At 58.3% G+C, this 88,406-nt stretch carries 98 protein-coding genes, 2 tRNA genes and 4 pseudogenes; 40 read left to right on the top strand and 64 right to left on the bottom strand.

Going from position 1 to position 88,406, the window contains the following annotated elements; all coding sequences use genetic code 11:
• Nucleotides 1-424: 424 nt before the first annotated feature.
• Nucleotides 425-1,288: a glycosyltransferase family 2 protein gene (locus tag LRK71_RS19065; RefSeq protein WP_232405545.1), complete on the top strand. Its 864-nt coding sequence runs from the start codon at nt 425-427 to the stop codon at nt 1,286-1,288.
• Between the two features lie 167 nt (nt 1,289-1,455).
• Here LRK71_RS19065 and LRK71_RS19060 read toward each other — a convergent pair whose 3' ends face one another.
• Nucleotides 1,456-4,665, bottom strand: a complete 3,210-nt coding sequence (locus tag LRK71_RS19060) for a 2Fe-2S iron-sulfur cluster-binding protein (RefSeq protein ID WP_232405544.1) — start codon at nt 4,663-4,665, stop codon at nt 1,456-1,458.
• Between the two features lie 75 nt (nt 4,666-4,740).
• Here LRK71_RS19060 and LRK71_RS19055 point away from each other — a divergent pair, with 75 nt between their 5' ends.
• On the top strand, nt 4,741-5,580 hold the full coding sequence (locus LRK71_RS19055) for a helix-turn-helix transcriptional regulator (RefSeq protein WP_232405543.1): 840 nt from the start codon (nt 4,741-4,743) through the stop codon (nt 5,578-5,580).
• Here LRK71_RS19055 and LRK71_RS19050 read toward each other — a convergent pair.
• From LRK71_RS19050 to LRK71_RS19030, 5 genes are all read right to left on the bottom strand, one after another.
• Nucleotides 5,577-6,350 (bottom strand): LamB/YcsF family protein, encoded by a 774-nt coding sequence (locus tag LRK71_RS19050; RefSeq protein WP_232405542.1) that lies wholly within the window; start codon nt 6,348-6,350, stop codon nt 5,577-5,579. The genes LRK71_RS19055 and LRK71_RS19050 overlap by 4 nt on opposite strands.
• A gap of 13 nt (nt 6,351-6,363) precedes the next feature.
• Entirely contained in the window at nt 6,364-7,380 is a 1,017-nt protein-coding gene (locus LRK71_RS19045) for a 5-oxoprolinase subunit C family protein (RefSeq protein ID WP_232405541.1), read from the bottom strand.
• Nucleotides 7,377-8,111 carry a 5-oxoprolinase subunit B family protein gene (locus LRK71_RS19040; protein ID WP_232405540.1) on the bottom strand — a complete coding sequence of 245 codons (735 nt, stop codon included), beginning with the start codon at nt 8,109-8,111 and terminating at the stop codon, nt 7,377-7,379. Before LRK71_RS19040 ends, LRK71_RS19045 begins: the two co-directional genes overlap by 4 nt.
• Nucleotides 8,112-8,342: 231 nt before the next feature.
• A complete protein-coding gene (locus LRK71_RS19035) occupies nt 8,343-9,791 on the bottom strand; it encodes a methyl-accepting chemotaxis protein (protein WP_232405539.1) in 1,449 nt (482 codons plus the stop codon).
• A gap of 196 nt (nt 9,792-9,987) precedes the next feature.
• Entirely contained in the window at nt 9,988-10,773 is a 786-nt protein-coding gene (locus tag LRK71_RS19030) for a DeoR/GlpR family DNA-binding transcription regulator (RefSeq protein ID WP_232405538.1), read from the bottom strand.
• Between the two features lie 169 nt (nt 10,774-10,942).
• On the opposite strand from LRK71_RS19030, the gene LRK71_RS19025 reads away from it, so the two are divergent.
• From LRK71_RS19025 to LRK71_RS19000, 6 genes are read left to right on the top strand one after another with little or no spacing between them, the layout of a single operon-like run.
• Complete coding sequence (locus LRK71_RS19025; protein ID WP_232405537.1) at nt 10,943-11,911, top strand: ABC transporter substrate-binding protein; 969 nt, start codon at nt 10,943-10,945, stop codon at nt 11,909-11,911.
• A complete protein-coding gene (locus LRK71_RS19020) occupies nt 11,911-13,614 on the top strand; it encodes an ABC transporter permease (protein WP_232405536.1) in 1,704 nt (567 codons plus the stop codon). Before LRK71_RS19025 ends, LRK71_RS19020 begins: the two co-directional genes overlap by 1 nt.
• Nucleotides 13,602-14,645 carry an ABC transporter ATP-binding protein gene (locus LRK71_RS19015; protein WP_232405535.1) on the top strand — a complete coding sequence of 348 codons (1,044 nt, stop codon included), beginning with the start codon at nt 13,602-13,604 and terminating at the stop codon, nt 14,643-14,645. The genes LRK71_RS19020 and LRK71_RS19015 overlap by 13 nt, the downstream gene beginning before the upstream one ends.
• Nucleotides 14,646-15,716 (top strand): MBL fold metallo-hydrolase, encoded by a 1,071-nt coding sequence (locus LRK71_RS19010; protein ID WP_232405534.1) that lies wholly within the window; start codon nt 14,646-14,648, stop codon nt 15,714-15,716.
• Entirely contained in the window at nt 15,713-16,276 is a 564-nt protein-coding gene (locus LRK71_RS19005) for a histidine phosphatase family protein (protein ID WP_232405533.1), read from the top strand. The genes LRK71_RS19010 and LRK71_RS19005 overlap by 4 nt, the downstream gene beginning before the upstream one ends.
• Nucleotides 16,266-16,730: a phosphatase domain-containing protein gene (locus LRK71_RS19000; RefSeq protein ID WP_232405532.1), complete on the top strand. Its 465-nt coding sequence runs from the start codon at nt 16,266-16,268 to the stop codon at nt 16,728-16,730. The genes LRK71_RS19005 and LRK71_RS19000 overlap by 11 nt, the downstream gene beginning before the upstream one ends.
• Nucleotides 16,731-16,742: 12 nt before the next feature.
• Here the strand turns inward: LRK71_RS19000 and LRK71_RS18995 are convergent, their stop codons facing one another.
• Nucleotides 16,743-17,504, bottom strand: a complete 762-nt coding sequence (locus tag LRK71_RS18995) for an IclR family transcriptional regulator (RefSeq protein WP_232405531.1) — start codon at nt 17,502-17,504, stop codon at nt 16,743-16,745.
• A 144-nt stretch (nt 17,505-17,648) separates the two neighbouring features.
• Here LRK71_RS18995 and LRK71_RS18990 point away from each other — a divergent pair, with 144 nt between their 5' ends.
• The 8 genes from LRK71_RS18990 to LRK71_RS18955 all read left to right on the top strand — a co-directional run bounded on the left by LRK71_RS18990 (nt 17,649) and on the right by LRK71_RS18955 (nt 26,664).
• Nucleotides 17,649-19,169 carry an ABC transporter substrate-binding protein gene (locus tag LRK71_RS18990; protein WP_232405530.1) on the top strand — a complete coding sequence of 507 codons (1,521 nt, stop codon included), beginning with the start codon at nt 17,649-17,651 and terminating at the stop codon, nt 19,167-19,169.
• A 95-nt stretch (nt 19,170-19,264) separates the two neighbouring features.
• Entirely contained in the window at nt 19,265-20,182 is a 918-nt protein-coding gene (locus tag LRK71_RS18985; RefSeq protein WP_232405529.1) for an ABC transporter permease, read from the top strand.
• A 1-nt stretch (nt 20,183) separates the two neighbouring features.
• Nucleotides 20,184-21,080 (top strand): ABC transporter permease, encoded by an 897-nt coding sequence (locus LRK71_RS18980; RefSeq protein WP_232405528.1) that lies wholly within the window; start codon nt 20,184-20,186, stop codon nt 21,078-21,080.
• Nucleotides 21,080-22,075 carry an ABC transporter ATP-binding protein gene (locus tag LRK71_RS18975; protein ID WP_232405527.1) on the top strand — a complete coding sequence of 332 codons (996 nt, stop codon included), beginning with the start codon at nt 21,080-21,082 and terminating at the stop codon, nt 22,073-22,075. Before LRK71_RS18980 ends, LRK71_RS18975 begins: the two co-directional genes overlap by 1 nt.
• Complete coding sequence (locus tag LRK71_RS18970; RefSeq protein WP_232405526.1) at nt 22,072-23,055, top strand: ABC transporter ATP-binding protein; 984 nt, start codon at nt 22,072-22,074, stop codon at nt 23,053-23,055. The genes LRK71_RS18975 and LRK71_RS18970 overlap by 4 nt, the downstream gene beginning before the upstream one ends.
• Nucleotides 23,052-24,617 carry a gamma-glutamyltransferase family protein gene (locus tag LRK71_RS18965; protein ID WP_232405525.1) on the top strand — a complete coding sequence of 522 codons (1,566 nt, stop codon included), beginning with the start codon at nt 23,052-23,054 and terminating at the stop codon, nt 24,615-24,617. Before LRK71_RS18970 ends, LRK71_RS18965 begins: the two co-directional genes overlap by 4 nt.
• On the top strand, nt 24,614-26,011 hold the full coding sequence (locus LRK71_RS18960; RefSeq protein ID WP_232405524.1) for a M20 family metallopeptidase: 1,398 nt from the start codon (nt 24,614-24,616) through the stop codon (nt 26,009-26,011). Before LRK71_RS18965 ends, LRK71_RS18960 begins: the two co-directional genes overlap by 4 nt.
• A gap of 269 nt (nt 26,012-26,280) precedes the next feature.
• Nucleotides 26,281-26,664 (top strand): hypothetical protein, encoded by a 384-nt coding sequence (locus tag LRK71_RS18955; RefSeq protein WP_232405523.1) that lies wholly within the window; start codon nt 26,281-26,283, stop codon nt 26,662-26,664.
• Nucleotides 26,665-26,756: 92 nt separating this feature from the next.
• Here the strand turns inward: LRK71_RS18955 and LRK71_RS18950 are convergent.
• Nucleotides 26,757-26,894: pseudogene (locus LRK71_RS18950) on the bottom strand (IS5/IS1182 family transposase); the annotation flags it as partial.
• Nucleotides 26,895-27,232: 338 nt separating this feature from the next.
• Here LRK71_RS18950 and LRK71_RS18945 point away from each other — a divergent pair.
• Nucleotides 27,233-27,364: pseudogene (locus LRK71_RS18945) on the top strand (IS3 family transposase); the annotation flags it as partial.
• A gap of 423 nt (nt 27,365-27,787) precedes the next feature.
• Here the strand turns inward: LRK71_RS18945 and LRK71_RS18940 are convergent.
• Entirely contained in the window at nt 27,788-28,168 is a 381-nt protein-coding gene (locus LRK71_RS18940; protein WP_232405522.1) for a hypothetical protein, read from the bottom strand.
• 87 nt (nt 28,169-28,255) lie between these two features.
• Between LRK71_RS18940 and LRK71_RS18935 the strand changes: the two genes are divergently transcribed.
• From LRK71_RS18935 to LRK71_RS18925, 3 genes are read left to right on the top strand one after another with little or no spacing between them, the layout of a single operon-like run.
• Nucleotides 28,256-29,812, top strand: coding sequence for a recombinase family protein (locus LRK71_RS18935; RefSeq protein ID WP_269751813.1), 1,557 nt, complete (start codon nt 28,256-28,258; stop codon nt 29,810-29,812).
• Complete coding sequence (locus LRK71_RS18930; protein ID WP_232405521.1) at nt 29,812-30,711, top strand: ParB/RepB/Spo0J family partition protein; 900 nt, start codon at nt 29,812-29,814, stop codon at nt 30,709-30,711. Before LRK71_RS18935 ends, LRK71_RS18930 begins: the two co-directional genes overlap by 1 nt.
• The gene (locus tag LRK71_RS18925; protein WP_232405520.1) at nt 30,708-31,607 is read left to right on the top strand and encodes a plasmid partitioning protein RepB C-terminal domain-containing protein; all 900 of its coding nucleotides are present in this window, start codon (nt 30,708-30,710) and stop codon (nt 31,605-31,607) included. The genes LRK71_RS18930 and LRK71_RS18925 overlap by 4 nt, the downstream gene beginning before the upstream one ends.
• 432 nt (nt 31,608-32,039) lie before the next feature.
• Here the strand turns inward: LRK71_RS18925 and LRK71_RS18920 are convergent, their stop codons facing one another.
• Together LRK71_RS18920 and LRK71_RS18915 are read right to left on the bottom strand one after the other, a co-directional pair.
• Entirely contained in the window at nt 32,040-32,453 is a 414-nt protein-coding gene (locus LRK71_RS18920; protein WP_232405519.1) for a tyrosine-type recombinase/integrase, read from the bottom strand.
• Nucleotides 32,428-32,643: a hypothetical protein gene (locus LRK71_RS18915; RefSeq protein ID WP_232405518.1), complete on the bottom strand. Its 216-nt coding sequence runs from the start codon at nt 32,641-32,643 to the stop codon at nt 32,428-32,430. Before LRK71_RS18915 ends, LRK71_RS18920 begins: the two co-directional genes overlap by 26 nt.
• Before the next feature lie 427 nt (nt 32,644-33,070).
• Between LRK71_RS18915 and LRK71_RS18910 the strand changes: the two genes are divergently transcribed.
• The 5 genes from LRK71_RS18910 to LRK71_RS18890 all read left to right on the top strand — a co-directional run bounded on the left by LRK71_RS18910 (nt 33,071) and on the right by LRK71_RS18890 (nt 36,924).
• Entirely contained in the window at nt 33,071-33,406 is a 336-nt protein-coding gene (locus LRK71_RS18910; protein ID WP_232405517.1) for a DUF6880 family protein, read from the top strand.
• The gene (locus LRK71_RS18905) at nt 33,345-34,547 is read left to right on the top strand and encodes a DUF6880 family protein (protein WP_232405516.1); all 1,203 of its coding nucleotides are present in this window, start codon (nt 33,345-33,347) and stop codon (nt 34,545-34,547) included. Before LRK71_RS18910 ends, LRK71_RS18905 begins: the two co-directional genes overlap by 62 nt.
• A 165-nt stretch (nt 34,548-34,712) precedes the next feature.
• The gene (locus tag LRK71_RS18900; RefSeq protein WP_232405515.1) at nt 34,713-35,114 is read left to right on the top strand and encodes a hypothetical protein; all 402 of its coding nucleotides are present in this window, start codon (nt 34,713-34,715) and stop codon (nt 35,112-35,114) included.
• A gap of 370 nt (nt 35,115-35,484) precedes the next feature.
• Nucleotides 35,485-36,204: an SGNH/GDSL hydrolase family protein gene (locus tag LRK71_RS18895; protein WP_232405514.1), complete on the top strand. Its 720-nt coding sequence runs from the start codon at nt 35,485-35,487 to the stop codon at nt 36,202-36,204.
• Between the two features lie 150 nt (nt 36,205-36,354).
• Nucleotides 36,355-36,924, top strand: coding sequence for a hypothetical protein (locus LRK71_RS18890; protein ID WP_232405513.1), 570 nt, complete (start codon nt 36,355-36,357; stop codon nt 36,922-36,924).
• A 311-nt stretch (nt 36,925-37,235) separates the two neighbouring features.
• On the opposite strand, the gene LRK71_RS18885 is transcribed toward LRK71_RS18890, so the two are convergent.
• On the bottom strand, nt 37,236-37,592 hold the full coding sequence (locus LRK71_RS18885) for a transposase domain-containing protein (protein WP_332460286.1): 357 nt from the start codon (nt 37,590-37,592) through the stop codon (nt 37,236-37,238).
• Between the two features lie 9 nt (nt 37,593-37,601).
• Nucleotides 37,602-39,545, bottom strand: coding sequence for a coiled-coil domain-containing protein (locus tag LRK71_RS18880; RefSeq protein WP_232405512.1), 1,944 nt, complete (start codon nt 39,543-39,545; stop codon nt 37,602-37,604).
• Nucleotides 39,546-40,094: 549 nt separating this feature from the next.
• Here LRK71_RS18880 and LRK71_RS18875 point away from each other — a divergent pair.
• Complete coding sequence (locus LRK71_RS18875; protein WP_232405511.1) at nt 40,095-40,781, top strand: hypothetical protein; 687 nt, start codon at nt 40,095-40,097, stop codon at nt 40,779-40,781.
• A gap of 242 nt (nt 40,782-41,023) precedes the next feature.
• Here the strand turns inward: LRK71_RS18875 and LRK71_RS18870 are convergent.
• The 8 genes and pseudogenes from LRK71_RS18870 to LRK71_RS18840 form a co-directional block, all read right to left on the bottom strand.
• Nucleotides 41,024-41,119, bottom strand: a pseudogene (locus tag LRK71_RS18870) (transposase); the annotation flags it as partial.
• A 309-nt stretch (nt 41,120-41,428) separates the two neighbouring features.
• Nucleotides 41,429-41,581: pseudogene (locus LRK71_RS20495) on the bottom strand (IS110 family RNA-guided transposase); the annotation flags it as partial.
• Nucleotides 41,556-41,891, bottom strand: coding sequence for a TniQ family protein (locus LRK71_RS18865; protein ID WP_232405548.1), 336 nt, complete (start codon nt 41,889-41,891; stop codon nt 41,556-41,558). The gene LRK71_RS18865 and the pseudogene LRK71_RS20495, both read right to left, overlap by 26 nt.
• Nucleotides 41,892-42,103: 212 nt before the next feature.
• Nucleotides 42,104-42,180, bottom strand: a tRNA-Arg gene (locus tag LRK71_RS18860).
• A gap of 100 nt (nt 42,181-42,280) precedes the next feature.
• Nucleotides 42,281-42,357 (bottom strand) — tRNA-Arg (locus LRK71_RS18855).
• 126 nt (nt 42,358-42,483) lie between these two features.
• Nucleotides 42,484-43,869, bottom strand: a complete 1,386-nt coding sequence (locus tag LRK71_RS18850; protein ID WP_232405510.1) for a sensor histidine kinase — start codon at nt 43,867-43,869, stop codon at nt 42,484-42,486.
• A 15-nt stretch (nt 43,870-43,884) separates the two neighbouring features.
• A complete protein-coding gene (locus LRK71_RS18845) occupies nt 43,885-45,342 on the bottom strand; it encodes a dihydrolipoyl dehydrogenase family protein (RefSeq protein ID WP_232405509.1) in 1,458 nt (485 codons plus the stop codon).
• Nucleotides 45,343-45,345: 3 nt separating this feature from the next.
• Complete coding sequence (locus tag LRK71_RS18840; protein ID WP_232405508.1) at nt 45,346-46,107, bottom strand: TVP38/TMEM64 family protein; 762 nt, start codon at nt 46,105-46,107, stop codon at nt 45,346-45,348.
• 335 nt (nt 46,108-46,442) lie between these two features.
• Here LRK71_RS18840 and rpmH point away from each other — a divergent pair, with 335 nt between their 5' ends.
• From rpmH to LRK71_RS18790, 10 genes are all read left to right on the top strand, one after another.
• On the top strand, nt 46,443-46,577 hold the full coding sequence (gene rpmH / locus LRK71_RS18835) for a 50S ribosomal protein L34 (protein WP_027241708.1): 135 nt from the start codon (nt 46,443-46,445) through the stop codon (nt 46,575-46,577).
• Between the two features lie 26 nt (nt 46,578-46,603).
• Nucleotides 46,604-47,050 carry a ribonuclease P protein component gene (gene rnpA, locus LRK71_RS18830; RefSeq protein ID WP_232405507.1) on the top strand — a complete coding sequence of 149 codons (447 nt, stop codon included), beginning with the start codon at nt 46,604-46,606 and terminating at the stop codon, nt 47,048-47,050.
• A gap of 37 nt (nt 47,051-47,087) precedes the next feature.
• Nucleotides 47,088-47,336 carry a membrane protein insertion efficiency factor YidD gene (gene yidD / locus LRK71_RS18825; RefSeq protein WP_232405506.1) on the top strand — a complete coding sequence of 83 codons (249 nt, stop codon included), beginning with the start codon at nt 47,088-47,090 and terminating at the stop codon, nt 47,334-47,336.
• A gap of 122 nt (nt 47,337-47,458) precedes the next feature.
• Nucleotides 47,459-48,346, top strand: coding sequence for a tRNA 2-thiocytidine(32) synthetase TtcA (ttcA, locus tag LRK71_RS18820; RefSeq protein ID WP_232405505.1), 888 nt, complete (start codon nt 47,459-47,461; stop codon nt 48,344-48,346).
• A 64-nt stretch (nt 48,347-48,410) separates the two neighbouring features.
• Complete coding sequence (locus tag LRK71_RS18815) at nt 48,411-49,955, top strand: putative bifunctional diguanylate cyclase/phosphodiesterase (protein WP_232405504.1); 1,545 nt, start codon at nt 48,411-48,413, stop codon at nt 49,953-49,955.
• A gap of 122 nt (nt 49,956-50,077) precedes the next feature.
• Nucleotides 50,078-51,889, top strand: coding sequence for a membrane protein insertase YidC (gene yidC, locus LRK71_RS18810; protein WP_232405503.1), 1,812 nt, complete (start codon nt 50,078-50,080; stop codon nt 51,887-51,889).
• The gene (locus LRK71_RS18805) at nt 51,886-52,623 is read left to right on the top strand and encodes an MOSC domain-containing protein (RefSeq protein WP_269751811.1); all 738 of its coding nucleotides are present in this window, start codon (nt 51,886-51,888) and stop codon (nt 52,621-52,623) included. The genes yidC and LRK71_RS18805 overlap by 4 nt, the downstream gene beginning before the upstream one ends.
• Nucleotides 52,623-53,273, top strand: coding sequence for a ribosome biogenesis GTP-binding protein YihA/YsxC (yihA, locus tag LRK71_RS18800; RefSeq protein WP_232405501.1), 651 nt, complete (start codon nt 52,623-52,625; stop codon nt 53,271-53,273). The genes LRK71_RS18805 and yihA overlap by 1 nt, the downstream gene beginning before the upstream one ends.
• A 15-nt stretch (nt 53,274-53,288) precedes the next feature.
• Entirely contained in the window at nt 53,289-53,645 is a 357-nt protein-coding gene (locus tag LRK71_RS18795) for a DUF2946 family protein (RefSeq protein ID WP_232405500.1), read from the top strand.
• Between the two features lie 80 nt (nt 53,646-53,725).
• On the top strand, nt 53,726-55,123 hold the full coding sequence (locus LRK71_RS18790) for a PepSY-associated TM helix domain-containing protein (RefSeq protein ID WP_232405499.1): 1,398 nt from the start codon (nt 53,726-53,728) through the stop codon (nt 55,121-55,123).
• A 151-nt stretch (nt 55,124-55,274) separates the two neighbouring features.
• On the opposite strand, the gene LRK71_RS18785 is transcribed toward LRK71_RS18790, so the two are convergent.
• On the bottom strand, nt 55,275-56,003 hold the full coding sequence (locus tag LRK71_RS18785; RefSeq protein WP_232405498.1) for an SDR family NAD(P)-dependent oxidoreductase: 729 nt from the start codon (nt 56,001-56,003) through the stop codon (nt 55,275-55,277).
• Nucleotides 56,004-56,131: 128 nt separating this feature from the next.
• On the opposite strand from LRK71_RS18785, the gene argB reads away from it, so the two are divergent.
• The 4 genes from argB (at nt 56,132) to LRK71_RS18765 (ending at nt 58,911) form a co-directional block, all read left to right on the top strand.
• Nucleotides 56,132-56,992 (top strand): acetylglutamate kinase, encoded by an 861-nt coding sequence (gene argB, locus LRK71_RS18780; protein ID WP_232405497.1) that lies wholly within the window; start codon nt 56,132-56,134, stop codon nt 56,990-56,992.
• A gap of 86 nt (nt 56,993-57,078) precedes the next feature.
• The gene (locus LRK71_RS18775) at nt 57,079-57,816 is read left to right on the top strand and encodes a ferredoxin (protein WP_232405496.1); all 738 of its coding nucleotides are present in this window, start codon (nt 57,079-57,081) and stop codon (nt 57,814-57,816) included.
• Entirely contained in the window at nt 57,813-58,322 is a 510-nt protein-coding gene (locus tag LRK71_RS18770; RefSeq protein ID WP_232405495.1) for a SixA phosphatase family protein, read from the top strand. The genes LRK71_RS18775 and LRK71_RS18770 overlap by 4 nt, the downstream gene beginning before the upstream one ends.
• 130 nt (nt 58,323-58,452) lie before the next feature.
• The gene (locus tag LRK71_RS18765; protein WP_232405547.1) at nt 58,453-58,911 is read left to right on the top strand and encodes a DUF411 domain-containing protein; all 459 of its coding nucleotides are present in this window, start codon (nt 58,453-58,455) and stop codon (nt 58,909-58,911) included.
• A 123-nt stretch (nt 58,912-59,034) separates the two neighbouring features.
• On the opposite strand, the gene LRK71_RS18760 is transcribed toward LRK71_RS18765, so the two are convergent.
• The 42 genes from LRK71_RS18760 to LRK71_RS18555 all read right to left on the bottom strand — a co-directional run.
• On the bottom strand, nt 59,035-59,784 hold the full coding sequence (locus LRK71_RS18760) for an amino acid ABC transporter ATP-binding protein (RefSeq protein WP_408636022.1): 750 nt from the start codon (nt 59,782-59,784) through the stop codon (nt 59,035-59,037).
• Nucleotides 59,785-59,814: 30 nt separating this feature from the next.
• Nucleotides 59,815-61,116 (bottom strand): amino acid ABC transporter permease, encoded by a 1,302-nt coding sequence (locus LRK71_RS18755; RefSeq protein WP_232405493.1) that lies wholly within the window; start codon nt 61,114-61,116, stop codon nt 59,815-59,817.
• A gap of 3 nt (nt 61,117-61,119) precedes the next feature.
• Complete coding sequence (locus LRK71_RS18750; RefSeq protein ID WP_232405492.1) at nt 61,120-62,340, bottom strand: amino acid ABC transporter permease; 1,221 nt, start codon at nt 62,338-62,340, stop codon at nt 61,120-61,122.
• A 143-nt stretch (nt 62,341-62,483) separates the two neighbouring features.
• Nucleotides 62,484-63,500, bottom strand: a complete 1,017-nt coding sequence (locus LRK71_RS18745) for an amino acid ABC transporter substrate-binding protein (RefSeq protein ID WP_232405491.1) — start codon at nt 63,498-63,500, stop codon at nt 62,484-62,486.
• 228 nt (nt 63,501-63,728) lie between these two features.
• On the bottom strand, nt 63,729-64,433 hold the full coding sequence (locus LRK71_RS18740; protein WP_232405490.1) for an ATP12 family chaperone protein: 705 nt from the start codon (nt 64,431-64,433) through the stop codon (nt 63,729-63,731).
• Nucleotides 64,434-64,437: 4 nt separating this feature from the next.
• On the bottom strand, nt 64,438-65,106 hold the full coding sequence (locus LRK71_RS18735; protein ID WP_232405489.1) for an HAD-IA family hydrolase: 669 nt from the start codon (nt 65,104-65,106) through the stop codon (nt 64,438-64,440).
• Nucleotides 65,103-66,149, bottom strand: a complete 1,047-nt coding sequence (locus LRK71_RS18730) for an RluA family pseudouridine synthase (protein ID WP_232405488.1) — start codon at nt 66,147-66,149, stop codon at nt 65,103-65,105. Before LRK71_RS18730 ends, LRK71_RS18735 begins: the two co-directional genes overlap by 4 nt.
• Entirely contained in the window at nt 66,146-66,526 is a 381-nt protein-coding gene (crcB, locus tag LRK71_RS18725) for a fluoride efflux transporter CrcB (RefSeq protein ID WP_232405487.1), read from the bottom strand. The genes LRK71_RS18730 and crcB overlap by 4 nt, the downstream gene beginning before the upstream one ends.
• A gap of 121 nt (nt 66,527-66,647) precedes the next feature.
• Nucleotides 66,648-67,967, bottom strand: coding sequence for a replication-associated recombination protein A (locus tag LRK71_RS18720; RefSeq protein WP_232405486.1), 1,320 nt, complete (start codon nt 67,965-67,967; stop codon nt 66,648-66,650).
• Between the two features lie 3 nt (nt 67,968-67,970).
• The gene (locus LRK71_RS18715) at nt 67,971-69,389 is read right to left on the bottom strand and encodes a trypsin-like peptidase domain-containing protein (RefSeq protein WP_232405485.1); all 1,419 of its coding nucleotides are present in this window, start codon (nt 69,387-69,389) and stop codon (nt 67,971-67,973) included.
• Nucleotides 69,390-69,561: 172 nt separating this feature from the next.
• A complete protein-coding gene (gene rplQ / locus LRK71_RS18710) occupies nt 69,562-69,987 on the bottom strand; it encodes a 50S ribosomal protein L17 (RefSeq protein ID WP_232405484.1) in 426 nt (141 codons plus the stop codon).
• Between the two features lie 153 nt (nt 69,988-70,140).
• Entirely contained in the window at nt 70,141-71,157 is a 1,017-nt protein-coding gene (locus tag LRK71_RS18705) for a DNA-directed RNA polymerase subunit alpha (RefSeq protein ID WP_009810844.1), read from the bottom strand.
• Nucleotides 71,158-71,270: 113 nt separating this feature from the next.
• A complete protein-coding gene (gene rpsK, locus LRK71_RS18700; RefSeq protein WP_232405483.1) occupies nt 71,271-71,660 on the bottom strand; it encodes a 30S ribosomal protein S11 in 390 nt (129 codons plus the stop codon).
• Nucleotides 71,661-71,676: 16 nt separating this feature from the next.
• Nucleotides 71,677-72,045, bottom strand: a complete 369-nt coding sequence (gene rpsM, locus LRK71_RS18695; protein WP_232405482.1) for a 30S ribosomal protein S13 — start codon at nt 72,043-72,045, stop codon at nt 71,677-71,679.
• A 243-nt stretch (nt 72,046-72,288) separates the two neighbouring features.
• The gene (locus LRK71_RS18690; RefSeq protein ID WP_232405481.1) at nt 72,289-72,669 is read right to left on the bottom strand and encodes a hypothetical protein; all 381 of its coding nucleotides are present in this window, start codon (nt 72,667-72,669) and stop codon (nt 72,289-72,291) included.
• Nucleotides 72,670-72,861: 192 nt separating this feature from the next.
• The gene (locus LRK71_RS18685; protein ID WP_232405480.1) at nt 72,862-73,509 is read right to left on the bottom strand and encodes an adenylate kinase; all 648 of its coding nucleotides are present in this window, start codon (nt 73,507-73,509) and stop codon (nt 72,862-72,864) included.
• Nucleotides 73,506-74,870, bottom strand: a complete 1,365-nt coding sequence (secY, locus tag LRK71_RS18680; protein ID WP_232405479.1) for a preprotein translocase subunit SecY — start codon at nt 74,868-74,870, stop codon at nt 73,506-73,508. The genes LRK71_RS18685 and secY overlap by 4 nt, the downstream gene beginning before the upstream one ends.
• 110 nt (nt 74,871-74,980) lie before the next feature.
• Nucleotides 74,981-75,451: a 50S ribosomal protein L15 gene (gene rplO / locus LRK71_RS18675; RefSeq protein ID WP_232405478.1), complete on the bottom strand. Its 471-nt coding sequence runs from the start codon at nt 75,449-75,451 to the stop codon at nt 74,981-74,983.
• Nucleotides 75,452-75,757: 306 nt separating this feature from the next.
• Nucleotides 75,758-75,973, bottom strand: coding sequence for a DUF1127 domain-containing protein (locus tag LRK71_RS18670; RefSeq protein WP_232405477.1), 216 nt, complete (start codon nt 75,971-75,973; stop codon nt 75,758-75,760).
• 371 nt (nt 75,974-76,344) lie between these two features.
• Nucleotides 76,345-76,533: a 50S ribosomal protein L30 gene (rpmD, locus tag LRK71_RS18665; RefSeq protein ID WP_009810836.1), complete on the bottom strand. Its 189-nt coding sequence runs from the start codon at nt 76,531-76,533 to the stop codon at nt 76,345-76,347.
• A 12-nt stretch (nt 76,534-76,545) separates the two neighbouring features.
• Nucleotides 76,546-77,115 carry a 30S ribosomal protein S5 gene (rpsE, locus tag LRK71_RS18660; protein ID WP_027241741.1) on the bottom strand — a complete coding sequence of 190 codons (570 nt, stop codon included), beginning with the start codon at nt 77,113-77,115 and terminating at the stop codon, nt 76,546-76,548.
• A 112-nt stretch (nt 77,116-77,227) separates the two neighbouring features.
• Nucleotides 77,228-77,587: a 50S ribosomal protein L18 gene (gene rplR, locus LRK71_RS18655; protein ID WP_232405476.1), complete on the bottom strand. Its 360-nt coding sequence runs from the start codon at nt 77,585-77,587 to the stop codon at nt 77,228-77,230.
• Nucleotides 77,588-77,598: 11 nt separating this feature from the next.
• Entirely contained in the window at nt 77,599-78,132 is a 534-nt protein-coding gene (rplF, locus tag LRK71_RS18650) for a 50S ribosomal protein L6 (protein ID WP_232405475.1), read from the bottom strand.
• Between the two features lie 13 nt (nt 78,133-78,145).
• A complete protein-coding gene (rpsH, locus tag LRK71_RS18645; protein WP_232405474.1) occupies nt 78,146-78,538 on the bottom strand; it encodes a 30S ribosomal protein S8 in 393 nt (130 codons plus the stop codon).
• Nucleotides 78,539-78,551: 13 nt separating this feature from the next.
• The gene (rpsN, locus tag LRK71_RS18640) at nt 78,552-78,857 is read right to left on the bottom strand and encodes a 30S ribosomal protein S14 (protein WP_054463230.1); all 306 of its coding nucleotides are present in this window, start codon (nt 78,855-78,857) and stop codon (nt 78,552-78,554) included.
• Between the two features lie 22 nt (nt 78,858-78,879).
• Nucleotides 78,880-79,443 carry a 50S ribosomal protein L5 gene (gene rplE, locus LRK71_RS18635; RefSeq protein WP_232405473.1) on the bottom strand — a complete coding sequence of 188 codons (564 nt, stop codon included), beginning with the start codon at nt 79,441-79,443 and terminating at the stop codon, nt 78,880-78,882.
• Complete coding sequence (gene rplX, locus LRK71_RS18630) at nt 79,443-79,748, bottom strand: 50S ribosomal protein L24 (protein WP_232405472.1); 306 nt, start codon at nt 79,746-79,748, stop codon at nt 79,443-79,445. Before rplX ends, rplE begins: the two co-directional genes overlap by 1 nt.
• A 2-nt stretch (nt 79,749-79,750) precedes the next feature.
• Nucleotides 79,751-80,119, bottom strand: a complete 369-nt coding sequence (rplN, locus tag LRK71_RS18625; protein ID WP_009810828.1) for a 50S ribosomal protein L14 — start codon at nt 80,117-80,119, stop codon at nt 79,751-79,753.
• 97 nt (nt 80,120-80,216) lie between these two features.
• On the bottom strand, nt 80,217-80,447 hold the full coding sequence (gene rpsQ, locus LRK71_RS18620) for a 30S ribosomal protein S17 (protein WP_054463234.1): 231 nt from the start codon (nt 80,445-80,447) through the stop codon (nt 80,217-80,219).
• Between the two features lie 12 nt (nt 80,448-80,459).
• Nucleotides 80,460-80,663 (bottom strand): 50S ribosomal protein L29, encoded by a 204-nt coding sequence (gene rpmC, locus LRK71_RS18615; RefSeq protein ID WP_009810825.1) that lies wholly within the window; start codon nt 80,661-80,663, stop codon nt 80,460-80,462.
• A gap of 453 nt (nt 80,664-81,116) precedes the next feature.
• Nucleotides 81,117-81,737, bottom strand: a complete 621-nt coding sequence (locus LRK71_RS18610) for a 2OG-Fe(II) oxygenase family protein (protein WP_232405471.1) — start codon at nt 81,735-81,737, stop codon at nt 81,117-81,119.
• 152 nt (nt 81,738-81,889) lie between these two features.
• Nucleotides 81,890-82,303 carry a 50S ribosomal protein L16 gene (rplP, locus tag LRK71_RS18605; RefSeq protein WP_232405470.1) on the bottom strand — a complete coding sequence of 138 codons (414 nt, stop codon included), beginning with the start codon at nt 82,301-82,303 and terminating at the stop codon, nt 81,890-81,892.
• 11 nt (nt 82,304-82,314) lie between these two features.
• A complete protein-coding gene (rpsC, locus tag LRK71_RS18600; RefSeq protein ID WP_232405469.1) occupies nt 82,315-83,025 on the bottom strand; it encodes a 30S ribosomal protein S3 in 711 nt (236 codons plus the stop codon).
• On the bottom strand, nt 83,025-83,405 hold the full coding sequence (gene rplV, locus LRK71_RS18595) for a 50S ribosomal protein L22 (protein WP_232405468.1): 381 nt from the start codon (nt 83,403-83,405) through the stop codon (nt 83,025-83,027). The genes rpsC and rplV overlap by 1 nt, the downstream gene beginning before the upstream one ends.
• Before the next feature lie 3 nt (nt 83,406-83,408).
• Complete coding sequence (gene rpsS, locus LRK71_RS18590) at nt 83,409-83,687, bottom strand: 30S ribosomal protein S19 (protein WP_008207545.1); 279 nt, start codon at nt 83,685-83,687, stop codon at nt 83,409-83,411.
• Nucleotides 83,688-83,690: 3 nt separating this feature from the next.
• Entirely contained in the window at nt 83,691-84,533 is an 843-nt protein-coding gene (gene rplB / locus LRK71_RS18585) for a 50S ribosomal protein L2 (RefSeq protein ID WP_232405467.1), read from the bottom strand.
• Nucleotides 84,534-84,804: 271 nt separating this feature from the next.
• Nucleotides 84,805-85,611 carry a hypothetical protein gene (locus LRK71_RS18580; RefSeq protein ID WP_232405466.1) on the bottom strand — a complete coding sequence of 269 codons (807 nt, stop codon included), beginning with the start codon at nt 85,609-85,611 and terminating at the stop codon, nt 84,805-84,807.
• A 276-nt stretch (nt 85,612-85,887) separates the two neighbouring features.
• Entirely contained in the window at nt 85,888-86,184 is a 297-nt protein-coding gene (locus LRK71_RS18575) for a 50S ribosomal protein L23 (RefSeq protein WP_232405465.1), read from the bottom strand.
• Nucleotides 86,181-86,798: a 50S ribosomal protein L4 gene (gene rplD, locus LRK71_RS18570; protein ID WP_232405464.1), complete on the bottom strand. Its 618-nt coding sequence runs from the start codon at nt 86,796-86,798 to the stop codon at nt 86,181-86,183. The genes LRK71_RS18575 and rplD overlap by 4 nt, the downstream gene beginning before the upstream one ends.
• On the bottom strand, nt 86,795-87,505 hold the full coding sequence (gene rplC / locus LRK71_RS18565) for a 50S ribosomal protein L3 (RefSeq protein WP_232405463.1): 711 nt from the start codon (nt 87,503-87,505) through the stop codon (nt 86,795-86,797). Before rplC ends, rplD begins: the two co-directional genes overlap by 4 nt.
• Nucleotides 87,506-87,523: 18 nt before the next feature.
• Nucleotides 87,524-87,838, bottom strand: coding sequence for a 30S ribosomal protein S10 (gene rpsJ / locus LRK71_RS18560; protein WP_232405462.1), 315 nt, complete (start codon nt 87,836-87,838; stop codon nt 87,524-87,526).
• Nucleotides 87,839-88,284: 446 nt separating this feature from the next.
• A partial coding sequence (locus LRK71_RS18555; protein WP_232405546.1) for an EF-Tu C-terminal domain-related protein occupies nt 88,285-88,406 on the bottom strand: 122 nt, incomplete at its 5' end.

The raw sequence follows: 88,406 nt of genomic DNA, 5'->3' as shown, positions 1-88,406 counted from the left end.
TCTCTCCGGCCCGTCCGGCCGCCGAAGCAACCCACCAGACCGCGTCGCCGCTGCCGGTAGAGGGGGTTCTAGTGTTAACTCAAACATCCCGCAACCCATAATTTCACAAAATCACATCTTTTTCAAATATTTCTGTTTTATACAGCAATATTAGCTGGTTACCTTGAGCTACTGCTGCCCCAACTGGCACTTGGTCTGCGGTTTCGCGGGCTTAGGTTTGTGCAGCCAAGACCCCCAGGTCGCCGCGACATCAACATATAGATGAACCAACCCCGCCGACCACAAGAGCGACTGCGACTCACGCCATGAACCGCGCCAGACTTTTCTTACTTTGCACGATGAAACCAGATTGTCCGGAGGGTTGAGCCGCCCGACCCGTCAAAGCCTCTTGGCGAGACGGAACCAGGCCGACATAGTGAGCGGCATGAATATCTGTGCACTTACCATGGCGCATAAGGACCACTGGGCGCTGTCCCAATGGTATCGCCACTACAGCCGCCAGCTCGGGGCTGAGAACCTCTATGTCGTTTCCCATGGTGCGGACCCGCAGGTGCAAGAGATCTGCCCCGGGGTCTCTGTTCTGACGATCCCGCGCAATCGCTTGCAGGGGTTCGATCATTGGCGCGGCCGCATGTTGAACAGCTTTCAACAGGGTCTGCTGGAACTGTACGACTGGGTTATTCGCACCGATGCGGATGAGGTGATCTGCGTCGACCCTAGGCGCTGGGGGTCGCTGGGGCAGATGATGCAGGCACAGGAGGCCCCTGCCCTTTTTGCGCTTGGCTTCAATATGTTTGATTTCACCCCAGCAGATCCGGCGGCCAGGGGGCAGTCGGTTTTTGCCCAGCGCCGGGATGCTGTCTTTACTGGGCACTACAGCAAGGCCTGGGCGGTACGGCGCCCCATTGGGCTACGGCGGCACGGCCTTCAGCTGCGCCCTGGCCGATTAGCCGAGTTTCCGTATGTGATGCCAAGAGGTGTCTATCTGGCACATCTGAAATTTGCGGATGCCATGGCCCTGACTGAAATGACCACGGTGCGCCACGAAGTCGGAAATAGCAAAGGGCCAGGCACACCCGGCAAGGCCTGGCAGCAGGCCAGCGCCGAAGCCAGAGAGAAGGTCGCCGAAGCCAAGGCCCTGCCATTTCTGAACTGGGAGACAGCCGAAGAGCAGGCCTGGACAGAACTACAATCTCCGGTTCGCGACAGTGCAACCTCTGTATTGCGCAGCAAAAGCCTGCGCTTTGACAATCGCACGCAGCTGCCGGATTGGTTTGCTTCGCTGTAAGCACGCCCAGTGTCCAGTTGCACGCCGTCCTGTTTGGCGCTCTGCCAAGAGAGCCAAACGCGCCGCAGCTTGGCTGCGGCGCCCGGCCCAAGGGGCGCGAGGCATCTTTGATGTCTCTGGCGCTGCGCGGGAGCCCCCCCCCTTGCTCCGCGCTCCCCCTCCTTCCGCTAGAGATCGACTTCAATCACCCCGTCCGGCTGGGCCGCGCGGGATTGACACAGGATCACAGCCGCCTCGCGTTGCGCCTTGGACAGGACAAAGTCGCGATGCTCCACCTCCCCTGACACAAGCCCGCATTTGCAGATCCCGCAGATACCATCGGCGCATTTAACGTCGATATGCACACCATTTTCGATCAGCACATCTGTGGCGACCCGGTCAGCGGGCACCTCAAGTGTTTTGCCGGACCGCGCCAGCACCAGCTTGAACGCGTGATTTTCATACTCTGGTAGGTCAGGGACCGTGAAATATTCCAGATGGCGCGCCTCCTCGGGGAAGCCCTGGCGCTCCGCCGCCTGCATTACCCCCTCCATGTAGCGGGTCGGACCACAGGTATAGACATGCTGCCCCGACGCGTAGCCCGCCAGCAGCTGATCCAGATCGGCGCGCGTCCCCTCGGCCGAAACATGTATTTGCACCCGATCAGCCCAGGCCATGGCGGCCAAGTCTGCCAGATAGCCCGCACCGGCGCGATCCGAGATCGAATAATGCAGCTCAAACTCCCGGCCCAGCGCGTGCAAGCGATGCGCCATGGCAATCATTGGCGTAATCCCGATGCCGCCGCCCATGAGATAGCTTTTCACCGCGCCCTCTTCCAACGGGAAATGGTTGATCGGTTGAGAGACAAAGACCCGCCGTCCCTCGGCAAATATCCGGTGCAAAAGTTGCGATCCGCCGCGCCCGGCGTCTTCGCACAGTACCCCGATCTGGTAGCGGCTGCGATCGGCAGGATCACCGGACATGGAATATTGCCGCAGGTATTCCGGCGCCACCACGATGTCGAGATGCGCTCCGGCAGTCCATTGCGGCAGCTCTGCACCATCCAGGCTCTCGAACTCATACTTGGTGACACCCAGGCTCATCTTCTCAGCCCGCGCCACCCGCACCGCCAGCACCGGGCTGTCAACATCACTGCTATAGCGATGCTGCCAGGGGCCGGTCTCGCCCTTGGCACGGCGGGATTTGTAGTCCTTGGCGGTGATCATCTGCTGGTAGGCCTCAATCCCGGCTTCACGGTCCATCGGAAAGGGATAGGGCCAGGGATGTGGGGCCAGCGGGGCCGGATAAACGGCCAGGGTCTGGTCCTCGTATTTCAGGTTCAGATCCTTTTGCAACGCGCGGGCGTTCACCGGATGGCGAGTCGGGTGGTAACCACCGTCTTCCTCCATCTCCAGATCCCACCACCATTTCTTGGCCGGGTTCATCTCGCCATTGCCCAGCGCATCATCCAGTTTCGCCAAGACAGGCGCCGCCTTTGGTATCTTCATCGCGGCCCAGCGAAAGGGGCGCTCGGCAAAGATGCCCTCCAGGTTCCAGGGGCAGGTCTTCATACAGCGGCCACACATGGCGCCCCCCGGCGTGGTGATCCGGTAAGTGGTGCATTTCTGGCTGTCGCTTTTCCAGATCTCATAGCCGTTGAACATCAGCTTCGGCCCAGCGGTGATCGCCCCCGATGGGCATTCACGGGCACATTTGTTGCAGGCCTCACAAAAGGCCTGCAGGCCAAAGTCGATTGGCTTGTCATGCGCCAGTGGCATATCGGTGGTTACAACCCCGGATTTCAGGCGCGGGCCAAGGAAGGGATTTAGGATCACCTCGCCAATGCGGCTGACCTCTCCCAGGCCGGACAACAACAACAGCGGCGGCTGCAGCACCTCGCCATCCATTACCGTATGGGCCTTGGCCTTGAAGCCAAGATTGCGGATCTGCCGGGCAATGACGCCGCCCAGCAGCGAAAAGCGCAGATAGGCCCGCATGGATTGGGCCACCGCAATCCAGTCATCCCCCGAAGTGCCCTCGGTGGTGTCAAAGCCCTGATCGACAATCATGCTGATGGCCTGATCATGCTCGGGATGGATTTCAGCCCCTGTGGCATCATGGCTGTACCAGGTCCAGTCCGGGCAGCGGCTGATACCCACCGCATCGATGCCCAGCCAATAGCTGGCCGCTTTGACATTTGCGGCATTGCGCGCGGCATCCGCAGGGCGCGGTCCCTGTGATGGCGCGCCATCCTGCAACAGCACAAACGCGCCCAGCATGCGCCGCTGCGCCATCGACGGTGCCGCCTTGCGCACATAGAACCCACCAGTGGCTGCCGCCTGATTGGCCTTGCCCATGTCGCCAAACTGGCTGCGGGCAAACATATCGGCGCGCTTGGGCACGCGCGCGACATTTGGCTCGTCAATGTAGGTGGTGGGGTCATCCACCCGATTCAGGGTCTCAAACGGGTGCGGCCCATCTTTGAACTCACGGGACTTAAAGGGATCCGTGTGAAAGGCTGAGCGCTGCGAGCCAAGCCCCAGCCACCATTTTGGCCCCTTGACCCGCATCATCGGTTGCTGATCCAGCGGCAACAGTGGCTGGTCCTGCGCCAGTTCAAAATCGGTAGTGACCACCGCAATGCCAAAGCGCTCTCCCAGATAGGGGTTGAGCAACCGCCCATCCTGCACCGCCACCAGCCCCGCTGCCACCGCCAGCTTGTTCAGGTCCACATCCGAAGAGGTGCCGGTATGGGCCTTGGCATCCCATCCCAACAGGCGGATGTAATTGGCCAGCACCACAGCAGTTTCACTGGCCCGCAGACAGGCGCGATGCTGCTCGGCACCCTGGATCCAATCCGCCCCCTCTTCATCGGAGCGGGGATCGCGTGGCATGTCATAGAGAAAGACGATGGCGTGTTTATGATCGCCAATAGTGGTGGGCGGTGCCTGCATCGCCTCTTTCAGATCGGCCATGATATGGTCGATCCCCGCCGCCAGCGTCTTGGTCTGGCGGGTCTTCAAATCCTGCGACAGGCGGTCAATATCCGGGTTGCGAAACGGCCGGGTCAGCCGCGCACTGTCCGGCACCGGGCCAATTCCCACCATGGCGGCATCGGCAAAATAGCCAAAAGCCTTGATATGGTTGGCGCGTTCCTGAAGATCACCGGGACAGGTGGCCTGCGCCCTGTTCACCAGCCCGTCACGGATCGCATCCATCATCGCCTGGTATTCCCCCATGGCATTGACAATAGAGGCCGGCGCAGTGGGGCGGCGGAAATCCAACGGCTGGGTCGGCGGCACCGCCGCCAAATCCGGCATTGGCCCGCGCATCAGCCGTTCCATCGGGTAAGGACCCAAGTGGATCGCGCGCTTGCGATTAGAAAATATCTGGGTCATCTGCCGGGCCTCGCCGCTGGGATCGCTGGAACCTGCTTGACTATTTCACAACAGACGCCCCAGTCTGTCACCCGAATGAGTGACATATTCCCTCCACGACCGCTCCCTCGGGGTGACGTCGCCGCGCTGGCTGCGGCCGTGGTGCAGCCCGATTTTGCCCGCCAGGTGCTGGCCTATATTCGCAGCGCCGCCGAGATCGCAAATTTTGGCACCTTCTATGTGGCCGACATGTCCCGCCCCGCCCCCGTCCTGTCGATTTGGGCGGGCGAGATGAGCAGCTATTGGTTCAACCGCAATGCCAGCGTGATCCTGAAAAATGACCAGCTGATGCAAAGCATTCTGCAGCGGATCCGCGCCGCCCAGGGCGGTGGGCAGGTAATCGAACGCTGGCGTCCCGGCCCCCAGGATCCGATCAGCCCGATCTATGTCCGCGATCAGGTGATCGAGCGGGTCACCGTTTCATCCTATAGCGAGCGGGTGGGCTTTCAGTCATTTTTCCTGCGCGGCAAGGCCGCAGGCTGGATTAGCCCGGCAGAGATGCAGCGGCTGCAAGAGGTGCTGCCGCTGGTACATGAGCTGATAGGATTGCGCCACCGGATCGCCGGCGGCACCGCCTTTGGCCGGGCCGCATCGGGGCGGGCAGCAGCAGGGCGCACCGTGACCCTACGAGATCAAGATGCCGGGCTCTTTGGCGCGCTGACCCGGCGCGAAGCCGAGGTCTGCGATCTGGCCGTACGCGGGATGAGCGTGGCCGGCAGCGCGCTAGAGCTGGGGGTTTCGGAAAACACCATCCGCACCCTCAGGCGGCGTGCCTATAGGCGGCTGGGCGTCAGCTCGGTCACGCAGATCGCCACGCTGATCCTCAATACAATTGACGAACCACCATCAGGCCCGCAGAAAAATAGCAGCGCCTAGCCTTTGCGCCCGGCAAACTGCTGCAAACCGACCCCGCCCGCCTCTAGGCTGTTGCGCACCGATTGCGCCAGCGCCACCGCCTCGGCGGTGTCGCCATGCAGGCAGATGGTGTCAATCGATGTCTCGATCCGCTTGCCGCTTTGGGTGATGATTGCGCCTTCTTGCACCATCTGCAGAATGCGCGGTCCGGCCAGATCGACGTCATGGATCACCGCGCCCGGCAGGCTGCGGTCCACCAGGGTACCATCGTCGTTATAGGCACGGTCGGCAAAGATCTCACCACACCAGTTGCAGCCAAGATCGCGCACCACATCCTCCATCGCGGTGGCCGCCAGCACCATGATGATGATATCCGGGTCGACCTCCAGCGCCGCCTCATAGCAGGCCCGGGCCATGGCGTGATCCACACAGGCCATATTGGACAGGGCGCCGTGCAGTTTCAGATGCCGCACCTGCGTGCCCAGCGCAGCCGCCATGCCACGCGCCGCCCCCAGCTGGTAGCGCACCATATTGCCCAGGCTGACAGGCGACATCTGCATCTTGCGGCGCCCAAAGCCCTGCAGATCGGGAAAGCCGGGATGGGCGCCGATACCAACACCATTGTCCCGCGCCCGCGCCATGGTCACTGCCATCACGTCCGGGTCGCCGGCATGGAACCCGCAGGCAATATTGGCCGAGGTCACAATATCTAGCAGTGCGCTGTCATCGCCCATGTTCCAGGGGCCAAAGCTTTCGCCCATATCAGCGTTCAGATCGACGGTCTTGTTCATCAGGTGTCTCCGTTCAGGCAAAGGGGTCGGTATCGGCCGAAACCGCACCGCTGATCAGTTGATAGGCAAGCAGATCCTGCATGAGCGCCGGATCCCGCAGCAGGGGCATGCACCGACCGGGAATGGATTTCACCTGGGCATCGTACCTGGCCTGCAGCGCAAGCCCCTCTTCCAGCGTCACCCAGTCGAACCGCAGCTCTGTGCCGGCCTGGGCCTGGGCGACCCGCGGCAGATCGCAGGGCAGCACGGTGCCGATCCGGGGATAGCCGCCGGTGGTCTGCGCCTCACGTAGCAGTACAAAGGGCTTGCCATCGCCAGTCATCTGCACGTCGCCCGGCACAATGATTTCCGACAGGATATTCAACTGTCCTTCGGCGGCAAAGCCCGCCCCGTCAGAGACCAGTTCCACCCCCATGCGATTGGCACGGGATCCGCGTCTGAAATCCCTTTCAGCAAAGCGCTCCCGCACCTTTTTGGCAAAGAGATCGGACTGAAAGCCCGCAACGATACGCAGATCCCCACCCTGAAAGCGGTCTTCTGCGCTCAGCCCCAGCCCAGTCTCACCGCCTTGGTCCTGCCCACAGGGCAAAAGGTCGTCCACCGCAACGGTACGCCCCAAGCCCGACATCAGATGTGCCGCCCGCGCGCCCAGCATCACTGCGCTGTCGATGCCACCGCCAAGATGCAGATAGCCGTAGACCCCGCGCCGCGCCGCGCCAATCTCCAGCCGCTGCCCGGCCTGCATCTGATGCGACGCGTTCCAGGCCAGGAACTCGCCATCCAGACAGACCTGCATCGGCGCGCCAGTCAGGGCAATCCGCAATGGGCCGGTAGCTTCGAACAGCCCGCCCATGCCCGCCATTTCCAGCGCCGCCAAATCGGCAGATTGGCGCAGCAGCGCCGCGCCCTCTGCCAAAGCCAGGAGATCCGCCGCACCACCACGCGACACCCCCTGTTGCAATTGACCCGGTCGCCCCTGATCCTGGATCGAGACAAGCGGACCAATGCGAAGAACCTTAAGAGCACTCATGCTGGGATCTCCTCCCGGCTGGCCCCGCCAAAGCGGCTGTCTTCTGCGCAGAACCTATCATAGTCAGATCTGGAAACCGGGGTGAAAATCATCTCATCCCCCGCGCGCAGCGCAATCGGATCCTGCGATTCCAGCTGAAAGCTGCGAAATCCGGTCTGCCCCACATGCCGCCAGCCCGTCGGGGCCGTTGTGGCAAAGAGCACCAACTGGCTGATCGCCAGCACCAGCGCGCCAACGGGCACCTGCGGCGTCAGTTCCGTCTGGCGCGGCAGGTTCCATTCCACGCCAAGCGGGCCAAGATAGGGCTGCCCCGGAGCAAAGCCAATGGTCAGGACCCGCACCCGCGCCGTACCCAGGCTCTCGATTGCCTGGGCTTCGCTTAGGCCTGCCGCATCGGCGGCCTCACCCAATTGCGGCGCCAGTTCAGTGCCAAAGACAGTTGGCACCTGCCACAACCGACGCCCGCCCGGCAGCGGTGCCTGCAGCCAGTCCTGCTGGCTCAGCAGATCCCAAAGCTTCTCTTGCAGGGCCTCATGGCGCAGAGCATTGACATCAAATCGTAAAAACACCGAAGCCAGCGAGGTCGAAACCTCCTGCACACCGGGCCAGGCGCGGGCTTTCAACGCCTCGCAAAAGGCCAGAGTCGCACGGTTGGAAGCCTCGCTCAGCGCATCGGAAAATGTCACCAGCATCCCATCCAATCCGGCGGTGCGAATGATCGGAAATTTCATCGCGCTCTGTTTCACCTTATTGTTCCCACCCTGTTTGGCGCCAAGGTTGCGGCGCGCCTGCCTGCTGTCAATATGCCTTTTGCCAAAGCGATACAAACCACCGCGATGGGGCTTGGTGGTTGATGTGGAAATGGCATCTCAGCAGAAGCGGCAAGCGACATCTCGCCCCCAATAGAAACAGGCCAGGGGCGTCAGGTTGAAAAGAGTGACTAGGCAGGATCTGTCACCAGGTCAGAAATCCTCCCAGCCGGAACCGTCGCTCTGCCCGGTGGGAGCACCAACAGACACAGGCGCCTGCGCTGCCCTCGGCTGCTTGCCCCGTGCAGAGGCGGCAGACATCCGGATCACGTTACCGCCCGCCCCGGCGATATCAGCGCCGTCTCCCTTAGTTCTGAAGGCCCCGAGTTGCTGGGTTAACTGACCGGCATCATTGGACAGGGTCTGGCTGACGGCGGCTGTTTCCTCGACCATGGCAGCGTTTTTCTGGGTCACTTCGTCCAGCTGCACCATCCCGGTGTTGATTTCACCCAATGCGGCCGATTGCTCGGCTGCGCCGCGCGCAATATCACCGATATGCACAGAAATCGTACCAACGCTTTTGATGATCTGTTCCAACTCCTGACCGGTTTTTCCAACCAGATCCACGCCAGAGCCCACATGGTGCTGACTCTGTGTGATCAGATCCTTGATCTCTCCAGCGGCACTGGCAGAGCGTTGCGCCAGACCGCGCACCTCTGAGGCGACAACGGCAAAACCGCGCCCTGCCTCGCCGGCCCTTGCGGCCTCGACCCCAGCGTTCAGGGCCAATAGGTTGGTCTGAAAGGCAATGTCGTCAATCACCGTGATGATCTTGGCAATCTCATCAGAAGAGCCTTCGATCTTGGACATGGCGGTGATTGCCTCACTGACGACAACGCCACTGTGAGTGGCCACTTTCTGCGCCTCGGCAACGATATCTTCGACCTTTTTCGCCCCGCTGGCCGATGATTGCACCGTGGTTGTCAGCTCATCCAGGGCGGCAGCGGTTTCTTCCAGTGTCGCGGCCTGGCTTTCTGTGCGGCGCGACAGATCGCCAGAGGCCTGGCTGATATCGGTTGCGGTGCGCCCCACCCCGGTACATACCGCCTTGGCGTTGCTAACCGTGGCCTTTAGCTGCTCCACCGATTGATTGAAACTGCGACCCAAATCGCCGATGTCTGGAATTTCCGACAGGGCAACACGGTAGACCAGATCGCCCTGTTGCAGGGCTTCCAAACCCTCGGAAATTTCTGCCAGCCCGCGCCGCCGAGCTGTCACATCAGAGGCAACCGTAATCACCCGGACAACATTGTTCTCGCTATCAAAGATTGGGGCATAGGTCGCCTGGATCCAGATGATAGAGCCATCTTTGGCCACCCGAGGGAACTGGTCGGTGATATCATCGCCACTGAGCAACCTTTTCCAGAACGCGGCATAATCCGCACTTTTGGCATGGTCTGGATCAACAAACATCGTGTGATTTTGCCCCTTGATCTCCTCTAGACGATATCCCAACGCCGCAAGAAAGTTACTGTTGGCGGTCAATATATGCCCCTTGGGATCAAATTGAATGGTGGCCTGAGTGCGATCAATCAGATCAGAAATGACCTTGTCTGTCTCGATTTTGGAACTTTCATTTTGAGACTTTCTCTTGAAAAACAATGCCAAACTCCGCAATTTTCTATTGAATACCTGCCTGCTGGATAGCCGGGCGACTCCTACGTTTCCCTTAATCCCGGGCGAAACACCCAATCTCGGCATGTTCTCGCAGGTCGGCACTTTGGCAGATTGCAACTCTGGGCGACGCCAGGCTGACTGTGTGTGTTGGGGGGGGGCGCTCGACCAGGGGGCAATCGATTTACAGCGTGCAGCCCATTTCGGCATGGATAACGCGACAGCCATACCGGGCGCATTTTTCCAGGATGTACGGCCCTGGATCAGCGCCCAGTACAACAATGTCATACTCCCAGACGTGGTGCATCTGGCAGGGCAGATCGCGCCCGAATTTGGCACTGTCGACCACCAGGATTTTCTCTTTTGCGCAACCCGCAATCGCGCGCCGCGTCAAGAGTTCATCAGAGTTGTAGTCCAGCACCTCGCCCGTGGCGGACAGGCCGCCGCAACTGAAGATCGCCTGATCCATGCGAAAGCGCGCGAAGAACGCGGTGCTGGCACTGCCCAACAGATCCAGATCACGCAGGCGCACTGTGCCGCCTGCCAATTCCACAACCGCGCCTGGCGCATTCTGCAGGGCCATCACCGCATGGATACTGTTGGTCGCAACGCATAGGTTTTCGCGCGTTGCCAGCAGGCGTGCGCAGTGTTCAACCGTAGTGCCCGTGCCCAGCGCGACACGGGCACCGTCGCGCACCAGGTTCTTAACCGCGAGAGCGATCTGCTGCTTTTCCACGCGGGATATGCTTACGCGGGGCGAATAGGCGATATTCTCTGATTGCTGACGCAGATGCACTGCCCCGTTGCGTCGCTGTACCAGGGCCGCCCGATCCAGTGCGCGCAGATCGGTGCGGATGGTCTGCACCGAAACCCCCAGCCGGGCAGACAGGGCGCCAGCAGACATTTCCCCGGCCTGCAACAGCAGCGCGATAATGCGGTCACGTCGCCTGTTCAGATCCTCACGCGTCATGTGTTTTCTTTCGAAACTCGACCAGTTCAGCGCAGGCTATACCGCCCGGAGCTTTTCCTGCAAACATATATAATTATTACATAAAACTGTCACACAACCGTTGCATTACCGGGAAATAAGGCAGCCATCGAAAGCTTTCGTTCGAAAGACTGAACCCAGGAGACCCGTGATGAAATCCATCCTGACCGCCACCGCCCTTGCCTGCCTTGCCTCGGCCAGTTTTGCAGAAACCCTGACCATTTACACATCGCAGCCCAATGCGGATGCGCAAAAGACCGTGGATGCCTTTATGGTCGCAAATCCCGGCACCGAGGTCGAGTGGGTGCGTGATGGCACGACCAAGCTGATGGCGCGGCTGCGAGCAGAAATCGAGGCCGGCAAGCCGCAGCCGGATGTCCTGATGATTGCCGATACCGTGACCCTGGAAGGCATGGCGCAAGAGGGGCTGCTGACCGCCTATCACTCCCCCGAAGCTTCTGCCTTTGATCCCGCGCTTTATAGCAGCGAAGGGTTTTACCACTCGACCAAACTGATCACCACCGGCATCGTCTACAACACTGGCGCTGCAACTGCGCCAACCTCATGGGCGGATCTGAAAGAGGCCGGGTTGAAGGGCCAGGTTGCCATGCCATCACCGCTCTACTCTGGTGCCGCGCTGATCCACCTTGCTACGCTGACCAATGATGCAAGCCTCGGCTGGGAGTACTATTCAGATCTGGCCGCAAATGACGCCCGCGCCAAAGGCGGCAATGGCGGCACCTTCAAAGCGGTCGCTGCCGGCGAAAAACCCTATGGCATGGTTGTTGATTTCCTGGCCATCCGCAACAAGGCCAAGGGCTCTCCGGTAGAGTTCGTCTTCCCCGAAGAAGGGGTGTCCTATGTGACCGAACCGGTTGCGATCCTGTCCACCGCCAAGAACCTGGAAGGCGCGCAGAAATTTGTCGATTTCGTCCTTAGTCAGCAAGGCCAGGATCTGGTGCTGGACATGGGCTATATTCCGGCCCGAAACGATATGGGTGTCCCAGCAGGCTTTCCGGCCCGCGCAGATATCAAGCTGATGGATTTTGACCCGGCTGTGGCCCTGGCAAACGCAGCGGCAAACAAGGCGAAATTCGCCGATGTCTTTGGCGCCGACTAATGCTATTGCGCAAAACAAACGGAGGCAGCCGGTCCGAGGATCAGCTGCTTTCACTCATTCTATTGCTTGCGATTGCCCTGACCCTGACGCCAGTGCTGCGGCTGTTTGCCGAAGGTGTTCTGATAGAGGGGCAGCCCAGCCTGGGCCTGATCACCGACATCATGGCGCAGCCCTCGACCCAGCAGGCCTTGATGCATTCGCTGATCACCGCCGGGCTGGGGACCCTGGTGTCGGTGCTGATTGGCAGCGCCTTTGCCTTTTTGGTGGCGCTGACCGATCTGCGCGCCAAGGCGACCTTGGTGTTTTGCCTGATGATCCCGATGATGATCCCGCCGCAGATCACCGCCCTGTCCTGGACCCAGATCATGGGGCCTTCTTCGGTCTTGCTGCAAACCCTGGGTCTGGCACCGCCGCTGGGCGCGCCGCAACCGCTCTATTCGGCGCAGGGCATCATTCTGTTGCTGGGTGTCCAGCATAGCTCGATCATTTTTCTGACCCTGCGCGCCGGCCTGCGCTCCCTGCCCCAAGAAGCGGTAGAGGCGGCCCGGATCAGCGGTGCCAAGGGGCTGCGCGTCTGGTGGCAAATCATCCTGCCCCTGTGCCTGCCAAGCCTGGCAGCCGGTATCGCAATCACCTTTGTCACGGCGCTGGGGAACTTTGGCATTCCCGCCATGCTGGGCATTCCGGCGGGCTATGTGACCCTGCCCACATTGATCTATCAAAAGCTCGCAGGGCTTGGCACGACCGTCCTGGCAGAGGTCGCGGTGCTGGCGATGCTGATAGGCTGTGTGGCGATCTGTGGCATCCTGTTGCAGCGGTTTTTCCAGTCCCGCCAAAAGGTGCATCTGGTTGGCTCTACCGCGCGACCATTGGCAATACCGCTGGGGCGGGCCCGCCTGCCGGTCGAGATTTCGCTGTGGCTGATCGTCGGTGCCATCCTGGTTCTGCCGATGCTGGGGCTGCTGGCGACGTCGCTTGTGCCAGCCTATGGCGTCGCGCTGCGCCCCGACACGATCACCCTCGCGTCCTGGCACGAGGCCCTGTTTCGCCAACCCGCAACCACGCGGGCCTTTGTGAATTCCTTTTCGCTCTCTATTGGCGCGGCACTGGTGCTGATCGTGATCTGCCTGCCCCTGGCCTGGCTAATGGAACGCAGCCCAACCCGATTGGGGCGGCTGTTCGACGGTCTGATTGATCTGCCCTATGCCCTACCCGGCGTGGTGCTGGCGATCGCCATGATCCTTTTACTGATCAACCTGCCCTTCACTGATGCGACCCCCTATGGCACCATCTGGATCATCTTTCTGGCCTATCTTGCCCGGTTCATGACCATCATGTTCCGCCCTATTCAAGCCAGCATTCGCCAGCTGGACCCAGCAATGAACGAGGCGGCGCAATCTGTTGGCGCATCCTTTTTTCAACGCCTGCGCACAATCATCCTACCGCTCACGGCTCCGGCGGCGGCGGCGGGTGCGATCCTGGTGTTCCTGACCGCGTTTAACGAGCTGACCGTCTCGGCGCTGCTGTGGTCCTCCGGCACGGAAACTCTCGGCGTGATGATCTTCAATCTTGATGACAGCGGAGAAACCGTCATGGCCTCTGCTCTGGCCATGACCATTGTTGTGGTGGTGATGGCGCTCATGGGCGCGATCCAGCTTGCTGCGCGCCACCTACCAAAAGGAGTTGTCCCATGGCAGACATAAATCTGTCCGGCGTTGCCAAACACTTTGACGGGGCCGTGGCCCTGTCTTCCGTCACCGCGAGCGTAAGGGACGGTGAATTCGTCGCGCTTCTGGGGCCGTCGGGCTGCGGAAAATCCACCCTGCTACGCCTGCTGGCCGGATTCGAAACCCCCACCCAGGGTGCCATCTCTATTGGCAATCGCGAGGTCTCAAATGCCGCCACGGGCCGCGCGGTGCCGCCCGAGGCGCGCAACATCGGCTTTGTGTTTCAGTCCTATGCGCTCTGGCCGCATATGACCGTGCGCCGCAATGTGTCCTACCCGCTAGAGGTGCGCGGCCTGTCCAAAGCCGCCCAGGCACAGCAAACCGAGGCAGCGCTGGCGACAACCGGTCTGACCCAATATGGCGAGCGCATGCCTTCCGAGCTGTCCGGCGGACAGCGCCAGCGTGTGGCCCTGGCGCGCTGTCTGGTCTCTGACCCCGATGCCGTGCTGCTGGATGAACCCCTCGCCAACCTTGATGTGGCCCTGCGCGCCTCTATGCAGACGGTGTTTTCCGATTTCCACGCCCGAACCCGGGCCACCATGATCTATGTGACCCACGACCAAGCAGAGGCCATGGCCATGGCAGACCGGATTGCGGTGATGTCAGAGGGGAAAATTGCCCAGTTCGACACCCCGGAAGCCCTTTACAACCGTCCACGCAGCCGCTTTGTCGCCGGGTTTGTTGGCGATGGCACCGTATTGCCAATTGACGCGCTGTCGCATGGACCCGAGGAAACCAAGGCCCATTTTGGCGGCACCCAGGTCGCGGTGCACACGGATGCAGAGGCACCAAATCTGCTCTGCCTGCGGCCGGAAAACATCACCATCTGCGAAAGCGGCGATCTGCGCGCACGGGTCGCGCGCAGCACCTATCTTGGCGGTCGCTACCGCCTGAACCTGCAAACACCAAACGGCGATCTGCTGCTGGCCGAAACCCGTGAACGTTTCACCGAAGGCGCGCAACTGGGGCTCACCCTGAGTGCTCCCTGGGCATTTTCAGAGGCATAAATGAATACTATCAGAGTTTTGTCTGGCATCGGGGACAAAGGCCCAGCCTGCATGCAATTGGACGTGATGGGCAAGCGCTGGCTGCTGGATTGCGGCCATGGCCCCGAAGCAAACGCGCATTTTGATCCCGCCTGGCTGGTGGGGGCCGATGCCGTGTTTATCACCCATGACCACATCGACCATATCGGTGGGGCCGCCTATGCGGTTGAGGCCGGATTGCCAATCTATGCAACCAAGCAGACAGCATTGGCTCTGCCGCCGGCCGCCCAGGTACACTACCTGCCGGAACAGGGCAGCTGCGAGATTGATGGCATCCGCCTGACCACCGGGCGCAATGGCCATGCCCTGGGCGGCGTCTGGATGCATTTCGACATTGGCGAGGGGCTGTTCTATTCCGGCGACTGGTCAGAAGAATCCGACTGGTTTGCCTTTGATACGCCGCCCCCTGCGGCGACCGCCATCCTGGATTGTTCCTATCATCTGGACAGTATCAGCCAGCGTGATCGTTTTGTGGCGCTGGACGCGCTGCTGGATCAGCTGCCCGGTCAGATCCTGCTGCCAGTGCCGCCCTCTGGCCGCGCCGGCGAAATGGCCCTGCATCTGGTGCGCCGCTTTGGCCTGCAGGCCGTGATCCTTGATCCGGAATGCCGCAGCGCACTGCGCAGCGCACTGACACATGCCGGGCTTAGCCCCCTGGCGCAAGAGATCGCTCCGCTGCTTGATCGCGCCGACAGCGCCGAGGCGCGCTTTTTGATCTGTGACACCCCTAATGCCGATGGTGGCGCCGCCTGGGCCTATGCCCGTGCCTGGCGCGAAGGCGGGCGACTGGGGCGCGATGCGCATGTTGTTTTCACCGGCCATATGACAGCCCATGCCCGCGGTATCTGCGCCGTACCCGGCGGCTATTTCCAACGCTGGAATGTGCACCCCCCCCTGGGTGACCAGATCAAGATGCTGCAGCGGTTGCAGGCAAAACGCTTTGCGCCGGCCTTTTGCCCCTTCCCAGAGGACTATCTGGTCGAAGAGGCGCTGGGGGCCGAGGTCTTCATGCACGAGAGTATTCCCCTGTGACCTACCCGCTACCGCGAAAATCCTTTTGCCTCATTCGTCACGGCGAGACCACGGCCAACCGCGATGGCATTATCGCCGGACGGCTAGAGGTTTCCCTAACAGACAAGGGGCGCGATCAGGCAAAATCGCTACAACGCAGCGCCTGGCCCCTGCCCTCTGCACTGTTCGCCAGCCCGATGCAGCGCGCCCGCGAGACCTGCTCCCTCGGCTTTCCCGGTCGCGCCTATCATATCCATGCGGGCCTGCGCGAACGGGATTGGGGCCTGTTTGAGGGCCAGCCGCTGCACCTGCTGCCACCGCGGGACGGCCAGCCCCTGGCGGGCGAAGACTGGGCGGCGATGATCGCCCGTGTCGGCGCCGCCATAACCGAGTGCTGCGAACGCGCAGGGGATCATCTGCCGGTGATGATCTGCCATTCGGGCACCATCCGCGCCGCCCGCCTGCTTGCAGGTCAGCCCTCTGTGGGCACGCGCCCGGCCAATGCCGCGCCGGTGCATTTTGTCTGGCGCGACCGCCAGCATCACGAAACACTTCATACAGAGATGACACATGACCGATGATACCACCCAACCCTGCGTCGTCTTTGACGTCGACGGAACCCTTGCGCATTTTGATGCGGATCGCCTGGGGCACCTCGTGCATGGGCCGGTCAAAAACTGGGATGCCTTTCATGACGCTATGGCCAGCGCCGAGGTCATCGCACCGGTGGCGCAGCTATTGCGTCGCCTCAAAGAGGGCGGCGAAACCATCGTGATCTGCTCTGGTCGACCAGAGGGTTGGTCGACCTATACCGAGGCCTGGCTGCACCAAAACGGGCTTGGCTTTGATGCGATCTACCTGCGTCCACAGGCACAAGATAGCGCCAGCGACCCAGAGGTGAAACGCGCACTGCTGAAGAGAATGCGGGCAGATGGGTTTGAGCCCTGGATTGTCGTCGATGACCGAAGCTGCGTGGTCGAGACCTGGCGCCAAGAGGGACTAATCTGCCTGCAATGTGCCCCTGGAGAATTTTAGCAGGCGGCCGTATCAGCCGAGAATACCCGCCGCACTGTCGAGCAAAACCGGCAGGACCTTGCGGATGACCTGCTCCTCGTCAAACGACACCCCAGAGAGCGACACCTGAACGGCGGCCTGCGCAGGCCCGTCCTTGCCAATCACCGGCACCGCCAGGCTGATTTCATTCAGCAACATCTGATCACGGGTCAGGCAATAGCCATCCTCCCGCGCTGTTTCTATGCCCTGCAGGATCTTGTCGCGGTCCAATAGCGTCTTTGGTGTGCCTTGCCTCAGCGGCCAGGTGGCGCAGGCTTCGCGCATCTCATGCTCTGGCCAGGTTGCCATGATCACCCGGCCAGAGGCAGTGTTCAGCGCCGGAACCCGCCGACCAACGATGCTTGCCTCGAAATGGGTCCGCTGATTGGGAAGCCGCAGGGAATACAGAATGTGATCCCCCGAGATCTGCGCCAGATTGACCGTCTCGCCCATGGCACGGCTAAACTCGATCAGCTTGGGCAACGCCCGCGCGATCAGCGGATCAGACCAATAGTAGGCATAGGCAAGCTCTAGCCAAGCGTGGCTCGGGCGAAAGCGACGGGTCTTTTCATCCCGGTCAAGCATGCCTTCCAGATGTAGCGTATGCGCCATGCGCTGCACTGCGCTGCGCTCTAGCCCGGTGCGCGCCACAAGTTCCGCAAGCGACAGCGATATGTGCGATTCGTCGAAGGCGCGCAAAATCTGTAACCCCCGTGCGAGGGTACTAACGTATAAGCTATCCTGCTTTTTTTCCATGCGATGCCTCCACTGATATCGCCACCGGTCATTTTTTTGGCACCTACGGGCTTGACCTGTATCCGTATCATTTGGTTATGATGATTAAATAACAACTCTTAGTATCAAATAGTGATACTTAAAATTATGCAACAGGGAAATACCATGCTTAGAAAGACATCTCCTCGTGCTGCTTTGATCGCCGCCACGCTGCTGGCGAGTGTCGCCATGCCTGCCGTAGCTGACGAAGCCTCGGGCACGCTGAACGTGGCCTTCACCAAAGAGCTGGAGAACATCGACAGCTATTTCAATTCTTCGCGCGAAGGCGTTGTGATGCAGCGCGCGGTCTGGGATGGGCTGATCTATCGCAACCCAGAAACCAACGAATATGTCGGCAACCTGGCCACCAGCTGGGAATGGATTGACGACACCACGCTGGAATTCAAACTGCGCGAAGGCGTCACCTTTCACAACGGCGAGCCTTTCAATGCCGATGACGTCGTCTTCACCGTCAACTTTGTCGCCAAGGAAGAAAACGGCGTAAAGACACAGCGCAATGTCAACTGGATGGAATCCGCCGAAAAGGTTGATGACTACACCGTACGCATCAAGTTGAAGAAGAAATTCCCGGCGGCGATCGAATTTCTGTCTGGCCCTGTTTCCATGTATCCCAACGAATACTACGCCGAAGTCGGCGCATCCGGCATGGGGCTGAAACCTGTTGGCACCGGTCCCTACCGGGTGACCGAAGTTGTCCCTGGGCAGCATTTCAAGCTGGAGGCCAACAGCGCTTATCACGACAGCCCCAAGGGCCAGCCCGAAATCGCCAATATCGACATTCGCACCATTCCCGATGTGAACACCCAGATGGCGGAACTCTTCTCTGGCTCGCTGGATCTGATCTGGCAGGTACCTGCCGACCAGGCCGCAAAACTGGGCCAGATGGGGCAGTTCACCGTCGCCAATGAATCGACGATGCGCGTCGGTTATCTGCAGATGGACAGCGCCGGTCGCTCTGGCGACAACCCTTTCACCAATAAGCTGGTGCGCCAAGCGGTGAACCACGCCATCAACCGGCAAGAGCTGGTCGACGCGCTACTTCAGGGTTCCTCCAAGGTGGTCTACACGCCCTGTTTCCCCAGCCAATTCGGCTGTGTTCAGGACGTGACCGAGTATGAATTCAACCCGGAAAAAGCCAAGGAACTGCTGGCAGAAGCAGGTTATCCTGATGGGTTTGAGACCGCGTTTTATGCCTATCGTGACCGTCAGTACGCCGAGGCGATTTCCTCCTATCTGAACAACGTCGGCATCAAGACCGACTTCAAGATGCTGCAGTATTCCGCCCTGCGTGAACTGAACATGGACGGTAAGGTGCCACTGTCGTTCCAGACCTGGGGCAGCTACTCGATCAACGATGCCTCTGCCATGGTCAGCCAGTTCTTCAAGCATGGTTCTCTGGACAGCACCCGCGACGACGAAGTACGCGATTGGCTGGATGTAGCGGACAGCTCGACGAACCCGGATGAGCGCATAGAATACTATTCTAAAGCGCTGGAAAAAATCACCGACGAGGCCTTCTGGGCCCCGATGTTCACCTATAACACCAACTATGTGTTCACAGATCAGGTCGCCTACACGCCGACCCCAGACGAAGTGCTGCGCTTCGTGGATATGACCTGGAACTAATCCTATCAGGGTGAGAGGCCCCGCCTCTCACCCACCCTTCCCGACAGTCTACCCCCGCAACGCCTGGGTCCCGCGCCCGGTGCGAAAGGACATTCATGCTCACCTTTATTCTGAAACGTCTGGGCCTGGCGGTGCTGGTTGCCATCACCGTCAGCTTTATCAGCTTCTCCCTTCTCTTTCTGTCCGGTGATCCGGCAGCCGCGCTTGCAGGTGAAACCGCCAGCGGCGAAGACATTGAGGCCATCCGGCGGCTTTACGGCTTTGATCGCCCGATGCTGGTGCAATATGGCGAATGGCTGTTTTCGGCCCTGCGTGGAGATTTTGGCGAGAGCTACTATTTCAAGCTGCCAGTGGCGAGCCTGATTGCAGATCGGCTGCAGGTAACCATGCTTCTGGGGCTTTGTGGCATCCTGTTTGCGCTGCTGACAGCGGTGCCACTGGGGGTTGCGGCCGCCATTCGGCCCAACTCTATCATCGACCGGCTGGCGCTGTTTCTGTCGGTTGCGGGCCAGGCGATGCCTTCTTTCTGGTTTGGCCTGATCCTGATCGTGGTTCTGGCCATTCAACTTGGCTGGCTGCCCCCCTCTGGCGCGTCAACCTGGCGCCATTTCGTAATGCCAACCATTGTGCTGGGCTACTATGCCATGCCTGCCATCATGCGCCTGACGCGCGCCGGTATGCTGGATGTGCTTGAGTCCGATTTCATCCGCACGGCGCGGGCCAAGGGTGCCGGCGAAACGCGCGTCTTGTTCAAGCACGCACTGCGCAATGCCATCATTCCAGTGGTTAGCCTGGCTGCGGTTCAGATGGGCTTCATGCTGGGCGGCTCTATCGTTGTAGAAAGCGTCTTTGCCCTGCATGGCGCCGGTTTCCTGGCCTGGGAAAGCATTGCCCGCAACGATCTGCCTACGGTGCAGGCACTGATCCTGGTCTTTTCGATGTTCTATATCATCTTCACCTTCCTTGCCGACGTGCTGAACGCCTGGCTGGACCCAAGAATGCGGAGCGCCTGATATGAGCAACGCCCCAGATCCACTCTTGCAAGAAATCCAGGGACCATCGCCCCGTCAAATGCTGAAAACCCGCGCCCTGGGCCACAAGGGGCTGTTGTTTGGCATGGCCGTGGTTGGCCTCTTGGTACTGGTTGCGATCCTCGCGCCAGTGCTGGCGCCGCATGATCCCTATGCCCAGAGCTTGATGAACCGAATGGTCCCACCGGTCTTTATGGGCGGCACCTGGGAACATCCGCTGGGCACCGACCACCTTGGCCGGGACTACCTGTCGCGGCTGATTTATGGCGCCCGCGTCTCGCTGCTGATCGGCGCGGTGGCCGCGCTGATCTCTGGCGTGATCGGCACCGCGATGGGCGTTGCCGCCGGCTATTTCGGCGGCAAGGTCGATGCGGTTGTGACCTTCCTCATCAATGTGCGCCTGGCCATGCCGGTTGTGCTGGTGGCCTTGGCGGTGGTGGCGATCCTTGGCGGATCCCTGACGGTTGTAATCTGCGTTCTGGGGCTGCTGCTCTGGGATCGCTTTGCCGTGGTGATGCGCGCCTCGACACTGCAGGTCAGTCGCCGTGATTACGTGGCTGCAGCCCAGGTGATTGGTGCCTCGACGCCGCGCATCCTGCTGACCGAAATCATGCCGAATATTTTCAACAACCTGATCGTGGTGATCACCCTGGAAATGGCCCATGCCATTCTGCTTGAGGCGGCGCTCAGCTTCCTTGGCCTCGGCGTCCAGCCCCCCACGCCGTCCTGGGGGCTTATGGTCTCTGAGGGCAAGAACATGATGCTGTTTGAACCCTGGCTGGTCCTGATCCCTGGCGCTGTGCTGTTTGTGCTGGTGCTGGCGATCAATCTGATGGGCGACGGGCTGCGTGATGTCACCTCGCCGGAAGGGAGAAGCTGATGACCACCCCATTGCTATCCGTAAAGAACCTGAACCTGACCATTCCAACCGGCAGCGGTACGCTGCATGCGGTGCGCGGCATTGATTTTGACCTGCACCGGGGGGAAACCCTGTCCATCGTCGGCGAGAGCGGATCAGGCAAATCGCTGACCTCTCTGGCGCTGATGGGGCTGTTGGGCAAATCCATTGCCCGCTCGGCCGACGAGATGCGCTTTGATGGCATCGACCTGCTGGCGGCCAATCGCCGGGTGATGCGCGATCTGCGCGGCAACCGCATTGCGATGATCTTTCAGGAACCGATGACCTCGCTCAACCCGGCCTATACGATCGGCGATCAGCTGACCGAAACGCTACTTCTGCACCGCAAGGTCAGCAAATCGGTGGCTCGTGCCCGCGCTGTCGAGCTGCTGGAAAAGGTCGGCATCACCGCTGCCGAAAGCCGCCTGTCGCAATATCCGCATCAGCTTTCGGGTGGTCTGCGGCAACGGGTGATGATCGCGCTGGCGCTGATGTGCGAACCAGATCTGCTGATTGCGGATGAACCCACCACCGCACTGGATGTCACCATTCAAGCGCAGATCCTGCGGCTTTTGGTTGATCTGACCCGCGAGATGAACATGGCGATGATCCTGATCACCCATGATCTGGGCGTGGTCGCACGGGTCGCTGACAAGGTCGCCGTGATGTATGCCGGCGAGTTGGTGGAAACCGGCCCGGCCCAAGAGGTCTTTGCCACCCCCAGCCATCCCTATACCCGCGGCCTGCTGCGCTGCATTCCGCAACCGGGCAAGACCGAACGCGGCGCGCCTCTGGGGACCATTCCCGGCGTTGTGCCCTCGCTGATCGGCGAAGTCTCGGGCTGTGTCTTTCGTACCCGCTGCCCGCATGCGCGCGCCGAATGCCGGGCCGAGATCCCGCAGTATGGCACCCCCAGCCATGGCTTTCGCTGCGTCTATGATGATGGCGCCCTGTCCGAAGAAGGAGAATTCGCATGAGCGCGATCCTGACCCTCAACGGGGTGAAAAAGACCTATACCGTCAAGCAGGGCCTGTTTGGCAAGCGCAAACCGCTGACAGCCGTGAACGATGTCAATCTGACCCTACGCAAGGGCGAAGTGCTGGGCCTGGTCGGCGAATCCGGTTGTGGCAAGTCCACCCTGGCCAAGCTGTTGCTGGGGCTTGAACAGCCAACCGACGGGAATGTGCTGTTCGAAGGTACCGCCATGCAGGATCTGGATCGGCGTGCTCTGGCCGGACGGCTGCAGCCGATCTTTCAGGATCCCTATTCCTCGCTCAACCCGCGCAAATCGATCTACGATCTGATCTCGCTGCCGTTGCGGGTGCATGGCATCGGTGACAGCACCAGCCAGCGCAAGGCGGTGAAGGATATGCTTGACGTGGTTGGTCTGCCGCAACGGGTGATAAACACCTACCCCAGCCAGATGTCCGGCGGTCAGCGCCAGCGCGTTGCCATCGCCCGCGCCTTGGTGATGAAACCGGAAATCGTCATCTGCGACGAACCGACCTCGGCGCTTGATGTCTCGGTACAGAGCCAGATCCTCAACCTGCTGGGCGACCTGCGGCGCGAATTCGGCCTGACCTATCTCTTTATCTCGCATGACTTGGCGGTGGTGGAACATCTGGCAACGCGCGTGGCGGTGATGTACCTGGGCCGGATCGTCGAGGAAGCCCCGGTGGCCGAGCTGTTTGAGCGCCCACGCCACCCCTACACCAAGGCGCTGCTGAATTCTGTGCTGACCCCGGACCCAAGCCAGGGCGTGCCGGAAACCGCGCTAGGCACGGCCTATCCCAATCCGATCGACCCGCCGTCGGGCTGCGCCTTTCACCCGCGCTGCCCGCTTGCCACCGCGCATTGCAAAACAACCGCCCCCCGGCCACTGGAGAACGAGACAGGCCGGGTCGAGTGCCACCTGCATGATCCGGACAGCCCGATGTATGAAAAGGATGCGGCATGAGCGCGCTGTCACAGACCCAAGAGACCCGCAAACATGTCATTGAAACCGCAGGCGGCGTGGTCGCGGCCCAGCACCGCCAGGCCGCCGAGGCCGGTGCCGAGGTGCTGCGCGCCGGTGGCGATGCGGTAGATGCAGCCGTGGCAACCTCTTTTGCGATCGGCGTGCTGGAACCCTGGATGAGCGGCCCGGCTGGCGGTGGTGCAGCGGTGCACTGGCGCGCCGATACCGGCGAAGCGGTGGCCATCAACTTTGGCATGCGCTCCCCCAAGGCGCTTAAGGTAGACGACTATCCCCTGTCAGGTGAAGGCAAGGCAAGCGATCTCTTCCCCTGGGAGCGGGTGGTCGAGGATCGCAATGTCGAGGGCGCGGCAGCCATTGCGGTGCCGGGCACCGTTGATGGGATTGGTCAGGCCCATATGCGCTGGGGCAAGATGCCCTGGGCAGAACTGCTGGCCCCGGCGATTGCCCATGCCCGCGAAGGTCTGCTGGTGGATTGGTACGCCGCCTTGCTGATTGCCTCGTCAGCGCGCAATCTGGCGAAAGACCCGGATGCCGCCGCAATGTTTCTGGATGATGGCACCTGGCCCAAGGGCTCTGGCTGGACCGCCATTCCCGACAACCGGCTGGACCAATCGGCCATGGCCGACACGCTAGAGGCTCTGGCCCGGGGCGGTGCGCGCGCCTTTTACGAAGGCGATCTGGCCCAGGCCCTGGCCCAGGATGTGCAGGCCAAGGGCGGCAGCCTCTCGGCGCAGGACCTGGCCGAATACCGCGCCTGGACGGGGGCGGCGCAGCCAGTGCCCTACCGCGATGCGCTGTTCCATGTGATGCCGGGGCTGACCGCCGGCCCGACCTTTGCCCGCGTCATGCAGCAGCTGGCCGAAAGCGACCTCAGCTCCCCGGCTCAGGCCTTTCCCGCCTATGCCCGCGCCCTGAAAACGGCCTATGCAGAGCGGGTTTCCAGCATGGGCGACAGCGGCGAGGTAGCCAAAGCGCCCGGCTGTACCACGCATTTTTCTATTGTCGACCGGGCCGGTAATATGGTCGCCAATACCCAGACCCTGCTGTCCATTTTTGGCAGCCGCGTGGTGTCGCCTTCTACCGGGTTGTTGATGAACAATGGCATCATGTGGTTCGACCCGGAACAGGGCAAGCCCAACTCGCTGGCGCCCAACAAGGCCTGCCTGATGAATGTCTGCCCGACGCTTGGCCAATCCGGCACGCGCCGCTTTGCGCTTGGGGCCTCTGGTGGGCGCAAGATCGTTTCGGCCGTGTCCCAGCTGGCCTCTTTCCTGACGGATCGGGAAATGGATATAGCAACCGCCTTTCACGCCCCGCGCATCGACGTATCGGGCGGCGCCACCGCCGTTGCAGATGAAACCCTGCCGCCAGAAGTACTGAATGCCCTGTCGGATGTCATGCCAGTGCAGACCACCCGGCGCACCGTTCTTCCCTATGCCTTTGCCTGCCCCGCCGGGGTCATGCGCGATGGCGAAACCAACAGTGGATGCACTGAAATCATGTCACCCTGGGGTGACGCAGTTCTCGAGGACCAACAATGACCCGTGACGCCGCCATCTCTCATGTGACTGACTATTTTGAGGCCGGCACCTTCCAGTCCGACCTGGCCAAGCTGGTTTCCTACCGCAGCGAGAGCCAGAACCCCGCTGACGAGGCGCGCGCCGAATCGCTGAGCTACCTGCAAGAGGCCATGCTGCCGCGCCTGCAAGCCCTCGGCTTTACCTGCGAGATCATCAACAACCCGGACCCAAAGGGAGGCCCGCTGCTGCTGGGAGAACGGGTGGAGGGCGAGGACCTGCCGACCATCCTGACCTACGGCCATGGCGACACTGTGCGCGGCCAGGAAGGCATGTGGCGCGAGGGGCTGGAGCCCTGGGAAATCGTCGAGGAAGGCGACCGTCTCTATGGACGCGGCACCGCTGATAACAAAGGCCAGCACCTGATCAATATCGCTGCGCTCGAAGCGGTGATCGCCACGCGCGGCAGCCTTGGGTTCAACACCCGTATTGTGCTGGAGATGAGCGAAGAAGTCGGCTCTGTCGGCCTGCCCGAGGTGTTCCACAGCTACAAGGACCGGCTCACGGCGGATGTGTTGATCGCCTCGGACGGGCCGCGCCTGCAGCCCGAGGTGCCGACAATGTTCATGGGGTCGCGCGGCGGCACCACCTTTGATCTGCTGGTGGAAACCCACGAAGGCGCGCATCATTCTGGTAACTGGGGCGGGTTGCTGGCCGACCCGGCGATGATCCTGTCTCATGCGCTGGCCTGCATCACCGATGTGCGGGGCCAGATCAAGGTCCCCGAGTGGCGGCCCGACAGCCTGACAGACAGCGTGCGCGCTGCACTGCGCGACCTGCCCGTCGCAGGCGGCGATGGCCCGCAGGTGGACCCAAACTGGGGCGAGCAGGACCTGACCCCGGCGGAACGTGTCTTTGGCTGGAACAGCTTTACCGTTCTGGCCATGGTCTCGGGCGTGCCAGAGGCCCCGGTCAATGCGATTTCCGGCTGGGCCCGCGCCACCTGCCAGCTGCGCTTTGTCGTGGGCACTGACCCAGAAGAGGTGATCCCTGCCCTGCGCCGCCATCTGGATGCAAACGGCTTTGAACGGGTGCAAATCTGCGCCCATGATCGCGGCTTTTTTTCCGCCACCCGGCTGGATCCAGCGCACCCCTGGGCGCAGTTCGTAGGCGATTCAATCCGCGAAACCGCTGGCGCGCTGCACGTGCTTCCGAACCTCGCAGGATCGCTGCCCAACGACAGCTTTACCGATATCCTGGAGCTGCCAACCATCTGGGTGCCGCATTCCTACCGGGGCTGTTCACAACATGCGCCAAACGAACACGTACTAAAGCCACTGTGCCGGGATGCGCTAAAGGTTATGGCAGGGGTGTTCTGGGATGTTGGCGCCAAACCGGTGCCAGCCCGCACCCGATAGGCCAAAGGCCCCTAGCCCCCGCGCGTCACATCCCATGGCCTGCGGGGGCTAGATAGATCCACCAGCGTATTCAGCAAAAGACCCGCGCCGCAAACTAGGCCCCCTTTGCCCCCCTGGCCCCTAATCAACGCCTTTAATTTCACCGCGCGGCCGCGACCAAAAGCTGGCGATCATGTTGGCTGCAGCATGAAACTGCTTCCGTATCAACGGGATGCGGTCTTTCCCGCCGTTCCATTTTGATCGAAAAGGTTGACAGCCCTAGATGCAAAATGCGCATCATTGGGGAACCGGATAGAGGCCCGCTATTGCCAAATTTCATGCTCAAGATTACCGCGCTGCCACTCTTCCACTGTCTTTTTCTGGCGGTGATCAATGATGTATCGCTTACGATATGGGGTAAACCACGCGGAGTGGGTCTGGGAATAACCATGCATTATGTCTGGATATCCCTGAGCCTTGTTGGTTTGAGCTTGATTTTCCTGTTTTGCATCCTGGGTCCGAAGGTTGCGTTCGTGACCTCTATGGCTTTGATATCTCTGGTCGCGTTTATTCTATTTCCGGGGTTTGTCTCACCGGTCTATTTTTCTGTAATCTTTGCGTCGTTGACCTTTTTTCTTTTCTACTGGCGCGTTGTGGAGCGACGTTTCGTCTGAGGGAACGTCCGCCTGCGGGGGCAGTCATCTGACCGGCGATGTTACACCATTCAGCGCGCAGGCTGATCTACTCCTTCCCCCCCCCCGTTGCGTCAGGCCGGCGCTTCGATCTCGGCCCGTCCAATGGCCGAGGCGCGGTTCATGATGGCGATACGGATGTGGATTTCGGCAATCTGACGCTCGGGATCACGTGACATGACCCGCACGCCGGGGGATTTCAGGCGGTTCATCCACTGGCCGACAGTGGTTTGCGCAGCACTGTCCCGAAAGGGGCCCTGTCAACTAGAGGTAAATACGACCGCGCCAATATCACCTGTGTCGGCATACGCCAAGTATAGGCTTCAGGTTTCCATCAGGGTATCCGCCTCGCTCCCATATGCAACACCCCGGTTCGAGGGTGGCTTGCATCTATTATCTAATAGTAAAATCAATGTGTTACATGTTTCTCTATATTCTTGTTTAGGCAGGACTGTGCTAGGCTGGGCAAAAGGCAAAAGAGCCGCAAAAAGGTGGATATGCTTTCAGTTCAGGTTTTTGAGAAACTATTGAACGAGGATTTTGTGGTGCGTACCGTCGCATCCTCGTGATGGTCCGACGCGAAGGCTTTGAGGTAAACCACAAGAAGCTCAGGCGCATCTACCGCGAGGAAAGGCTGCAAGGCCGGAAGCGCGCCCAGGGCACGAGGAAGCCGATGACGGTGCACCAACCCCATCAATTGTATTGCGGTTGCTACCTCCAACCCTCGCCGGGAGCAGGTTTTAGAGACGCGCGCCCTGAAGGGCTTCGCTCAAAACCCGTTTTGAAAAGGGAAACATGGTCAACGTCACCATGTGGCCGAAGGCAAAGCTATGCGGCGCAAAGGTAATATTCTGTCGCAAAAGGCAGAACCATGTGTCGTCTCAGAAAAAAAGTGTGGAACGCCACGAACCTTTGACTCAATCGGCAGCCAAAACCTCAAGAAATGGGCAAATCGCGTCATTCAATTCTGACCCAAACGTCAAGCATTTCTGACCCAAACCGAGAAGCCTCGCGAACTTCTGGCTTGTCGTATGCCCTCGCCTCCAACCAGTAGGCGCGGTTCTTCCCAGTATCACGGGTAACTTGTGGGGTCCAAAACTTGCTCTCAAGACGCTGTGTCGTTGTCATCTGCCTCGCAGATCGCATCCAAGTTGCTCAAAACCGCCGCCAGCTCTGCACGAACACGTTTAAGGCGTTCGGTCGTCATGGCTTCTTCTCGCCCCGCCAATCCCAATACGACCGCAAGCACCGTATCTGAATTTCTCATTAACTCGATCAGATGCTCCGCTGTCGGACCATACGAACCTGAAATCCAGTTCTTGGCTGTTCGTTCACTCGCTCCAGTCCAGCCGATCGCGACTTTCGCCGCACTGCCTGCACCGCCGAGTTCTTGTGTGAGCGCTGCGCTGATGGCTTGCCGATATTCTGACGCAGAAACGCGCCCATGGCAGTCTCGATGAAACGAGTTGCCCTTTTTATGCAACATGTTTCCACCCCTCCTTCGCTAACATCGAAGGAAGAATCGCAAGGCTTCAATACAGGTTTGCAAACTTGAACGAGGGAGAGATGTGCATTGAGTTGGCCTGACGACAAATATGAGCGCAAGGTTCGTCGCGACGCTGCGCAATATGTTCGCATGTCAACCGAGCATCAGCGCTACTCAACCGAAAACCAAGCCGATGCAATCGCACGCTATGCGGAGGAACGCGGCTACAAAATCATCAAAACATACACAGATGCGGGCAAAAGTGGCCTCAGAATTGAAGGTCGCGATGGCTTGACGCAACTGCTCGATGACATCCAGATTCGAAAAACCGAATTCAACACAGTTCTTGTGTATGACATCAGCCGCTGGGGCCGGTTTCAGGATGCCGACGAAAGCGCCTACTACGAATACATCTGTAAGCGTGCTGGCATAGCTGTCGAGTATTGCGCCGAGCAGTTTGAGAACGACGGCAGTCCTGTCTCCACCATCGTGAAAGGCGTCAAGCGTGCAATGGCAGGCGAGTATAGTCGAGAGCTGTCGCAAAAGGTCTTTGCCGGTCAATCCAGACTTATCGAGATGGGGTATCGTCAGGGTGGTCCGCCCGGCTTTGGCCTGCGGCGGATGCTAATTGACGAGGTCGGCAATCAGAAAGGTGTTCTCGCCCGAGGTGAACACAAGAGCATTCAAACAGACCGCGTGACACTTGTTCCGGGACCTGAGAACGAAATCGCGATTGTGAACCAAATCTTCCATAGCTTTGTAGATGACCAGCAATCCGAGGCCATGATCGCCGCCGATCTGAACAAGAAGGGCATCAAAACCGATCTGGACCGAGACTGGACACCGCCCGTTGTGCGCCAATTACTCTCAAACGAAAAGTATATCGGCAACAACATCTGGAACCGCCATTCCTTCAAGCTGAAGAAGCGGCATGTTCAAAATGAGCCCAATAGCTGGGTTCGATCCGAAGGCGCGTTCGAAGCGATTGTCGACGCTGCGCTGTTTGCCGCAGCCAAGGCCATTTTTGATGCCAAAGCACATCGATTTTCTGACGACGAAATGCTAGATGGTTTACGGAACGCACTCGAAACACATGGTTTTCTGTCTGGAATCGTTATCAATGAAACGAGCTCCTTACCGTCCAGTGGGCAATATCAAAGCAGGTTTGGCAGTCTACTCAGAGCCTACAAACTGGTCGGTTTCATCCCGGATCGAGACTATCGCTACATTGAAATTAACAAACGCCTGCGAAAAGCACACACGGAGATTGTCGAGAGCACCCTTGGCGGGATCGAACAGGTGGGCGGGCAGGTCCAGCATGATGCGAAGACGGGCCTTCTGACCATCAATCATGAATTTTCCGCATCTGTCGTCATTGCCAGATGTACGCAAACCGGTGCCGGCGCGTACCGGTGGAACATACGGCTGGATACAGGTCTTTTACCTGACATCACGGTTGTTGTGCGCATGGATCAGGCAAATGAAACACCCCTAGATTACTATCTGTTACCGACAGCTGACATGACACTTCCTAAATTGCGATTTTCTGAAAGCAACGGCCTCTCGCTCGACGCGTACCGATTTGATGACCTCGCACATTTCTTCGCCCTGTGTGAACGCACTTCAATCTTGGAGGTCGCATGATGCCTGATGCTCCACTCGGCCACACCGAACTCATTGCGGTTGATGCGATCACAGTGGTCAATCCCCGTGTCCGCAATCAAAAGGTCTTTGACGAGATTGTTGCGAATATCGCGGAACTTGGCCTCAAACGTCCCATCACTGTTGCAGCCCGCAAAGATGACGTCAGCGGTGACCTGACATACGAGCTTGTTTGTGGCCAAGGCCGATTGGAGGCTTTCAAGGCCTTAAAGCAAAAGAAAATACCCGCTGTCATCATCACAGCCAGTAGTGAAGATTGCCTTGTAATGAGCTTGGTAGAAAACCTCGCACGCAGGCACCATCACTCACTTGAGCTGCTGAGGGACATCAAGCGCCTTCAAGACAGCGGTTACTCCGAACATGAAATTGCCAAGAAGACCCAGCTTTCGAAGAAATATGTGCACGGCGTCATTCGACTATTGGAAAGCCATGAACACCGGCTCCTGCGCGCTGTCGAAAGTGGTAAAATTCCAGTCAGCGTCGCGGTCGACATTGCAGATGCGGAAGACGTCAATGTTCAAACCGTTCTGCGCAAAGCCTACGAGGGCAAGCTTTTGCGCGGCGGGCGCCTTTTGACAGCAAAACGGCTCGTCGAGGCAAGACTAAAACATGGCAAAGGTCAGGCGACTTCTATTGGACGCTCAAAGAAAAACCTTTCCGTCGAAACGCTGATGAAGACCTACCAAGATGATGTTGAGCGAAAGAAAATCCTGCTGCGCAAAGCTGGTGCAACACGCAGTGAGATGCTTTTTCTTACACAATCCTTAAAAACGCTCTTATCGGACGAAAACTTCGTGACGCTGTTGCGTGCCGAAGGCTTGGCTAACATTCCCAGAACCGTTGCAGATCGTTTGTCCCGTATTGAAGGAGAGACAGTATGACACCTTCGGCTTCAGAACAGACCATCGTTGCCGCCTTCGAACGTGAGCTGGTACACATATCGTTTGAAAACATCGCACCCCTTTATTTGGTCACGCCGCAAACAAAGGCGACGGTCAAATACGGCCAGATAATCGCGTCCATTCGGGAAATTGGTCTCGTTGAACCCATGGTCGTTGCCCGCGACCGACACGACCGCCAAATGTATACATTACTTGATGGCCACCTCCGCTTAGAGGCCTTGAAATACAATGGTGAGACAGCGGCCCAGTGTATCGTTTCAACAGATGATGAAGCCTACACCTACAACAAACGCATAAACCGTTTGGCGACAATTCAGGAGCATAAGATGATCTTGCGTGCGCTGACTCTTGGCGTTCCCGAAGAACGCCTTGCCAGCGCCCTCAACGTCAACATCAAGACATTGCAGGAAAAACGGCGCCTCTTAGATGGCATTTGCGGTGAGGCCGCAGAGCTACTCAAAGACAAGCAAGTGGCTTTAACCGGCTTTCGGGTTCTCAAGAAAATGAAACCGATGCGCCAGATCGAGGCTGCGCAGCTGATGGTCGCCATGAACAAATTTACCATTAACTATGCCCGTTCTCTGCTGGCAGCGACACCCGAAGGCCAGCTTATAGCCGGAGCCAAGCCAAAGAAAATCATAGGGATTTCGCGCGAACAACTTGATCTTATGGAAAACGAGTCTGCGAACCTCGAACGGCAAGTGCGATTGGTTGAGGATAGCTATGGGATCGATCATCTCGACCTCGTTCTAGCACGCGGCTACGTCGCCAGATTGGTCAGCAACGAACGGATCACGAAATATCTCGCTTTGCACCACGAAGAGTTTTTGCCCGAATTTGAAAAGATCACCGAACGGCAGGCATTCGCGCCCTAACCTGCTTGATTGAAAAGAAGGTATTTGGGGACCCGGACCCATGAAGCGCGGGGACCACAGGAGACGCCGCACTGTGGGGCGGATCAAGTGTGGTGGTGGGAATGGCGGCGATCCCGTCGGGGTCCATCACGTCGGACCATATGTCCGGCAATTTACGAACAGTGTGTCTGCGCGTGCGCGCTCAGTCAACGCAGGCGCAGACAACCAAAATTGGAAAAAGAGTGCCATAACGAAGCCCGAGGATCTGCCTGTTTACAAACCATCTCAAAAATAAGTGGGGGATTTTCCATTTATTTTCAAAACGCCTCCTCCATTCACCTCGCCCAGAAAAACTGATCCATAGCCTTGCCCGAACAAAGTTGAAATCATCAAAGCGCCCACTAACGATCTCCAGCCGATAGTGCCAATGGGTCTTGCTCCTGTGGAGCCCCCTCAGTTCCACATCTTCGCAGCAATATCCTGTTCTTCCTTGCCCACGGCATCGGCGTAGATCGCCGTCGTGCTGAGTTGGGCGTGCCCCATCCACTTTTGCAGCATGTGCAGCGGAATGCCGTTCACCGTGTCGTTGATCCCAAAACCGTGGCGCAGACCTTTCGGGCTGCGATGGGGTGCATCGGGTATCCCAGCCTCGATCATGATTCCCTTCACGATCTGCCAGACCCGCACACGGCTGATCGGCCATATCGGCGCATTGGCCTGCTTGCGCGATTTCTGCGCCTCACGAATGCCGTGGGCGGTGTTAAGGGTGTCGAGATAGTCCGGGGCACCGGAACACTTCTGTAGACTGCCTTCGCGCGGACTGAGACATCCTTGCGTTTCTTCAGGCTGCGAATTGTGAGCTGCCACCAGAGAGGTCGATACGCGCTGGGGTGATCTCCAGGAGCTCCGACGGCCGACAGCCGGTAAAGAGCAACGTCTCGCAAAGTGTGCGATCCCGTGCAGGCTTGCGACGCGCCACGGCCAGAAAGTCGGCGCGTTCTTCGGCGTTCAGGTAGAGCCGATTGCCGGAGGTGTCGTAGAGGCGCATTTCGCTCATATTAACTTTATACCCGAAGACTGTTGAACGGCGAAGCAGAAATCATTGCCCTACCCTCTCGTTCCACTGGCTTTGCGCAACGGCTGCTTAACACTATTGCCAATAATGTTAAGTTTTTCTCGAAACTCTCCAAAATCCGCGGGTCAAAATGGGGGACTATTCTCCGAGCGGGCGCTGAGGAGGATGCGCCTAAACTCGGCACGCGTTGTGGCTTTTCAGTCGTTGGCATGTCCATACGCCTTCTGCACAAGGCCATGCTATTGCATCGAGGGGGCAGCGCTCCTGAGGGCCAAGAGCAGGTGCTCGAGAAAATCCGGTGACCCTCCAGCTCCTACCGCAGCATTTTGTCGACCGGACACCTGATACTTGCCCCCACGGTCTGACGGTGGCACGTATTGGGGCAACAGTTCACAACTGAGACCTGCCAATGGCCCGCCAACCCGCCCTGTCCGCTGACAAGTTGAAAGACCTCGGAGCCGACAAGCTTGCGCAGCTGGTGTTCGAGGAAGCTGAGCGCAATGCCGGGTTCCGGCGGCAGGTCAAGGCTGCGTTGGCCGGGAAATCTGGCCCCGAAGCCATTGCGAAGCTGATCGACCGGCGGCTGTCCGGGCTGGTGCGGGCAAAGAGCTTCAGCGAATGGGACAAGGCCCGCGCTTTTGCCGACGATCTGCACAGCCTGACCGATACGATCACATCCGAGCTTGGCCCTGCCCCCCCTGGCGCTGGCCATAGACCGGTTGCTGCGCTTCATCGCAACACATGAACTGGTGTTCGAACGTGTCGACGATTCTTCTGGCCGCGTTCAGGACGTCTATTATCAGGCGATCCAAGCGACCGGCGTTTTGACCCCCAGTCTGCCCGTGCCTGAGGCCGACGCGCTCCCCGATAAGATCATGACCGCCCTTGGCGAAAGCACGCATGGCTACCTCGCTGACGTGACCGACGCTGTGGCGCCACATCTGCCGCAAGACAGCCTGTCGCGCTGGGACGGCGATCTGAAAGACGCCATCGCCGAGCGGCAGACCGAAGAAGCAGCGCGCAAATCGGATGGCTGGTTTTACTCCATAACCTCGCAATGGGCCGGGATGCGCCAGATCCTCGCCTCGGCGCGGGGGGATCTGGATCTGCTCATCGCGCTGGAGGTCAAGAAGAAGCCGCATATGCAGGATACACTGGCGATCGCGGCGCAGCTTCTGGAGGCCGGGCGCAGTGCAGAGGCGCTGGAATGGGTGCGCAAACCTGGGCGGCGCATTTTTGGCGAAACCGATGATGGCCTGTCGCCAGAACGGGTCAGCCTGGAGGCGCGCATCCTGGACGCCACCGGCGACAGGTCGGCCGCACAGGCCCTGCGTTGGCGCTGTTTCGAGGCACGCCTGTCCGCCGACATCCTGCGGGAGTATTTGAAACTGCTGCCGGATTTTGAGGATATCGAGGCCGAAGACCGCGCCCATACCTTTGCGCTGGAAAAGGCAAAAGCCGAGGAGGCGCTGCAATTCTTCCTTGATTGGCCACGACTTGATTTGGCAGCAAAACTGATTGCCACGCACCCGCACCGCTGGGACGGGGGTGATTGGCACATCTTGCCAAAAATCGCGGGCCTACTGGAACACGATCATCCGCCGGCAGCGACGATCCTCTACCGGGCACTTCTGGACAGCATTCTCGACCGTGCACGCTCCAAGGCCTATGGGCATGGAGCAAAATACCTCGGGAAGCTCGGCCTGCTGGCGGGCGAAGCGGACCCAATCCGACCAGGCGGAATGGTCGACCACGCAGCCTATCTTGCCAAGCTCAAAACCCATACTCGCAAATCAGGATTCTGTGCGCGCGTCGGTGACGGAGAACTTAAAGCACCACAAGCAATTGGGGCTCGTCGCCCTGTGTGGATCAAAGATGATGGGTGACGGCCCAAAACCGACGTCCACCTTCACCAATGCTGCTGCACCGCAGCGTCCACAAAACAGATTTTGACCAGCGAAAGCAGCGCTTGGGTAGACTACCGTTGGGACCGCGCAACTTCTCCTCATTTGTGCTAGGATTGAAAAGTTTCTCCTATAAAGGTGGTCGATATGCAGACATCAATTTTCCTGGCTCAGCTGGTCGGGCCGGTTCTGGCGCTGATGGGGCTGTTTGTGGCGATACACCCTACGCGGGTCGAGGCAATGGGCCGCGAAGTGCTGGAGAGTCCCACTCTCTTGCTGTTGGCCGGTCTATTGGCGCTGGTGCCAGGGTTGGCCATCGTACTTAGCCATAACATCTGGGTAGCTGACTGGCGCGCGGTTATTACGGTGCTGGGTTGGATCATGCTTGTCGCAGGCACCTCGCGAATTTTGTTGCCGGGCCTGATGCAGAAAATGGGTGACAACATGCTGCGACACCGCGCGCTGATCATGGTCCCTAGCGTGCTGATGCTGGCGCTGGGTGGCTATCTGATCTGGGTCGGTTATTTGACCCAATTGCCTCAAGAATAAATACTGAAACGAAGAGTGAAAGTGCTCGCAAGTAAGGAAGTGTTACGTCAGCACCGCAGCACGAGGTTCAATATCAGTTCACCTGCGAGCGACGCAATCGGCCCTGAGCCGACATTCGATCAGACCGCAGCGAATGGCTGGTCAGGAGCCTGAACTTATCGGTGCTGCAACCTGTACAGACGACTGCTAATTCTGGGTACGAGCGCATGCGATTGACTACCGTCAATTCCGCATGACGCGATAGCATATACAATAGAACCAACAAATATTTTCTCGAGCTTTGCGGACGAGTTTCTGGACGATACGGAAGCTCGGTATGATCTCTCTCCGTGTCACTCTCGCCGTAACGCGTCTCGTATTGGAGCCTGACATGTTAGACCATGCAGTACGAATACTGTTATTTCCAGTTCTGGTCGCTCAAGGCGCATTTGTGCGCCGTTCAGCGTTGCACCTGGCTGATCCTTCCGGTCGCCGCGATGGTGTCAGCGGGCAGGGCCCTGACCTCCGTCTATTGATCATCGGAGACAGTTCTGCTGTCGGGGTCGGCACCTCGCATCAAGAAGAAGCGCTCTTGGGGCATATGCGCAAAAGGCTTTCGCAGACGAATACAGTCTACTGGTCTGTAGATGCGAAGACCGGCGCCACCACTGCCGATACGATCGCCCGTCTGCAGGAGCGCACACCACAGAAATTTGATATCGTGTCCGTTTCGCTTGGCGTAAACGATATCACTGCACGCGTGCCTCTATCAGAATGGTTGCAGCGTTTTGCAATATTGCTTCAGCTGGTAGAACTGAAATTTCAGGCCGATGTCATTTGCATATCGGGTATTCCCCCAATCCACCATTTCCCGCTGCTCCCACAACCGCTCCGGTGGGTATTGGGTGCACAGGCAGCACGATTTGATCGGGCGCTTCGCAAACTTGTCACCAATCGTACTGGATGTCGGTTTATTGAAATGGATTTTGAACCTAACGTCTCACAAATGAGCCCTGACGGCTTTCATCCTGGTCCCAAAATCTATTCACAGTGGGGCCGCAAGGTCTATCGTGCGATCCGCCGCGATATCAAGCAGCTCGGCAAAACGTAATAGCCGTCTCAAAGCGGACTTTCACGGCATTCGTAGCTAACGACAGGTTTGAGCCCATTTTACCGGATGCTGCGCCCCGCTCAAAAGTCCGCTATTGTTGAATTGGCGCAAGTCGATCGCCTTGTCCTTCTCGGACGGTAGGAGCAACTTTTGAATACACTTACGTACAAGGTCAAACCTTCTGAATCCTCGAATGATCATGAAGTTCGGCTACTTGTTGATGGGGCCGATGTGCTTGGTGACGCTTATCTGGGATTAGATCCAGTAGACTTTAGGCGTTCCGTCGGACCGGAGACATCGGACAGCGTCTTGGTTGGGCGATGTCAATGCGGTTGCGTCGGGTGTGACGATGTTGCCGCCCAAGTGACATTTGGCGACCATGAGGTCACATGGCTGCTGTTAGGCAAAACCTACCGCTTCGCAATTGATGCCTACAAATCGATACTCGAAGGTTTTGCATCTGACCATACATGGGAGGATATCGGGCGTCGTGTTGAACGTATTCTGACGGAACGGGTGCGCTCTGATGCGCGCTGGGTTGCCAAAAATACCCGTTTCGATTGGGTGTCCACGCGATGTTCACAACGCCAATTGACCTATAGCTTCACCATTGATGGCCAACAGATTACCTTCTCAACGGGATGGGATGGACAGACGGAAGAGAGCGCGATCGTTGCCAACAGTCGTGTGCTTTTCGAGAGATACTCTGAGGGTAGCTAGTCTAAAGAACATCAGACATTGGCGCAGCCGCAGAGAATGGGCGCTTCGTCCCGCATCCCCGCCGTTAGAAGGTGGTCGGCGGTTGTGGCGAAGGTCAGCTCTCCCTGGTGCGCCTGCGGCATGGATCGCTCGCCACGCCTCCAGATCCGCGGACTTTGCAAAGCCCGCTATCTGCGCAAAGCTGCCCTCGAAGTCAGTCGTGGGCGAAACTCCCGGGTTTGGTGATCGACATCAAAGCGGTGGAGGTCAGCTCTGCAGCCCGGAGCGAACCTTCGTGAGAGCCGCAGCACATGACCATTGTCGGCCCGGAATCAGACGTTAAAACCCAGCGCAGAGGATGTCTGCTCCCAGCACAGGCGCAGCCCTGTCCGTGTTGTTGAGATCAGTGAAATAATACTTCGACCTTCACGAGGAAGTTTATAATCGGCAACGACCAACTTGTACCGAACCAAGCGCTTGCCGTAGTTTTCGGGTTTGGCGTCAGGGCGGTTGCCGACATAGGCCCCGGCAAAGCACGGATCTTTTGCCACGTCGCTCGCCAGGTCACGAAAGGCCCGCTCGATAGGTTTGGCCTGTCCATGCGCCGGGGTTGCCCAATGGATCTGGATGCCCAGCAACGGCAAAACGCCCAGCGGATCCTCTTCACGTACCTTGAAGCGGAACCGGATTACCTCGCCTTACACACCGGTCGCATCAGGCGCCGTTATCCCATCTCCGCCATCGCGGCTTTTGCGAACTCTTTCGCCCTTGAGGCTCCATCCGGGTGTGTCGGTGGTCGGGTATTGTGAGGTGTTCGTCCAGCCGCTGCCTGACTTGTCGATCATGATCCGGGCAACGGGCTGCAAGATGGCTCCCCCATCATCGGATTTTTCCAACGAGACATTCATCAGCTTCATCATCTGATTAAGGTCGACCTTGCCGTTACGAAAGGCATTGAAAATCTTATTGGCCTCTACCAGCTTCATCTTGGGAGCATTGTTGCCACCGTCATCCTTATTGCGGCTCACTGAGTGTCCCCAACCTTTGGAGCGGACGGTTTTCGGTGGGCCTACATATACAAAGAAACGGTCAATTGGCACCCAGTCTTGTTTCTGTTCATCCCAAATTTCGTCCCAGACACATTGTTTGGCGACTTTAAGGCCGCGGTCGACCGCTTCCTTTTCTAGCTCCGGGGACAAGAAGTTGGACGAGGTCGAGGTTTTGGCCCCGCGCCCTTCCAACTCAACCGCAATATCGTTGAAGGTCCTGAGCACGGCTTCCTCGTTCTTGAGTTGTCTCTTTCCATTGGGCAGGTCCTCGTACTCCAGTTCCACGTCTTGACCGCCCATAGTCCAACGTACTTTGTTTGCGCCCGACGCGGGCGTGGTAGAGAGTTCTGGTTGCGGCTTGTCACGGCTGTCCCCCCACTCGTTGTCATCCTGATCGGCAGATGTGCCGCCGGCAGCCGCGCGCAACGCCTGTTGTTCCATACCAGTGTGCGTTCCGTGGCGTGCTGTACCGTGTTTGTCCCCATCGGAAACCTTGGCACGCGCTGCGGAAAAGTCACTTCGCAATTTGCGCAGTGCTGTTTCCATTGTGCCAATGGCCTTTTCGGTCTTTTGATTTTGCGCGGCCTGCTTGTGGAACTCCTTTTGTTGGCGTTTCTTCTCATTTGTGCCCAGCTTATTCGAAGCAACCAACGCACCAAGTTCGGCGGTAGCCGCCTGTGCCAGTTCAAGTGCATCCTTGGCGTTCTTGAGATCGGCCTCCATCTGCCGTTCATCAGTACGGAATTTGTCCTGCAACTGGTGGAACCGGTCCTTGTTGGCCAGCATCTTTTCCATTTCCAGTTTCTGCCATTTGATCGCAATATCGCGCGCTGCCAGGATCTTGGTCAATGCTGTTTGGCCTTCCTCCAGTGCCGTCTTACTGACGGCTTCTGCACGCTCAAGTGAACCCTCAAGTGCCTTTAGCTCACGTTGGGTTCCGGCCTCCCTATCGACAAATTTCGCATCCGCCTCCGGCGTGTCTCCTGCAACCTTGCGCGCGATCTGCGCTTCCCGTTCCACGGGAATAAAGGCCCGTTCCGCCCGGTCCAACAGCTCATCCGGCCGCGTGCCGCTGGTCAGAGCACCTTCCTTGATAATTTTCTGAACCTCTTTGAGCATGGCGAGCACCGGCGACAATTCTGACTTATTGGCAATATGCTCGTTTATTTTTTTGATGCGCTCGGCGATCGAAGCCAAACGCCGGGCCGCCGCCTTTTTGTCAAAGTCATTTTGAGCCTCTTGCGCGCCCTCTTCAAAGTCATCGACAAATTTGGCCTGAAACTTGATCTTGGCGGCCTTGAGCAGCTTCTGTACCCGCTCTACCTTCGCCTCGCCACTATCGACTTTCATGCGCAACTGATTGTCAGCCACCTGACAATCACCTTCCAGTTTAATCGTGCTGGCCAGTTTTTTTACATCTTTCAAAACCGCAGGTGGGGTTTTTCCCACCAGCAAGATGTCACCCTTGCTACCCGCGAAGGGAAAGTCGAAAAAAAACCGGAAAGGCACGATCTTCGTCTTTGATTTGATGACCTTAGATTTCAATTCTGCAATGTATTTATTGAAATCTTTAAGCTCGTTCGTTTGCAGCATAATGGTGCCTCCAACAAATGGAAATGAATGTACTCAGCCTAGGCGCGGAGCAGCTGTCCTCAAAGGAATAGTTTGCTGCAGGAGGGCTGATATGGGAGGAGAATGTTGCGCACAGCGATGAGTGGGTTTCACTTAAGATCAGAATGCATTTATTTTCAGCGCGCTACGTGTTTCGCGGCTTGGCAAGATTGAGGGTAACATGACTGATCTGTTCTTCCCGAAGTCGTGCGGCAAGCCCCGGAAACGCTCTACTGCTGTTGGAAGCATTGGAACGAGAAATGCATCTTCGCGCAGCCTTTGCAAAGGTCGCAACCCTGCGCATTGCTGACCTTGGTGCCTGGTGCAGCATGGTGGGGCGTTGAGCCTGAGCCCTGAATGGCCGCTTTCATTTGTTTGACAGTGTGCCTTCGCGCGTGCAGCGAACTTTCGCTCTACGCCGATTTTGTTGAAAAACTATTCCTTGATCCGTAGGCAAGTGGCTGATTCAATTCCTGTATTGAGCGGGAGGATTAGCGATGAACGCACGAGAACACCTCCCTCGGCTTTCGGATGGTCGAACACCTCTACGATATTCCTGTTCGGACGCAGATCGAAATGGCGCCGCTTTGCATGGCGCTGCTTGCCGAGGGTAGCCTTGCCTGGCGCAAGAAGCGACTGGCCGAAATTGACGAAAAGGCTGAAGAGCTCATGTCTTTGGGCGGTGGAAACTTCTCCTTCGCCCAAGCTGTGTATCGCACACAAGATGCGGTCTTCGAAGAAGAGGCGTCCATCAGAAAGCAGGATGTGTTCGGGAAGGACGTCGCCGAAGACACCTATAGTCTGGGCTATGATCCCAATATCAACAATCCCCTTGCAGACTACCTCAGGGAACTGGCACGAGATCTCGGAAAGACTGAAGTCATTCTTGATCCAGAAGTCTTTGAGATTGGGCCGTTTGGGTTTCCTGAATACCGGATTGGCGCAGGTCTACTTCACGAACTAACTGCGGGCAACTCCGATGCCGAGTATGCGCTGGCCTGCGGCCATGTACGTATCCCTGACATCCCGGAGGAACTGTTCGGCGCGCAAAACACTGAGCGCCGTGTGGAGTGGCTCATATCACGAATACCTGCGGACGAGATCGCCGACCGAAAGACGCAGCACGAGAAGCTTTCGGCACTTCTCGGCGACCTCGACCTCGATATCCCTGGTTCAGCGGAAAAACCCAATGAGGTGAAGGAGTACGACGATGCATGACCTTCGCTTCACTAAACACGCCGAAACACGGATGCGCCAGCGCGGATTTCGAAACGCCGACGTCAGTCTGGTTCTCAGTGTTGCGACGCGTGTAGCCGACGATGCGTTCTTTCTCAGCGACAAGGACGCAGCCCGCGAGATCGAGAGGCGTCGGCACGAAATCCAGCAAATCGAACGTCTGCGGGGCACCAAACTCATCGTCAAGTGCGAGAACGTAATCACGCTTTACCATTCATGCCCACCAGACCGACCAGTCTCAGTAGGCTATCGACGAAACCAGTCGTCTGGCGCAATGCCATGCCGAACAGCACTTTCATCGTCAGGCATGTCTGGACGGCGGTATGGGGAAGCTGCGCTGCGGCAAGGGTGATCCTGGCCAAGGTCGGCTTCTCTAATTGGGTGTTTGGGTCAAGCTCGTTTTCCTTTTTTCATGGGCCATTGTCACTCATCCGGGTCACGCTTCTCTTCGCAGTCTGACTGATGACCTGATATCATCGCTGCACGCATGTGTCGGATTGGCAGTGGAGAGCCTTGCTTTGGGACGCGCTTCTCTTTGCGCAGCAGCCCTTTTCGGCTTCTTCCACAGACCTCGTCCGGTGAGGGACGACCCCGTTCAGGTTGGGCGGTGTGTGGTTACGTCATGCCACATCGTTCTTGTCTGTTTTGTTGCGCATTGCCGACAGTGCCGCGCTGACCTGTCGGGCTTCCATGCAGACAACGTCGAAACCGTCATTGGTCAATCCATAGAAAAGATGTTGGCTCATCGTGCCCGCTTCAAAACCGATCCGAACAATCGGATGACGGCATCTCGGACCGTATGCACTCTGGGCAGACGCGGATGCGCGTGCGCTGAAAGCTCTGAAGGGAGGCAAATTCTTCTCTCAGGCGAAAATGGCCCTTACCGAGGTGGCGGATAGATACCCGCACCAATGCGCCCACGTCACACCCTGCCAGCTGTGCCAATTGATCAATAGCCACCTTCTCACCACGAAACAGCGGGTCGATCGGAAAGGCAATGTCGCCGCAGAACCTCTGCATCGATATAGCGCCGTTCCTGGCCGCAAGCCGCGACAGCAAGGAAGTAGCGGGCTCGCACGCGGCATGTGCCACCGTCAGCGGCAACTGCGGGAAGTTCGTTCCGGGAGTGGCAGGTAGGCTTTTGACCAAGCGAGGCTTCCGAGATCAGACAAAGGCTGGATTGGCCGTATCTTACGATCACCCGCTCAACTGAGCAACGCTGCTATGATTTCAGGAAATTCCGCCGACTGGGTCAGCTATCTGTCACAAAAGTCGGTTTTGCTTGGCATCTGACAAAAAGGCAGTGGCGGACCGAGGAGGATTCGAACCCCCGACCCCCTGATTCGTAGTCAGGTACTCTATCCAGCTGAGCTATCGGTCCACTGCTGCAGGATTTAAGGCCCCTGCGAAGAAGAAGCAAGCCAATTTGGCCCCTTCCAAAAACCTTTTCAAACCAACCACATCGGGAAGATTTGAAAGCGTGGCGGACCGAGGAGGATTCGAACCCCCGACCCCCTGATTCGTAGTCAGGTACTCTATCCAGCTGAGCTATCGGTCCACTGCGGCGGGGTTTAGTCCTCGGGACTGAAGCGCGCAACCCCAAAAACAAAATCCTGCCAGTCTTTTTGAATTCCGCCAATCTTGCTACCAGTCTTGCCCCCCCATCAGTTGGCTCTTCGCGCCTTCACAAGGTTCCGTCGCCCTTGGGCAGGTGGATTTCAAAAAGACTGCCCTCAGCACCGGTTTCACGCAGCACCAAAGAGCCGCCATGCCCCTTGATCAGTTCAGCGGCGATGGTCAGCCCCAAACCGCTGCCCCCCTTGCGCGCACTGCCCTGAAACGGGGTGAACAGATTATCCTGGGCGCGTTGCGGCAGGCCTGGGCCGGTGTCAGAAACCGTGATCCACCAGGCCGCGTCATCCTCGCCGGCGGCGATGGTGACGCGGCCCGCGATGCCAGTAGCGACAATCGCCTGACGGGCGTTGCGCACCAGGTTCATCACCACCCGAAACAGCTGTTCGCTATCGCCGCGCAGCATCATGCCCTTTGGCACCTCATTGAGGATCTCAACCCCTGTTTCATCGGACACCAGCAGTTCACTTTCAACGATATCCTCGACCAGCTCGCACAGGGCAATGCGGGCAAAGGTTGGCGCCGGCTCTTCGGCACGCCCAAAGGCCAGCGTGCCCTCACAGAGCGACACCGCCCGGGTAATCGAATTCACCAGCTTGGGGGCCAGCCGCCGCACCAAGGGGTCCTCGCTTGCCTCGATACGGTCGGTGAACAGCTGCGCAGAGGTCAGGATATTTCGCAGATCATGGCTGATCTTGGCCACGGCGCCGCCCAGTTGTGCCAGCCGTTCGCGTTGGCGCAGCGCCTGGGTCAGCTCGGTCTGCAATTGCAACAGCGCCTCTTCAGCCTCGCGCAGCTCGCGCACGCCGGCACTGGGGTGGATGATACCCCGGGCATCTTCCGGCGCGGCAGCGTAGCGCTGCATATAGCCCACAACCCCCTTGATCGGGCGCACCAGAAAGGCACGGACGGCCGCAAACAGCAGCAGAGCGGTAAAAATGGAAATCACCGCCGAAAGCAGCAGCACCCGAATGCCATAATCGATCATGGCGCTGCGCAGCGGCGCGGTTTCAATCGTGATCTCGATCAGCAGCCCCGCATCACGCACCGGCGCGCCAATCACCCGGATGATCCGGTTTTCCGCGCTGAACAACTGCAAGAAGGCATCCCCGATCAGGGTAAAAGCCGAGGCCATACGCAAATCATAGGTGCCTGCGATCTCTTGCGGAATGGGCGACGACAGCATCAGCTGGCGGATCTCATCGCGGCGCAGCACCACGTTATAGACCCCGGCGTTTTCCAGCAGCTCCGCCTCCAGCTCGGTATCCAGCATATCATCCGCCAGCAGCGCCAGAGAGGCAATCTGCGCCCGCTCCAGCCGATCTGCCAGGTAATCAAGACGAAAGCGAGAAATCGAGGGCACGAAGATCAGCACCTCGGCCAGCATGACAAAGACAATGGTCAGAACCAAAAACCGGCCTGAAAGCGAATTCAGCATGGCGCTCTTTCCGGGTTAAGGGATCCAACGCTGCACAAAGCGCACCGCGCGCTTAACCAGCGCACTGTCAAACAACCGTGGTGAGAAGTAGGCGCCAGCGACACGTTTATTGATCTCCCCGATTGACGGATATGGCGCCACCATTGCGGCAACCTGGCTCATCTTCAACCTATTTGCCAAAGCAAGCGACCACAATGAAATCAATTCCCCCGCTTGGTGCCCGACAATCGTCGCCCCCACCGGGCGTCCTTTAACCACCATCACCTTGATGAAACCCTTGGTTTTCAGCTCTGCCAGGGCGCGGTCATTATGGGCAAAATCAAACCGCGCCAATTCCACCTCATCGCCATACCGGGCGCGAGCCTTAGCCTCTGTCAGGCCGACCTGGGCCAGTTCCGGGTCACTATAGGTGGCGCGCGGCAGGTGCAGTTCCTGCGCCTTGGACGGCAGGCCAAACAGCGCCGAGCGGATGATCACCCCGGCGTGATAGCCCGCCACATGGGTAAACTGCATCCCCCCCGCGACATCGCCAATAGCATAGACGCGACGGTTGCTGGTGCGCAGCGCAGCGTCCACCTTGATGCCGGTTTTGCTCGGCGTGATCCCGCCGGCCGCAAGATCCAGCCTGTCCGTATTGCTCTTGCGGCCCACCGCCACCAAGAGATGCGAGCCGGTAAAGCGGCGCCCATCCCTGGTTTTCACCTCGATGGCACCAGCCTCACCGCTGATCTGGGCTGCCATGGCGTTCTCGGCAATCATCACGCCCTCATTGCGCAGCGAGTCCAGTACAACGGCGGCGGCCTCTGGGTCATCACCGCCCAACGCGCGTTCGCCTTCGATCACCGTGACCCTGCTGCCCAGCCGAATATGCGCCTGCGCCATTTCAATGCCAATCGGACCACCGCCGATGATCAGCAGATGCTCTGGGCAGCTGCGCAGATCAAACAGGGTTTCATTGGTTTCATAGGGCACAGTCTCCAGCCCCGGCACCGGTGGCACCAGCGGCAAGGATCCGGTGGCGATCACCACCCGGCGGGCGCGGATCACATGATTGCCGGCCTGCACCTCGGCTGGGGAAATAAAGCGGCCAAATTCGCGGATCACCCGCACGCCGAACCCCTCGAACCGCTCTTGGCTATCCATCGGGGTGATCGCATCGATGGTGTTCTGCACATGGGTATTGGCTGCGGCGTAATCCACGGCGGGCGTCACCTCGGCCACACCAAAGGCTGCGCTGGTGCTTTGGCCATAGGCCGCCTTGGCGCTGGCCAGCAGCGCCTTGGAAGGCACACAGCCATAGTTCAAACAGTCGCCGCCCATCTTGTGCCCCTCAAGAAGCACCACCGAAGCCCCCATCTGGCTGGCACCTGCCGCCACCGACAACCCGCCCGATCCGGCGCCGATCACCAGCAGGTCACATTTCAGCGGGGTTTGGGATGCGGCTGCGGTATCGGTTGCCGGGGCAGATGTCATGGTTCAGCGCGCCTTTGTTGGGGGCTTGGGGGTGGGCTTGGCGCTTTTGGGGCGCAGGGTCTTCACGATGATCGGCATCACCGCCAAGACACACAGCCCCAGAAGCGGGCCAATCACATGCGGCTCCCACAGCAGAGACAGGTCCGGATCTTCACCGCGATCAAAGACCTCTCCGACGCCGACCCCGATCCAGGTAAAGACAATTGCCCCCGGAATGATGCCAATCGCCGTGGTCCACAGGAAGTTACCAAACCGCACCCCCACAAGCGCGGGCAACAGGTTGGCAACAAAGAACGGCACCGCGGGCACCAGGCGCAACAGCAGCAGCACTTCCACCTCGTTCTGGCGCAGCGCATTCTTCAACATCTGAACCCGGCCTTCACTCGCTTCGAGCTTCGCCGTGAGCATCTCGCCCAATCCCAGGCGGGCCGCAAGAAAGATCCCCGACGCCCCAATGGTCGCCGATATAACGTTCAGCGCAGTGCCCGCACCCAAACCAAACAGAAAGCCCCCCGTGACCGAGGCTACCGCCGCACCCGGCAGGGAAAAGGTCACAATCAGGACGTACAGCCCGACAAAAAGCGCCACCAGTCCCAGGTAGTTCTGATCGCGAAAAGCCATCAGCGCCTCGCGGTTATCGCGCAGCGTATCAAAGCTAAGGTGATCCTTCAGGGTCACCGCACCGATCAGCGCGACCGCAACCACTGCGATCAGCGGCAGGTGGCGGGCAAGCCCTTGTTTTGGCGTCTTGGTCATATGTCTCATCTCTCTTGGTCGTCTGTCCTGGACCACAAGTCTAGCTGCCAATACCTGCTAGCGCCAAATGCAACCCGAGACGAGGTCTGGCACGGGCTTATCACGCGGCCTTGATCTGTTAGATGTGTTTTTGTGAAGATTCGCACCCTGCCCCGCCGATTTGCAGCATTTTGCGGCCTGCCTCGGTAAATTCAGGCCTTTTTGGCAGAAATCTTGCCCGGGCGCGACAAAAGTCAGGGCTCAGCGTTTGACTTGCCCGAGAATCCCTTCTAAAGACCGGGCTTCGAGATAAACACCACGGGGAGCGATTCCGCTGCCCCCTGTAGAAATTGGAGACCGGAGCGATGAAACGCACCTTTCAGCCCTCGAACCTGGTTCGTAAACGTCGCCACGGTTTTCGTGCGCGCATGGCCACCAAGGCAGGCCGCAAGATCCTTAACGCACGCCGCGCCCGTGGCCGCAAGGAGCTGAGCGCATAAGCGCGAGGCCCCAAGGATTGACAGATATGACACCGCCGAAGGCCCCAAAGGACAGCACAGCTGGCCACGGGAACCAGCCTTCGGCGGTTTCTGTTTGCCCAGCCCCCAAACAGGCCACCGAAAAAGCCCCCCCCTTGACCGTTCTGGCCAAGCGCAGCGCCTTTCTGGCCGCAGCCCGCGCCCGTCGGCAGGGCACCCAAAGCATGATGGTTCAGGGGCGCAAGCGCCGCGACGGCGAGACCCCCGAGCCCGGCTTTCGTGTTGGCTTCACCTGTTCTAAAAAGGTTGGCAATGCCGTGGCACGCAACCGCGCCAAACGACGCCTGCGCGAAGCCGCCCGCCTGGTGCTTCCGCAACAGGGTCGCGACGGCTGGGACTATGTCCTGATTGGCCGTGCCGAGGTGACCGCCAGCCGAGATTTTCAGGATCTGCAGCGCGATCTGGCTTATGCGCTGAAAAAAATCCACGGGTGATCTGTTACCGGCTGGCTCTTACCCCTATCTTGCCCCCATGACGCCGCTTGCCCATATCCTTGCCCTGCCGGTCCGCGCCTATCGGCTGCTGTTTTCACCCTGGGTGGGTTTCAACTGCCGCTATCAACCGACCTGTTCGGCCTACGCGCTGGAAGCCTATGAAAAGCATGGCGGCATCAAGGGGACCTGGCTGACGCTGCGCCGCATTGGCCGCTGCCATCCGCTTGGGGGCGACGGTTATGATCCGGTGCCAGATCAAAAGCCCACCGCGCCACCAAAGAAGTAATCGCCAGACAGTCCAGCACCCCCTGCCGGATAGGCCCCCTGTCACTGGCCTATCGCTGGGCTATTGCGACTCGCGCACCCTTTTTCCTTGGCAAAAGCTGCGCCAGGGGCTAGGGGGCCGATATGCTTGATGATGATCAAACCGAAATCCATGCGCTGTTTGCCGGCGCCCCCTCGACCACCGAGTTCAAGAAGCTGCGCAAACGCATTGTGCGCCAGGCGCGTGAAGCAATTGAACAATACGGTATGGTGGAACGCCCCGCCGATGGCAGCACCCCGCGCTGGCTGGTCTGCCTCTCGGGGGGCAAGGACAGCTATACCCTCTTGGCCGTGCTCCATGAGCTGAAGTGGCGCGGCCTGCTGCCCGTGGATCTTTTGGCCTGCAATCTGGATCAGGGGCAACCGGGCTTTCCAGCTACTGTGCTGCCCGCATTTCTGGAAAAGATGGGCGTGCCGCATCGGATTGAATATCAGGACACCTATAGCATCGTGGTCGACAAGATCCCCGAGGGGCGCACCTTCTGCGCGTTGTGCTCGCGTCTGCGGCGGGGGAATTTGTACAGGGTCGCGCGGGAAGAAGGATGCTCTGCGGTCATTTTGGGCCATCACCGGGATGATATTCTTGAGACCTTCTTCATGAATCTGTTCCACGGCGGGCGCCTGGCCACCATGCCGCCCAAGCTGCTGAACGAGGAAGGCGACCTATTTGTCTATCGCCCGCTCGCCCATGTGGCCGAAGCCGACTGCGAGAAATTTGCCCGAGCGATGGACTATCCGATCATTCCTTGCGACCTATGCGGTAGCCAGGATGGGCTGCAGCGCCAACAGGTGAAGCAGATTCTCGACCAATGGGAAGCAAACAGTCCCGGTCGCCGCCAGGTGATGTTCCGCGCCTTGACGAATGCACGTCCATCACATCTACTTGATCCTAAGCTTTTTGATTTTATCGGGTTGGAGCGCAATTCTGGCGAAGATTCTGCAGATTCAGCAGAAATACCCTTGTTGCGTTAACCCGCGAGTCAGAACCAGCCCTCTATTCTGCCGATGCACCCTGCTTTAGGCGAAAGGTCTGAACATGACAAAAGCGAATTCAGGTCTCCTTTACCGAATTCGAACAAGATTGGCTCCGGCGCTGCTTGCGCCGCCGATTCTTGCGTTCTTGCCTGCGCTTACCCTTGCAACCTTCTGGATCGGTGGCGAAGCTGCTCTACTTTGGGTTGCTCTGGGCATGCCTGTCATCTTTGCTTTTTTTGGCGGGTTTTCCGCCTATGGCCGGAATCTTGCGCCGCGCGACAGCGTGACCGGGCTGATGCTGCGCGAAGGGTTTGAGCTGGACATGGAGCGAATCGTTGAAGATTGCGCCAGAACCGAGCTGCGGTCGGCACTGTACTACATCGAAATTGACGAATTCAAAGAACTGAGCAACCGCGAGGGCCAAGAGGCCTGCGACCGGGTTATTCAAAGCTGCGGCGAACGTATCGCCAGCACCCTGCGCAACGGCGATACAGTTGCCCGAATCGGCGACAGCAAATTTGCCGTCTGCCTGACCCCGGTGCTGCAACTCGATCTGGAAACCTGCGTGCAGATGGCAGGGCGCATTCAATCCGCCGTGGAAGAGCCGATCTCACTGGATGGCACCACGGTCTATGTCTCTTGCTCTATCGGGTTTTGCCTGAACACCCGCGCGCCAAGCAAATCCTATGGCGACTGGTCAGGCGCCGCAGCGGCGGCCCTGTCCGACGCACAGCAAAACGGGCCCTCTGGGATCCGGGTCTTTTCCAACGATATGCATCAACGCAGCAAAGCCCATGGCAACCTGCGCGAGGAAGCCGCCGATGCGCTGGAAGCCGGCCATATCCAGCCCTGGTTCCAGCCTCAGCTCTGCACCGACACCGGCCGCGTTTCAGGCTTTGAGGCCCTGGCCCGTTGGATGCACCCTGTGCGCGGCCTGATCCCACCCGGCAAGTTTCTGCCCCTACTGGAAGAAACCGGCCTGATGGAACGGCTTAGCCAGGTCATGCTCTATCATTCTCTGACCGCGCTGAATGCCTGGGATGCCGCAGGACTGAAGGTGCCGGCCGTTGGCGTCAACTTTGCCACCCAAGAGCTGCGCAACCCTAACCTGGCGGAAAACATCAAGTGGGAGCTGGAGCGCTTTGATCTGCCCCCGGCGCGTCTGTCGATCGAAATTCTGGAAACCGTGATGACGGATCGGCCTGATGATGTGGTAACCCGCAATATTGCGGCGCTCAGCGATCTGGGCTGCCATATTGAGCTGGATGACTTTGGCACCGGACATGCCTCTATCTCGGCGGTGCGTCGGTTCAATATCTCCCGGATCAAGATCGACCGCTCCTTTGTGCTGCGTGCCGACCGCGACCCAGAACAGCAAAAACTGATTGCCGCGATCCTAACCATGGCCGAGCGCCTGGACCTGGAAACCCTGGCCGAGGGGGTGGAAACCGCCGGCGAACACGCACTCTTGTCGCAGCTCGGCTGTGGCCATGTGCAGGGCTTTGGCATTGGTCGTCCAATGCCCTTCGACCAGACGCTTGACTGGATCACCGCACACGAAGCCAAACTGCAAGAGGCCCCGGAAATCGGCCGCCGCACCCGCTGATCCCTGCTTTTTCCAGCGTCGGGGCGTATTGCCACCCCTGTTTTCCCCGATTCCACTTGACCTTTGGGGGTCATCTCTGTTGAACCCACCGTGTCATTCCCTACACGAGGTGGCAGTCCCAAATGGACGACCAGAACAAGAATCTTATTCTCGCAATCGCACTCAGCAGCCTCGTGCTTCTTGGGTGGATGTTTTTTTTCCCACCCCCAGAGGTCGAACCGACACCGGAGGCGCTGGCAACAGAAACTGTGCCCGCGTCCGCAGGTGACACCGCAAGCAGCCCTGGCGCTGATGCGACCGAGGCTGTCACCAGCCAGACCAGCGAAGAGGCCAGCGCCTCTGATGCACCACGGATCAAGATCGAATCTGATCGCATCACCGGCAGCATCTCGCTGCAGGGTGGTCGTATCGACGATCTGGCACTGAAAGATTACCGCGTCACCAATGATGCCCCGGAAATCGTCCAGTTTCTGTCGCCCGTCGGCGAACAGGGGGCCTATTACGCCCTCTATGGCTGGGCCCCAGGCAGCGGTCTTGCCGCTGACGATGTCCCCGGTGCCAATACCCTGTGGCGCGCCCCTGAAGGCGCCCAGCTGACGCCAGACACGCCGGTGACCCTGACCTGGGACAACGGCAAGGGCCTGACCTTCAGCCGCACCATCGCGGTGGACGATAACTATATGTTCTCTGTCAGCCAGTCGGTCAGCAATGCCTCTGGCAACAGCGTCTCGCTTGCGCCCTACGGCACCTTGGCCCGCCATGGTGAGCCGGAAGATATGAAGAACTTCTTCATCCTGCACGAAGGCCTTGTTGGCATGGCCGATGGCGAGCTGTCAGAGCTGGACTATTCCGATGTCGCCGATTTTGACATTGACCCGCGCGATGGGTCGCGCTCTGAGGTCAAGCAGGTGGAAGGCAACGGTTGGATCGGCTTTACCGATCACTACTGGATGTCAACGCTGATCCCGGAACCGGGCCAGTCCTTCCGCTCTATTGCCAAATATGACGAGCGTCGCGATATCTATCAAACCGATATCGTGCTGCCCACCGTCACCCTGGCCGATGGCGCCAGCAGCGAGGTCACCACCCAGCTGTTTTCCGGTGCCAAGGAATGGGCCACCATTCGCGCCTATGAAAAGGGCGGCATCGCCGGCTTCCTCGACAGTATCGACTGGGGCTGGTTCTTCTTCCTGACCAAACCGATCTTTGCGGTGCTGCACTGGCTGCACGGGATGATTGGCAACATGGGCTGGTCGATTATCGCGCTGACCGTGCTGATCAAGATCCTCGTCTTCCCGCTGGCTTATAAATCCTATGCCTCCATGGCGAAGATGAAAGAGCTGCAGCCAGAAATGGAGAAACTGAAAGAGCGCTCTGGCGATGACCGCCAGAAGCAGCAGAAAGAGATCATGGAGCTTTACAAGCGGGAAAAAGTGAACCCCGCTGCCGGCTGCCTGCCGATTCTGATCCAGATCCCGATCTTCTTCTCGCTCTACAAGGTGATCTTTGTCACGCTGGAACTGCGTCACGCGCCCTTCTTTGGTCCTTTCCAGGATCTGAGCGCACCGGATCCGACCTCGATCATGAACTTCTATGGCTTGCTGCCATGGGCCGGGCCGGAACCAGGCACCCTGATGGCGACTGTCTTCATCGGCATTCTGCCGCTGCTCTTGGGTATCTCGATGTTCTTGCAGCAAAAGCTGAACCCGGCACCTACGGATCCGACACAGCAAATGATCTTTGCCTGGATGCCTTGGGTCTTCATGTTCATGCTGGGGGGCTTTGCCTCGGGGCTGGTGGTATATTGGATTGCCAACAACACCATCACCTTTACCCAGCAGTATCTGATCATGCGCAGCCATGGTTACACACCGGATGTGTTTGGTAACATCAAGGCCAGCGTCAAGCGAAAGCCAAAGGCTGAGAACGAATGACGGCAACTGTAAAACAAATGTGGCGGCACCCGATCAAAGGTATCGGAGCCGAACCATTGACAGAGGTCCGCCTGGAGACAGGCGGGCCTATGCCGTTGGACCGGGCTTGGGCTGTGCTGACCGGCACGGCCGAGGATACCGGCGCATGGCAGCACTGCCGCAATTTTGCCCGCGGCTGTTTCGGCCCCGAACTAATGGCGGTTTCGGCCGAAACACAGGGGAACCAGATTACGCTGCGCCACCCAAAACAGGGTGAGATAACCCTGAACCCTGCAACAGATGGCGCAAAACTGGTCGATTGGCTGCAACCGATCTACCCGGCTGATCGGCCACAGCCACACAGCCTGATTGCGGCCCCGTCGGGCGGCATGGCCGATGCCAGTTTTTCGGCACTCTCTATCCTGTCTCTGGGCTCTCTGCGGGCGCTGGGGGAAACCCTGGGGCAGGCACTGGACCCACGCCGATTCCGTGGCAACCTGTGGATTGACGGCCCTGCACCCTTTGAGGAGTTTGACTGGGTTGGGCGCGAGTTGCGGATAGGTGAGGTGCGTCTGGAAGTGGTCGACCGCATTACCCGTTGTCGCGCGACCGAAACCAACCCGGACACAGGCCAGCGCGACGCCAACACGCTAAAGGCCCTGCGCGAACACTGGGGCCACACCGATTTTGGCATTCGTGCCAAAGTGCTGTGCGATGGTAAAATCGCCCTCACCGATACCCTGGAGGTTCTCTGATGCAGATCCCATTCTCCCTCGCCGAAGAGCCTGACCAAATCACCGCTGAAAAGGGCCGCAAACTATTTGCGGGAGAATCGGAATTTGTCAAAGGCGTCGTTGCCATGTCGGGCCTGCCCGAGGCCGACCGCATGGAGGTCTGCTTTGCCGGGCGTTCCAATGTAGGCAAATCCAGCCTGATCAACGCGCTGACCGGCACCAAGGGGCTGGCACGGGCCTCCAATACACCGGGCCGCACCCAGGAAATCAACTTCTTCACTCAGGGACCGGACCTCTACCTCGTGGATCTGCCCGGCTATGGCTACGCCAATGCGCCACTGGCGGTGGTGGAAAAGTGGCAGAAACTGCTGAAACGCTATCTCAGCGGCCGCCAGACCCTACGCCGGGCCTTTGTACTGATTGACAGCCGCCATGGCGTCAAGGATGTCGATGAAGAGATCATGAGCCTGCTAGACAGCTCTGCTGTGACCTTTCAATGCGTGATGACCAAGGCCGACAAGGTCAAGGCCAAGGACCGCGAGAAGGTGATCGAACAGGTGCGCACCGCCCTGTCCCGCCACCCGGCAGCCTATCCTGAAATCGTGCTGACCTCGTCGGAAAAAGGCGATGGCATTGCCACGCTGCGCTCTATCATCACCGGCCTTGAGTAGGTGCTGTCACGCCTGTTGCCCTATGTAATGCTGCTGGCAATCACCGCTGCCGGGTTGATCCCGGCGGGGTGGATGCCTGCGCATGCAAGTAATGGCAAGATCCTTCTGATCATCTGTACCACCGATGGCGCAGAAGAACGCTGGGTTGATCTGGGCGACGACGCACCACAGCCGCCCCCCGCTGACCAAATGGATGACCGTAGCTGTCCATTTACAGCCCTATCACCCCATATCAACCTGACCCAGAACACGCCCTTTGTGCTGGATCTGACACCCTCTCTTGGTGCCCGCTGGGTGCATGAGAGCTTTACCCACTATTCTGCCGGGTTCCACTGGCGCTATGATGCACGTGGGCCGCCTGCCCTCTCCTGAACCTTCAAAACACCAACGTTTTATCGCAGCCAATCCGGGCTACCCCCGGCGATGGCGCAGTTCAGATATGGAGAAATCCCATGGCGACCAGCCAACCGCATACTGCGGGCCAATCGCGCTCGCTCACTGAAAAATTCTACTTTGCCGCCTGGCGCTGGCATTTTTACGCCGCACTTTATGTCATCCCCTTCTTTGTGACCCTTGCCATCACCGGCCTGATGATGATGTTCATCACCCAGTTTGACGGGCGGGATGGCGAAACCATCCAGGTCACCCAGGGTGAAACAGCCCTCAGCCTTACCGAGCAATCGCAACGGGTTCTCGCCGCCCAGCCCGGCACCATCGCCGAATGGATCGGCCCCAAGGCCCCTGATCTTGCCACGGTGTTCCGGGTCAAGACCGAAGAAGGTCAACGTCTGGTAGCCCTGAACCAGTACACCGGAGAAGTGATCGAGATCTGGGACCGCCGCGCTGGCTGGTATGATTTCGCCGACAACATCCATTCGGACCTGTTGATCGGCACCGCTGGTGACCGGATGATCGAAATCGCAGCCGGGCTCGGCCTGGTGCTGATCTTCACCGGGCTTTACATCTGGTGGCCCCGCGGCGACGCCATATCCGCCTTTGTGCCGGATCTGCGTGCCCGAGGCCGCGCCCTATGGAAAAGCCTGCATGCGGTCACCGGTTTCTGGATTTCGGCCATGCTGGTGATTTTTCTCATCTCGGGCCTGTCCTGGACCGGGATCTGGGGGGAGAAGATGATGCAGGCATGGAGCACCTTTCCCGCCGAAAAATGGGACAATGTTCCCCTGTCCGATTCGATCCACGCCGATATGAACCACGGTGCCACCAATGACGTGCCCTGGGCACTGGAGCAGACCCCGATGCCCGCATCAGGATCGCAGGCAGGCATCACCGGCATTCCCGATGGCACCGCGATTAATATCGACAGTTTGGTAACGCTGGGCCGCATGCTGGGCATGGAGGGGCGCTTTCGCGTGGCATATCCCGGCGGTGACGGTGGCGTCTGGACCATCAACCGCGACAGCATGAGCAGCGATTCGGATGATCCCTTTGTCGACCGCACAATCCATATCGACCAATACACCGGCAAGATCCTCGCGGATGTGAAATATGAAGACTATTCCTGGGCCGGCAAGGCCATGGCCGTGGGCATTCCATTTCACATGGGTCTGATGGGCACCTGGAGCTTTGTTCTCAACGTGGTCGTCTGCCTGTCGGTGATCTTTGTCTCACTGTCCGGTGTGGTGCTCTGGGTCAAGCGCCGCCCTTCCGGGGCGGGGCGTCTGGCCGCACCGCCGGTGCCTGCTGAAATGCCCTTCTGGAAAGGCGCTGTTTTGATTGGTCTTTTCACTGCAATGGCTTTCCCGCTAGTCGGGGCAACGCTTTTGGCGGTGCTGGCCTTTGATCTGCTGATCCTCAGCAATATCCCAGCGATGAAACGCGCCTTCAGCTGACCAAGCTGGCTTCGCCCTCCACCTTCAACAGGGGGCGAAGCCTAAGGTCATGGGCGCCTTTTGCGTCACTTGAGGCCCCATTGACCCACAGCCCCCGCAGAGCCTAGACATCTCTGCGGGGGCTGTTTTTGGGGCAGCTTTCCTGCCCCCGTTAAACATGCTGCGCGCCATTCACCTCGATCTCGGCCCCCGAGATGTAAGAGCTTTCCTGCGAGCAGAGAAAGAAAATGGCCGCCGCCACTTCTTCGGGTTGACCCAGACGCTGCATCGGCAGTTTTTCAACGATTTTGTCTGTGCCCGGCGACAGAATCGCCGTCTCGACCTCACCCGGTGCAATAGCGTTGACCCGTACCCCGAGAGGGCCAAAGTCATGCGCCATCTCGCGGGTCAACGCCGCCAGCGCAGCCTTGGATGTGGCATAGGCCGCGCCGGCAAAGGGATGCACCCGACTGCCCGCGATAGAGGTCACATTGACCACCGATCCCTTGGCCGCCGCCAATTCATCCTTGAGCCCGCGCGCCAGCACCACCGACGAAAAGAAATTGACGTGAAAGACCTTGCCCCAGGTCATCAGGTCGGTGTCCAGGGTATTCAGACGCCCGCCGTCGGGGCCCTTGGGGGAAATGCCCGCGTTGTTGACAAGCGCATCCAGACGGCCACCCAGACGCTCTTGAATGATGCCCACCGCGTTGATGGTATCGCTTGGGTCAGATAGGTCCAGCTGGACATGGTCTTCGCGGCCACCGCCCCAGGGGCATTCCTCGGGGAAGGGGTGGCGCGAACAGGTGATCACGCGCCAGCCTTCGGCATTGAACCGGCGTACTGTGGCATGGCCGATACCGCGGCTCGCACCGGTCAGAAGCAAAGTCTTTTGGCCCATCACACACTATCCATCTATTTGACGTCTCTGCAGACCCTAACAGCGCGAGGCGGCACTGCAATCGCTATGTGGCACTTGGCAGCGACGCCGGAAGCGCGTAACACCAGATGCCAAAGGGACCCCGAGCCATGAAGAAACAAGACATGAACCGCGACTGGATTGCCACTGCCGAAACACTGTCAAGCGCCCTGCCCTATTTGCAGCGCTATGATGGTGCCATTGTTGTCATCAAGCTGGGTGGCCATGCCATGGGCAGCGACGAGGCGATGGAAACATTTGCCCGCGATATCGTGCTGATGCGCCAGGTTGGGGTCAATCCCGTCATCGTGCATGGCGGCGGGCCAATGATCAACGCCATGCTGGACAAGCTGCAAATCAAGTCCGATTTTGTCAACGGCAAGCGGGTCACCGATCAGGCCACCATGGAAGTGGTGGAAATGGTGCTCTCGGGTGTGGTCAACAAGCGTATCGTGCAGGCGATCAACGCGCAGGGCGGCCGGGCCGTGGGACTCTCTGGCAAGGACGCCAACCTGATCACCTGTGAGCAGGCAGATGCCAACCTTGGCTTTGTTGGTGCCCCAGCGGACATGGACCCGCAGGTGCTGCACGACCTGTTTGAAAAGGACATCATCCCAGTGATTGCCCCCATCGGGGCTGGCCGCGCGGGTGAGACATTCAATATCAATGGCGACACCGCCGCCGGGGCAATTGCCACATCGCTCAACGCTGACCGGCTGCTACTGCTCACCGATGTTTCTGGCGTCAAATCGGCCTCTGGCGAGGTGGTGACCGAGTTGAAGGCCGCTGACGTCGAGCGCATGATCGAGGAAGGCGTGATTGCGGGTGGCATGATCCCCAAGACAGAGACCGCGCTGGAGGCCGTGCGCGCGGGTGTACGCGCCTGTACCATCGTGGATGGTCGGGTGAAAAACGCGGTTCTGCTGGAACTCTTCACCGATCACGGCGCAGGGTCGATGATCCGCGCCTAGGCCTTGGCCGGATCCCGTCATTTTTCGCCCCAGCTTTTCCTCCGATCTGGTATCATCCCCAGGAAAGCCACGCTTTTGGGGGGACCATGACAGCACAAAATCCCGCCGAGGTCACTGTGATCGCGGCTCAACCCCGCGCCTGCGCGCCCTCGCAGGCCGCGCGATATTCTCGTGTGAAAGAGGCCGTGCAGGGACAGGGACTAGAGATCTATGGCGCCTTTCGGTCTGCGGATGCAGACAGGCCCGCTGCGGGGCTGTCACGGGGTACACTGGTTCTCTTGGGGACTGGTGGGCGATTCTGGCCGCTTTTTACCAAGTCGCGCGAATATGCAGATGGTCAGCCTGATCCGATTGATCGCTGGTCCAGCCGCGTTGTCACCGCGATCGCCAAGGATCTGGGGGCAACGGCATATTTTCCATTTGGTACGCCCCCCTATCAGCCCTTTGTCGCCTGGGCACTGGCCTCGGGCCGCGCCTTCACATCGCCGTCACAAATGCTGGTGCATGATCACTATGGTATGCTGATATCCTATCGCGGGGCTTTGCACTTTGATCAATCCTTTGACATACCCCCCCCTGTTTTGGCACAGTCTCCCTGCGCGACCTGTACATCCAAAACGTGTCTCACGTCCTGCCCCGCGCAGGCGCTGGTTGACGGCGGGCCCTATGATCTGGCGGCCTGTCACCACCACCTAGATACCCCGGCTGGTACGCCCTGCATGACCCAGGGATGCCTTGCGCGTTGTGCGTGCCCTCTTAGCCAGCGGGCCGGTAGATGCTCTGACCAAACCGCCCATCACATGAGGTATTTTAACCCGTCATGACCCGAACCCTAATTCTGACCCGCCACGCAAAATCCGCCTGGGATACAAAATCCCCCAGCGACCATGCCCGCCCTCTGAACAACCGGGGCTACAGATCGGCCGCCGCCTTGGGCGACTGGCTGCGTCTCACGGGGCAAGGCCCCGATCAAATCCTGTGCTCTTCGGCGCAGCGGAGCCGCGAAACCCAGGCTCAGCTACAACTCGACGTCCCAACCATGTTCATCGAGCGGCTCTATCATGCCAGCCCGGACATCATTTTTCAGGCGTTGCGCGAAGCCGAACACAGCCGTGTCATGCTGATCAGCCACAACCCCGGCATCGCCGCCTTTGCCCATGCCATCGTCGCCACGCCACCGGATCACAATCGCTTTGGCGACTATCCAACCGGGGCCACCATGGTGGCGCGCTTTGACATCGACAGCTGGGCAGATCTGAACTGGGGTACGGGCCGCGTGATGGATTTTGTCGTGCCCCGCGAATTGCTCAGTGAAGCGGTCGAAGCATAGCGCGACATAGCGCCGCTCCAGCGCGGGAGGCCTGTGGCGAGGCAGATCTGCACTGCCTAGGATCAAGCCTCGGGGCGAACTTTGGTTCGCCGCCGCCAAACCGCACGTCCCTTACAGGAGCCAGCCCATGATACACCGCCGTTCCGTTTTGCTCGCAGCTTTGTCCCTGCCCCTCGCCAAGCTGCCGGCCATGGCTGCTGTCGAGCCGGATATACTGGTGATGAAATCCCCCACCTGCGGCTGCTGCAGCGCCTGGGTGACCCATCTGGATGCCGCGGACCTGGGCCGGATCGAAAGCCGCAATCTCGCGGACGAACAGCTCTGGGCGATGAAGGCGCGGCTGGGGATCACCGAAGCACTCGCCTCTTGCCACACGGCGCTGCTGCTGGGTCGCTATGTGATCGAAGGTCATGTCCCTGCCAGCGATATTCGCCGCCTGATGCAAGACCAGCCAGAGGCGCTGGGGCTGACGGTTCCGGGCATGCCAATTGGATCGCCGGGTATGGAAATGCAGGATCAGAAAGAAACCTATGACACCCTGCTGATCCATGCGGATGGCACCACCTCTGTCTATGCGACACATACCTGACTGGACACAGGTTCGGGCAAAATGGAAAAGGCCGGGCAAAATGCCCGGCCTTTCTGTTTCCTATCCGTCAAAACCTTAAAGCGGCGCGCCTTTTCCCCTGCTTCAGGTTAAAGACAGAACGCTTTAATGACCCAGGATCTGGCTCAGGAACAGCTGCGTGCGTTCGCTTCTTGGATTGTTGAAGAACTCTTCCGGTTCATTCTGTTCCACAATCTGGCCCTCATCCATAAAGATCACTCGGTTCGCCACCTGACGGGCAAAGCCCATCTCGTGCGTCACGCAGAGCATGGTCATCCCCTCTTCGGCCAGCTCGATCATGGTATCGAGCACCTCTTTGATCATCTCAGGGTCCAGCGCCGATGTGGGTTCATCAAACAGCATGATCCGGGGCATCATGCACAGGCTACGCGCGATCGCCACCCGCTGCTGCTGCCCGCCCGAAAGCTGGCCGGGATATTTGTTGGCCTGATCGGGAATCTTGACCTTTTCCAGAAAATGCATTGCCCGTTCTTCGGCTTCTTTTTTGGGGGTCTTACGCACCCAAATCGGAGCAAGCGTGCAGTTTTCCAAAATAGTCAGATGTGGGAACAGGTTGAAGTGCTGGAAACACATCCCCACCTCCGAACGGATTTTGTCGATGTTCTTCAAGTCATTCGATAGCAGTGTCCCATCCACTTCGATGGATCCCTGCTGGTGTTCCTCCAGCGCATTGATGCAGCGGATCAAGGTGGACTTGCCCGAACCCGAAGGGCCACAGATCACGATCCGCTCCCCCTGGTTGACCGTCAGGTTGATGTCGCGCAGCACGTGAAACGACCCGTACCACTTGTTCATCTGATTAATGGTGATCGCGATTTCATCGGATACTTGCATTTGAGAAGTGTCAGCCATTGTCCGGCCTCCTTATCGATGACCAGTGGCGAGACGACGCTCAAGCCACTGAGAGTATTGAGAAATGCCGTAACACACGACGAAGAAGAGAGCGGCTGCAAAACCCAGAAGTTCCCAGTAGACCCCATTCCATTCCGTCGAGGCCAGAACGGGACCGCGGATCATGCCGACCAGATCGAACATCGAAATGACCGAAACCAGCGTGGTATCCTTGAACAGGCCAACAGCAACGTTGACGATACCCGGAATAGAGATCTTCAGCGCCTGTGGCAGGATGATCAGGCGCATCGCCTGTGGGTAATCCAACCCCAGACTGTCGGCCGCCTCATACTGGCCCTTGGGAAGCGCCGCGAGCCCGCCGCGGATCACCTCGGCGATATAGGCCGCCGAGAAGAGCGTGATCATGATGACCACCCGCAGGAACAGATCCACCGTCGCATCCGGCGGGAAGAAGTAGGACAGCATCACCGAGGCCACGAACAGCAGAGTGATCAGCGGTACACCGCGCACGAATTCGATAAATACAACGCAGATCCATTTGATCAGCGGCATAGAGGACTGACGCCCCAGTGCCAGGGCAATACCCAGCGGCACCGACAACGACACGCAGGTCACGCCAAGCATCATGTTAAGCATGAAGCCGCCCAGATCCCGCGAGGGCACAGCAGCCAGCATCGCCGTCTCAGAGGCGTTGTCTGGGATCAGCATCCCACCGACCTTCCAGACCACCAGCGCCGCGACAATGGCGCCAAAAAAACTGGCGGCAAAGCTGCCTTTACCCAGCTTCTGAAACACCACGGCAGCGACAGCAAATCCAAGCAGCGCGACAATCGGCACCAGGATGGAACCGCCCCAAATCAGCCAAAAGGCAAGGAAGGGGTAAATCACGGTAAAGCCCAGCAGCTTGCGCGGCAGGTCAAAGAACAAGACTGGCGCCAAGGCAAAGAACAACAAGATCAGCGCCAGATTCGGGCGCCAGTATTCTTCTTCCGGGTATTTGAAGCCATAAAGCAGCTGCGCCCAGCGTTCCGCCAAGACAGAGAAACAGGCCCCTGTTTTGCCCTGCAGCACCTCGCGGCATTCCGTCAGCGACGAGGTCGTCCAGATACCGTTCAGGATCCAAGGCAGGGTATTGCTGAGTACGTTATAGACCACAGCAATTGCGACAAGGGTCAGGATGCTATTCGGGATATTCGAGAACAGGTTCTCGCGCACCCATTTATAGACCCCGGCTTCCCGCGCAGGTGGCGGCGATTCAGGGATAACGCTGGTCGCGACAAAAGCAATCGGATTGTTGTTTTTCTTGTCACTCATGGTTCAGCGCTCCTTCAGCTTAACGGAGGCATTATAGAAGTTCATTCCCATCGAGATCAGCAACGAGGCCGTGAGGTAGAACAGCATCAGCAGCAGCACGCATTCAATCGCGCGCCCCGTCTGGTTCAGAGTGACCCCGCCCAGTGTCGCGGTGATATCTGCATATCCCACCGCAATCGCCAGCGAAGAGTTCTTGGTGATGTTCAGGAAGTTCGAAATCAGCGGCGGGATGATCACCCGCAGCGCCTGCGGCAGCACCACCAGGTTCATGACCCGACCAGGACGCAGTCCCAAGGCGGCGGCGGCCTCGAACTGGCCTTTGGAAATCGCCTGAATACCCGCACGCACGTTTTCAGCAATGAAAGCGCCTGTGTAGATTGACAGAGCGAACCACAGCGCAATCAAAGGTGCACCGATTTGAATGCCGCCGCGCAGGTTGAACCTGTTGGCGAGCGGATCTGGTGCATCCAGGCCGATTGGTTGCCCGAGAAGGAAAAAGATGAGCACCGTGGGCAAAATGAGGATTGCCAGACTTGGCCAGCCCATCGGTAACAGCTTACCGGTATCAAACAGCAGTTTCTTCGCATAGCGACGATAGGCGAACATCGCAAAAATCGAGACGAAGAAAACAGCAACGACAATCATCGAACCGTCATTCCACACTGGCGCAGGTGCATAAATGCCCCGGTTGGTAAAGGCGAAGAGACCAAATAGCAGTTCCCGCTCTGGATTCTCACCCAGATACGCCTTCGCACCTGGCATCACGGCCGTCATGATGGTGAAAATGATGATGATCCAGATCAGCACCGGAATGTTGCGAAAGATCTCAACATAAACGGCCATCAGTTTGGACACCAACCAGTTGTTGGACAACCGCAGCACCCCGGCGATCACACCAAAGATCGTGGCGGTAATACAGGCCAGGACGGCAACCAGCAGGGTGTTTAGAATCCCGACAAGGGCCGCGCTTGCATGGCTTGACTGGCTATCATATTCGATTAGACGCTGATTGATATCATAGCCCGAGCGATCTCCAAGGAAATCGTAAGAGATATTCAGGCCAGCAGCCCGCAGGTTCTGAATAAGATTGTTTCCCAGATACCAGATGGCCAGGGCAAGAACCAAGGCGGCTATCGCCTGGAAGGTCAGCGATCGATAGCGGGTATCGTTGACCAACATGGACAGTCGAAACTGTTCCTTTGGTGGGTCAGTGAGAGTTGACATGAATGAGAGATCCCCGTGGCTCATAGATCTATCCTTCGGCAGGGTTGAATCCCTGCTCGTGTCAGATCTAAAGCGTTCTTTGAGTGGATAGTGACTGTAGGAAAAAGGGCGCAGGAAGTCCCGCGCCCTTTCCTAATTGGATCTTAGCGGAAAGGAGGCGAGTACAGCAGGCCGCCTTTGGTCCACTGTGCGTTCAACCCACGCGCGAGACCGATGGGGGTGGCTTCACCGATGTTGTTGGCAAAGACTTCACCGTAGTTACCACCAGCGGCGATTGCGTTCTTGCCCCAGTCAGCCGAAAGACCAAGCATCTCACCCAGGTTACCTTCGGTGCCCAGCAGACGGTTGATTTCAGGGTTGTTGGTGCCAGCGGCCATCTCGGCAAGATTAGCAGAGGTCACACCCAGCTCTTCAGCAGAGATCAGTGCATTCAGAGTCCAGCGGACAACATCACCCCATTCGTGGTCGCCGTGACGGACCAGTGGGCCAAGAGGCTCTTTAGAGATGATTTCGGGCAGCAGCGCATGCTCATCAGGTGCCTCAAAGGTGGCACGAGTGGCCGCAAGGCCGGATGCATCGGTGGTGTAAACGTCACAGGCACCAGCCAGGTACTGCTGCTGCGCTTCTGCATTGGTTTCGATTGGAACCGGCTCGTAGCTGATGTTGTTGGACCGGAAGAAATCCGCCAGGTTCAGTTCGGTGGTGGTGCCGGTCTGGATGCAGACTGTGGCACCATCAAGTTCTTTGGCCGAGGAAACGCCCAGCTCTTTCGGGACCATAAAGCCCTGACCGTCGTAGTAGTTCACGCCGGTGAATTCAAACTTCAGGTCAACATCGCGCGAGAAAGTCCAGGTGGTGTTCCGGGCCAGCACGTCAATTTCGCCAGAGGCCAGCGCGGTGAAGCGCGTCTTGCCGGTGGTTGGCACAAATTCAACAGCGGTCGCATCGCCCAGTACAGCCGCAGCAACAGCGCGACAGACGGCAACGTCAAAGCCTTCCCATTCGCCACTCGCATTTGGGGCTGCAAAGCCGACCAGACCGGTGGTGACGCCGCAGTTCAGTTTGCCGCGGGCCTTCACGTCGTCCAGCGTGCCAGCAGCTGCTGCACCAGCAGACAGACCGGCAATGGTCAGCGCGCCCAAAATAACGGTATTTTTCATATTTACCTCTTCCTGATGTCCCACCTATTTCGGTGGTTTTTTTGCCCGGCAGGCAGGCCGCCGGATATGGTTTGAAATGGGGCAGAGCCCCTTTCGTACAGGGAGTTTGGGCGCATTCATCAACAAACGTCAAGTGTGCGATCATGAAATTCGATGTCCGCATAGCGTACTTTTGCTATTCGATACAAAATTTCACAATCACGACTCCTGCCGCAACTTGCTGTCTTTTCAACTAAAGTCGTAAAATGCTTTAGCGTGTAAAAAGGCGGTACGTTTCAATTCAGCAGTTGTTTCGGCCTCTTCATCGCGCCCCCACTGCTCTGCCTGCCAGGCTTCATCCAAACGCGAGATCCGCCAAATATCATCCGCCGTGCGCCAATCTTGCGCCGCAGCAAATCCCAGCACCAAGGAACCGGACATCGACACCAGGTCGTGAAATGCTGCCAGCTGAAAGGGGCTCAACCCGTGTACAGCATGACGCAGGCTGCGCATCGCCGCCGTATCCTGGCGGCGATGCAGCAATCCGATGCGCGTCTCTAGTCGGACGCCAAGGGCCTGTTCCGCCCAGTCCAGCGCCGGATCCCATTCTGCCGCCTGACGTTGCACCAATTCCTGAGGCGAATCGGCGCGATAGCACAGCAGATCCGAATCGCCGTATTCCGCCAACATATCCGCGACTTCGCCGTGTTGATTCGCAACCTTGTCGATCGCGGCATTGGCAGAACGGGTAAAGGGCATGGATTCTGGGTTGATCGCCTCGGACTGGGCATCCCATTCAGCGGCGATAGCCTCGGCCATGACACGACTAGGCACCATCAGTGCGGCCTTCGCCGGGGTCTTGACCACGCGGCCATCAAGCGCCACGCCAAACCCATCTTCCGCCTCGGTCACGTCAGCCTGTTTCCAGAACCGTTTCTGCGCCCAGTTGCTCATGCCTTTATGCCTTCCAAATCTGCTGCAGCAGCGGTGCCAATTGCGCAAAGCTGCTGATGACATGATCCGCACCCAGCCCGGCTGCCGGGTGATATCCCCAGTCCACGGCAATGGTGCAAACGCCAGCGGCGCGGCCCATGTCGATGTCAAAACTTGTATCCCCAATCATCACCGCCTGCTCTGGCGCAACCCCGGTTTCCGCCAGCGCCGTCAGCACCATCGACGGATGTGGTTTAGAGGGATGGTGATCCGCCACCTGCCGGGTGACAAAACAGGTCAGCCCATGCGCCTCTATCAGCGCATCCAGGCCGCGTTGCGACTTGCCGGTTGCGACCCCAAGCAGATACTCGGGGACCGCATGCAGCGCCGCCAGGGTTTCGGCCGCACCGGGAAACAACGGCGAATGGGCTGCCCCCTGCGCCAGGCGCTGGCCCATATAAGCGGATTTATAGCCCGCCACCAACTGTGCCTGCTGATCCACCGAGGCCTGCGGTGCCAGCCGGGCCATGGCCAGCGGCAGCGACAAGCCCACAATCGACAGGATATCGCCATGGCTGGGCGGTGTCAGCCCAGCCCCATCAAAGGCCAGCCGCATCGCGTCGGCAATGGCACTCTGGCTATCTGCCAGGGTGCCGTCCACATCAAACAGGATCAACCGCAGATCTGCGCTCACAGCAGCGCCTCAAAGGGATCATCTGCCGCCAGGTCTTCGCTCCAGCCGAAGGTGTCCCAGCTGTCTTTCATGTGATCCGGCAGGTCCGCGGTGACCACGATGTCCTTGCGGGTGGTCGGATGTTCAAACACCATGCGCCGCGCGTGCAGGTGCAGCTTTTTGCTTATGTCACCGCCCAGCTGTGCGCCCCAGCCATCGCCAAGGTTTTCCTGGCCCGAACCACCGTATTTGCCGTCGCCAATGATGGGATGACCAATTTCTGCCATATGCACCCGCAGCTGGTGGGTACGCCCGGTCACTGGTTCCATCGCCACCCAAGCGGCCCGACCAGCCACCCGATAGAGTGTCGCGTAAAATGTATGCGCCCGCTTCGCCCCAGGGGTGCGATCAATCTCGGACGGGTGCACCGCAATCATCTTTTCGCCCTCGCCGCTGCGGCCATGGCCCGAGGCCTTGACCAGGCCAGCCTTGATTTCCCCCAGATAGGGGGTTGGCACGCCGGCCACCAGCGCCCAGTAGATCTTGCGCGTGTTGCGATGGCGGAAGGCCGCAGTCAGCGCCTTGGCCGCCAGTCGGGTCCGGGCCAGCACCAGAATGCCCGAGGTATCCTTGTCCAGACGATGCACCAGGCGTGGCTTTTCTTCGGAATCAAAGCGCAGCGCCTCTGACAAGCCATCAACATGTTTTGTGGTGCCGCTGCCGCCCTGCACCGCCAGCCCCGCGGGCTTGTTCAGTACAATGACATCGTCATCCTTGTAGATCACGCAGTCGCGGATCATCTTGGCGTCCGCCTCGGAAACTCGGGCCACACGCGGCTCTGCCGGTTTCAAATCCGAGGCCGCCAGCGGCGGCACTCGCACCACTTGGCCCGCAGTCACCCGCGTGTTGGCCTTGACCCGACCGCCGTCCAGACGCAGTTCTCCCTTGCGGCACATCTTCTCAATGCGGCCCTGGTTCACATGCGGGAACAGACGCCGCAGCCAGCGGTCGATCCGCTGGTCGTCATCCTCTTCGGTCACCGTGATCATCTGTACGCCGCTCATGCGAACACTCCTCTTGCGAGCCATAGGCCCAAAAACAATCCGCCGACCGATAGGCCCACCGAAAGCAAAACATAGACCGCAGCCTGCCCAAAGGCACCACGCTCAATCATATTGGCACTCTCCAAAGAGAAGGCCGAAAACGTGGTGAACCCGCCCAGAAACCCGGTCATGACCAGCGGGCTTAGGTGGGTCAGCCCCCTATGCGCCGCCAGAACCACAAAGCCCCCCATCAAACAAGAGCCGATCACATTCACAGTGATAATCGCCAGCGGAAACTCCTGATGGCCGATCAAGCGTATGACGCCCAGACCTGTCAGATAGCGGAGCACCGCACCCGTAGCGCCGCCCAGGGCGACCAGAGAGAGAGTTGAAATCATCAAGGGTCTGTGGCGCGCACGCGGGTGGATGTCAAGTTTTAGCCGCTATGCAGGCTTGATCGCCGCAAGTTTTGCACGCCTATCCGTCAAATTGATGACGCAGGCTTGATCGGGCCAGCGCCTAGGAGTTTCGCTGCAGGCGCAATTTGGCAAAATAGGCACTGCGCCGTTTCAATTCCCGTTCAAATCCGCGCTCGACCGGTTGATAAAGTACCGGTCGTTTGACCCCATCGGGAAAGTAGTTCTGCCCCGAAAACCCATCCTCGGCGTCATGGTCATAGGCATAGCCATCGCCATAGCCTTGCTCGGCCATCAGTTTGGTTGGCGCATTCATGATATGCTTGGGCGGTGGGGTACTGCCGGTATCCTTGGCCAGGCGGCGGGCCGCCTTGATGCCGACATAGACCGCATTGGATTTGGGCGCGAGCGCCAGATAGACTGCGGCATTTGCCAGCGCCAGTTCGCCCTCGGGGCTGCCAAGCCGTTCATAGGTGTTCCAGGCGTTCAGGCACACCGTATTCGCCTGTGGATCCGCCAGGCCGATATCCTCGGTCGACATCATGGTCAAACGGCGGGCCAGAAACCGGGGGTCTTCCCCGCCCTCCAGCATCCGCGCCAGCCAGTAAAGGGCGGCATCCGGGTCCGATCCGCGAATGGATTTATGCAGGGCCGAGATCAGATTGTAGTGCTCATCACCGGATTTATCGTATTTGGTGGCGCGACGCATCAGCCGGGTCGCCAAGGCCTCGCGCCCCAAAGGGGCCTTCACCTGCCAGGCCGCGACCTGTTCAATCAGGTTCAACAAGGCCCGACCATCGCCATCTGCCATCTCTTGCAGGGCGTCGCGCGCCTCAGCGCTCAATGGTAGGGCGCGGCCCAGTTCCTGTTCGGCGCGCTGGGTCAGCCGTTCGAGATCGGCCAGCGACAGACGCTCCAGCACCAGTACCTGCGCCCGCGACAGCACCGCCGCGTTCAGCTCAAACGAGGGATTTTCGGTGGTGGCCCCAACCAGAAGGATGGTGCCATCCTCCATATAGGGCAGAAAACCATCCTGCTGCGCCTTGTTGAAGCGATGGATTTCGTCAACGAACAGCAGGGTGCCCTGGCCGTTCTGGCGACGGATCTTGGCCGCCTCGAACACCTTGCGCAGTTCTGGCACACCCGTGAAAATCGCCGAAATTTGAACAAAGTGCAGATCTGTTTCGCGGGCCAACAGCCGGGCAATGGTGGTTTTGCCCACCCCCGGCGGCCCCCAGAACACCAGCGAAGAGAGCGACCCGGACGACAGCATCACCCCCAGAGGGCCCTCCTCTCCCAGGATTTGTGCCTGACCGATCACCTCTCCCAAGCTCTGCGGGCGCAGCCGGTCTGCCAGAGGCCGGTTTACATCGCCTGCGGGGTTTGCCCCGCTGTCGGGTGCGCTGCCAAACAGATCAGCCACGGATCAGCGCCGCATATGCAGGCTGACCCGCTGGCCCCGCCTGTTCAAATCAAATCGCACCCGGCGCCCGGCCTCTTCCAGCAGGCGTGGCACATCCTGCGGAGCCGCGACCAAAGAGCCGTTGATTGCCAGCAAAATATCGCCCGCCTTGACCCCGGCGCGCCCGGCAAAGGGGCCCGGATCCAGCACCGCAACGCCGCTGGCCGAGAGCGGCAGTTGCAGTCGAACGATGGCAACCGGGTTGATCAGCCCAACGGTAAAGCCCGGCAGAGCACTGTTTTCATTCATCACCAGCGATTCACCGGGCGGATCATTCGGGGCGGCATACATTTCGACCTTGAGCGTCTCGCGCCTGTCACCGCGCAGTCGGGTGACTTCGGAGATGCCGTCCAATCCGGCCACAGACATGCGAAACACCATCTCAGAGGGGGAATTCACCACCTCGCCATCCACTTCGGTGATCACATCGCCAACCTCAAACCCGGCCTTGGCAAAGGGGCTCTTGGGGTGGAGTTCGGAAATCACCATGCCTTCTGGCAGGTTCATCCCCAGCGATCCTGCCAGATCCGCATCCACCGGCTGGCCTGTCATCCCGGCCCAGGGCCGCTGAAAGGCCTCGGCTCCATCATGCGCCTGTTTGACAAATTCGCGCACCAGATTGGCCGGAATAGCAAAGCCAATACCGTTGGACCCGCCAGAGCGGCTGAGAATACGTGTGTTGATGCCAATGAGATCGCCATTCACATCAATCAGCGCCCCGCCAGAATTGCCCGGATTGATCGGCGCATCAGTCTGAATGTAATAGCCAAAGCCTTCACCAGAGGCCGTGCCACTGCGCGCCAGGCCCGAGACAATACCGCTGCTGACGGTCTGGCCCACCCCAAAGGGATTACCTATCGCCAGGGCCAGTTCGCCGACCTCAACCTTGTCACTATCGCGCAGCGCCAGAAACGGCAGATCCGCCGCACCGTCCAGTTGCAGGATCGCCAGATCGCTGGCCTGATCCGCAAGAACTACCTGCGCATCATATTCGCGTTTATCCGTGGTCACGACCCGGATTTCGGTGGCCATGCCCACGACATGGTAATTCGACACCACAATGCCATCCGCCGACAGGATCACACCAGAGCCAAGCGAGCTCTCAACCCGGGGGCGTGGGTTGGTGAAGTCGCGAAAAAAATCGTCAAAAAACGGATCATTCATGAAGGGCGAACGCTGTTGGGTCTGGCGCACCACCTTTGCATAGATATTCACCACCGCCGGGGCCGCCTGTTTCACCAACGGCGCAAAGCCCAGCGAGATTTCCGCCTGGGATTGGGGCACACGCGTTTCTGCCCTGACCGAAGCCAAAGGCAGCAGCACCACAGCGGATATGAACGCAAGGGTCAGAACCTTGGAAAACGAAAGGACTGCGCGGACCATGGGACCTCCGAGAATTGTGCTCCCTCAGGATATGCGGAGCCACACCCCGGATTGCAAGCACTGAGAACATGCCGACGACGGTACATTGTCGACAGAAACGCCAGACAACGAAAAACCCCCGCCTGAAACCAGACGGGGGCCAATTCCAAACCCACTGTTGGGGCCAGAAATCTTATTCTGCGTCGTCAGCTTCGATTTCAGCCGCAAGACGTGCCTTGTCGGCAGCACCCTTGGCGGAAACGTCACGGTCGACAAATTCGATGATCGCCATCGGCGCCATGTCACCATAGCGGAAGCCGGCTTTCAGGATACGAACATAGCCGCCCTGACGGTCTTTGTAGCGAGGGCCAAGCACGTCAAACAGTTTGGCGACATACTGGTCTTCTTTCAGGCGCGCGTTGGCCTGACGACGGGCGTGCAGATCGCCACGTTTTGCCAGGGTGATCATCTTTTCGATGATTGGGCGCAATTCTTTTGCCTTGGGCAGAGTCGTTTTGATCTGCTCGTGCTCGATCAGCGAGCCAGCCATGTTGGAGAACAGGGCCTTACGGTGCTCATGAGTACGGTTGAGGCGGCGGTAACCACGTGCGTGACGCATTGTCTAATTCCTTCTTTCGCGTTTTGCTTTGTCTGTCAGCCGATGCGTGTCAGCTGCTCTCCTTGGGGCATCTGCCCATCTTTCCCCGCCAGTGCGGGCATTGGTTAAGGGCAGACCGCAGCCTGCCCTTAAACTCGTAGCGCCGGGAAATTCTTAGAACGTGTCTTCGAATTTCTTGGCCAGATCTTCGATGTTGTCTGGTGGCCAGTCCTCGACGTCCATGCCGAGGTGCAGACCCATGCCGGACAGCACTTCTTTGATCTCGTTGAGCGACTTGCGGCCAAAGTTTGGCGTGCGCAGCATTTCTGCTTCGGTCTTCTGGATCAGATCGCCGATGTAGACAATGTTGTCGTTCTTGAGGCAGTTTGCAGACCGTACCGACAATTCCAGCTCATCCACTTTCTTGAGCAGAAGCGGGTTGAACTCAAGACCGTCGTCTTCGTCCTGACGGTTCGCCGATTCGGGTTCTTCGAAGTTGACGAAGATCGACAGCTGGTCCTGCAAGATGCGGGCAGCATAGGCCAGCGCGTCATCAGGCGTAACAGAACCGTCTGTTTCGATTTTCAAGGTCAGCTTATCATAATCCAGCACCTGGCCCTCACGGGTGGGCTGAACATCATAAGACACCTTCTTCACCGGCGAATAGATTGCATCGATTGGGATCAGACCAATGGGTGCATCTTCCGGCTTGTTCTTGTCGGCAGAGACATAGCCCTTGCCGGTATTCACGGTCAGTTCCATGAACAGGTCAGCGCCATCATCAAGGTGGCAGATAACATGCTCGCGGTTCAGAACCTCGATGCCTGCGGACTCAGAGATGTCACCGGCGGTAACAACAGCTGGGCCTTTGGCGTTGATCGACAGGCGCTTGGGGCCTTCGACTTCCATGCGCAGCGAAACACCCTTCAGGTTGAGGATGATATCGGTGACGTCTTCACGTACACCTGCGACGCTGGAAAATTCGTGCAGAACATTGTCGATCTGTACGGATGTGATTGCAGCACCCTGCAGCGAGCTCATCAGAACACGGCGCAGTGCGTTACCAAGCGTCAGGCCAAAACCGCGCTCCAGTGGTTCGGCAATAATTGTTGCCTGACGAGCGGGATCGTTACCCGGCTTAGCTTCAAGCTGCGTAGGCTTGATCAGCTCTGCCCAATTTTTATGGATCATGCAGTCCCTCCATTCCTGTCTGTACCTCATGTCCGAAGGTGCAGACGCCCGAGGTTTAAAATGACGTACTGGGGCTCAGCAAACAAGCAGAGCCCCAGCGTAATGCTCGAAGATTAAACGCGACGGCGCTTTGGCGGACGGCAGCCGTTGTGCGCCATAGGTGTAACGTCGCGGATCGAGGTGATGTTGAACCCAACTGCGGCCAGAGCGCGCAGCGCCGATTCACGACCGCCACCGGGGCCCTGAACTTCGACTTCGAGGGTCTTAACACCGTGATCCTGCGCTTTTTTGCCTGCATCTTCTGCAGCCATCTGAGCAGCATAAGGTGTCGATTTACGCGACCCTTTGAAGCCCATGGAACCAGCAGAGGACCATGCAATCGCATTACCCTGAACATCAGAGATCAGGATTTTGGTGTTGTTGAACGAAGAGTTCACGTGAGCAACGCCTGTGGCGATGTTCTTGCGCTCTTTTTTCTTAGTACGAGTCTTATCGCGTGCCATTGATCAAACCCTCCCTTTACTTCTTCTTACCAGCAATGGCCTTTGCAGGACCTTTGCGAGTACGAGCGTTAGTGTGGGTACGCTGGCCGCGAACGGGCAGATTACGACGATGACGCAGGCCGCGGTAGCAACCCAGGTCCATCAAACGCTTGACGTTCATCTGAACTTCACGACGCAGGTCACCTTCAACGGTGAAGTTTGCATCGATATATTCACGGATGGACAGAACTTCAGAGTCGGACAGTTCATTCACACGGCGGGCCGTGTCAATGCCAACGGCTTCGCAGATAGTCGCGGCCGAGGTGTTTCCGATTCCGGTGATATATGTGAGGGCGATAGGTACCCGCTTAGCAGCGGGAATGTTTACGCCGGCAATACGTGCCACGTGTCACTTTCCTTTTCGTTGCGGTTCCGTAGTCCCAGAACCTTTTTTCACAACGCTTGACCAGGGCGACGGGGCCGCGCAGTCCAGCATTTTGAGGTGGTCATGCAGGCAAAAGAATCCGCCCACATGGAATCATCCCGCAAAGGGATGGGTTTGCGTATGAGGAATCAGACAGAGCGTCAACCCGTCAAGGGGGCATCAGGCTTCTTTTCCTCAAAATGCGGGCTTTTCAGCAAATTGGCCTCAAGATGAGCAGCCGTAAAAGCGGATAGGCTCTGAGTCACCGGTGAAAATAGAAATGATGCCCGGCTCATCCGGGTTGCGCACAATGGTGAACATCTGCGGCACATATTCCGGTCCCGGCATCTCACAATGGCCCACATGCGTCGTCACATCATAGACCTGCCACTGGTACAGCGCTTTTGGGGTAAAGCTGCAGAAATACTCCAACGAGCTAAAGCCCGTTTCTTCAAGGATCATTCCGCCTTCGCCCGCATAGTCCAGCATCCCGTCTGGGTTGGACATGACAATATCGCAGCCCTCGGGGCTATCGACATAAAGGTCCTGCGCCTGGGCAGAAACCGCAAGGGTGGTAAAGCAGAGTATCGAACAGATGAGCTTCACGGCAGAAACCTTTTTAGCAAATGGATGGGTTAAGCACGGATATAACCCTTTCCCCCCCCCTGCTGTAAAGCGCTCCTCCCACCCAACTCCAGGGTATCTTGCCAGCGGCAGGGTTGGCGAAGCATCCTGGCGAAAGAAAAAGGAGCCCGCAGGCTCCTCCATCACGTTCCTCGATACGGTCGCGGTGCGATCTCAGGCCTCCAGCGCCGCTGCGATATCCGCGGCGACGGCCTCCATGGCCTGCAGCCCATCAACAGAGTGCAGATCGCCCTTGGCATAGTAGTAACCCAGCAATGGCGAAGTCTTTTTGTAATACTCCATCAGACGTGTCTTGAGGCTCTCCTCATTGTCGTCCGCACGGCGCTTTACATCCGAGCTACCGCAGTTGCTGCACTTTCCATCGGCCGGCCAGGGCTTGGTCTGATCGTGGTAGACCTCTCCGCAGCCGCCGCAGGTAGAGCGACCGGTAATGCGCGCGACCAGAGCGCCGTCATCCACCGCCATCTCGATCACACCGTCCAGGCTCAGACCCATTTCTGCCAGCAAATCACCCAAGGCATCCGCCTGGCCCAGGGTGCGGGGGAAGCCGTCAAAGATGAAGCCCCCCTCTGCGCCTTCGGCAATTTTCTCGCGGATCAGACCAATGACGATATCGTCCGTCACCAGCTCGCCGCGGGCGATGACCTCTGCGACTTTCTTGCCCATCTCGGACCCGGAGGCCTGCGCCTCGCGCAGCATATCCCCGGTCGAGAGCTGAACCATGCCCCGGCTTTCGACAAGCTGACGCGCCTGCGTCCCTTTACCCGCGCCGGGTGGTCCCAAAAGAATGATATTGCTCATCGACGAGACGGCCCCCGTTTTGCACGCTTCTTGTTGCGCCCGCGCAGCTGGCTCTTCTCGATAAGGCCTTCATACTGATGCGCCAGAAGATGGCTTTGCGCCTGCTGGATGGTATCCATGGTCACAGAGACAACAATCAGCACCGATGTCCCGCCAAAATAGACCGGGAAGGCAAACTGTCCGCGCAGCACTTCGGGCAGCAGGCAGACCAGCGCCAGATACATCGAGCCAAGAACCAGGATACGGTTCACAACATATTCGATGTATTCAGCAGTCTTTTTGCCGGGGCGAATGCCAGGCACAAAGCCGTTCTGGTTCTTCAGATTATTCGCCACGTCCTCGGGCTTAAACGCCACGTTGAAGGTGTAAAAATAGGCAAAGAACACGATCATCGAGACAAAGAACAACAGGTACAACGGCTGACCGGGGCCAAAGTTGGCCAGCATCCAGGACATCACCGGCCCATTGGTCGCGCCAGACGAGAAGGCCGAAATCGTGGTTGGCAACAGCAGCAGAGAGCTGGCAAAGATCGCCGGGATCACACCTGCAGGGTTCACCTTGACCGGCAGATGCGAAGACCCGCCATCATAGACCTTCATGCCAACCTGGCGGCGGGGGTACTGAATGTGGATCTTACGCAGGGCGCGTTCCATGAACACCACAAACATGATCACCGCAATCACCATCAGGATCACACCGATAATCACCGCTGGGCTGATCGCACCGGAACGGCCAGAGGCAAAGAACTGCGCGATAGAGGCCGGAACCTCGGCAATGATGCCGACAAAGATGATCAGCGAAATACCATTGCCCAGGCCGCGCTGAGTGATTTGCTCGCCCAGCCACATCAGGAACATGGTGCCCCCGACCAGGGTAATCATGCAGGCCATGCGGAAATACATGCCCGGATCGGTCGCCAGATCCCCCGCTTCCAGCGAAACCGCCAGCCCGTAGGACTGGGCCGTGGCCAGAAGCACGGTGCCGTAGCGGGTGTATTGGCTGATTTTCTTCTGGCCCTGCGCGCCCTCTTTTTTGAGCTGCTCAAGCGCCGGGACCATCGAGGTCAGCAACTGGACAATGATCGAGGCCGAAATATAGGGCATAATGCCCAGGGCAAAGATGCCCATACGGCCAAGGGCGCCACCGGTGAACATCGACACCATGCCGCCAATGCCCTGCCCCGCCGCTTCCATAAAGTCACGCAGGGCGCCTGAATCGATGCCTGGAACCGGAATAAAGGTGCCAAGGCGATAAACGATCAGAAGGCCAAGCGTAAACAAGATGCGATTGCGCAGATCCGTGGCTTTGCCAAGTGCGGACCAGCTGGTGTTCGCTGCCATTTGTTCTGCTGCTGATACCATGAAATGGGTCTCTTTTTGCGAAAACGCCGCCCGGAACCCTTTTCCGGCTCGGACGGCGTACTGGAAAACTGATGACATGTGTAAGCGGCATTATCGCCGCTCACAAGCCGTTACTCAGCTGCGGCTGCTTCTGCCACGGTCAATGCGCCACCGGCCTTTGCAACTGCGTCAACAGCAGCGGCAGATGCGCCTGTCACGGTGATGGTGGCCTTAGCGGTGAATTCACCCTTGGCCAGAACACGAACACCGTCTTTTTTGCGACGCAGCAGACCCGAAGCAACCAGGCTGTCTTCGGTGATCGACGCAGCGTCCAATTTGCCCAGGTCGATGAATTTCTGGATCAGGCCCAGGTTCACCACGGCAAAGGCCTTGCGGTTTGGCTTGGTAAAGCCACGCTTAGGCAGACGTTGGTACAAAGGCATCTGACCGCCTTCATAGCCGTTGATCGACACACCCGAACGGGATTTCTGACCCTTGATACCACGGCCACCCATTTTGCCCTTGCCAGAGCCGGGGCCACGGGCAACACGCATGCGTTTCTTGGAGGCACCTGGGTTGTCGCTGAGTTCGTGAAGTTTCATTTCGCTTCTCCTATCGCCGGATGTGCCCCCAGAAGCGGAAAACAGGGACAACCACGGCATGTTATTAATGTGATTCCATGGCCTCGATAGGCCACCGCAGGCGTATAGCTGCCCTGCCCCACCGGATCAAGCCCCAAGCGTGCCAATGCGCCAATACGTCAATGCGCCAGAGGGCAGGCTGTTGGCCTCACCCAATCACCTTAGCGCGATAGCCATGGTATGGCAAAACGCAAAACGCCCCTGCGCTTTGCAGAGGCGATTGCAATCCCCCAGTCGGGGAAGGCATCAGGCCATAGATGTTTGGCCCTAGGCCTCGTAGACGTGGCGGCGGGCAATATCGGCGATGTCGCAACGGCGCACGCCAATATCGGCAAGCTCACGGTTGGTCAGCCGGTCAAGCTGGGCAAAGGTGCGCTTGTAGTCACGGGCCAGGGCCCAGTGGGCACCAATATCGCGCAGCAGCCCACGCAGGCGGGCAAAGAAATTGGTCTGGCTGGAGGCAGTGTTATAGACATGTGCCATGGTATTTATCCTTGTAGCGACCGGAACCCATTTTCCGATCTTTTTTTTCAAACCTTGTTAGGTGAGTTTGAAATAAAGGATTGATTTTAGGAAAAACAACGCCGCCCTTGGTCAACCCGCTATGCATCCAGCGCATAAGCGGTGCAATCGTGAACACCGATCAGTCGCGGCCCCAGCCTTGGTTGTAAAGCTCAGGATCTACGCCGCGCGACCAAATCTCTGCTTTCCGTCGCATTTGGCTCGGACATAAGTCCCCTGCTCGAAGCGTAGTGAAGAGCAAGCCCCGTAATCAATGATACGCCCATAGCCCTAAATATAAAACGCCCCGCAGCCAAGCTGCGAGGCGTCATTAATCAAGCTGTCAAAGAAGCTTAGTCGCGCTCTTCGATGATCTCGACCATGTGAGAGACCTTGCGAACCATGCCGCGAACCGAAGGGGTATCTTCAAGTTCACGTGTCTTGTGCATCTTGTTCAGACCCAGACCGATCAGCGTTGCGCGCTGGTCGGCGGGGCGGCGGATCGGGGAACCAATCTGCTTAACAACGATTGTTTTAGCCATCTGTCCGTTTCCTTACGCTTCTGCTGCTTCAGCAACAGGTGCTTCGTCCCGCTTGGGCAGGATGTCGGCGACCTTTTTACCACGACGCTGGGCAACCGAACGAGGGCTCTGCTCTTTTGTCAGGCCGTTGATGGTTGCACGGATCATGTTGTAGGGGTTCTGCGACCCGATCGACTTCGAGACAACGTCTTTGACGCCGAGCATCTCGAAAACGGCACGCATAGGACCACCAGCAATAATACCGGTACCTTCAGGCGCGGTCCGCATCACAACTTTGCCGGCGCCGTGGCGACCCGCGATGTCGTGGTGCAGGGTACGACCCTCTTTCAGAGGCACGCGCACCATCTGGCGCTTGGCCTGTTCGGTGGCCTTGCGGATGGCCTCAGGTACTTCTTTGGCTTTACCTTTGCCAAAGCCGACACGGCCCTTTTGGTCACCAACAACAACCAGTGCTGCAAAACCAAAGCGCTTACCGCCTTTTACGGTTTTGGATACACGGTTGATCGCAACCAAACGATCCGCAAATTCCGGTGTCTCATCGCGGTCACGACGGTTACCCCGGCGGTTATCACGTTCTGCCATAAAGCATTCCTTTGTGTGTGGCGCCTGGCGCCAATTGTTCCAATCCAGGTGAGGCGCGCCCTAGGACGCGCCTCCCGGATCATCGGGGCGGCGGTTGCGCCGCCCGCAATATTTAGATCTTCAAGCCACCTTCACGCGCAGCGTCGGCCAGAGCCTTCACCTTGCCATGAAACAGGAAGCCGCCACGGTCGAAGTATGCTTCGGTGACGCCTGCAGCCTTGGCACGCTCGGCGATAACCGAACCCACTTTGGTTGCTGCTTCGATGTTGCTCTTGCCTACAAAGCCAAGATCTTTTTCCAGGGTCGAGGCGGACGCCAGGGTCTTGCCTGCCAGATCGTCGATCAACTGAACCGAAAGGTTCTTGTTGGAACGATGGACAGAAAGACGCAGACGGCCGGCGTTGACCTTGCGAAGTTTGTTCCGGACGCGCAGGCGACGCTTCAGAAACAGGGTACGTTTGCTGTTTGCCATTGTGCTGGTCCTTACTTCTTCTTGCCTTCCTTGCGGAAGATAAATTCGCCCTTGTAGCGGATGCCTTTGCCTTTATAGGGCTCGGGACGGCGCCAGTCGCGGATTTTCGCCGCTACTTCGCCCACCTGCTGCTGGTCGTTACCTTCCACAACGATTTCAGTCTGCTTCGGCGCGGTGATGGTAACACCTTCCGGAGCAACAAATTCGACGTCATGGCTGTAGCCCAGGTTCAGCTTCAGGGTCGTACCCTGCATCTGAGCCCGGTAACCCACACCCTGGATCTCCAGCTCTTTCTTAAAGCCGGTGGTCACGCCGGTTACCAGATTGGCAACCATGGTGCGGGACATGCCCCACTGCTGACGCGCGCGCTTGGACATGCCGCGAGGCGTGACCGAGACTGCGTTTTCTTCAACAGTGATTGTGACATCGTCGGTTGCAGTGAAGCTGCGGGTCCCTTTGGGACCTTTGACTTCAACGCTTTGGCCAGAAACGCTCGCGGTAACACCGCTGGGCAGTTCGACCGATTTTTTACCAATACGGGACATCGATTAGGCCTCCTTAGAAGACGGTGCAGAGCACTTCGCCGCCGACGTTGGCTGCGCGTGCGTTTGCGTCCGACATCACACCCTTGGGGGTGGAGACAATCGACACACCCAGGCCCTGACGGACCGACGGGATGTCATTGACGCCCATGTAAACGCGACGGCCAGGTTTGGAAACCCGCTTCACTTCACGAATGACAGGATCGCCGTCGTAGTACTTGAGACTGATTTCCAGCGCCGGATGGCCGCGTTCATCAGTGGATTTCTCGTAGCCGCGGATGTAACCCTCGTCTGCCAGCACATCCAGAACCCAGGCCCGCAGCTTTGACGCTGGGGAGGTTACGGTGGATTTGCCACGCATTTGCGAGTTACGAATACGGGTGAGCATATCGCCGATAGGATCGTTCATATCTGTCTCTCCCTTACCAGCTCGATTTCACCATACCGGGGATCTGGCCATTCGAGCCCAGTTCCCGCAGCGCGATCCGGCTGACCTTCAACTTACGATAGTAAGCGTGAGGACGACCAGTCAGCTGGCAACGGTTGTGAAGACGAGTTGCCGAAGAATTCCGCGGCAGTTTAGCCAGTGTCAGACGCGCTTTGAAACGCTCTTCCATCGACTTGGATTCGTCATTCGCGATTTCTTTCAGCTCGGCGCGTTTCGCGGCATATTTTGCCACCAGACGCTCGCGCTTCTTCTCGCGTTCGATCATGCTTTTCTTAGCCATGTCTCTACTATCCTTCCCGCGCTCAGCTATTGAAGGGCATGTTGAAAGCTTTCAACAGCGCCTTTGCTTCCGCGTCGGTTTTCGCGGTGGTGGCAATCACGATATCCATGCCCCAGTTTTCGTCGATTTTATCAAAATCGATTTCTGGGAACACGAGATGCTCTTTCAGACCCATGGCATAGTTGCCACGGCCGTCAAAGGAGGTACCCGATACGCCGCGGAAGTCACGGATACGGGGCATCGCGATGGTGATCAGACGATCCAGGAATTCAAACATCCGGTCGCCGCGCAGAGTTACCTTTGCGCCCATCGGCATGCCTTCGCGAACGCGGAAGCCAGCGATGGAGTTCTTTGCCACGGTGGTCAGAGCTTTCTGGCCAGCGATGGTAGAGAGATCAGCCTGAGCCGATTTAGCCTTTTTGCTGTCACGGACAGCAGCACGACCACAGCCGATGTTCAGAACGATTTTTTCCAGCTTTGGCAGCTGCATATCGTTCTTGTAGCCGAACTCTTCTTTCAGGGCACCACAGATGGTGTCCTTGTAGAGAGTTTTCAGACGCGGAGTGTAGGTTGCGTTATCAAGCATCAGACAGTCTCCCCAGTCGTTTTGGCGAAGCGCACTTTCTTGTCGTCTTCCATGCGGAAGCCAACGCGGGTTGCTTTACCATTGGAGTCCAGCAGCGCCAAGTTCGACAGGTCGACTGGCAGCGCTTTGGGCAGACGGCCGCCCTGTTCGTTTTGCGATTGACGGGTATGGCGGATCGCCATGTTCAGCCCATCAACAACAGCCTTGCCAGCCTGGGGGTCAACAGAGGCGATAACGCCTTCTTTGCCCTTATCCTTGCCGGACAGCATGACAACCTTGTCACCTTTACGGAGTTTAGCAGCCATTGTTACAGCACCTCCGGAGCAAGTGAGATGATTTTCATGAAGTTTTTGGCGCGCAGTTCACGAACAACTGGGCCAAAGATACGTGTACCTACGGGCTCGTTGTTGGTGTTCAGGATGACGGCAGCATTGCGATCAAAACGGATCGCAGTACCGTCAGCACGACGGACTTCTTTCGCGGTGCGAACGACGACAGCCTTACGGACATCACCTTTCTTAACGCGACCGCGGGGGATGGCTTCCTTAACCGAGACAACAATGATGTCGCCTACGGATGCGTACTTACGCTTGGAACCACCCAGAACCTTGATGCACTGAACTCGGCGAGCGCCGGAGTTGTCAGCAACATCCAGGTTTGTTTGCATCTGGATCATGTGGTTTCTCCCGACCTATGGGGCAGCGATGCGTGCTGATATCCCCCAGGGTTTCGACAAACTGGTCAGCTTGCCGCTTATGGGACCTTACGGTCTCTTAAGCGGTCAGCACTTCCCAGCGTTTCGTTTTCGATTTCGGCGCGCATTCGATGATGCGAACTTGATCGCCGACCTTGAAAGCGTTCTGTTCATCGTGCGCCCGATACTTCTTGGACTTACGAATGGTCTTTTTCAGAACAGGGTGCGTGAAGCGGCGTTCAACCGAAACTGTTACGGTCTGGGCATTGGCGTCGCTGGTCACGGTGCCTGCGAGAATACGTTTGGGCATCTGTCAGGCTCCTTATTCTGCTGCTGCGGCTGCAGCTTTTTCGTTCAGGATGGTTTTCACGCGGGCAGCGTTGCGGCGTGCCGCTTTGATGCCTGCAGTGTTTTCCAGCTGACCGGTAGCTTGTTGAAAGCGGAGATTGAAGCTCTCTTTTTTCATGTTGGCAAGCACATCGCGGAGTTCATCCACGGTCTTGTCACGCAGATCATTGGCGTTCATCGCCTTTGTTCCTTGTCCAAAGCACCAGAAGGCCCCGCGAGGGTCACCTTGTTATCTGGTGGGTTATGTAAAACCCGCACTTAACGAAGTGCAGAAAAGAATCACCGGCACCAAATCCAAGACAAATTTAGCCCAAGCGATGTGCTCCTATAGGGGAGATAGGGGGTGGGGGCAAGGGAAAGCTTGAAGGCTCACGAAGCAGGGCACGCTAGCTTTACTCTCAAGACCGTTTCCAACATTCTCAGAAAAGTGCGTCGGCTGAAAGCCCGGGTAACACCCGCCCCTCCCGTCAAATCGCAAATTTGCCTTCGGCAAAATGGGAGGGCGCTTTCGCACCCACCTTGGGGCAGGCGCTGCCCTTCTGCTTGGCAGTGTCAGAGCTCCAGAGTATCGCTTTGGACTCCGCCCGTTCGCAGGCGAAACGCTCCCCCGGAGCGTTTCCAGCGAGCCTGCTCACTCCCAGCGATAGTTGAAGCTGACGGAAATGCGTTCATCCTCGGCCATGTTCATTGGCACCTCATGGCGCAGCCAGCTTTCCCAGAGCAGCACATCGCCCACCTCGGGCTTCATGTAGATAAAAGGCTTTAGCTCGCGCCGTGCCTCTTTGGTCCGGGTGGGTGCGGCCATCATCCGGCCGGAACGCGGGTCTTCCAGTTTCAGTGCAGAGGTGCCTTCGGGCATCGCCACATAGGTGGTACCGGAAATCACCGAATGGGGATGCAGGTGGGATGAGTGCATGCCACCCTCGGGCAGGATATTGATCCACAGATCTTCGAGCACCAACTTGCGGCCATCCAGATCAAACTCCAGATCCTTGGCAAAATTCACCACATGTTCATCCAGCGATTTCACCAGATCGGCAAACACCGGGAATCGCCAGGGCAGATCGGTCAAGGAGGCATAGGAGGTATAGCCCGGATAGCCGTTCTCCTCGCACCAATCCTGGCCGGCCTCGTCATCTTCGGCGATGACAATGCAAGAGGTTTCCATTTCCTGCGCGTCAATCCTGGGTCCGCATTCGGACAGGGCGGCGTGGTACAAGCGGGTCACAAAAAGGGATTCAATCTGGGCCATGGCGGTCTCCTACACTCAGCTTAGCCAAAGCAATAGGCGATCGGGCGAGGCCCGGCAATGCGAAGGCTCAAGCACGCAGCCCTGCCCCAGCCAAACGAAAAAGGGGCGTACCCGAAGGTACGCCCCAAATTCTTTGTGTGCTCAGACTGGGCTTACCAGTCTTCGCGAACCACAACGCGGGTTTTCACCGGCAGTTTCATCGCGGCCAGGCGCAGGGCCTCGCGTGCAACGTCGTCGTTGACGCCGTCGATTTCGAACATCACGCGGCCAGGTTTGACCTTGCATGCCCAATAATCCACGGAACCTTTACCCTTACCCATACGAACTTCGACGGGCTTGGAGGTCACAGGCGTGTCTGGGAAGATACGGATCCAGACACGACCCTGACGTTTCATGTGACGGGTCATGGCACGACGGGCAGCTTCGATCTGACGCGCAGTAACGCGCTCAGGTGTGGTTGCCTTGAGGCCGTAGGTGCCAAAGTTCAGATCGGAGCCGCCTTTGGCGTCGCCTTTGATCCGGCCTTTGTGCATCTTGCGAAATTTAGTACGCTTTGGTTGAAGCATCTATTCTCTCCTTAGCGACGACCGCCACCAGCACCACGAGGTGCAGGGCCGTCCTGGAGTTCCTGTGCTTTACGGTCACGTGCCTGAGGATCGTGTTCCATGATCTCGCCTTTGAAGATCCAGGTTTTGATCCCGATGATACCGTAAGGTGTCATGGCCTCGTTGTGAGCGTAATCGATGTCGGCGCGCAGAGTGTGCAGCGGCACACGACCTTCGCGGTACCATTCGGTACGGGCGATTTCAGCGCCACCCAGACGGCCAGCGACGTTCACCCGGATACCCAGGGCACCCATGCGCATGGCAGACTGTACGGCACGCTTCATCGCGCGACGGAAAGATACACGACGTTCCAGCTGCTGAGCGATGGACTCACCAACCAGCTGCGCGTCCAGCTCGGGCTTGCGAACTTCAACGATGTTGAGGTGCAGTTCCGAGGCAGTCATCGAGGCCAGCTTCTTGCGAAGCACTTCGATGTCAGCGCCTTTTTTGCCGATGATCACGCCAGGACGTGCAGTGTGAATGGTCACACGGCATTTCTTGTGAGGGCGTTCAATGATCACGCGGGCGATACCAGCCTGCTTGCACTCTTCCTTGATGAAATCGCGCAGCTTGATGTCTTCCAGCAGCAGATCACCAAAATCTTTGGTGTCGGCGTACCAGCGGCTGTCCCAGGTGCGGTTGATCTGCAGGCGCATGCCAACCGGATTGACTTTATGTCCCATTAGGCTTGCTCCTCAACTTGACGCACCTTGATGGTGATCTCAGCGAACGGTTTCAAGATCTTGCCGAACCGACCGCGCGCACGTGGACGACCACGCTTCAGGGTCATGTTCTTACCGACCCAGGCCTCGGCAACGATCAGCTCGTCGACGTCCAGGTTGTGGTTGTTCTCGGCATTGGCGATAGCGGACTGAAGGCATTTCTTCACATCCTGCGCAATACGCTTATTCGAGAAGGTCAGATCGGTCAGCGCCTTGTCAACCTTTTTGCCACGGATCATCTGGGCAACCAAGTTCAGCTTTTGCGGGCTGGTACGGAGCATGCGCGTTTTCGCCATTGCTTCGTTGTCTGCCACGCGGCGGGGGTTTTGTACCTTACCCATGACTTACTTCCGCTTCGCTTTTTTGTCTGCGGCGTGACCATAATAGGTACGAGTTGGCGAATACTCACCGAACTTCTGACCGATCATGTCTTCCGAGACGTTGACAGGAATGTGTTTGTGACCGTTGTACACACCAAATGTCAGACCCACGAACTGGGGCAGAATGGTGGAACGACGAGACCAAATCTTGATGACTTCGTTGCGGCCCGACTCGCGCGCAGCTTCGGCTTTCTTAAGCACGTAGCTGTCGACAAAGGGACCTTTCCATACAGAGCGAGACATAAATTAACGTCCCTTCTTCTTGGCGTGACGCGAGCGGATAATCAGCTTTTGCGACGCTTTGTTTTTGTTGCGGGTACGCTTACCTTTGGTCGGCTTACCCCATGGGGTTACCGGGTGACGACCACCAGAGGTACGACCTTCACCACCACCGTGTGGGTGATCGATCGGGTTCATAACAACACCACGAACCGAAGGACGCTTGCCCTTGTGACGCATACGGCCAGCTTTACCGTAGTTCTGGTTCGAGTTGTCTGGGTTCGACACGGCACCAATGGTTGCCAGGCATTCCTGACGGACCATGCGCAGTTCACCCGAGGACAGGCGGATCTGAGCGTAGCCACCATCACGACCAACGAACTGAGCATAAGTCCCGGCAGCACGGGCGATCTGGCCGCCTTTGCCTGGCTTCATCTCGATGTTGTGGATGATGGTACCGATGGGCATACCCGAGAAGGGCATTGCGTTACCGGGTTTGATGTCAGCTTTTGCCGAGGCAATAACCTTGTCACCAACCGCCAAACGCTGAGGCGCCAGGATATAGGCCTGCTCACCGTCTTCGTATTTGATCAGTGCGATGAATGCGGTCCGGTTCGGGTCATATTCGATCCGTTCAACGGTTGCCGCAACATCAAATTTGTTCCGTTTGAAGTCAACGATCCGGTAGAGACGCTTTGCGCCACCGCCGCGGCGGCGTGAAGTGATCCGTCCGGTGTTGTTCCGGCCGCCCGATTTGGTCAAACCCTCAGTGAGAGATTTAACCGGACGCCCTTTCCAAAGCTCCGAACGGTCGATCAGAACCAGCCCACGCTGGCCCGGCGTCGTCGGCTTATACGACTTGAGTGCCATGCTTTCTGTCTTCCGTTTAGCTACGATGGGTTGCCCCATCGTTGCAGATCCTTAGGTTGTTGTCTTTGGATCCGCTATGTGTAAGCCCCCCGTCCGCCTGCCCCTATGGAACAATGACTACTAAGGTGGCCAGTCTTTAGGGCCCCTAAGGTCCCCAGCTCAAATAATCCCACAAAGAATACGGCCCCAGAACGAATCTGAGGCCAGTAGGATTGGGCGGATGTAGCAGGGTTGCGGGGGTGTGGCAATGGGCAATAGCCGCAGGCCGCGATCACCCATCGGGTTCGCCAAACTTCATGTCGGGAAATCGCTCCCCATAATGGTGATGCGCGGCATTAATGAATTGCTGAACAGTCTTATCCCCGAAAGGCAGATCAACCTCCAAGTTGCTCCGAATGGCTCCCATAACCCCATTCATATTGGCACGCTTCCCCTGCTCAACCCCCTCCAAGTTCGGCGGAATGGCATCTACAACACGATTTGCAAAGACGGCCCTTTGCATGGTGACGCTCTCGCGCCAACGCTCGAATTCAATCGCGAGTTGGCTATACTGAAGTATAAGCGATGCGATATTTGCTGCGCGTTGCTCCAGCAGATGAAGGTCCGCGATAAGGTCCGTCTCGCCCCCTTTTACCAGAAAAGAATACTCACAGGGCTTCAGAAAATCCGGCTCAATCGAACGACCTGCAAATGCGGGCACCACATCACACGGTTCTTGCAATGGATGACCTGATTTCTCCGCATATTCATAGGCACCGTCGATCAATGCTTTTTGGTTAGCAAGAAGGTTCACCCAGTGCCACAATTTCACATATCCAGAATATGCAGACTCAGCCCCAACACCTAGCCGATCATCTTCGCGACGCCTGGCATCGGTATCGGCAGCCCTGTTAAACGACCAGCGAGCCACACAAAAGGCGATCCCACCCCCGACAACAGCTCCTAGTAACGAAGGAGCAGCATCCGAGAGAAGGTTACCAAGAAATGTCCCCGATGGAGGTTGCACAATCGGGGCGACAAAAAATGAAACGTCTCCGCTCAACTTCGAAGCCCAGCCAAAAAAACCATCCATATCCAATTGCAACTCTTTCGTTCGCCCCTGTTACACTCACAACTACAGAGCAACACTGAAAAAGACGAGACGGCGCTGGCGCGGCGGCCTGCGGCCTTGATTCCGTGCTGGCCTCTTTCTGCGCACCACCCCCTCAAACCGAAAGTTTGCGCCGCCAAAACAGGAGTGCGCTTTGCCCCCCACCTAAGGTCAGGCGCTCCCCCCTAGATGGCGTAGCGTCCCAACGAAAAAAGGCCCTCGCTTCGCAGCGAGGGCCTTTCTAGTCAGGTCAAAAACCTAATCTCAGAGTCCGGTGGACACGTCGATTGTGTTGCCCTCTTCGAGCGTCACATAAGCCTTTTTCACGTCCTTGCGACGGCCAATCTGGCCGCGGAACCGCTTGGCTTTACCCTTGGTGATGGAGGTGTTCACCGCCTTCACCTTCACACCAAAGAGGCTTTCAACAGCTTCTTTGATCTGGGGTTTATTGCTGTCGATCGCAACTTCAAAAACAACCGCACCGTTTTCGGATGCCATGGTGGTTTTCTCGGTGATGATCGGCTTGCGGATCACGTCGTAGTGTTCTGCCTTGGCGTTCATTTCAAACGAGCCTCCAGTGCTTCGAGACCGGCCTTGGTGATAACCAGGGTGTCCCGCTTCAGGATGTCATAGACGTTCGCACCCATTGTCGGCAGGATATCCAGACCTTCAATGTTGCGCGACGCTTTCAGGAAGCCTTCGTTCACAGCAGACCCGTCGATGACCAGCGCGCGTTTCCAGCCCAGGTTTGCAACCTGTTTGGCCAGAGCACCGGTCTTGCCTTCGGCAGCAGCGTCAGAGATCACAACCAGTTCACCGGCTTTCGCCTTGGCGGACAGCGCGTGACGCAGACCCAGCTTGCGGAACTTTTTGGTCAGCTCGTGGCCGTGCGAACGCACAACGGGGCCTTTGTAGATACCACCACCGCGGAAGATCGGTGCCGAGCGAGCGCCGTGGCGTGCGCCACCGGTGCCTTTTTGGCGATAGATCTTCTTGGTCGAGTATTTGACTTCCGAACGGGTCTTTACCTTGTGGGTACCGGCCTGTGCGTTGTTACGCTGCCAGCGAACCACACGGTGCAGGATGTCTGCACGTGGCTCCAGACCAAAGAGGTCAGCGTTCAGCTCGATGTCGCCAGCTTTGCTGCCGTCGAGATTCATCACATCAAGTTTCATGCTTCACCACCTTCCGCAGGGGCTTCGCTCGCAGCGGCTTTGATACCGGCTGGGAAGGGAAGACCTTCAGGAGCTTTCTTCTTCACGGCATCCTTGACGGTGACCCAGCCAGACTTTGGACCAGGTACGGCGCCTTTGATGAAGACCAGACCGCGGTCAGCGTCAGTTTTGACGACTTCCAGGTTCTGTGTGGTAACGCGGGCAGCACCCATGTGACCAGCCATCTTCTTGCCTTTGAAAACCTTACCGGGATCCTGACACTGGCCGGTGGAACCGTGCGAACGGTGCGAAATAGAAACACCGTGTGTCGCGCGCAGACCACCAAAGTTCCAGCGCTTCATCGCACCGGCAAAACCTTTACCGATCGATGTGCCGGTCACGTCAACTTTTTGACCTTCCAGGAAGTGCTCGGCCGAGATTTCGGCACCAACTTCGATGAGAGCATCAGCAGGCACGCGGAATTCCACGAGCTTACGCTTGGGCTCTACCTTGGAGGCCGCAAAGTGACCACGCATCGCCTTGGAGACGCGCTTCACCTTGGCGGAACCCGCACCGAGCTGAACAGCTGTGTAGCCGTCTTTATCTTCGGTACGCTGAGACACAACCTGCAGCCCGTCCAGGTGAAGAACGGTCACAGGGATCTGCTGACCATCTTCCAGGAACAGGCGCGTCATGCCGACTTTTTTTGCAATAATACCAGAGCGCATTATTTATACCCTCCGTTCTTAAGATTGCAGTTTGATCTCGACGTCCACACCAGCGGCCAGGTCGAGCTTCATCAGCGCGTCCACGGTCTGGGGGGTCGGATCAACGATGTCGAGCATACGCTTGTGCGTACGGATCTCGAACTGGTCACGAGATTTCTTGTCAACGTGGGGGCCACGCAGAACAGTGAATTTCTCGATCTTGTTTGGCAGTGGGATCGGGCCGCGAACAGTCGCGCCGGTCCGCTTGGCAGTGTTGACGATCTCTTGTGTGCTGGAATCCAGTACACGATAGTCAAATGCCTTCAGCCGAATACGGATATTTTGGCTTTGCATTAGTCAGCCTTTATCTAGGCGTTGAGGTTGAGAGGAGGGGCAGCGACCACCGCTTACCCTCATCGAACCCAAAAGGCGGGAATCACCCCGCCTTACTGTTCCACCAGGGAACTAGCGCCCTATACGCCCGAACGACGCATGGAGCAAGAGGTTTCGCGCACGAAACAGTTGCGCTCGAAGGAGGCGGCGGGTTGGGCGCTATTTGCACGCTTATCCGGCATCTCTTTCTACAATTGATTTACGTGCATTGTAGCCAGCCCGATATCGCCATTAAATTTTGCAAGTTTGCGATTTTCAACCAAACAGACGCCAGCTTTCAAATAATATGCAGCCAACGGAAAAGGGCGCCCCTTTGGGCGCCCTTTTGTAGAACTTAGCCGAGTTGGTCCCGGCGATTTTTCCCGATGGAAAAAACCACCTGCCACAACCAGACGCGCAAGCGCGTCTTAATCGGTGATTTTGGACACAACGCCGGCACCAACGGTACGGCCGCCTTCACGGATGGCGAAACGCAGGCCGTTTTCCATCGCGATGGGCGCGATCAGTTCAACGTCGAACTTCAGGTTGT

The organism is Pseudophaeobacter flagellatus (genome assembly GCF_021228235.1).
Classification (GTDB): domain Bacteria; phylum Pseudomonadota; class Alphaproteobacteria; order Rhodobacterales; family Rhodobacteraceae; genus Pseudophaeobacter; species Pseudophaeobacter flagellatus.
This window is presented reverse-complemented; position numbering and strand designations above follow the sequence as displayed.

Bases quoted from the DNA above. Each gene is read 5' to 3' on its own strand.
- LRK71_RS19065 (WP_232405545.1), top strand. From the start codon at position 425: ATGAATATCTGTGCACTTACCATGGCGCATAAGGACCACTGGGCGCTG.
- LRK71_RS19060 (WP_232405544.1), bottom strand. From the start codon at position 4,665: ATGACCCAGATATTTTCTAATCGCAAGCGCGCGATCCACTTGGGTCCT.
- LRK71_RS19055 (WP_232405543.1), top strand. From the start codon at position 4,741: ATGAGTGACATATTCCCTCCACGACCGCTCCCTCGGGGTGACGTCGCC.
- LRK71_RS19050 (WP_232405542.1), bottom strand. From the start codon at position 6,350: ATGAACAAGACCGTCGATCTGAACGCTGATATGGGCGAAAGCTTTGGC.
- LRK71_RS19045 (WP_232405541.1), bottom strand. From the start codon at position 7,380: ATGAGTGCTCTTAAGGTTCTTCGCATTGGTCCGCTTGTCTCGATCCAG.
- LRK71_RS19040 (WP_232405540.1), bottom strand. From the start codon at position 8,111: ATGAAATTTCCGATCATTCGCACCGCCGGATTGGATGGGATGCTGGTG.
- LRK71_RS19030 (WP_232405538.1), bottom strand. From the start codon at position 10,773: ATGACGCGTGAGGATCTGAACAGGCGACGTGACCGCATTATCGCGCTG.
- LRK71_RS19025 (WP_232405537.1), top strand. From the start codon at position 10,943: ATGAAATCCATCCTGACCGCCACCGCCCTTGCCTGCCTTGCCTCGGCC.
- LRK71_RS19020 (WP_232405536.1), top strand. From the start codon at position 11,911: ATGCTATTGCGCAAAACAAACGGAGGCAGCCGGTCCGAGGATCAGCTG.
- LRK71_RS19015 (WP_232405535.1), top strand. From the start codon at position 13,602: ATGGCAGACATAAATCTGTCCGGCGTTGCCAAACACTTTGACGGGGCC.
- LRK71_RS19010 (WP_232405534.1), top strand. From the start codon at position 14,646: ATGAATACTATCAGAGTTTTGTCTGGCATCGGGGACAAAGGCCCAGCC.
- LRK71_RS19000 (WP_232405532.1), top strand. From the start codon at position 16,266: ATGACCGATGATACCACCCAACCCTGCGTCGTCTTTGACGTCGACGGA.
- LRK71_RS18995 (WP_232405531.1), bottom strand. From the start codon at position 17,504: ATGGAAAAAAAGCAGGATAGCTTATACGTTAGTACCCTCGCACGGGGG.
- LRK71_RS18990 (WP_232405530.1), top strand. From the start codon at position 17,649: ATGCTTAGAAAGACATCTCCTCGTGCTGCTTTGATCGCCGCCACGCTG.
- LRK71_RS18985 (WP_232405529.1), top strand. From the start codon at position 19,265: ATGCTCACCTTTATTCTGAAACGTCTGGGCCTGGCGGTGCTGGTTGCC.
- LRK71_RS18980 (WP_232405528.1), top strand. From the start codon at position 20,184: ATGAGCAACGCCCCAGATCCACTCTTGCAAGAAATCCAGGGACCATCG.
- LRK71_RS18975 (WP_232405527.1), top strand. From the start codon at position 21,080: ATGACCACCCCATTGCTATCCGTAAAGAACCTGAACCTGACCATTCCA.
- LRK71_RS18970 (WP_232405526.1), top strand. From the start codon at position 22,072: ATGAGCGCGATCCTGACCCTCAACGGGGTGAAAAAGACCTATACCGTC.
- LRK71_RS18965 (WP_232405525.1), top strand. From the start codon at position 23,052: ATGAGCGCGCTGTCACAGACCCAAGAGACCCGCAAACATGTCATTGAA.
- LRK71_RS18960 (WP_232405524.1), top strand. From the start codon at position 24,614: ATGACCCGTGACGCCGCCATCTCTCATGTGACTGACTATTTTGAGGCC.
- LRK71_RS18955 (WP_232405523.1), top strand. From the start codon at position 26,281: ATGCGCATCATTGGGGAACCGGATAGAGGCCCGCTATTGCCAAATTTC.
- LRK71_RS18940 (WP_232405522.1), bottom strand. From the start codon at position 28,168: ATGTTGCATAAAAAGGGCAACTCGTTTCATCGAGACTGCCATGGGCGC.
- LRK71_RS18930 (WP_232405521.1), top strand. From the start codon at position 29,812: ATGCCTGATGCTCCACTCGGCCACACCGAACTCATTGCGGTTGATGCG.
- LRK71_RS18925 (WP_232405520.1), top strand. From the start codon at position 30,708: ATGACACCTTCGGCTTCAGAACAGACCATCGTTGCCGCCTTCGAACGT.
- LRK71_RS18915 (WP_232405518.1), bottom strand. From the start codon at position 32,643: ATGAGCGAAATGCGCCTCTACGACACCTCCGGCAATCGGCTCTACCTG.
- LRK71_RS18910 (WP_232405517.1), top strand. From the start codon at position 33,071: ATGGCCCGCCAACCCGCCCTGTCCGCTGACAAGTTGAAAGACCTCGGA.
- LRK71_RS18900 (WP_232405515.1), top strand. From the start codon at position 34,713: ATGCAGACATCAATTTTCCTGGCTCAGCTGGTCGGGCCGGTTCTGGCG.
- LRK71_RS18895 (WP_232405514.1), top strand. From the start codon at position 35,485: ATGTTAGACCATGCAGTACGAATACTGTTATTTCCAGTTCTGGTCGCT.
- LRK71_RS18880 (WP_232405512.1), bottom strand. From the start codon at position 39,545: ATGCTGCAAACGAACGAGCTTAAAGATTTCAATAAATACATTGCAGAA.
- LRK71_RS18875 (WP_232405511.1), top strand. From the start codon at position 40,095: ATGGTCGAACACCTCTACGATATTCCTGTTCGGACGCAGATCGAAATG.
- LRK71_RS18850 (WP_232405510.1), bottom strand. From the start codon at position 43,869: ATGCTGAATTCGCTTTCAGGCCGGTTTTTGGTTCTGACCATTGTCTTT.
- LRK71_RS18845 (WP_232405509.1), bottom strand. From the start codon at position 45,342: ATGACATCTGCCCCGGCAACCGATACCGCAGCCGCATCCCAAACCCCG.
- LRK71_RS18840 (WP_232405508.1), bottom strand. From the start codon at position 46,107: ATGAGACATATGACCAAGACGCCAAAACAAGGGCTTGCCCGCCACCTG.
- rpmH (WP_027241708.1), top strand. From the start codon at position 46,443: ATGAAACGCACCTTTCAGCCCTCGAACCTGGTTCGTAAACGTCGCCAC.
- rnpA (WP_232405507.1), top strand. From the start codon at position 46,604: ATGACACCGCCGAAGGCCCCAAAGGACAGCACAGCTGGCCACGGGAAC.
- yidD (WP_232405506.1), top strand. From the start codon at position 47,088: ATGACGCCGCTTGCCCATATCCTTGCCCTGCCGGTCCGCGCCTATCGG.
- ttcA (WP_232405505.1), top strand. From the start codon at position 47,459: ATGCTTGATGATGATCAAACCGAAATCCATGCGCTGTTTGCCGGCGCC.
- LRK71_RS18815 (WP_232405504.1), top strand. From the start codon at position 48,411: ATGACAAAAGCGAATTCAGGTCTCCTTTACCGAATTCGAACAAGATTG.
- yidC (WP_232405503.1), top strand. From the start codon at position 50,078: ATGGACGACCAGAACAAGAATCTTATTCTCGCAATCGCACTCAGCAGC.
- LRK71_RS18805 (WP_269751811.1), top strand. From the start codon at position 51,886: ATGACGGCAACTGTAAAACAAATGTGGCGGCACCCGATCAAAGGTATC.
- yihA (WP_232405501.1), top strand. From the start codon at position 52,623: ATGCAGATCCCATTCTCCCTCGCCGAAGAGCCTGACCAAATCACCGCT.
- LRK71_RS18790 (WP_232405499.1), top strand. From the start codon at position 53,726: ATGGCGACCAGCCAACCGCATACTGCGGGCCAATCGCGCTCGCTCACT.
- LRK71_RS18785 (WP_232405498.1), bottom strand. From the start codon at position 56,003: ATGGGCCAAAAGACTTTGCTTCTGACCGGTGCGAGCCGCGGTATCGGC.
- argB (WP_232405497.1), top strand. From the start codon at position 56,132: ATGAAGAAACAAGACATGAACCGCGACTGGATTGCCACTGCCGAAACA.
- LRK71_RS18775 (WP_232405496.1), top strand. From the start codon at position 57,079: ATGACAGCACAAAATCCCGCCGAGGTCACTGTGATCGCGGCTCAACCC.
- LRK71_RS18770 (WP_232405495.1), top strand. From the start codon at position 57,813: ATGACCCGAACCCTAATTCTGACCCGCCACGCAAAATCCGCCTGGGAT.
- LRK71_RS18760 (WP_408636022.1), bottom strand. From the start codon at position 59,784: ATGCAAGTATCCGATGAAATCGCGATCACCATTAATCAGATGAACAAG.
- LRK71_RS18755 (WP_232405493.1), bottom strand. From the start codon at position 61,116: ATGAGTGACAAGAAAAACAACAATCCGATTGCTTTTGTCGCGACCAGC.
- LRK71_RS18750 (WP_232405492.1), bottom strand. From the start codon at position 62,340: ATGTCAACTCTCACTGACCCACCAAAGGAACAGTTTCGACTGTCCATG.
- LRK71_RS18745 (WP_232405491.1), bottom strand. From the start codon at position 63,500: ATGAAAAATACCGTTATTTTGGGCGCGCTGACCATTGCCGGTCTGTCT.
- LRK71_RS18740 (WP_232405490.1), bottom strand. From the start codon at position 64,433: ATGAGCAACTGGGCGCAGAAACGGTTCTGGAAACAGGCTGACGTGACC.
- LRK71_RS18730 (WP_232405488.1), bottom strand. From the start codon at position 66,149: ATGAGCGGCGTACAGATGATCACGGTGACCGAAGAGGATGACGACCAG.
- crcB (WP_232405487.1), bottom strand. From the start codon at position 66,526: ATGATTTCAACTCTCTCTCTGGTCGCCCTGGGCGGCGCTACGGGTGCG.
- LRK71_RS18715 (WP_232405485.1), bottom strand. From the start codon at position 69,389: ATGGTCCGCGCAGTCCTTTCGTTTTCCAAGGTTCTGACCCTTGCGTTC.
- rplQ (WP_232405484.1), bottom strand. From the start codon at position 69,987: ATGCGTCACGCACGTGGTTACCGCCGCCTCAACCGTACTCATGAGCAC.
- LRK71_RS18705 (WP_009810844.1), bottom strand. From the start codon at position 71,157: ATGATCCATAAAAATTGGGCAGAGCTGATCAAGCCTACGCAGCTTGAA.
- rpsK (WP_232405483.1), bottom strand. From the start codon at position 71,660: ATGGCACGCGATAAGACTCGTACTAAGAAAAAAGAGCGCAAGAACATC.
- LRK71_RS18685 (WP_232405480.1), bottom strand. From the start codon at position 73,509: ATGAGCAATATCATTCTTTTGGGACCACCCGGCGCGGGTAAAGGGACG.
- secY (WP_232405479.1), bottom strand. From the start codon at position 74,870: ATGGTATCAGCAGCAGAACAAATGGCAGCGAACACCAGCTGGTCCGCA.
- rplO (WP_232405478.1), bottom strand. From the start codon at position 75,451: ATGAAACTTCACGAACTCAGCGACAACCCAGGTGCCTCCAAGAAACGC.
- LRK71_RS18670 (WP_232405477.1), bottom strand. From the start codon at position 75,973: ATGGCACATGTCTATAACACTGCCTCCAGCCAGACCAATTTCTTTGCC.
- rpmD (WP_009810836.1), bottom strand. From the start codon at position 76,533: ATGGCTAAAACAATCGTTGTTAAGCAGATTGGTTCCCCGATCCGCCGC.
- rpsE (WP_027241741.1), bottom strand. From the start codon at position 77,115: ATGGCAGAACGTGATAACCGCCGGGGTAACCGTCGTGACCGCGATGAG.
- rplR (WP_232405476.1), bottom strand. From the start codon at position 77,587: ATGGCAAACAGCAAACGTACCCTGTTTCTGAAGCGTCGCCTGCGCGTC.
- rplF (WP_232405475.1), bottom strand. From the start codon at position 78,132: ATGTCCCGTATTGGTAAAAAATCGGTCGAACTGCCCAGCGGTGTTACC.
- rpsH (WP_232405474.1), bottom strand. From the start codon at position 78,538: ATGAACGATCCTATCGGCGATATGCTCACCCGTATTCGTAACTCGCAA.
- rpsN (WP_054463230.1), bottom strand. From the start codon at position 78,857: ATGGCTAAGAAAAGCATGATCGAACGCGAGAAGAAGCGCGAGCGTCTG.
- rplE (WP_232405473.1), bottom strand. From the start codon at position 79,443: ATGCTTGATAACGCAACCTACACTCCGCGTCTGAAAACTCTCTACAAG.
- rplX (WP_232405472.1), bottom strand. From the start codon at position 79,748: ATGGCTGCTAAACTCCGTAAAGGTGACAAGGTTGTCATGCTGTCCGGC.
- rplN (WP_009810828.1), bottom strand. From the start codon at position 80,119: ATGATCCAGATGCAAACAAACCTGGATGTTGCTGACAACTCCGGCGCT.
- rpsQ (WP_054463234.1), bottom strand. From the start codon at position 80,447: ATGCCCAAACGTATTCTCGCAGGCACCGTGACCAGCGACGCCAATGCC.
- rpmC (WP_009810825.1), bottom strand. From the start codon at position 80,663: ATGAACGCCAATGATCTGCGTGACAAGACCGTGGATGAACTCCGCGAT.
- LRK71_RS18610 (WP_232405471.1), bottom strand. From the start codon at position 81,737: ATGGCCCAGATTGAATCCCTTTTTGTGACCCGCTTGTACCACGCCGCC.
- rplP (WP_232405470.1), bottom strand. From the start codon at position 82,303: ATGCTTCAACCAAAGCGTACTAAATTTCGCAAGATGCACAAAGGCCGG.
- rpsC (WP_232405469.1), bottom strand. From the start codon at position 83,025: ATGGGACATAAAGTCAATCCGGTTGGCATGCGCCTGCAGATCAACCGC.
- rplV (WP_232405468.1), bottom strand. From the start codon at position 83,405: ATGGGTAAGGTACAAAACCCCCGCCGCGTGGCAGACAACGAAGCAATG.
- rpsS (WP_008207545.1), bottom strand. From the start codon at position 83,687: ATGTCTCGCTCTGTATGGAAAGGTCCCTTTGTCGACAGCTACGTGCTT.
- rplB (WP_232405467.1), bottom strand. From the start codon at position 84,533: ATGGCACTCAAGTCGTATAAGCCGACGACGCCGGGCCAGCGTGGGCTG.
- LRK71_RS18575 (WP_232405465.1), bottom strand. From the start codon at position 86,184: ATGAACGCCAAGGCAGAACACTACGACGTGATCCGCAAGCCGATCATC.
- rplD (WP_232405464.1), bottom strand. From the start codon at position 86,798: ATGAAACTTGATGTGATGAATCTCGACGGCAGCAAAGCTGGCGACATC.
- rplC (WP_232405463.1), bottom strand. From the start codon at position 87,505: ATGCGCTCTGGTATTATTGCAAAAAAAGTCGGCATGACGCGCCTGTTC.
- rpsJ (WP_232405462.1), bottom strand. From the start codon at position 87,838: ATGCAAAGCCAAAATATCCGTATTCGGCTGAAGGCATTTGACTATCGT.